The following is a 115,343-nucleotide window of genomic DNA, read 5'->3' as shown; positions in this document are numbered from 1 at the left end:
GGAAGTGATCGAGGTGCCGGTGTACCGGTGGGTCGGCCCGGCCGATCCCGGGCCGCTGGACCGGCTGCTGGACGCCGTCCTCGACGGCTCGGTGGACGCGCTGCCGTTCACCAGCGCGCCCGCCGCCGCGTCCCTGCTGGCAGTGGCGAGGCGGACCGGGCGGCTGCCGGGAATCGTGCGGGCACTGGAAAAGCGCGTCGTGGCGGCCTGTGTCGGCCCGATCACTGCGGCGCCGCTGGCCGCGCTCGGGATCCCGACGGTCCAGCCCGCGCGGTCGCGGATCGGGGCGCTGGCGCGGACGGTGTCCGAGGCGCTCGAAGCCCGCTCGCCGCGGCTGACGGCGGGCGGGCGGAGTATCGAACTGCGTGGTCAGGCGGCGCTGGTCGACGGGCAGTGGTGCGACATCGCGCCCGCGCCGATGGCCATGCTGCGGGCGCTGGCGGAGTCGCCGGGGCGGGTGTTCTCGCGGCGGGAACTGGTCGCGGCGTTGCCCGACGGCGGCGAGGAGCACGCCGTCGAGACCGCCATCGGGCGCCTGCGGAGCTCCTTGGGCGCCCCGAAACTCGTCCAGACGGTGGTGAAACGGGGCTATCGCCTGGCCGTCGACCCGTGACACCCGGCAATTCGTCACCTACTTGCGGGCGTCGCGCAAGGAGGCGACGCAAGTAGGTGACGAATTGCGGGGGTCAGGAGAAGGTGACGCGGTGGTCGGGGAACTCCCGGGCGGTGGCGACCCGGGCGGCCTCCTCCTCGGCCGCCTTCCGCACGGCCGGGCGGAGCGCGTCGAACGGGGTGACGGTGAAGTCGAGCCGCTTCTTCCCGCTCGCCTTGGCCCGCCACACGCCGGCGATCTCGCCGTCGGCCAGCAGCGCGCCGGGGCTGCCGAGGATCTTCCAGACCTCCTTCTGCCTGGCCTTGTCCGGCACGACCACGGCACGGTCCCGCGCCTGGACGAACGGGTCCAGCGGCGGCAGCAGGCGCACCACGTCCGGCTCCGGCGGATTCTCCAGCAGCGCCACCCGGTCTTCCGGCAGGAACGCCTTCTTGCCGTCGACCCGGACCTCGGCCAACCTGTCCAGCCACATCGCGTCGACCCCGGCGCGAGTCGTCCCGACGTAGACGGCGGCGTCGCCGGGGGAGGCCGGTCCGTTGATCCGCAGGTAGCCCTCGACCACGCGGGTCGCCGCTTTGACGTCGGGCGACGTCTTCAACGCACCGCGCTTTTCCAACGGTGCCAACGTCGCCGGGGTCGCGCCCGCCTCCAGCCGGGCCCCGGCGTGGATCGACGCGACCCGCATCAGCTGCTCGTAGATGTGCACGACACCACAGCCGCGGCAGGCGTACGACAGCCCGTCGGGGATCAGTTTCGTGACCGCGCCGCTCACCGTGCCCTTGGTCTGAACGCCGGTGACGACCTTGCGGATCGCCTTCGCCGCGGTGAACAGCGCGTCCGTCGCGGACATCCCCGCCGCTTCGACCTGCTTGCGCTGCCAGAGGATCCGGGCCATCGCGTCCTTCTCGTCGAGGGGCACGAGGGCGGCCCGGATCGCGTCCAGTTCCGTGCGGCGGTGGAAATGCGGCGCGCCGCGATGCGTCCACGCGAGCACGAAGCGTTCGTCGTCCCAGACGCCGGGCGTGATATCGCCGTCGACCCGGGCGGCGAGGCCCAGCAGGGCGGTGTCCCGCACGGAATCCTGCAGCCCGAGGTCGAACACGGCCGCCGCGGCCGGGTCCGTCTCCTCCCGGTGCAGTCCGTGCGCGGCGATCCGGTACGCCAGCACCTGCTCGCGATCGACCTCGAGCACTGGTCCTCCCTAAAGCGAGTAGTCGAGCGTGTACGACATCGTCGGCTCCCCGAGTGCGCCCGTCGTGGTCCCGGTCCCGGTGATCCCGGCGAGTTCACCTGTTCCGGAGCCCGCGACGACCTCGAACGTCGAGGCGAAGCCCTTCTCGTCGAAACCGCAGTCGTGCTTGATCACGAAGCTTCCCTTGCGCCCGTCCACACTGCCCTCGAAACGTTCGAAGCCCGGTGCTGTCGTGCCACCGCCGTCGTAGCCCTCACCCGCGTAGTACAGCAGGTAGTCGAGGACCGACTCGCCTTCGATCAACCCGCTGTAGCCGAACGTGGCGTGCGCGTGGGCCACGCGCGGCCCGCCGTCGGTGCCGCTGACGATGGCTTCTTCCCAGTTCTTCACGGCGAAAGTGTTCATGGGTTCACCCTGTCAGCCATACCTGTCAGGTTGTGTCAGGTTTTCGGGGATACTGGATTCATGCGCGCGAGCAGACTCCTGTCGGTCCTCCTCCTGCTGCAGAATCGCGGCCGGATGACGGCCGAGGAGCTGGCGACGGAGCTGGAAGTGTCGGTTCGGACGGTCTACCGCGACGTCGAGGCGCTGTCCGCGGCCGGTGTCCCGGTGTACGCCGATCGCGGGCGCACCGGCGGATATCAGCTGGTCGACGGCTATCGCACGCGACTGACCGGGCTGACGGAGGAAGAGGCGCAATCGCTTTCCTTGGCGGGTCTGCCCGGCGCGGCCTCCGAACTCGGGCTCGGCACGGTCCTCGCCGCCGCGCAGCTCAAACTGCACGCGGCCATGCCCGCCGAGCTGCGCGCCGGGGCGAGCAAGATCTCCGAGCGGTTCTACCTGGACGTCCCGGGCTGGCATCGCGGGATCGAGAGCCTGCCACGACTGTCCGGACTGGCCGACGCGGTCTGGCACGGTCGCCGGATCAAGGTCCGGTACGAACGCTGGGGGCAGCGGAAGGTCGAGCGCGTCCTCGACCCGCTGGGCCTGATCCTCAAGGCGGGCAACTGGTATCTCGCGGCGCGGTGCGACGGGACGGACAGGACCTATCGCGTCTCCCGGATCGAAGACCTCGAAGATCTCGGCGAGACCTTCGAACGGCCGTCCGACTTCGACCTCGCGCGGTATTGGAAGGAGTGGTCGGAGCAGTTCGAAAAGCGGATGTACTCGCGGGTGGCGGTGGTCCGGCTGAACGAGTTCGCCCGCATACTGCTGCCGTTCTACCTCGGGGCCGTCGGGGCGCGGGCGTTGCGGGAAGCGGGCGCCGAGCCGGACGAGGACGGCTGGCTGACGATGGACCTGCCCGTGGAACCGGGAGAATCGGCGGTCGGCGAACTGCTGCGGTTCGGCGGGAACCTCGAAGTACTCGAACCGCCGGAGCTGCGCGAGCGGCTGGCGGAGGAGATCAGGAAGATGGGCGCGCGTTATGGCTGACTTGGCCGGCATCACCATCGGGATCACCGCGGAGCGGCGGGCCGAAGACTTCATCACCGCACTCGAGCGGCACGGCGCGACCGTTGTGCACGCGCCCACCATCCGCATCGTCCCCTTGCCCGACGACACCGAACTGCGGGCGGCGACCGACGCGGTGCTGTCCGGACCTGTCGGGTTCACGGCGGTCACGACCGGCGCCGGATTCCGCGGCTGGCTTTCGGCGGCCGAAGGCTGGGGGCTGCGCGAGCCGCTGCTGGACCGGCTGGCGGCGTCACGGATCTTCGTGCGCGGGCCGAAAGCGGCCGGTGCGGTGCGCGGCGAGGGGCTGCGTGAGGAGTTCTCCGCGCCCGAGGAAAGCAACGCGGAACTGTTCGAGGGATTGCGCGAGGCCGGTGTTCGCGGGGAACGGGTCGCCGTCCAGCTGCACGGCACTCTGCTGCCCGGACTCACCGGACTGCTGCGGGACGCGGGCGCGGACGTCGTCCAGGCACAGCCGTATCGCTGGCTTTCGCCCGCTGACGTCGGACCTGTGCACGAGCTCGTCGAAAGCGTGATCGCCGGGCGGGTCCGCGCCATGGCCTTCACTTCCGCGCCGGCGGCCGCGAATCTGCTCACGCTGGCGGGTTCGCGCCGCGAGGAACTCCTCGACGCGTTGCGAGGTCCGGTGTTGTGCGCGTGCGTCGGCCCGGTGACCGCGGCGCCGCTGGAAGCCGCCGGAGTGCCGACCGTGCAGCCCGAACGTCAGCGACTCGGCGCCTTGGTGAAACTTCTTGTCGCGGAACTGCGCATTCGGCCGTCTTGACGCGGCTAATCCGCTTTGCCAGGCTCGACACCGGACGCACGGGAGGGCGGCGGATGTCCGGGTCTCAATCGGTCACCTTCGTGCGCGCGATGTTGCGAAAGGGATCTTCGGTGCTGGGCGCGAGTCCCGCCGACGAAGCACCCGACCCCGATTCCGTGCCGGACTGGCGTTACCGCGAAGACTCCGCGGACTCGATGCTGATGCGCGCGATCCGCTACTCCGCGCTCGGCCCGATCTTCTACCGGGTCGCCGCGTTTCCCAAGGTGTACCTCGGTTTCGCGGTTTCGAACGGGTCGGCCGGGATCGTGCCGGTGCTGAGCACGACGATCTTGGCAGTGCTGCTCAACGTCTTCGCGGTCTGGTGGGTGGTGCGCGGCCGCGGGATCCGGGCGAAGACGTCCGGGCGGCTGATGTACGCGGATCTCGCGGTGGGCATGGTGCTCACGACGATCGTGGCCGTGGCCGCGCCCGCCGAGATCCAGCCGTTCGCGATCGACGTCGCGTGGACGTGGCTGGTCGGGACGGTGGCGTTGTGGACGCTGTCGTTCGGGCTGCCCGCCGCGCTCGTGCTGCTGATCGCGGCCTTCCCGTTCCGGGCGTTCCTGACCTGGATCGGCGGGCTCCCGATCGACCATCCGCTCGCGGTGAGCCGTTCGGTGGGGTGCATGGTCGCGCTCGTCGTGGCGATGGTGACCACGGCCGGGATCCTGATCCTGCTCGGCGTCGGGACCCGGTTCGCGCTGGGGATCGGGATGCGCCGCGGGCAGCGAGCCGAACGTCTGCGGACCCAGCGGGTCATGCACGACTCCGTGCTCCAGACCTTGGAAGCGATGGGGTTGGAGGCCCCGGACGACGATTCCGCCGCCGCGGACCGGCTCGCGGAGTTGCGCGCGACGGCGCGGGCACAAGCGATCGAACTCCGGCGCGAACTGGTCGGCCCGGACGCGCCGTCAGCCCGCGGCCTCACGGCGGACCTCGCCGAAGTCGCCACCGAAATGGCGCGCGACGGCCTCCGCACCCAGCTCGTCGCGGCCGAGACCGAAGAGGACTACCGCCTTTCGCACGCGCGCCGGACCGCCATCCGTGACGCCGTCCGCGAAGCCCTCCGAAACACCGTGAAGCACGCCGGGACGAAGCAGGTCGTGCTTCGGGTCGAAGAGAGCGACGGCGGCATCGCGGTCATCGCGCGGGATCAGGGGACCGGCTTCAGCATGCTGGAGCGGCCGCCGGGATTCGGGATCAGCCAGTCGATCATGGCGCGGCTGGCGGAGGTCGGCGGGCGGGGGACGATCGACTCGCATCCGGGGCGGGGGACCCGGGTGACGCTTTGGGTGCCGCACTGAGGTCTCTGGTGGGCGCCGGTCGCGGGTCAGCGGAGAGCAAGGGACCTTTGCCAGCGTTCGTTAGCGCACTAACTAACGACAGCAAAGGTCCCTTGCTCTCTTTTTGCAGGTCAGGGCAGGTCAGGGTGGGGCCGGGTGTCTGCCTGGTGGCGCCTTCGCGGGGGTGAGAGGCGCGTAGGTCGACTTCGTGCCTGGCGGAGATGTCATGAACGGCTCGTTCAGGACGAAAACGTCCTGAACGACCCTTTCATGACACAGCGCCGTCGAGAAGGACCTCAGTCCTCGTCGGAGGGGACCTCGCCGGTCTCGATCTGACGCATCGCTTCCCGTCCGGCGGCCTCTTCGCTCAGCCCCTGCCGCCAGTAGCCCGTGAAGCAGATCGCCCGCTTGTCGATCCCGCGCTCCCGCACGAGGTGCCGTCGCACGAGTTTCACCATGTTCGCCTCGCCGGAAACCCACGCGTAGGCCGTCCCGCCCGGCAGTTCCGCCTTCCGCACGGCCTCGAGCACCGCGTCACCAACAGGGCCAGAACCGCGCACCACCCAGTGCAGTTCCACGGTTCCCTGCGTGTCGAAGACCTGCCGGTCTTCGCGGTCGCTGATCTCGACGTACACCAGCGCCCGCGTCCCGGCGGGCAGCGCCTCGACGATCGCGCCGATCGCCGGGATCGCGGTCTCGTCGCCGATCAGCAGCTGCCAGTTCGTTCCCCCGGGCACGTCGTAGAGCCCGTGCGGCCCCAGGAAGGCGACCTTGTCGCCCTCCGAGGCCCCCGAAGCCCACGCCGAAGCGGGGCCTTCGTCGCCGTGCAGCACGAAGTCGATGTCGATCTCCTGCGCCGATGGCCGCAGCGCGCGCACGGTGTAGGTCCGCATCGCCGGGCGGACGTCGTCCGGCATCGCGAGGTAGGTCTTGTACCAGGACATCACTTCGTCGCCGCCCAGTGGCGCGGGCAGCACCGGCTCCGCCTGGCCGGGCTGCGGGAAGAACACCTTCAGGTACTGGTCGGGCGCCTGGTCCACCAGCGATGCCCCGGAGAAGGTCACCCTGCTCATATGCGGGGTGAGCCGCCGGACGCCGGTCACCTTCGCCTCGATGTAGCTCATTAGGCGAGGCTAACCTAAAAAAGTCCCCCCAGGTCAGCGTCGTCATCGGGATCACGCTGCCACCGGTATTTTCGCAGGTCGACGCGCTGGCCGTCGGGGATGACGCCCTCCTCGCGCAGCCGTTGCAGCTGCTCGTCGACCAGATGCGGAGCCGGAGTGCCATCGGCGCGCAGAATGCGGTGCCAAGGCAGGTCGTGGCCGTCCTCGCTGAGGATCCGTCCGATCAACCGCGGTGACGGGGCTCCCGAAACCGACGCTATATCCCCATAAGTCGCGACCGAGCCGGCGGGCACGCTCGCGATGACCTCGCGCACCCGCTCCTGCAGTTCGTCATCCATGGGACCACTTTGCCGTGCCGCTGCGAGGTTGTGTCGGCGGGGCGTGGTTCCATCGTGGGCGTGAACGGGCGGCGAACAGCGGCAGGAACCGACGCGCGGCTGGTCCGCACGCCGGTCACCGGCACGCCGTCGTTCCAGTGGGATTCCGGCGCCCGCCGCCTGCTGGCCGCCCCGGACGGCTTCCGAAGGGTCCTCGGCGGTCCGGGCACGGGTAAGACGGCCTTGCTGGCGTCGGCGGCTTCGCGGCGCATCGCGGAGGGCGCGGACCCGGAGAGCGTGCTCATCCTGACCACCTCCCGCAAGGCGGCCGACGTCCTGCGCGCCGACATCACCCACCGGCTCACCACCGATCCGGAAGAGGATCCGCTGCCGCGCACGATCCGCGAGCCGCTCGTGCGCACGGTGCATTCGTACGCGTACGCGCTGTTGCGCATGGAGGCGCAGGCCGATGAGCTCCCGCCGCCTCGCCTGCTGGCCGGGGCGGAGCAGGACGTCGTCGTCCGCGACCTGCTCGCCGGTGACCTCGAAGCGGGCGCGCTCGACTGGCCGGAGCAGCTGCGGCCCGCGCTGAACGTGCCCGGGTTCGCCGAGGAGCTGCGAGACCTCCTGCTCCGCGCCGCCGAACGCGGGCTCGGCCCGGAGGACCTGGTCGAGCTGGGCAGGCGGCGTGATCGCGAAGAGTGGATCGCCGCGGGGCGGTTCTGGAGCCAGTACGAAGAGGTCACGCTGCTGCAGGGCGCGGGCGGCAACGCGCTCGGCGTCGCGAGCGCGCCCGCGCTGGACGCGGCGGAACTCGTCACGTCGGCGCTGCTGGCGTTGGAGGACGACCCCGAACTGCGCGAACGTGAACAGCGCAGGGTCCGGCACCTGTTCGTCGACGACGCGCAGCATCTCGACCCGTTGCAGACCCAGCTCGTCCGGCTCATCGGGCACGCGGCCGACGAGTTCGTCGTCGCGGGCGACCCCGATCAGTCCGTGTTCTCCTTCCGCGGCGCGGATCCCCGGCTGTTCGCCGACGCGGACGAGGACGGCGATCGCACGGTCCTGCTGACCACCGCGCACAGGCTCGCCCCGGTGATCCGCACGGCCGTCACGAAACTCGGCTCCGCGCTGCCCGGCTCGTCGCCGCAGCGCAAGCTCGTCGACGCGCCGGACGCCGAGGGCGGCGCCGTCCGCGTCCGCCTGATGCCGACCCCCGCCGGCGAGGCCAGCTGGATCGCCGATCAGCTTCGCCGCGCGCATCTCGTCGACGGCGTGCCGTGGTCGGAGATGGCGGTGCTCGTCCGGTCGCCCGCCCGCACTTTCCTTGTCCTGCAACGTGCGCTGCGGGCGGCCGGGGTGCCGATCGGTTCGGCCACCGAGGAACTGCCGCTCGCGAAACAACCCGCCGTCCGGCCGTTGCTGGCGATGCTGCGGCTCGCCGCGGATCCGGAACTGCTCGACGTCGACCTCGCCGAGATGTTGCTGTCCTCGCCCCTGGGCGGCGCGGATCCGCTCGCCCTGCGGCGCCTGCGTCGTGGCCTGCGGAGGCTGGAACTGGCCGGTGGCGGCCAGCGATCCAGCGACGAGCTGCTGGTGGAAGCCTTGCGCACCAACGACGTCCTCACCGGGCTCGCCGAGGCCGAGTCGCTGCCGATGCGCCGGATCGGGGGCCTGCTGCACGCGGCACACCAGGCCGTGGTGCGTGGCGAAGGCGTCGAGCAGGTGCTGTGGGAGCTGTGGCAGGACAGCGGTCTGGAGCAGCGCTTCCTGCGCCTGGTCGATCGCGGCGGTTCCCTGGGCTCGCAGGCGGACAGGGACCTCGACGCGATCGTCGCGCTCTTCGACGCCGCCGGTCGTTATGTCGACAGGTTGCCGAGGGCGAGTGTCGCTTCGTTCGCGGATTACCTGTCCTCGCAGAACATCGCCGGTGGCACGCTGGCACCCGCGGCCATGAAGAGCGAGGGCGTCTCACTGCTCACGGCGCACGCGTCCGCCGGTCGCGAATGGACGGTCGTGTCGATCGCCGGGGTCCAGGAGGGCAGCTGGCCGGATCTGCGGCTGCGCGGTTCCGTGCTCGGCGTCGAACGGCTTGTCGACCTCATGTCCGGCGTCGACGACGAGAAGGTGTCCGCCACCGCGCCGATCCTCGCCGAAGAACGGCGGCTGTTCTACCTCGCCGCGAGCCGCGCGCGGAAGACGTTGCTGGTCAGCGCGGTCGCGGGGGAGGACGAGCAGCCTTCCCGGTTCATCGACGACCTGGAGGAGAACGGCGCGGACGACGGCGGCCTCGACTCGCGGATGAAGCCGGCGGGACGGTCACTGGTGCTCGCCGAACTCGTCGGTGAGCTGCGCGAAGTCGTCTGTGATGAATCGAGCGAGCCGGAAAGACGGCAGCGGGCGGCGCGTCAGCTCGCGAAACTGGCCGCCGCCGGGGTGCCGGGCGCGCATCCGGGCACCTGGTACGGCCTGCTGGAACCTTCCACCGGCGAACCCGTGCACGGGCCGGGTGACCTCATCCGCATCTCACCGTCCACTGTGGAGGTTCTGGTCAAGTGCCCGCTGCGGTGGCTGATCGAACGCCACGGCGGCAGCGATCCGGCGCAACTCGCCGCCGTCACCGGGACCCTGGTGCACGGGCTCGCGCAGGCCGTCGCGGGCGGCAGCAGCGACGAACAGATCCGCGCGGCCCTCGACGAGGCGTGGGTGCGGGTCGACGCGGGGGCGCCGTGGTTCTCGCGCCGCGAGCGGTCCCGGGTCGAGCAGATGCTGCGGAACTTCATCTCCTGGCTGGAATCCAGCCGCCGGGAGCTGATCGAGGCCGGGGTCGAGCAGGACATCGAGGTCGAGCTGCCCATGGGGGAGGACGATGTCCGCGTTCTCCTGCGCGGCCGGGTCGACCGCGTCGAGATGGACAAGGACGGCCGCCCGGTCGTCATCGACATCAAGACCGGCAAGGTCCCGATCTCCGCCTCCGACGCCGAGGAACATCCGCAGCTGGCCGCGTACCAGCTGGCCGTGCTGCTGGGCGCGGTCGAGGGCGGTTCGAAACCGGGTGGCGCACGGCTGGTCTACGTCGCGAAGTCCAACAACAAGACCGGATCCACCCAGCGCGAGCAGGCGCCGCTGGACGAGGACGGCGGCAAGCAGTGGCTCGAACTGGTGCGTTCGGCCGCCGGGTCCGCCGCGGGCCCGGAGTACGGGGTCACCGAGAACCCGGACTGTGATCGTTGCCCGGCAAGGGGTTGCTGTCCGCTGCGGCCCGAGGGCAGGCAGGTGACCGGTCCTTGATCTCCGAACTCCAGCGCCGCCAGGTCGAACCAGGCGAGATCGCCCGCGCGCTCGGCCTGCACAGCCCGACCGACGAACAGGCCGAGGTCATCGCCGCCCCCATCGAGCCGTCACTGGTCGTCGCGGGAGCCGGCGCGGGCAAGACCGAGACGATGGCCGCACGGGTCGTGTGGCTGGTGGCCAACAGCATCGTGCCGCCGGAACGCGTCCTCGGCCTGACCTTCACCCGCAAGGCCGCCCGCCAGCTCGGCGAACGCGTCCGCACCCGGCTGCGGCGGCTGGTCGGATCGGGGCTGCTCGACAAGATCGACCCGACCGGCGACCTGCGCATGACGGTGACAGCCGGGGAACCGACGGTGCTCACCTATCACGCGTACGCCGGGCGGCTGCTGTCCGAACACGGTCTGCGGCTGCCTGTCCAGCCCGGGGTCCGGCTGCTTTCGGAGACGTCTTCGTGGCAGTTCTCCCATCGCGTGGTGTCCACTTGGGACAACGATCTCGACACCGATCGCGTGCCCTCCACGGTGACGGCGCAGTTGCTGGCGCTGGCCGGAGAACTCGGCGAGCATCTGGTCGAGACCGAACGGCTGGCGCAGTACACGTCGTGGCTGTGCGACGTCATCGAGAAGGCGCCACGGGCCAAGGGACAGCGCGCGTCCCTGCCGCAGAAACTGGCCGAAGTCATGGCGGCGCAACGCTTCCGGCTCGCCCTGCTGCCGCTTGTCGAGGCGTATCACACGCGCAAACGAGCTGAAGGCGCGCTCGACTTCGCCGACCAGATGTCGCTGGCCGCGCAGCTCGCCGACAACTATCCGGCGGTGGTCGCGGGGGAACGCGAGCGGTACGGCGCCGTCCTGCTCGACGAGTACCAGGACACCGGGCACGCCCAGCGGATCCTGCTGCGGTCGCTGTTCGGCGGCGTCGAACATCCGCCGATGCCGGTGACGGCGGTGGGCGACCCGGCACAGGCCATCTACGGCTGGCGCGGGGCGAGCGCGGCGAACCTGCCCCGGTTCACCACGGACTTCCCCCGTGACAACGGCGAACGGCTCGTCCCGGCACTGGATTTCGGGCTGCTGACCAGTTTCCGCAACCCGCCCGAGGTGCTCGAACTCGCGAACGCGATCTCGCAACCGTTGCGGGAGCGCGGTCTCGGGGTCGCGCGGCTGCGCGCGCTGGAAGGCGCGGGAACGGCCGACATCGCCACCGCGCTGCTGCCGGACGTCCGCGCCGAACGCGAGTGGGTGGCCGACGCGATGGCGAAGCGCTGGTTCGAAACCGTGGAGGAGACCGGAAAACCGCCGACGGCCGCGGTGCTGGTGCGCCGTCGCGCGGACATGGCGCCGATCGCGGCCGAGATGCGGGCGCGCGGTCTTCCGGTGGAGGTCGTCGGACTCGGCGGCCTTCTCGACGAACCCGAGGTCGCGGACCTGGTCAGCACGTTGCGGGTGCTCGCCGACCCGCTCGCGGGCAGCGCGGCCGCCCGGTTGCTGACCGGGGCGCGCTGGCGGATCGCGGCGGCCGACCTCGCTGCGTTGTGGCGCCGCGCGGGCGAACTCTCCTCGCCGGTGCCGCCTTCGGGCAAGTCCGATGTGGACGAACCGGTGCTGGTGACCGAGCGGGTCGAACAGGCCGGGCTCGCCGACGCGATCGACGATCCCGGGACGCCGGAACGGTATTCGCCCGAGGGCTACCGGCGGATCCGGCGCGTCGGCAACGAGCTTTCGGCGTTGCGCCGCCGTCTTGACCAGTCGTTGCCGGAACTGGTCGCCGACGTGGAACGCACCATGCTGCTCGACGTCGAGTCGCTGGCCCGACCGGGACCCGCCGGGCGCGCGCATCTGGACGCTTTCGCCGACGTCGTCACGGATTTCGCCGAGACCTCGCCGACGGCCACCCTTTTGTCCTTTGTGGACTATCTGAACACGGCCGCGCACGCGGAGGACGGGCTCACCCCCGGCGAGGTGGAGGTCGTGCCGGACCGGGTCCAGGTGCTGACCGTGCATTCGGCCAAGGGGCTGGAATGGCGCATCGTCGCGATTCCGCACCTGGTCAAGGAGGTCTTCCCCGGCAGGCGGCGCTCGTCGTCGTGGCTGCGGACGTCGACCTCGTTGCCTGCCGCGCTGCGCGGGGACTCGGAGGACCTGCCGGAGCTGCGGGTCGCGGAAGGCTATGACCGCAAGGAAGTCCAGGAAGCGCTGGAGCTGCACGAAGAGGGTTTCGTCGCGCGGGAAGCGGACGAGGAGCGGCGGCTCTGTTACGTCGCGCTGACCCGCTCCGAGCACACGATGCTGATTTCCGGCCATTGGTGGAACGAGAGCAGCGCGCGGCCGAAGGGGCCGTCGGAGTTCCTGCTCGAAATCGGTGAGGTGATGCGGGAGAACTCGGTCGGCCGGATCGAGCATTGGGCGGATGAGCCCGATGCCGACGGGCAGAATCCGCTGGTCGCGGACTCCCGCCGGTCGCGGTGGCCGGTCGATCCGCTGTGGCCGCGGCGCGAGGGCGTCACCAACGGCGTCGACATGGTCCTCGGTGCGATGGAAAACACCGCAGACGCGGAAGGCACCGAGGACGAGGACGATCCGGACGGCTGGATCTCCGACACCAAGGTGCTCTTGGAGGAGCGCGCGCGGGCGCGGGACCGGGTGCAGCAGGTCGTGCTGCCGCCGCATCTTTCGGTGAGTCAGCTGGTCGAGCTGTCGGCGGACCCGGCCGCGCTGGCCAAACGGCTGCGACGGCCGCTTCCCGTGCGCCCCAACACTTATGCCCGCCGGGGGACGGCGTTCCACGGGTGGCTGGAGCAGCGGTTCGGCGGCGAGCAGCTGCTGGAGATCGACGATCTGCCGGGGGCGGCGGACGTCGACGAGGCGCCGGATTCGGAGCTGGAGGCGCTGCGGACCGCGTTCGAGAAGAGCGAGTGGGCGAACAGGGTGCCGCACGCCGTCGAAATCCCGTTCTCGGCCGACGTGGTGGGTGTGACGTTGCGCGGGCGGATGGACGCCGTGTTCGCCGATCCCGACGGTGGCTGGACCGTCGTCGACTGGAAGACCGGCGGCGTCCCGGAGAAGGACCGGCTCGAGTCGCTGGCCGTGCAGCTGGCTGTGTACCGGCTGGCGTGGGCGGCCTTGAAGAAGATCCCGGTGGAGAAGGTGCGGGCGGCGTTCCACTACGTGAAACACGACAAGACCGTCCGTCCGGCGGATCTGCTGGACGCCGAAGGCCTGCGAAACCTCCTGCGGAGCGTCCCGACGATCTAGCGATTCGTCACCTACTTGCGGTGGTTGCGTAGGTCAACCACCGCAAGTAGATGACGAATCGCGAGGGGTCTAGGCGCGGTCCCGGACCTTCAGGGCCCAGGTCACCAGCGGGATCTGCAGCGGGACGCGGGCCCAGAAGGCCGCTCGCCAGTGCTTCGGGGCCTTCCGGCGGTCGGCGTCGACGGCCATCTTCACGTTCCCCGGCAGGACCACGACGAACAGCAGCGCGGCCGCGAGCCCGCCGAGCCGCCGCGTCTTCGGGTTGGCGACCGCCGCCGCGACACCCAGCTCGGCCACACCGGAGCCGTAGGTCCACGCCCGGGCCGAGCCGGGGAGCTGCTTCGGGATGATCGCGTCGAAGGGCTTCGGCTGGACGAAGTGCAGGACACCGGCCGCGCCCAGCAGGCCGGCGAGGAAATAGGCGGGCCGCTGAGACGGCTGGGAATCCGAAGACATGCCCTGAGCTTCGCATACCGCGCTGAACGTAAGGTTCGTCGGCTATCCTCGGCGACCGTGAGTGACGCGGACCAGGCCGGAGCCTGTGCATGAGGGTTCTCAAGCGTTTCCCGGTCCGGCTGAGCGACCGCCCGGACCACGAGCTCGTCGGCGTGATCCGGATGCCGGAACTGACGGTCAGCCCGCTGCGGTCGATCCTCAAACGGATCATCGGCGCGATGCTCGCCCTGCTCGCGACCGTTCTGATCGTCTACTTCGACCGAGACGGCTACCGCGACGCCAACGGCGACGGGCTCAGCCTCCTCGACAGCCTCTATTACGCGACCGTGTCGCTGTCGACCACCGGTTACGGCGACATCGCCCCGGCGACGTCGTCCGCGCGGCTGGTGAACGTCCTGGTGATCACCCCGCTGCGGGTGCTGTTCCTCATCGTCCTGGTCGGTACCACACTCGAAGTGCTCACCGAGCGCTCCCGGCAGGCTTTCAAGATCCAAAAGTGGAGGACGAAGGTGCGTGACCACACGGTCGTCGTGGGATTCGGCACGAAGGGCCGTTCGGCGGTCAACGCGCTGCTCGGGGACGAGAGCGTCGAACCCGACCACATCGTCGTCGTCGACACCGACCAGCAGGCGCTGGAAGCGGCGACTTCACTCGGCCTGGTGACCGTGCACGGTTCCGCCACCCGCGCCGACGTCCTGCGGGTCGCCGGCGTGCAGCGGGCCAAGGCCGTCGTCGTCGCCCCGAACCGGGACGACACCGCGGTGCTGGTCACGCTGACCGCCCGCGAGCTGGCGCCGAAGTCGCACATCGTGGCGTCGGTGCGGGAGGCGGAGAACGTCCACCTGCTCAAGCAGTCGGGCGCGAACCAGGTCGTGGTGTCGAGCGAGACCGCCGGGCGACTGCTCGGGATGGCGACGTCGACGCCGCTGGTGGTCGACATGGTCGAGGACCTGCTCACCCCCGAGTCCGGCCTCGCGATCGCCGAACGCCCGGTGGAACCGTCCGAAGAAGGCGGTTCGCCGCGGCACCTGCCGGACATCGTGCTGGGCGTCGTCCGCGACGGCGTCCTGTACCGCGTGGACGCTCCGCAGGCGGACGCGATCGAGCCGGGGGACAAGCTGCTGTACATCCGGAAGGTGACCGCCGCGGAGACGATCGAGCGGTAGCGGGGGAGCTTTGGTATCACCCTCTCCGGAACAGAGGGCTCCTGTGTTTTGCCGCGAGGTTCTGGGAGCATGGCGAGCGTGCGCAAGCGATCGGACCCCGCCAGAGGGCTCACCCCGGGGTGGAACTCCCTGGCCGTGGCGGCCGGTGCCGGCCTGCTGGTGATCTTCCTGGCCTGGTTCGCCGGGCCGGGCCTGTTCGGTATCACGAACGAGACTCAGGGGACGACCGTGCAGGCCGAGGTCGTCGAGCCCGCGCCCTGCACGGGCGGCGGGGCCAGCGAGAAGGTCAAGTTCGAATTCGGCGGCAAGCCGGTCGAGGGGTCGCTCAACGGCTGCGGGCACGGCAAGGGCGAGCGCATCGACGTCGTCGTCCCTGACGGTGCTTCGGGGGACGGGATCGCGGTGCACGCGGTCGACACGACGGCGGGCGCCAGCGACGGGCGGCGGCCGCTGGGGCTGGCCCTGCTGGTGTTCAGCTGTTTCGCGGGTGGGATGTACGTCTTCCTGGTGCTGCGCGGGCCGCGCGTCCCCGTGGCTGCCTGACCCCCGTGGCTGCCTGAACCCATGCCTCGTGAGTGGCTAGGCAGGTTCTATTGAGGGTGGCATGTTTGTGGACGGCGTCGGGTGACTCTGTGCGACGCCGGGCCTGTGGCGCCGACTGTGTGGATTTCGGTGCGTTGGATGACCGGAAATCCACACAGTCCTGTCGTGACCGGACCGGTCACGACGGTCGGACAGGGAGGGTGTGTGGAAATAGGGACGTTGAGCGTCCCTATTTCCACACACCCCTCACCCTGAGTGACACCTCGCGCCCTCGTCGGACGCGTCGACCCGACACCTTTGCCTTGCCCCTCAATAACTGTCCTCACCACTCACGAGCCCGGCGACCAGCCGCACCGGGCAAGCCGGAATCGCCAACGGCACCGGATCCGTCGGCGAGCGGCGACCCGCCACCACGCGCGAGAAAGTCAGGAGACGGCGCTGGCCGGGGCCGAGAAGGTGTTGCAGTCGGCGATCCGGTTGTTGCTCGCACCCGCCCGCCACCAGGACGCGTAATGCGCGTTCGTCCCGTGGTCCTGGCTGCGCGAGGTGTTGTCGCCCCGGGTCTCCTGGTCGTTCCAGGCCTTGTTGTACATGTCCCGGCTGACCGTGCCGCCCTGGTCGACGTGCGCGCCGAGGAACATCCCGGAGAAGCACTGCGCCTGCAGTTCCTTGCGCCGCGACATCTCCAGCCCGGCGGGGCTGTTCTGGCCCGCGTCGTAGATCTTCTGCCAGGCCGCGTCCATCAGCCCGGCGACCTCCTGCACGTGATGCCCGTACTCGTGCGCGAAAAGGGCGAGGTAGACGCCGGGGTTGTTGCCGTACTGGTCGGTCTGCAGACCGCGGAACGGCACGTAGAGGTTGTTCTCGCAGTAGTACGCCGCCGTCGCGATGCCCACCTGGATCGTGCCGCATTCGGTTTCGAAGCTGGCGCCGGTCGGGAAGTGCAGGGCGGGCGGGGTGAACGGCAGTTTGTAGGCGTCGAGGAACGGGCCCCACGCGTTGTCGAGGCATTTGCCCGCCGCGGTGAAGAACGCTTCGGCGGCCTGCTGGCTGCTCTGCCACTGCGGCAGCGCGCAGACGCGGTTCTGCAGTCCGGCGTTGGGATCCTGGAGGATCGGGTGGTCGCCGAGCTTGAGGATCTTCTGCGGCCCGCTCGACGAGGACGGCGCCTTGGTCGGCGACGTCGGGAACGGGTTCGTCGAGGACGACGGTGACGCGGACCCGCTCGGCGGCAGTTCCGCGGGCGAGGTCGGATTCGGCAGGGTGCTGTAGCCCGCGTTCGCTACGTGATCGTTGCCGTCACGATTGAGTGAAACGATCGCGACCAGGCCGAGAACCAGGACGGCGACCGCGCCGAGGCAGATACCGACGATCGCGCCGACGGACCGGCGCGGCGGCGGCGGGAACTGGTGCGGCGCGCCGTGCCACTGGGCAGGGGGCTGGCCGTGCACCGGCGGTGGCTGGACGGCGCCGCGTGGCGGCCACTGGCCGTGGGGCGGTTGCGTCATCAAGTCGGTCCCGGTGGTTCTAGGGGCGAACCGGGGGTACCCGGTCCGATGTTCAGCATAACGAGCTAACGGCCTCCCCTCCCACTGCTTGGCTGCAGAGGGTATCCAGGGTGAGGCGAGTGGTCACCCATCAGTGTCGTCCCCCCAGCTCTGGCTGGGTGTCGGACCCTCTGGAAGAGTGTGCGTAAGCAACGTGAACGGGTAAGGGGCTGTCGCATGACGGAGACCGGCGGACCGTCCGGGCCGGAAGGCACCGAGACGCCAAAGCCGCAGGCGGACACACCGGCCCAGCCGCAGGCGGACGCACCGACGCCGCCGCAGGGTGAGCCGCTGCCGCCGGCGCCGGAGCAGCAATGGCAGTCCCCGTCCGGGGCCACGCCGCCGCCTCCGCTGCCGTCCTATCAGCCGCCGCGGCAGCAGTACGCGAACTGGAAGGTCGGTCTCGGCAGGCCCGGGGTCATCCCGCTGCGCCCGCTGAACCTGACCGACATCCTCGACGGCGCGGTCACGGCCATGCGCAGGTACTGGCGGATGGTCTTCGGCGCCGCCGCGGTCACCGCCGTGTTCACCGCGGCCCTCAACCTGGTCGGGCTGCTGCTGGTCGACACCACCGGCGATCTCGCGAAGGTGCGTGATCTCGGCCCGGCGGCCACCGATCAGGAACTGATGAACCAGCTGCTCGGCGTCCTGGGCGGTTCGCTGGCGACGTCGTTCATCACCCTCGTCGCCACCCTGCTCGGGACGACCATCCTCACCGGATTCCTGACCGTGCTGATGGGCAGGGCCGTCCTGGGCAAGCCGGTCACCTTCAAGGAAGCCTTGAAGGAGGCGACGCCGCGGCTGCTGCCGCTGCTCGGGCTGACCGTGCTCTACACCCTGGCGTTCCTGGTCGCCGCGGTCTTCTGCCTGCTGCCGGCGATCATCCCCTACACCTTCTGGGCGCTGGCCAGCCCGGCGTTCATCCTCGAACGCGGCACCGTGATGGAGTCGTTCCGCCGGTCGGTGAAGCTGGTCTCGGGCATGTTCTGGCGGGTCTTCGGGATCCTGCTGCTGGCGTACGTGATCTCGTCGTTCCTGGCGTCGATCATCACGATTCCGTTCAGCTTCAGCGCCTTCCTGTCCATCTTCGGCAACCTGGACCAGATGTACGTCCCCTCGACCGGTGACCTGATCCTGCAGTCGGTGGGCACGGTGATCGCGCAGACGATCGTCGGCCCGTTCACCGCGCTGGTGACCGTGATCCTCTACATCGACCAGCGGATGCGCCGCGAGGGCATGGACATCGAGCTGGCCCGTGCGGCCGGGATCGCGACGCCGCCCCCGCCGCAGGCATGGTGACGCGCTTCCTCACCGACGTCCCGGTCGACATCGACCGGGACACCGCCCGGCTGCGCGCGGCCGAGGAGCTCTCGGGTTCGGCGTACCAGAACGCGAAGCCGAGTTGGCTGTCCGAGGCGTTCAACTGGGTGCTCGAAAAGCTGTTGAGCTTCCTCGACACCGTCAACAGCGCCGTGCCCGGCGGGATCTTCGCCGTGCTGCTGCTGATCGTCGTGCTGGTCGTGCTGGTGGTGGTGATCCGCCTGCGGTCCGGTCCTTTGGCGACGTCGGCCAAGAGCGGCCGGGCCGTGTTCGCCGGGCAACGCAAGGCTTCCGGCGAACATCGCAAGGCTGCCGAGGAGGCCGCTTCTCGCGGCGACTTCGACGACGCCGTCCGTGAGCGCTTCCGCGCCGTGGTGCGGTCGCTGGAGGAGCGGGCGCTGCTGGACGAGAAGTCCGGCCGGACCGCCGACGAGGCCGCCAACGAGGCCGGACTGCTGCTCCCGGACGTCGCCGTGCCCCTGCGTGCCGGTGCCCGGTTGTTCGACGATGTCCATTATGGAGGGATCCCGGCCACCGGGGACGGCTACCGGTCACTGTCCGAATTGGACGAAGCCTGCCGTCGTGCCCGGCCCGTCGCGCTGGCGGCCGGATGACCTCGGTCTCGCCCGACGCCCGCCGGGTCTGGCGCGGGGTGCGGCTCCCGCTCGCGGTCGTCTTCCTGCTCGTGCTGACCGGGACGCTGCTCGTCCTCGTCCAGGGCGAGCAGAGCACCGGCGCGCTCGAACCGGGTTCCTACGAGCCTGGCGGAAGCCGCGCGCTGGCGACTTTGCTGGAGCGGGAAGGCGTCAAGATCACCACGGTGCACACGGCCGCCGAACTCAAGGGCGCCGCGGCGGGTGCGACCGTGTTGATCACCCAACCCGCCTACGTGCCCAAGAGCACCTTCACCGAGATCCGCCGGGACGCCGAGAACGTCGTCCTCGTACGGCCGAGTCCGGGCACGGTCGACGAAGTCCTCCCCGGGGTGCGGGTGAGCGGTCAGCTCGAAACCGAGACCCGCGCTCCCGACTGCCAGGTCGAGGACGCGCTCGCCGCCGGGAGCGCGACGATGGGCGGCCTGAAGTACGCGGCCACGCAACCCAGGGCGCGGGAATGCTACGGCGGTTCGTACCTCGAAGTGCCCGGTCCACAAGGGACGGTGACCGTGCTCGGCGCCCCCGAGCCGCTGACCAACGAGTGGCTGGCCGACGAAGGCAACGCGGCGCTCGCGATGCGCCTGCTCGGGAAGCAGGACAAGCTGGTCTGGTACCTGCCGACGCCCGCCGATCCGTCGCTGGAGAACGAGAAGAAGCCGCTGTCCGAACTGATCCCGGCGGGCTGGTCGTACGCGGCTTTGCAGGCCGGGTTCGCGGTGGTGCTGCTGGCGTTGTGGCGTTCCAGGAGGCTGGGACCGGTGGTGTCCGAACCGATCCCGGTCGTGGTGCGCGCGGCCGAGGCCACCGAGGGACGGGCACGGTTGTATCGCAAGGCGAAGGCCGCCGCGCACGCCGGGGAAACCCTGCGTGAGGCGGCCCGCGCGCGGCTTCGGCCGTTGCTGGGGCTCACCCGCGACGCCGAACCCGCCGCACTGGTGGAATCCGTCGCCGCGCGGACCGGCCGGGCACCTGCCGAGGTCGGCGCGCTGTTGTACGGGGATCCGCCCGCCGATGACGCCGCGCTGGTGCGGCTGGCGGACGGACTCGATGTCGTGGAACGAGAGGTGGAGCGGTCTTGAGTACCGAACAGGCCGGACAGCCCGGACAGTCCAGTGTGGACGGTGCGGCCGAAGCGCGGGCGGCGCTGATCGCCCTGCGCGCCGAGGTCGGAAAGGCCGTGGTGGGCAACGACGCGGCCGTCACCGGGCTCATCATCGCGTTGCTGTGCCGGGGACACGTGCTGCTCGAAGGCGTTCCGGGCGTGGCGAAGACCTTGCTGGTGCGGGCCTTGGCCGCGGCACTGGACCTGAAGACGACCCGGGTGCAGTTCACGCCGGACCTCATGCCGGGCGACATCACCGGCTCGATCGTCTACGACGCGCACAGCGGCGAGTTCTCCTTCCGCGAGGGCCCGGTGTTCACGAACCTCCTGCTGGCGGACGAGATCAACCGCACCCCGCCGAAGACGCAGTCGTCGCTGCTGGAGGCGATGGAGGAGCGGCAGGTCTCCAGCGACGGCAAGACGCGGCCGCTGCCCGACCCGTTCATCGTCATCGCGACGCAGAACCCGGTCGAGTACGAAGGCACGTACCCGCTTCCCGAGGCGCAGCTGGACCGGTTCCTGCTGAAGCTGACCATGCCGACCCCGTCCCGCGAGGACGAGTTCGGCATCCTTTCCCGGCACGCGCAGGGTTTCGACCCGCGGAACCTGGCCGCGGCCGGGATCCAGCCGGTCGCCGGGATCGCCCAGCTGGACGCCGCGCGGCGCGCTGTCGCCGGGGTCACGGTGCGCCCCGAAGTGCTCGCCTACATCGTCGACGTCTGCCGGGCGACGCGGGCGCTGCCGTCCGTGCGCCTCGGCGTCTCCCCGCGTGGCGCGACGGCGCTGCTGGCCGCGACGCGGGCGTGGGCGTGGCTCGCGGGCCGCGACTACGCGACCCCGGACGACGTCAAAGCCTTGGCACGGCCGTCTTTGCGGCACCGGCTCGACCTTCGGCCCGAAGCCGAACTCGAAGGCGCGACCGCCGACGGTGTGCTGGACCGCGTCCTCGCGTCCGTGCCCGTTCCACGCTGATGGCCGTCACCGGGCGGCTCGGGCTGCTGGCGCTCCTCGCGGCGCCGGTGGTCGGCTTCCTGCTGCCCTCGTGGGCCGGGATCGGGCTGGCCGCGGTGGTGCTGTTCCTGTTGGTGGTACTGGATCTCGTGCTCGCCGGGAGTGTGCGGCGGCTGGTGTTCGCGCGGTCCGGCGCGACGTCCGTGCGGCTGGGGGAGCCCTGCGAGGTCACGCTGACCGTGGCCAACCCCGGTGGCCGTCCCGTGCGCGCGCGGCTCCGGGATGCCTGGCCGCCCAGCGCCGGCGCGGACGACAGGCACCGGCTTTCCTTGCCCGCGGGCGAAAGGCGGGTCGTGACCACCCGGCTCCTGCCGACGCGGCGCGGCGACCGGACCGCGACCAGGGTCACCGTCCGGTCGACTGGGCCGCTGGGGCTCGCGGCGCGGCAGGGTTCGCACGACGTGCCGTGGACCGTGCGGGTGCTGCCGCCTTTCCACAGCCGCAAGCATCTGCCGTCGCGGCTGGCGCGGCTGCAGCAGCTCGACGGCCGCAACGCGGTGCTGATCCGGGGCCAGGGCACGGAATTCGACTCCCTGCGCGAGTACGTGATCGGCGACGACGTCCGCTCGATCGACTGGCGGGCCTCGGCGCGCGCGTCCGACGTCATGGTGCGGACCTGGCGTCCCGAACGTGACAGGCACGTGGTGCTGGTCCTCGACACCGGCCGCGTTTCGGCGGGCCGGGTCGGCGACGCGCCGCGGCTCGACGCGTCGATGGACGCGGCCCTGCTGCTGGCCGTGCTCGCCGCGCGGGCGGGTGACCGTGTCGACCTCCTGGCCTACGACCGCCAAGTCCACGCCGCGGTCCAGGGATCGTCGGATCTGTTGCCCGCCTTGGTGAACGCGATGGCGCCGCTCGAACCGTCGCTGGTCGAGACCGACGCGCGGGGGATGATCGCCGAGGTGCTGCGGCGGACCCGGCGGCGTGCGCTGGTCGTCCTGCTGACCGGGCTGGACGCGGCGCCGCTGGAAGAAGGCCTGTTCCCGATCCTGTCCAAGCTGACCTCGCGGCACCAGCTGATGATCGCCTCGGTGGCGGACCCGCGGGTCGCCGAGATGGCGGCGGGCCGCGGCGACGCGGAAGCCGTCTACGACGCGGCAGCGGCCGAGCGGGTGCTGGCCGAACGGCGCCAGGTCACCGCGCGGCTGGCACGGCACGGGGTCGAGGTCGTCGACGCCGTGCCCGAGGACCTGCCCCCGCGACTGGCCGACCGCTACCTCGCGCTGAAGGCGGCCGGACGGCTGTGATGTCGAGAGCCGCGAACCGGCTCCGACCCCCTGGTGAACCGATCATCAGGAGGACCGGATGGATTTCGACCGGCACTGCGTCGACAAGCACTGCGCCGGGATCGTCACCCAGGCCGAACTGCTCGCGACAGAACTGGCCGACGCCGACCTGACCACACCCGTGCCGTCCTGCCCCGGCTGGACGCTGGGCGCGCTCGTGCGGCATCTCGGCGGCGGGCACCGGTGGGCGACGGAGATCGTCCGGACGCGGGCGACGTCGCCGGTGCCCGACGACCAGGTGCGCCGGGTCGACGGTGACGACTCCGGTCCGCTGCCCGCGCTGACGCGACCCTCGCCGCGGGGCTGGAGTTCCGTGCCTCGCCTCTGGTCGTGCTCGACGCCATCGACGAGTGGATGGAACTCGAAGTGCTGCCGCTGCACTTCGAGCTCCGGCCGGAGAAGCGGGAGATCCTCGGTCCGGGAAGGTCCGTGGGTTTCGAGGCGGGGGAGCATGCCTGGTTCCTCGACCTCGACGGCTCGGAGGTCAGCTGGGAGCGGGGTCGGCGAGGGGCTGCGGACGCCGACGACGTCACCGGTGATCTTGAACTGTTCAAGCTGTGGCGGACCCACGTGCGGTTCGGCTGAACCCGATGGGGTGGTGCCGGTTGGCTGCGAGTGGCGCGGGCGGTTAGCTCGGAAGGAGATCCAGACCGACCACGATTGGGGTCCGGCTTGCGCAAGGTCGTGCTGTTCTTCGCACTGCTCCCGGTGGTGCTGCTCGTTTCACCCGCTTCCGCGCAACCCGCCGGGACCCCGGTCTACCTCGCCGACGGCGGCGGGAACGTCTCGCTGTCCGCGGCCGACGGCAAGCTCGTCCTCGCCGACGCGAAGGACGTCGGCGCGCGGTGGCTGTACGACAAGGCGGCGCTCTCGTACAAGCACGTCCCGAGTGGACAGTGCCTGGCGGCGATCAGCCCTGTCGACGGCGTCGGCGTCAAACTCGTGGCGTGCGACGGCAAGGACCGCTACCAGCAGTGGCGTCGCAACGCCGGGCTGCCCGGGCTGGTGCTGCTGGCGAACGTGGCGACCGCGCGCTGCCTGACCGCGGAGGCGCCGACCGCCGGGGCGCGGCTGTACCAGGAGGTCTGCTCGCTGCCCGGGCTGGCCAACACCTGGGCGGCCGGGGTGCGGACGCTCGCGATCCTGTCCGGCAACGGGCAGCGGCTGTCGTCGAAGACGCCGGGGCAGCCGTTCGTGGTGCGCGTGATCGGGGAGAACGGCCAGCCCGCGGCCGACGTCCCGGTGAACTTCTTCGTGCGCGCGGCGCGGCCGAAGAACGTGCTCGTCTTCGAAGGCGGCGCCGAGACGGCGACGGCGAAGACCGGCGCCGACGGTTCGGCGACGAGCCCGAAGATCGTCCTGACCGAACCCGGGGAGTTCGAGATCCGGTTCGCGGGGAGCGCGGGTCTGGAGGACGGGAACAGCATCGCTTTCGAGGGGAGTTGCAGCTGCTGAGCCGTTTTGGCTGGGTTGGTCGTGAGCGGTAAGTGTCGTTAGAACGACAGTTACCGCTCACGAGGCCCAGTGCTTACTTGCGCCTTTTGATGGCCCTGTAGTGCCCGCGTGGCTGTGGTCGGGGTGTTGCGAAAGCCACTTTCGCAACCTTGGACGTTGCGAAAGTGGCTTTCGCAACGTCCGGTTGCGGCGAAGGCGGGCACGGTGTGTGGAGTGCGGTCGAGAGCCTCGTGAGTGGTTACGACGGTTCTAACGACACTTACCACTCACGACCACCTGGACCGGGAACTCACCTGCCGCTCTATGCCACCAGCGCGAAACTGGAGTAGTACTCGCCCGAAGGATCCCGCGTGCCGCTCCGGTCGGGGCTGACCTCGGCGCCGACCCAGCCCTGGAACGCGCCCGCGTCGTCGATCACCTGCAGCAGCGGCCGGACGTGGCTGTTGCCGAGGTAGCAACCGTCGTAGGACAGGCATTCGCACCAGAACTCGTAGCTGTTGCGCCGCCCGCCGAAGGCGTCGCTCAGGTAGTAGAAGCGCCTGTCGCCGGTGTCGATGATCTTCTGCGCGCAGGCCGCGTGGCCGGGACCGGCGGGGCAGCAGGAGGACGGGTCGCAGCCGGAGTCGTATTGCACGAAACCGAGACACGAGCCGTCGTCGCAGTTGTTCCACCCCGGGCCGACGCCGAGGGCACCGCTGCTTCCCCTGGTCCAGTCGGTGATCGCTCGGCGATTCACGCCCTGGCCTTCCAGCAGGTACGACCGCTGGGTCGCGCGGACCGAGCTCATCGGGGCCTTGCTGGTCTGGGCGAGGGAAGCGTTGCTGCCGTAGGCGATGCCGCTGGTGATCGAGTAGTTGTCGCCGACCAGTCGCATCCGGCCGAGACCCGGCCGGGTCTCCGAAACCGACCACGTCTCGGCCAGGTTCACGGGTGTGGTCGTGCCGTTGACGGTGCTGCTGGTCCAGGTGATGGCCACCTGCCCGGAGTTCTCGGCATAGGTGCCGGTGAAATGACCGTTCGGTTCACCGGTGAAGCCCGGCGCGGTCTTGATCGGGCAGTTGTTGCGGGGATTGGAGCCCGGTGCCCAGGTTCCGCAGTAATAGACGTCGCCGCTGTTGACCGGGGCGGGGAAGTCCGCCTGGCTCCAGGTCCAGAAATTGTGCGCGACGGTGTTGTCGGCCGGGTTGAACACGAGATAGCCGAGCCGGACGTAGTTGCGGTCGGCGTCGGTCCGGAATCCGCCGACGCTCACCACCCAGTTCTGTTTACCCGAAGGCGCGGCCGAGGTCTTGGCCTGGGAGGCGCCGACGAGAAGCGTCGAGGCGAGAATGGACAGGACGACTGTCGCGAATACGCGTAAACGTTTTCTCCCCATGGGAGGAGCTAACCAGGTCAGCCCGCTTCAGGTCGAGAATCTCCAGCGTATCGCCAGTCGACATCACCCACTTCGCCCGCTTTCGCGGCACGGCGCCCGACAATGAACACATAGAGTAAAAACGCGACCTCGGCGATTACTCCGATTCCGATCCTCGCCCAGGTCGGCAGGCCCGACGGCGTCACGAAACCCTCGATCACGCCGGAGATCAGCAGGACCACGGTCAGCCCCAGCGCCATCACCACGACCGAGCGCCCCTGCTCGCCGAGCGCCGCCGTCCGGGAGCGGCGTCCCGGGTCGATGACCGTCCAGCCGAGCTTCAGCCCCGTTCCGGCCGCGACGAACACCGCGGTCAGCTCCAGCAGGCCGTGCGGCAGGATCAGGCCGAAGAACACGTCGAGCCGCCCGGCCGAGGACATCAGCGCCGCGCCGATCGCGAGGTTCAGCGAGTTCGCCCAGAGCGCGTAGATCACCGGGAGCCCCAGCACCACGCCGAGGAAGAGACAGGTCGCGGCCACCCAGGCGTTGTTGGTCCAGACACGCGCGGCGAAGGAGCCGGCGGGATCGGACGAGTAGTACGTCTCGTATTTCCCGCCCGGCGCCGTCAGGTCCTTGAACTCCTCGGGCGAGGCCAGCGACGCGAGCACCTGCGGGTCACCGGCGATCCACACCGCCGCGATCGCCATCACCGCGATCGACGCCGCCGCCGACGCCAGCCACCAGCGCCTGCTCAGGTACAGCGCCGCGGGGAACCGGTGGGTGAAGAACAGCCCGACCTCACGCCAGGCGGGACTGTGCGAACCGGTGACCGCCGAGCGGGCCTTCGCGACCAGACCGGACAGCTGCGCGACGAGCACGGGATCGGGCGCGACCGAGCGGATGATCGAAAGATGCGTCGCGACGCGCTGGTACAGCGTCACCAGCTCGTCGGCGTCCGGGCCGCTGAGTTTCCCGGCGCGGCCGACGAGGTCACGCAGCCGGTTCCATTCGGCCTGGTGCGCGGCGACGAACACGTCCACGTCCAACTCGGAGCCCTCCCGGCGATCGTCCTTGGTCGCCCAGCCTATTCGTCACTACGCTTGCCGGGTGGAACAAGAGTCCGAACTCGTCACCGGCGAGGCCGTCGTCCTGGACGTGCGCGCGGCGAAGCTGGCCAGCCGCGGGCTCGCCATGATGCTCGACGTCGCCATCCAGCTGCTCGCGCTGCTCGTCGCGGTGCTGGTGCTGAGCCAGGTCGCCGCGTTCGGCGACGAGGCGCTGGCGCTGACCCTGTTCCTGGTGACCCTCGTGCTGATCATGGTCGGCTACCCGGTGATCTTCGAGACACTGAGCCGCGGCCGCACCCTCGGGAAGATGGCGCTCGGCCTGCGGGTGGTCCGCACCGACGGCGGCCCGGTCCGGTTCCGGCACGCGCTGGTCCGCGGGCTCGCCGGGTTCTTCATCGACTTCTGGGCGCTGGGCCTGCTCGGCGTCGTGGCTGTGGTCACGTCGCTGCTGTCGCCCAACGGCCGCCGCGTCGGCGACTACCTCGCCGGCACCCTGGTGATCCGGGAACGCATGCCCGCTTCCCGGACGCCGTACGTCGGGATGCCGCCGCAGCTGGCGTACTGGGCTTCGCAGCTGGACCTGACCCGGCTGCCGAACGACCTCGCGCTGGCCTGTCGTCAGTACTTGAGCCGCACGAGTGAGCTTCGCCCCGAAGCGGCCGAAGCCCTCGGGTACGGGCTCGCGCAGCAGGTCGCCGGGGCGATCGGGGCACCGGTGCCGCCTGGTGTGCCGTCGTGGGCGTATCTGTCGGCGGTGCTGGCGGAGCGGCGGCAGCGGGATCAGGCGAAGTTGCAGCCTCAGTCCGCGCCGCCTGTGCCTGTCGCGCAGTACGCGCCTCCTGCGCAGTCCGGGTCACAAGGGCAGTACGCGCAGCAGTATCCGCACGTGACCGCTCCTGCACCGATCACGCAGCCGGTCGCCCAGCCTGAGGCTTCGCCGGAACCGGAAAACCCCTTCGCGCCGCCGGGCTGACCTGCACCCGTTCCGTGAAGGCCTCCTTCCCTACTCTCAAGGTAGGGAAGGAGGCCTTCACGGACTTGCAGCCAGAGCGACCCAGCGTCAGGAGACGTTGGACGAGCTCGCCGCCCACGTGTTGCACTCGAACATCCGGTTCTTCTGCGCGCCGTGCTGCCACCACGACACAGCGTGCGCGTCGGAGCCGTGGTCGCGCGGGCCGCCGTTGTGGTCGCCGCGGTCCTGCGAGCCCCAGGCGTCCCGGTACATCGCCTGGTCGACCGAGCCGCCGCGGCCCACCGTCGAGCCGAGGAACGTCCCGGACAGACACTGCGCCGAAAGCTCGTTGCGCCGTGACATCTCCAGGCCCGCCGCCGAGTCGGTGCCCGCGTCGTACCGGGCGTCCCAGTAGGCCTCCGAGATCCCGGAAAGCGCCTGGATGTGGTGCGCGTACTCGTGGGCGAAGACGGCCAGGTAGACCCCGGGCCGGTTGCCGTACTGGTCGGGCTGAAGGCCTTCGTACGGCATGTACAGCGTCTCGTTCTGCGAGCAGTAGAACGCCGCCACCGTGCCGCCGCTGGCGTCACCGCACGGGCTCGACCAGTTCTTGCCGGACGGGTACTTCACGGTCGGGACCCGGAACGGCAGTTTCGTGTAGTTCATGACCTGCTGCCAGACACTGTCCAAACAGGGCCGCGCGCTTTCGAAGAACGCCGACGACGCGCTCGGGTTGGTCGCCCAGCGCGAGAGGTTGCACGCCTGGTTCGGCAGGCCGACCTTGTTGTCCATCCACAGCGGGTTGTCCGCCAGCTTGTGCTGCGGCTGCGGGCCGGACGGTGCCCGGCTCGCCGACGTCTCGCGGGTCGAGCCTGCCGACGTTTCGCGCGACGCGGTCGAATCGCGTGAACGGGTGCTCGTCGCGGAGGTGTCGCCGGACGTGGTGGTCGTCGTGGAGTCCGAAGAGGACGATGTCGTCGGGAACGTCGAGTAGCTCGAGTACCCGGCGTCCGCGACGTGTTTCGAGCCGCCGTTCGCGATGGTGATCACCATGAGCAAACCGCCCAGCACGGCCATCACGGCCACGATCGCGACCGCGGCGATGACACCGCCGTTCGACTTCTTCGCGCGATATCCCCCATAGGGAGCGAAAGCGGGCGGCGCGAACCGCGGGCCGTAAGGAAGCTGCGGCGGCCCGACGGCACCGGGCCGGAACGGGACCGGCGCGCCGATCCGCGGCGGCGGCAACGGAGCCGCGCCCGGCGGGGGCAACGGCATCCCGCCGCTCGGCGGACCCGGCCGGTACGGCGGCGGGATCGGCGTCGGCTGCGAGATCGGCGGGCGGCCGGGGCCCGGCGGTGGCTGGTGACCCGGCTGCCCAGGACGGCCGATCGGTCCCGGCCGGTTCGGCGGCGGCACCGGCGGCCTGCCCTGCGGACCGCCACGCGGCGGCAGCGGGCGCGCCCCCGGAGGCGGGAGTGGACGGCCACCCTGCGGCGGCCGAGGTGGTCCAGGTGGTCCCGGCGGCCCCGGAGGTGGCGGAGTCGGCCGGCGCCGCGGGTCAGGCGGGCCGGGCGGCTGGTGGTTCATCGAGTGGATCCCCCATGCGGTTCGGCAACGCCGTTCGCCCAGGTAGCGGATTCGGCGTTTCGGCGGTCAGCATAGATCGGCTGCCCTAGAGTGTGTGGCTGTGTTGACAAAATGGGGGACGGCGGTCGTGGCCGTCGCGGCGAGCTCGGCCTTGATGGCGCCGCCGTCGGAGACGAACGTTCCGGAGGCGCCCGAGGCGGGCCCTTCGCTGACGAACGCGCCGCAGCTGCCGAAGCCGCCGCCACTCGGCGCGCGCGGCCAGCTAGGGCTGCTCCAGCCGCCGAGCGGTTCGGCCGCGAACGTCGCGGTGAAGGTGGAACGCGACGGTTCGGTGTCGATCACCGAGCAGGTGACCGTCCCGGGTGGACAGCACCTGGTGCGCCGGATCCCGTTGAAGGTTCCCGCCGGTGAAGAACAGGACCGCGTCTACGGGGTCCGTGACGTCTCGGTCGAGGGCGCGGGCAAGGCCGAGTCGAACGGCGAGCAGCTGGTCGCCACGTTCGACGGCGGCGCGTCCACCCTCAAGTACAAAGTGGACGGCGCGGTCGCGGACGTCAACGGCGCGCAGCAGGTGCGCTGGCAGGTCGCGAGCGGCTGGGACGGCGAGCTGACCCGGGTTTCGGCCTCGTTCAGCGCGCCGACGCGCGAAATGCCCACAGTGGACTGTTTCGCCGGGCCGCTCGGTTCGGACAGGCAGTGTTCGCTCGCGGAGACCGACCACAGCGGCGTCGTCCGCATCGAGCAGGACAAGCTCGCGGCCGGTGAGCGGGTCGACCTCGCCGTCGGACTCCCGGCGGGCACAGTGCCCGCGAACGCGCGGTTCGAGCAGATCGCCTCGGTCGGCGGCGCGTTCGCCCTCACCACTCTCGCCGGCATCGGGTTCGGGGTGCTGGCACTGTTCCTGATCCTCGGCGCGCTCGCCATCGCGCTGCTGCGCCGTCGCGACAAGGGCGCGCTCACAGCGGGTGCCGGACCCGTCGACGTCCTCATGCGCGATGGCGACCGGGTCTCCTTCGCCTCGCCCGACGGCGTCCTGCCCGGCCAGGTCGGCACGGTCGTCGACGAGACGGTCGACGTCGTGGACGTCAGCGGCACGGTGGTCGACCTCGCGGTCCGCAACTACCTGTGGATCGCCGAGGTCCGGGGCGCCGGCACGGTCGACTGGCAGATCGCCCGCCGTAACGCGCCGGACGAGCACCTCGTCGCCTTCGAACGCGAGATCTACACCGCGATCCTCCCCGAGGGCACCGATTCCGTGCTGCTTTCGGAACTCCGCGGCCGCGGCACCGTCGATCTCCGCGTCGCCGGCGAGGCGATGTACGCGGACGTGGTCCGCAAGGGCTGGTTCTCCCGCCGCCCGGACAAGGGCAAGAGCAAGCTCACGTGGGCGGGCGTCGGCCTGGTCGTGCTCGGCCTCGTGGGCACCGCGGTCCTGACTTTCACCGCCGGGCACGCGCTGCTCGGCGTCGCTGTCGCGCTCGCCGGGGTCGCCGTACTGCTGGGTGCGTCGTGGGTGCCGCCGAAGACCTCGCGCGGCAGGCGCCTGGTCGGCCAGGTGCGCGGGCTGCTCGAATACCTGCACACCGTCAAGGTCGACGCCATCCCGTTGGCGGACCGGGAAATGGTGTTCTCCCGGTCGCTGCCGTACGCCATCGTGCTCGGCGACACCGAACACTGGCTGCGGACCTTCGAGGGGCTCGACCCGTCGGCGGACGGTTCGGCCGGGCTGTACTGGTTCGGCGGTCTCGAAGGCGATCGGGATCTGCGCCGGTTCGCCGCGCACCTGCCGTCCTTCCTGTCCGCTTTGGACGGTCTGCTCGCCGAATCCGGGCACCTGCGCTCGATCCGCCCGGAACCGGTGCCCGCCTGACGTGAAGATCTGGGTAGTGGTCGGTCTTCTGCTGGTCTTGATTGCGGCACCGGCGCGGGCGCAGGGAGAACCGCAGCTGCCCTCGCTGCCGAACAGCGCGGAGATCTCGCTCAAGGTGGAACGCGACGGCGCCCTCTCGGTCGTCGAGGCGGTGTCCGTGCCGAGCGAGGCGACGATGACCCGCCGGATCCCGCTCCGCACGGCGGCCCCGCGCGACCGCGACCGGATCATCGGCGTCCGTGACGTCGTCATCGAGGGTGCGGGCAGCTCCGAGCTGACCGACGACGAGTTCACCGTCAAGCTCAAGGGCGGCACCTCGATCGTCCGGTACACAGTGGACGGTGTGGTCACCGAAGCCGACGGCCTGACGCGGGTCGGCTGGCAGCTCGCGGGCGGCTGGGACAGCCGTCTCGAACTCGTGCGGGCGAGCTTCGCCGCACCGTCGATCCCGAACGCGGTCACCTGCTACGCCGGTCCCGAGGGCTCTCGCGCGCACTGCGGGACGGCCCAGATCGCGCATTCCGGGCTGACCCGGTTCAGCCAGCAGAACCTCGCGGCCGGGCAGCGGATGGAGATCTCGGTCGAGCTGCCCGGCGGCACGGTCCCGGCGAACGCGCGGCTGGAGCCGTCGAAGACCCTCGGTGGCGCGTTCGTGCTCACCACCCCCGTCGGCTGGGCTTGGGGCGGCTTCGCGCTCGCGCTGATCGCGGCCGCCGTGGTGCTGGCTCTGCTGCGAAAGCGGGACGAGCACCCTGGCGACGCGCTCCCGGTTCGGCTGCTCACCGGGAAGGACGAAAAGGCCGCGTTCGCCTCACCCGACGGCGTGCTGCCTGGACAGGCCGGGACCGTCCTCTCGGGTCGCGCCGACTCCGTCGATCTCGCCGCGACGGTCGTCGATCTCGCGGTCCGGAACTACCTGTGGGTGAGCGAGGAGCCCGGCGAACTGACCGGCTGGCGGCTCGTCCGCCGCAACCCGCCGGACGAGCAGCTGACCGCCTTCGAACGCGCGGTGTTCGACGTCCTGCTGCCGGACGAGCGGGAGTCGGTGCTGCTGTCGGAGATCCAGGCCGAGCGGATCGGGATCGACGCGGTGCGGGACGCGCTGGACGACAGCGTGGTCGAACGCCGCTGGTACTCGCGGCTGCCCGGCAAGCTCACCCGCGTCGGCTCGCGGATCTGCTTCTACGGTTTGTTCCTCACCGTCTTGCTCGCGTCGACGGTCGGCTTTGCCCAGCTCGGGCTGATCGTCATCGCCGCCGGTGCCGTACTCGCCGTCGCCGCCCGGTGGCTGCCGGTGCGCACCGGTGCCGGGGTGACGCTGCACCGGCGGCTGCTCGGCGTCCGTGACGCGCTGCTGGCGACCAAGGCCTCGGCCGTCCCGAAGCTCGAACGCGAGGTGCTCCTTTCGCGGGCGCTGCCCTACGCGCTCGCTCTCGGCGAACAAGAACAGTGGCTCGCCGGATTCGCCGCGCTCAAGGGCAGGCCCAAGATCTACTGGTACGGCAAGGAAACCGCCGAAGAGGTGGAGTTCACGCGGGTGAGCGACTTCACCGCCGCACTAGTGGGAACCTTCGCCGCGACCCGCCAGGGCCGTCGCCTGGAGGCCTGACTAGCCCGTAGGGTGGTGCGCATGGCCGATCCCGAGCTTGTCCGATTCACCCTCGACAACGGTCTGCGCGTGGTGCTCGCGCCCGACGCGACCGCTCCGGTGGTGGGTGTCAGCGTCCACTACGACGTGGGCTTCCGTTCCGAGCCCGAAGGGCGCACCGGTTTCGCGCACCTCTTCGAGCATTTGATGTTCCAGGGGAGCGAGAGCCTGGAGAAGCTCGCGCACTTCCGGTACGTCCAGTCGAGTGGCGGTAGCTTCAACGGGTCCACTCATCCGGACTACACGGACTACTTCGAGGTCCTCCCCGCCGCGGCTCTCGAGCGCGCCCTGTTCCTCGAAGCGGACAGGATGCGGGCGCCGAAGCTGACGCAGGAGAACCTGGCCAACCAGATCGACGTGGTCAAGGAGGAGATCCGCCTCAACGTGCTGAACCGGCCGTACGGCGGATTCCCGTGGATCACCCTCCCGCCGGTGCTGTACTCCACGTTCCCCAACGCGCACAACGGATACGGCGGTTTCGAGGACCTCGAACAGGCCACCCTCGACGACTGCGCGGCCTTCTTCGACACCTACTACGCGCCCGCGAACGCGGTGCTGACCGTCGCCGGTGACTTCACCGTCGAGGAAGCCCGCGAGCTGATCGAGAAGCACTTCGGCGACGTGCCGCACCGGCCCGCGCCCGAGCGTCCCTCGTTCGCCGAGCCCGCCCCCGAGGGCGAGCTGCGCGGCGAGCAGATCGACCCGCACGCCCCGCTGCCCGCGATCGGCGTCGGCTACCGCATGCCGGATCCGATCAACGACCTCGACGGCTACCTGGCGAACCTCGTGCTCGCCGGCGTGCTGACCGACGGCGACGGCTCCCGGCTGCAGCAGCGCATGGTCCACCGCGAGCCGCTGGTCGTCGACATCGGCGCGGGAGCCGGACTGTTCGGCCCGTTCGAGGCGCGCGACCCGGACACGTTCACCATCACCGCGATCCACCCGCCGGACGTGAGCACCGACCAGGTCCTCGCCGCGCTGGACGAGGAACTGGAGAAGCTGGCGGCCACGCCGCCGGAGGACCAGGAACTCAAGAAGGTCACCGCGCGCTGGGCCGCGAGCCTGCACTCCGAGCACGACAAGCTGGTGTCCCGCACGCTGGCTCTCGGCTCGTTCGAGCTGCTGTACGGCGACGCGTCGCTGGTGTACCGGCTCGCCGAGAAGATGTCGTCGGTCACCGGGGAAGCCGTTTCGGCGGCGGCGAAGGCGCTGCGGCCGGACTCGCGCGCCGTGCTCGTCGTCCGCCCCGGCAGCGGCAGTGTCGAATCCGAGCAGGAAGGTACCGAGCAGTGAGCGCACCGCACCGCACCGCCGAGGAGATCGGCCGCACGGCCGCCGGGCCGCGTCCGGTCCCGCCGCTGGGGACGCAACGCGCCGCCGCCGAGCTGTCCCATGTGGACACCACGCTGAGCAACGGGCTGCGCGTGCTCGCCGTCCGCAAGGCCACCGTGCCGCTGGTCGAGCTGCGGATGTGGATCCCGTTCGCCGGTGACGACAAGCTGCACCCGGCGAAAGCCGAAGTGCTGGCCGAGACCCTGCTGACCGGAACCGCCCGCCGCGACCGCATCGAGATCGACGCGGATCTGGCCCTGATCGGTGGTGACCTGGGGTCCGGCGTCGACCCGGAGCGGCTGTCCATCTCCGGTACCTCGCTCGCCGACGGTCTGCCGACGATGCTCGACGTCCTCGCCGACGCGCTCACCGGCGCGTCCTACGCGGACGCCGAGGTGGAGCGGGAACGCGAGCGGCTCATCGAGCGGATCGCCGTCTCCCGGACGCAGCCGCGGACGATCGCCCGCGAGGCACTCCAGAAGCACCGCTACGGCGACCACCCCGCCGTCCGCGAGGTGCCGCAGCCCGAAGACGTGGCGATCGTGACGCCGGAGCAGGTGCGCGCGCTGCACCAGGCTTCGGTGCTGCCGCGGGGATCCGTGCTGGTGCTCGTCGGCGACATCGACCCGCAGACCGTCATCGGCGACCTGGAGAAGGCGCTCGGTGGCTGGGCTTCGGACCGCTCCGCCGTCCGGCTGCCCGCGCTGCCCGACCTCACCGGCGGCAACATCCTGCTGGTGCCGCGGGCCGGTGCCGTGCAGTCGCAGATCCGGCTGTCCGCGCAGACCGTGTCGCGCACGGACCCGCGGTACGCCGCGCTGCAGCTGGCGAACCTCGCGTACGGCGGGTACTTCTCGTCGCGGCTCGTCGAGAACATCCGTGAGGACAAGGGGTACACCTACAGCGCGCACTCAGGGTTCGAGTTCACCGACCAGACCGCCGTGGTGAACGTCGACGCGGACACCGCGACCGACGCGACCGCGGCCGCGCTGCTGGAGACGCGCTACGAACTGGCCAGGCTCGGTCTCGTGCCGCCGACCGCCGACGAGGTCGAGTCGGTGCGGCAGTACGCGATCGGTTCGCTGGTCACGGCCGCGTCGTCGCAGGGTGGCCTCGCCGCGCAGCTGGCCGCGCTCGCCGCGACCGGCCTGGGCGCCGAATGGCTGGCCGAGCACCCGGCACGGCTTGCCGCTGTCACCGCCGAGGACGTGGCGAACGCCGCGCTGGAGTTCTTCGCGCCCAAGCGGTTCACCGGGGTTGTCGTCGGCGACGCCGACGTCCTCGCGCCGAAGCTGAAGGCGCTGGGCGACGTGACCGTCGGGGAGCCCGCCTGATGGAGGTGCCGTTCGGGTTGGGGGCGCTCCCGACGCTTTCGCGCTCCATGGCGGACCGTCAGGAATCCTTGCGCACCAACCCGGACAGGCTCGCCACGCGCTGGCCCGACGCCCGGGTCGTGCTGCTCGACGAGCACGCGCGCACCCCGGTGGTGGAGGGTTCCGGCACGCTCGCGACCCGCAAGACGCAGGACTTCGGTACCGAGCCGCCCGCCGACGCGGTCTTCCTCGGAGAGTGGCGGGGCACCGACTACTGGTCGCTGCCCGGCCGCCCAGCCGGGGAGACCGAGACCGTCGAAATGGCGGGCAGCTGGGGTGTCGTCGAAGCGGTCCCGCGGCACGAAGGCGAGATCTGGGTCGACCTGCGCGGCTACGGTGACCTGCTCGACGACGCGTCGGCAGGGCTGTTCACCACCGCGCAGGCGCTGCGGAACTGGCGGCTGCAGGCGACGTTCTGCACGCGCTGCGGGAGCCCGACCGAGCTGGTCCAGCTGGGCTGGGCGAGCAAGTGCACCGGCTGCGGCCGGGAGGAGTACCCGCGCACCGACCCGGCGGTGATCTGCCTCGTGCACGACGACGCCGGCGTCAACGGCGAGCACGTCCTGCTGGCACGGCAGCCGATCTGGCCGCCGGACCGGTACTCGATCCTCGCCGGTTTCGTCGAGGCGGGGGAGTCGCTCGAAGGCTGTGTCGAGCGGGAGATCCGCGAAGAGGTCGGCGTCGACGTGCGCGAGGTGCGCTACCTCGGCAGCCAGCCGTGGCCGTTCCCGCGGTCGATCATGCTCGGCTTCACCGCGCGGGCCGACATCTCCGCCACGCTCGTGCCCGCGGAGGGCGAGATCGAAGAGGCGTTCTGGGTTTCGCGCGCGGAGGTGCGGGCCGCTTTCGCGAACAGCCAGCTGCGGAACGCGGGCGCGGTGCCGACCCCGATCGCCGGTGGCACCCGGCAGCTGGTGCTGCCGGGGAACTCGTCCATCGCGCGCGTGATGCTGGCGGCCTGGGCCGGCGTTTAGTCCGAAGAGCTGAAGGGCGCTTTCCCCGCATCGCATGGGGGAAAGCGCCCTCCGGCGCCGGGTCGCGGGTCCGGTCCGTGAAGGCCTCCTTGCCTACCGTGAAGGTAGTGAAGGAGGCCTTCGCTACCTTCGCGATCGCCACCTTCGCCACAGGCGTACCAGCAGCCACGCGCTTCAGGTAGGTGCGGGTGGGGGCGCCGCGTTCCGGTGGGCAAACGGTGTTGCGAAAGCCACTTTCGCAACCTTCAACGTTGCGAAAGTGGCTTTCGCAACACCTCTTCGGGCCATACGGTGACTGCCGCCGGTTCGCGGGCCGAATGGGCGAATCGACCGGCAAGTGTCAAGCCCTCGGCGAAGGTTGGTGATTTGCCCGCGAAGCGGCGAAGCGTCCGATATTCTCCGGTCGTCCGATTTCAGGACTTTCGCATCGAAAAACTGGGGAAAACATGAAGAACACCTTGCGGCGGTTCGCCGTCGCCGGAGCCGCTGCGGCGGCCTTCGTCTCGATCAGCGCGGCGAACGCGGGAGCGGCACAGGCCTCGGACTACGAGTACTTCGCTTCGTACCCGAACCAAGAGGACTGCGGGATCACCGGCCACCACGGCCGCATCGCCGGGGACTGGGACGGGTGGATGTGCTACCCCTCTCCCACGATCCCCTGGGTGTACGACCTGTACGTGCAGCCCAACTTCTGATCCATCGACGCGTAGCCGAAGGGCCGCTCAGGGACTCCTGAGCGGCCCTTCGCCGTCTGATGCACCCTCCGCATCGGTACGCATACCCGCTGTGCGGAACACTCCAAGCGTTACCTCCCTGTTTCCCAGCGCCGTTGACGGCTGTGGTTCGGCTCACTACAGTCCCCGGAAACCGTCTGTAAAGTTTCCTAACGAAGTCGGGAGCGAGTCCAAGTGCGAGCCGGCAGTCCGCGAATGCTGCGCGAGATCAACGATCGTGCGGCCATCGAGGTCCTCCTCAGGGACGGCCCGCTGACGCGCTCCGAGCTCGAGGTCGCGATCGGCCTGTCGAAGCCCGCGACGGCGCAGCTGCTCACCCGCCTCGAACAGGACGACGTCGTCACCAAGGCGGGCGTCCGTGGCGGGGGGCGCGGTCCGCGGGCGCAGCTCTGGGAGGTCAACGGCGGCGTCGCCTACGTCGCGGCCGTGGATCTGACGCCGCACCTGGCCGACTTCGTCGTCTCCGACGTCACCGGCGCGGTGCTCGCCGAGTACCAGGTCCCGCTGCCGGTCCATGAGGGCGCGGACGTCGTCGGCACTTTCGGCGCGGCCCTCACCCACGTCGCGAGCGAAGCCGGGCTCGCCGCCACCGATCTCCGCCACGTCGTCATCGGTGCGCAGGGCGCCTTCGACCCGCGCACCGGCCTGCTCTCCTCGGCGCCGCACATCCCCGGCTGGCTCGGCTTCGACGTGCCGCGCAGGCTCAGCCTCGAACTCGGCGTCGAGGTCACCATCGAGAACGACGTCAACCTCGTCGCGATCGTCGAAATGACCGTCGGCCAGGCCGTCGGGCTCGGCGACTTCGTGATGATCTGGCTCAGCGACGGCGTCGGTGGCGCGGTGGTGGTCGGCCGCAGGCTGTTGCGCGGCGCGACCGGCGGCGGCGGCGAGATCGACTGGATGCGTGTCCCGGACCCGGCTTCGGTCGCCAGTCAAAGAGCAAAGCCGCGTGAGGGAGACCGTTTCGGCGACCTCGTCGCGTCGCCCGCCGTCGTCGGGCTGGCCGCCGCGCACGGCATCGAGGCCGAGACCGGCGCGGACGCCGTCGCCAAGGCCCGCGAAACCGGGAACGGCCCCTTCCTCGACGACCTCGCCCGCCGCGTCGCGGGCGGAGCGGCCAACCTGATCGCGGTCGTCGACCCCGAACTCGTGCTTCTTTCCGGTGACACCAGCCGGGCCGGTGGCGACGAATTCGCCGCCCTGGTCGCGAAAAGGCTGCATGAGCTGGTCCTGCCCCGTACCCCGGTCGGGGTCGCGTCGGTGCAGGGCAACGCGGTGCGCGAGGGAGCGCTTCAGTCCGCCCTCGCCACCGTCCGCAGAGACGTCTTCGGCGTCAACACCCCTTCGCTCCTCGGGCCCGGGCGGTCCGGGGCGGGAGAGCCCCATCCGATCGTGGCGATCCCGGATTCACGAACAGAACCACCGTCTCCCGCCCCAACCAACTAGGAGGAGGGTCATGAGTTCCACGACCCAGGTTCGGAGAAGTGGCCGCCGTTGGCGCGGCTCGATAGTGCTCGGCGCGGTCACCGTCGCCGCGCTGGTGTCCGCTTGTTCGGGCGCCGCAAGCGGCCCGAAGGATGGGGCGGGTGACGCGGCGGCGGCCCCCGCCGCGGACGCGAAGCTCACGCTGACCGTCTACAGCAAGTTCACCGACCGCGAGTACAACGTGGTCACCGCCGGGCTGAACAAGCTCAAGGCGAAGTTCCCGAACATCGAGATCAAGCACGAAGGCCAGCAGGACGACGACAAGATCACCCAGTCCATCCGCGGTGGCAACCCGCCGGACGTGGCGATCTCGTTCTTCACCGACAACCTCGGCGCCTGGTGTTCCACGGGCAGCTTCCAGGATCTCAAGCCCTACATCGAGCGCGACAAGATCGACCTGAACCAGATCCCCGACGCCGTCCGCAGCTACACCGAATACCAGGGCAAGCGGTGCGCGATGCCGCTGCTCGCCGACGTCTACGGCTTCTACTACAACAAGGACATGTTCGCGGCGAAGGGCATCACCTCGCCGCCGAAGACGACCTCGGAACTGTTCGAGGCCACCAAGAAGCTGACCGAGTTCAACCCGGACGGCTCGATCAAGGTCGCCGGCTTCCTGCCGTCGATGCCGTTCTACGCCAACTACGCGCAGTACTGGGCCCCGAACTTCGGCGCCACCTACCTCGGCCCGGACGGGCAGTCGCACCTGGCCGACAGCCCCGAGTGGAAGGCGATGTTCGACTTCCAGAAGCAGCTCGTCGACTTCTACGGCGGCCACGCCAAGGTCGAGCAGTTCAAGGCCGGTCTCGGCGAGGAGTACTCGGCGGACCACGGTTTCCAGCGCGGCAAGCTCGCGATGATGATCGACGGCGAGTACCGCACCGCGTTCATCAAGGACCAGGCGCCGGAACTGAAGTTCGCCACCGCGGCCCCGCCGGTGCTCGACAGCAAGCCGGACCGCTACGGCGGCGCGTTCACCACGGGCACGATCATCGCGATCCCCAAGGGTGCCAAGAACCCCGGTGCCGCTTGGGAACTGATCAAGCAGGTCACCCTCGACACCGACACCTTGGTCGGCCTGTCGAACGGGCTCAAGAACGTGCCGAGCACCAAGGCCGCGCTGACCGATCCGAAGCTCGAGGTCACGCCGGAGTTCAAGACGTTCCTCGATCTGTACAACGGCGGGAAGCTGCTGCCGAACCCCTCGACCCCGATCGGCGACGCGCACCTCAAGGCCGTCAACGACTTCGCGGAGAAGTGGCAGGCGGGCAACATCCCCGACATGGTCGCGGGTCTCAAGCAGGTCGACGCTCAGGTCAATGACGAGCTGGCCCAGAAACGCGCCGGCGGCTGATCGCATGACATCGACCCTGGATTCCAGGGCGGTCGCTTCCCCTTCCGCGTCCACCCGGACGCGGAAGGGGAACGCAGCGCGCCGCCGTCGCACCGTCTTCTACTTCATCGCGCCGGCGATGCTCGGGTTCCTGATCTTCTTCGGCTACCCGCTGATCGCCACGCTGTACTACTCGTTCACCCGCTACGACCTGATCAACGCGCCGGAGTTCGTCGGCTTCGACAACTACATCCGGATGTTCACCAGCGAGCCGCTGGTCGGCACCGCCGCGTACAACACGCTGTGGCTGGTGATCGTCCTGACGTTCTGCCGCGTGGTGTTCGCCCTCGGCACGGCGTCGATCATCTCCCGGCTCAAGTCGGGCGTCGGCCTGGTCCGGACGCTCTGCTACCTGCCTTCGCTGGCCCCGCCCGCCGCGGCGACGCTGGCGTTCGTGTTCCTGTTCAACCCGGAATACGGCCCGGTCAACGCGTTCCTGCGGTCGGTCGGCATCGACGGCGGGCTGTGGTTCAACGATCCGGCGATGTCGAAGCCCGCGCTGACCCTGCTGGTGATGTGGGGTTCGGGTGAGCTGATGATCATCATCCTGGCGGCGCTGCTCGACGTGCCGCAGGAACAGTACGAAGCCGCTGAGCTCGACGGCGCGGGCCCGGTCCGCCGGTTCTGGCACGTCACCCTCCCGTCGATCTCGCCGGTGCTGCTGTTCGGTGTCGTCAACTCGATGATCTTCGCGTTGCAGTTCTTCACGCAGGCGATCGTCGCGGGTTCGGCGGCCGCGGGTGCGGCGGACGTCGCGGGCAACACGAGATTCATCGGCGCACCACAGAACTCGACGCTGACCTATCCGGTCTGGCTGTACGTCCAGGGTTTCCGGTACTTCAACATGGGTTACGCGGCGGCGATGGCGGTCCTGCTGTTCATCGTCTCGGCCGGGTTCACCTGGATTCTCGTGCGGCAGCTTCGCAAGTCCCAGCATCAGGAGGAGGGGGCATGATCATATCCTCGCGACAGCCTGTTCATGGCCCCGACCGGGTGCGGGTGTCCCGCATGAGCGGAGCGGGCGGATGACCACACTGGCCGAGCCCCGGCACGCCGCCCCGGCGTCCGAACCGCCGAAGGCGCGGATGCGGCGCCAATGGGACAAGAAGCTGTACTGGATCGCGACGCACAGCCTGGGTATCGCGATGGGCGTGATCTTCGTGCTGCCCATCCTGTTCGTGTTCCTCACCGCGGTGATGTCCAGCGACCAGGCGCTTTCGTCCAATTTCTGGCCGAAGGAATGGCACTTCGAGAATTTCATCGAGGTGTTCGAAAAGGCGCCGCTGTTGCAGTACTTCGGCAACAGCATGCTGTATTCGACGCTGGCCACGTTCGGGGCGCTCGTTTCGGCGATCCCGGCGGCGTACGCGCTTTCGAAGCTGAAGTTCCGCGGGCAGAACCTGTTCTTCATGCTGACCGTGGCCGCGATGATGCTGCCGCCACAGGTCACCGTCGTGCCGCTGTACGACCTGTGGGTGCGGCTCGGGTTCACCGGGACGCTGATCCCGCTGATCGTGCCGTACTTCTTCTTCGACGCGTTCTCGATCTTCCTGCTGCGGCAGTTCTTCCTGACCATTCCGAAGGACTACCTCGAAGCGGCGAAGATCGACGGTTGCAACGAGTTCCAGGCGATGATCAAGGTGCTGATCCCGATGGCGAAGCCGGGGATCGCGGCCACCGCGATGTTCTGCTTCCTGTTCACCTGGAACGATTATTTCGGTCCGCTGCTCTACACCGGTGAGACCCGCGACAGCTGGCCGCTTTCGCTGGCGATCGCGTCGTTCCGCGGGATGCACCACGTGGAATGGAATCTCACCATGGCGGCCACCGCACTGATCATGCTGCCGGTGATCGTGCTGTTCGTGTTCGCGCAGAAGTCCTTCGTCAAGGGCGTCACATTCACAGGGGTCAAGGGATGAAACTGGCAGTCGTCGGTGGCGGTTCCACTTACACACCCGAGCTGATCGACGGGATCGCCGGGCGGCGGTCCACTTTGGACGTCGACGAGATCGTGCTGATCGATCCGGACGCCTACCGGGTGGAGGCGGTCGGGGACTTCAGCAACCGGTTGCTGAACCACGCCGGGCATCCGGCGCGGGTCCGCACCACCGCCAACCTCGAAGAGGGTGTCGAGGGCGCGGCGGCGGTGCTGATCCAGCTGCGGGTCGGCGGGCAGCGCGCGCGGCGCGGGGACGAGACGTTCCCGCACGCCTGCGGCTGTGTCGGCCAGGAGACCACGGGCGCGGGCGGCCTCGCGAAGGCGCTGCGCACCGTGCCGGTGGTGCTCGACATCGCCGACAGGGTCCGGAAAGCCGCCGGGGACGACACCTGGATCGTCAACTTCACCAACCCGGTCGGCATCGTCACCCGCGCGCTGCTGAACGAGGGCCACCGCGCCGTCGGGCTGTGCAACGTCGCGATCCACCTCCAGCGCACGTTCGCGCATCTGCTCGGGGCCGGTATCGACGACGTCAAACTCGTCCACACCGGACTGAACCACCTGAGCTGGGAGCGGGAGGTGCTCGTCAACGGCGAGGACCGGCTGCCGGAACTCCTGGCGGAGCACGCGGAATTCCTCGGCGAGCACGTCACCGCGCCGGTGGAGTGGATGCGGCGGATGAACGTCGTGCCGTCGTACTACCTGAAGTACTACTACGGGCACGACGAGCAGGTCACCAAGCAGCGCACCGAGCGGCCGCGCGCGGACGTCGTCAGCGACGTCGAGGAGGAACTGCTCAAGGTGTACCTCGACCCGGAGGTGGTGACCAAACCGGAGCAGCTGGAAAAGCGGGGCGGTGCCTACTATTCCGAGGCCGCGGTGCAGCTCGTGCACGCGCTCACCTCGGGCGGGCCCGCGGAGGAGCACGTCGTCAACGTCCGCAACGAAGGCACTTTCGACTTCCTGCCGGACGACGCCGTCATCGAGGTTCCGTCCCTTGTGGACGGTAACGGTCCCCGTCCGATCCCGCAGGCGCCGGTCGAGCAGCGGTTCGCCGGGCTCATCGCCGGGGTGACCGCGTACGAGCACCTCGCGCTGGAGGCGGCGATCAAGGGCGGCCGGGACCGGGTGGCCGACGCGCTGCTCGCGCATCCGCTGGTCGGGCAGTACACCAAGGCCGATCAGCTCGCCGACACCCTCGTGCAGGTCAACCGTGAGTTCCTGCCGTGGGCGGGGGCATGACGGCCGGCTCACCAGACGTCGTCGTCGCGATCGACGGCGGCAACAGCAAGACCGACGTCCTGATCGTCTCCCGGGACGGACGGGTGCTCGGGCAGTCGCGGGGGCCGGGCGCGTCGCCGCAGAACATCGGGGTCGAGGCCAGCGTCCGCCTGCTGGAAGAGCTGGTCCTGGAAGCCCTTCGCGGGGCAGGGCTTCCCGACGAACGGCCGTTCGCGGCACATACGTCGGCCTACCTCGCGGGACTGGATTTCCCGCAGGAGGAAGCGATCCTGCACGCGGCGCTGGCCGCCCGCGGCTGGAGTGACTCGCTGATCGTCGGCAACGACACGCTCGCGCTGCTGCGCGCGGGCAGTTCCGACGGGACGGGGGTGGCGGTGGTGTGCGGCGCCGGGATCAACGGTGCCGGCGTCAGCGCCGACGGTCGTGAGCAGCGGTTTCCGGCGCTGGGCAAGATCTCCGGCGACTGGGGCGGCGGCTACCGGCTGGGCGAGGAGGCGCTGTGGTGGGCCGTCCGCGCGGAGGACGGCAGGGGTCCCGGCACGGCCCTGCAGGCGGCCGTCGCCGCGCACTTCAAGGCGTCTTCGGTGCTGGAAGTGGTGCAGCGACTGCATTTCGAGGAGTTGCACACCGATGCCATCCACGGCCTGTGCCCGCTGCTGTTCGCTGTCGCGGCGGGCGGTGACGAGGTGGCGCAGGACGTGGTCGTCCGGTTCGTCGAGGAGGTCGCCGTGCTGGTCGCGGTCATCCTGCGGCGGCTCGAACTGACCGGGGAAGCGCCCGAAGTCATCCTCGGCGGGGGAGTGCTGACCGGGGTCGGCGCGCCGGTGATCGCGGAGATCGAGCGGCGGTGCCTGAAGGTGGCTCCGCGCGCTTCGGTGCAAGTCGTCGACGTCGCTCCTGTGGTCGGCGCGGCTCTGTTCGCCCTGGACACCATCGGCGCCCCCGACGCCGCGAAGTCCTCCCTGAAGGCCGCGACCAAACGGGTCTGAAGGTCCGTGAAGGCCTCCTTCCCTACCTTGAGCGTAGGGAAGGAGGCCTTCACGGACATCGGCTCAGGAAGCGGCGGGGACGAGCGGCTCGTCCGTCTCCAGCAGCGACTTGAAGTCCGACAGGATCCACGCCCAGCCGCCACCGGCGTTCTCGCCCGGCCCGGCGTTGATGTTCTCCTGCGAGCCGTTGACCAGCGCGGCCGTCGTGGGCGCGTCGGTGACGTCGTGGGTGACGGTCAGCCGGGTGCCCGCGGACTTCGTCTCTTCGATCTCGTAGGTGAGCTTGGTGTACGGCTCCTTGTCGAAGGCCGGGTCCATCCGCAGTTTCCAGGTGACGACCAGCTTGCGTGGCGGATCGACCTCCAGCACCTCGCCGTCCACCAGGTCGTTGGTGAAGCCGGCTTCGACGTATTCCGGCGTCGGGTGGGTGGCGTGCTTGCCGCCCGGCCGCAGGTCGAAGTCGACGAGGCCGGTGTAGCCGTACTTCCGCGACCACTCGGGCTTCGTGATCGCGTCCCAGATCTTCTCCGGGGTGGCCTTGATGTAGACGCGGTAGACCTGGGTGTCGGTCATGACGGCTCCTCGTGTTCGGGGGTTTCGAGTTCGGCTTTGAGGTCGAGCAACGCGGTCACGTTGCGCTCGGTGAACTTGTCGATCCACCGGTCGTGGATCTGCCGGATCGGTACCGGGTTGAGGAAATGCTTCTTCTCCCGGCCCTCCTTGCGCGTGACGACAAGTCCGGCTTCTTCCAGCAGTTTCAAGTGCTTCATCACGCCGAACCGGCTCATGTCCACTTCGGACTCGAGTTCGGTCAGCGTGCGGCCGTCACGCGCGAACAGCTGGTCGAGCAGGAACCGGCGGGTCGGATCCGCCAGGGCCTTGAAAACCAGGTCGTCGTCGGGCACGAAGGAAGAATAGGTGACCAAAAGGTCACATGTCAACCGGTGACTTCACACGCTCGGAGAGCGCTACAGGAGGGCGCCCAGCGGCAGGATCAGCGCGATCGCGGTCACGGAGATGATCGTCTCCATGACCGACCAGCTCTTCAGCGTCTGTCCGACCGAAAGCCCGAAATACTCCTTGACCAGCCAGAACCCGGCGTCGTTGACGTGCGAGAAGAACAGCGAACCGGCGCCGATCGCCAGCACGAGCAGCGCACTGTGCGACGGGTCCATGGTCGCCGCGAGCGGTGCCACGATGCCCGCGGCGGACACGGTCGCGACGGTCGCGGAGCCGGTGGCGAGCCGGATCGCGACCGCGACCAGCCAGCCGAGCAGCAGCGGCGACAGGTTCGCGCCGGTGGCCAGGCTCGTGATGACATTGCCGACCCCGGCGTCGACGAGGGTCTGCTTGAATCCGCCGCCCGCGCCGACGATGAGCAGGATGCCGGCGATCGGCGGCAGCGAATCGGCCACGGTGGACGAAAGCTTGTCCCGCGTGAAGCCCGCGGACTTGCCGAGGGTGAGCATGCCGAGCAGGACCGCGGCGAGCAGCGCCACCAGTGGGTCACCGATGAAGTCCAGCACGCGGCGGAGGTGGTTCTCCTTCTCCAGCAGGATGTCCGCGAGCGCCTTGCCCATCATCAGCACGACCGGCAGCAGCACCGTGGACAGCGTCGCGAGGAAGCCGGGACGGCGGCCTTCTGCGGACGAGGACTCGGGGACGAGCCGTTCCGGCGCGACGGCGTCCGGGACCATCTTCGCGGCCAGCCTGCCGAACAGCGGTCCGGCGATGATCACCGTCGGGATCGCGACGAGCAGGCCGAAGGCCAGGGTGAGGCCGATGTTCGCGTTCAGCGCGCCCGCGGCGGCGAGCGGGCCGGGGTGCGGCGGGACGAGGCCGTGCAGCACCGAAAGCCCGGCGAGCGCGGGGATTCCCAGCAACAGCAACGGTTTCCCAGTGCGCTTGGCGACCAGCAGGATCACCGGGATCAGCATGACCAGGCCGATCTCGAAGAACATCGGCAGCCCGATCAGCGCGGCGACCAGCGCCATTGCCCACGGCAGGGTGCGCTTGCCCGCGCGGCGCAGGATGGTGTCGACGATCTGGTCCGCGCCGCCGGAATCGGCGAGCAGTTTGCCGAGCATCGCGCCGAGCGCGATCAGCACGCCGACCGAGGCGACGGTGGAGCCGACACCGGAACTGAAGCTCTTGATCAGCTTGTCCACCGGCATGCCCCCGACCAGTCCGAGCACGCCGGAGCCGAGGATGAGGGCCAGGAACGGATGCTGCTTCGCCTTGGTGATCAGGACGACGATCACGGCGATGGCGAGCACCGTCGCGCCGATGAGGCGGGTGTCGTGTCCGGTCCAGGCGGCGGCGAGAGTGGTGGTCATCAGCGGTCCTTGAAGGCGGAAAGGGTGGTTTCGACGATCTCGTCCGGTGTCTTGGAGATATCGGCGATGAGGCCGAATTCGTCCGGTCGCAACGGTTCCAGGTCGGCGAGCTGGGAGTCCAAAAGGGACACCGGCATGAAGTGCCCGGAGCGCGTCTTCATCCGGCTCGCGAGCAGTTCGCGGTCGCCGTGCAGGTGCAGGAACCAGACGTCGCCGCCGCCGCGCAGGACGTCGCGGTACCGGTACTTGAGCGCGGAGGAGGTGACGACGCCGCCCGAGTCCTGGTGTTCGGCGATCCAGCCGGCGATGGCTTCGAGCCACGGCTGGCGGTCTTCGTCGTTCAGCGGGTGGCCGGAGCTCATCTTGTCGATGTTGGCCTGCGGATGGAACGTGTCCGCTTCGGCGTAGTCCACGCCAAGGCGCTCGGCGAGTGCCGTGCCCACGGTCGTCTTGCCCGAGCCGGAAACGCCCATCACCACGATGACGGTCATCCGTACCTCCCACGTCGCTGTAGCCCGACGAGTACAGCTCAAAAGTACTACTTAAGCAACATCAAGTACTACTTAATCGAGTCAGAACGTTAAGGTCGCCTGGTGGGCAACGACAGGCACGCCGAAATGCTCGACGCGCTCGGCTCCGCGATCGCGAACGGGGAGATCCCGCCGGGTGCGGTGCTGCGCTCCGACGAGCTTCAGGAGCGGTTCGGCGCGTCGCGCACGGTGGCGCGCGAGGTCGTGCGCGTACTGGAGACGATGTGCCTGACCAGCAGCAAACGCCGCGTCGGGATGACCGTGCGCGAGCCGCGCGACTGGAACCATTACGACCCGAGACTGCTCCGCTGGCAACTCGACGGATCCGAGCGGAAGACCGCGCTGCGCACGCTGACCGAGTTGCGGTCCGGCGTCGAACCGTGCGCGGCCCGGTTCGCGGCGTTGCGGGCGACGCCGGAAGAAGGCGGGCGTCTCCGGGCTGTGGCGAAGCGACTGGAGGAGACGGCGCACCGGCGGGACCTCGTGACCTTCCTGGAGCACGACGTCGCTTTCCACGAGCTGCTGCTGACCGCGTCGCGGAATCCGATGTTCGCGCAGCTTTCGGCGGTCGTCGCCGAGGTGCTCGCCGGGCGCACCGGGCACGGGCTGATGCCGGAGGAACCCCAGCCCGAGGCCGTCGCGCTGCACGTCGAGGTCGCGGCCGCCGTCGACGCCGGTGACGCTGACCGGGCCGAACGCGCGATGCGGGACATCGTCATCCAGGCGCGTGACGAGATGGCCGTCCTTCTGGACGGATGATCTTCGAGTAATCTCTGCAGGTCTTCGAGGGATACTGCATGCAGGGGGCGACGGTGAGCGCGGCGCGCGCGATCGGCTTGGTGTTGGGGGTGGCCGCGGACGGGGCGATCGGGGATCCCCGATCGCGGCGTCCGGTGACGGCGTTCGCCAGGGCGGCTTCGACGATGGACGCGAAGGTCCGCTCGAAGCATCCGGCGGCCGGGGTGCTGTGGACCGGTGGCCTCGCGGGCTCCGCCGTGCTGGCGGGTGTACTCGCCGAACGCGCCGGACGGCGCAGCCTCGTTTTGCAGGCGACCACGACCGCGGTGGCCACCTGGGCCGTCCTCGGCGCCGCCGGACTGGCCGCGCACGGCACGTCGCTGGCGCGGGATCTCGAAGAAGGCGAGCTCGAGACCGCACGTGGCACACTGTCCACACTGGACCCCCGCGTCGCCGACGGACTCGGCGTCATCGGCCTTTCGCGCGCTTCGGTGGAGACGCTCGCCGAGAACACCGCGGACGTCGTCATCGCGCCCCTGGTGTGGGGAGCGCTGGCCGGGGTCCCCGGCCTGCTCGGCTCGCGCGTGATCAGCCTGCTGCGCGGCCTCGGCCGGGGCCGCCCCGAGCGGTACCGCTGGTTCGTCGCCAGGGTGGACGAAATCGTCCATCTCGTGCCCACGCGGGTCGCGGCCGGGCTGACCGTGCTCGCGGCACCGGTCGTCGGCGGTTCGGCGGGCGGCGCGTGGCGGGCGTGGCGCCGGGACACGGCCGCGCACCCGAGCCCGAACGCGGGCCGCGTCGAGGCGGCTTTCGCCGGGGCGCTGGAGATCCGGGTCGGCGGGCGGACGGTGTATCCGCACGGGGTCGAGGAACTGCCGGTGCTCGGCATCGGCCGCAACCCGGACGCCGGGCACGTGACGCGGGCCGTGGAGCTTTCGCGGGTGGTCGGGTGGCTGGGCGCGATCAGCTCGGTGGTGCTGGCGGGTCTCGTCGGCTTTTGGCGACGACGGCGCTGACCTGCTTTTGGCTTCCGCTCTCGTGAGTGGCCAGGACGGTTCCAACCTTCGTTGCCACTCACTTCGGCCACGCCGCGCGTTGCCCGCAGAGTCCGTGAAGGCCTCCTTCGCTACCTTCAGGGTAGGCAAGGAGGCCTTCACGGACCGGCCTGCGTTTCGCTTGCGGCCCGTGTCCGCGGTCGGGGCACTGCCTCGATGCCGGTCAGGGAGCAAGGGACCTTTGCTATCGCTCCCGGCGCGCCAGCTGCGCCCGCGCCGGCGTGTCTCCCGGGCCGCCGCGCCGCTCCAGCGCGGCGTCGATCCGCGAGCGGTCGGCGGGCTGCTTGTTCCCGCCGTATTTGAACTTCGCCCGCACCCGGTCACGGTCAGCTCGACGCCGCGGATGCCGGGGAGCAGCCGCTTGTCCGGCGCCTCGGTGGCGCTCACCGCGACCCGGTCGCCCGACGGTTCGAAGTGCGCGAGCTGCCGGTCCAGGAGCGCGGCCTTCTCCGCGGCGTCGTCGACCAGCCGGACGTCGCATTCGAGCTGGATGGACGTGTAGTACGACGTCGGGACGCCGTGCGGCGGGTCGGCCGGGTGTTCCAGTCGGATCGGATGTAGGTGTGGTCGTCGGTCACCGCGAGCAGCGCACGCGGGTGTTCCTCCAGCAGCGGCCAGACCGGATTGGGGCGCGCGAGGTGCGGCAAAACCGTCCGGTCGCCGTCGTAGACGAAGTGCACCGGGTTGACGACAGGCAGGTCGCGGCCCGCGCCGTCGGCGATCGGCTGGCCGAAGTCGTGCGCCGAGAGCCAGGCCCGCCATTCGGCGCATGGGCGAAGTATGACCACGTGAAATGGACCTATGAAAGGGCCATTTTCGGGTCAGATCAGGTGGCCACTTCGGAGCGTTCGTCCTCGGCCAGCATCTCCGCGACACTCTTGCGCCGCTGCGGCCGTGCCGTGGTCAGCGCGCCGCCCGGCTTCAGTTCCCGGACGGTGAAGTACAGCCAGCCCATCAACGCCATCGCCCCGAACGCGATCCACTGGAGCGCGTAGGAGAAGAACGGCCCCGCGTCGGTCTGCGGCAGCGGCAGCGCGCCGAGCACGCCGGGCTGGTCCACGTCGAGCTGGAAGTAGCCCGGCCGGATGTCCAGCTTCGCGGCGCGCGCGACGACCTGGGAATCGACGACGTAGCTCTGCAGCTTCCCGCCTGTCGACCCGTCGGCGAAGGCGTCGCGGTTCTTGCCGTCCCGCTCGTCGTGACGTGCCCGCGTGACGACGTCGACGATCCCGGCAGGAGGCGCGGCGTAGGGGAGCGCGCGCGATTTGTCGTCGAGGCGGACGTAGCCGCGGTCCACCAGCACGGTCGTGCCTTCGACGGTCCGGAACGGCGTCAGCACCTCGAAGGCAGCTTCGCCCTGTACGGAGCGAAGGCGGGCCACGACCTCGCCCTCGGGCAGGTACGTGCCCTTCATCGCGACCAGGTGCCATTCGGTGCGCTGGTCAGGAGCGGCTCCACCGGGAAGCAACTGATCCAGCGACCGCGGCTGCCCGGAGAACGACTCCCGCAGGGCCGCGTTCTGGTGTTCGCGCTCGTTGTCGCGGGAGAACTGCCACGGCGCCAGCAAGGTGAAGCAGCACACGGCGAAGGTGAACACCACCAACGTCAAAGCCAGCCACCCGGGCTTCAGCAGGAACTTCAACCGCACCCCACCACGGTAAGCGGTCCGCCTCAGGCGTGTGCGCGCACCCAGCCGAGCAGGCCCGGAACGGCCCGCTCGATCATGCCGAGGACGTCCTCGAAACCGTCGTCCTCGCCGTAGTACGGGTCCGGGACCTCGGCGCCTTCGGGCGCGGACGGATCGAACTCGCGCAGCAGGCGGACCTTCGCCGGGTCCGAAACCTTCCGCCGGAGGAACGCCAGGTGGCTGTCGTCCGCCGCGAGCAGCAGGTCGGCGGCCAGATGCCCGCGGTCGACCTCGGCCGCGACGTGACCGGTCGGGTAACCGTGTTCGGCCAGCTTCGCGCGGGCCCGCTTGTCGGCGGCCTCGCCGACGTGCCAGCCGCCGGTACCCGCGCTGGACGCCTGCACGAGGTGGTCGAGACCGGCTTCCTCGACCTTCGCGCGGAAGACGAGTTCGGCCATCGGGGAGCGGCAGATGTTGCCGGAACAGACGAAGACGATGTGCAGCACCCGATCAGTGTGAAGGCCGGGGAGATCGACCGCTCACCGGCTCCGAACGGCTACCGGGCGCGCGAAGCTGGAAAGCCGGGACGAAGCGGGAGTAGACCTCCTGCAGAGAAACACGCAGGAAGGTCGCGTATGAGCGCACCACTACCCATCGTCGAGTCCCCGGCAACCGGGCTTCGCTGGTATCGCATCACCGTGAAGCATCCGCACCCCTACGAGGTCGGGCGGATCCTCTCGGAGCACCACTTCGTCCAGGCGAGATCGCCGAAAGAGGCGATGACCAGGATGCCGTTGCACCTGCGGTCGAGCGCCTCCGTCGCGCCGTACGAGGTCGTCCACCCCGACGTCACCGATCACTCGACGAAGGCCTACCGGGCGATGCTGTGGACGGGCCGCGTCATGCGCGCGGCCGGCCGCTGGGCGGTCAACAAGGACGCGAAGGCGCTGGACTGACGCGAGGGCGACAGCAAAGGTCCCTTGCTCCCGCCCCGCGGTCAGGGGTGCGTGCAGGCCGACCGCACCGCTTCCCCGAGCGCCACCGAGTGCAGCCGGTCCAGCCCGCGTCGCGCGTCGACCAGCCGCACCGCGACCGCGAGTCGTACGTCGCAGGACCGCCGCGCCCGCGCGTCCCGGGTCGCGGCGAGTTCGGTGAGCAGTCCCGCGTTGAGCCGGTCGATCACCGGCCGGACCTCGGTCGCCAGATCGGGCCGTCCGGGCGGCCGCGTGCCGGGTTGCTCGGTCCACCGCGCGTACAGGCCGCGCTGCACGACCTTGTTCGCCTCGATCTGGTCGCGGAAGAACCGCACCACGCCGTCCGCGTCGAGGCCGAGGCCGGGCGCCTTCGCCGCCACCGAGTCGAGGATCTGTTGTTCGCGCACCGGGTCGTCGATCGGCGACGGCGTGCCGAACTTCGCGGCCGCGACCTTGTCGGCGATCTGCACCCGCCGGGCGGCCAGATCGGTCAGCTTCCAGAAACCCGGAGACGCCGAAGCCGGCGTGGGCACCGCCAGCAGACCGGCCACGAGCAGCGCGCAGAGCACCCGAAGTCGCATGCCCGGAAACGCTACATGCGAAAATCCCCCGGTGCCCGCGCTTGCCGAAGTCATCGCCGCCCTGGAGCGGGCGTACCCGCCCGAACTCGCCGAATCGTGGGACGCCGTCGGTCTCGTCTGCGGCGACCCGGCCGAGAACGTGGACAAGGTCCTGTTCTGCGTCGACCCGGTCGACGAGACCGTCGACGAGGCGATCGAAGGCGGCGCGCGGCTGATCGTCGCGCACCACCCGTTGCTGCTGCGCGGCGTCCACGGCGTCCCGGCCGACAGCACCAAGGGACGCCTCGTGCACCGCCTGATCCGCGCCGGTGTCGCCCTCTACTGCGCGCACACCAACGCCGACTCCGCGGCGCCCGGCGTCTCCGACGCGCTCGCCGACGCCATCGGCCTGACCGTCCTCGGCCCGCTCGACCCCCGCGAGGACGGCGTCACCGGCATCGGCCGCATCGGCGAACTGCCCGCGCCCGAACCGTTCTCCGCCTTCGTCGAACGTGTCGCGAACGCCTTGCCCCGCACCGAACCCGGCGTCTACGGCGCGGGTGACCCGGACCGCCCGATCCGCCGCGTCGCGGTTTCCGGCGGTTCCGGCGACAGCTATCTCAAGCGGGCCACCGCCGCCGGGGTCGACGCGTACGTCACCGCCGATCTCCGGCATCATCCCGCCGGGGAACACCTCGCGGAGATCGCCGAAGTCCCCGCCCTGGTAGGCGTCACGCACTGGGCGAGCGAATGGCCGTGGTGTGAGCAAGCCTCGGCCGTCGTCCATGCCGCGTTTGCGGGTAACGTCGTCGTTCACGTCTCCACGCGGTGCACCGACCCGTGGACGCTACGGGCCACCCGAACCGAGCACTAAGAACTTCAAGGAGCACCGTGAAGGCCGACCCCGCCGTCCAGCGCCAGCTGCTCGAACTCGCGAAGGTGGACGCCGAACTCTCGCGTACCGCCCACCGCCGCCGCACTCTCCCGGAGATCGCCGAGATCGACGCGGGCGAGGCGACGGTGCGCGGACGACGCGACGCGCTGGTCTCGGTCCAGACGGCGGCGTCCGACCTCGACCGCGAGATCGCCCGCCAGGAGAAGGAGATCGAGTCGGTGCGCGCCCGCGGCGACCGCGACCGCAAGCTCCTCGAATCCGGTTCCGTCGCGGCCAAGCAGATGACCGACATCGAGCACGAGCTGAACAGCCTCAACCGGCGCCAGTCCGCGCTCGAGGACGACCTGCTCGAGTTGATGGAACGCCGTGAGGCGCTCGACCTCGACGCCCAGCGCACCAGTGCCGAGGTCGCCAAGGCAGAGGGAGAGGTCGCCGAAGCGATCCTCCGGCGCGACGAGAACTTCGCCGACTTCGACACCACGAAGGCGCGCCGCGACGAGGACCGCGCCAAGCTCCTGCCGCGTATCCCGGAAGACCTGCTGAAGCTCTACGAGCGGGTCCGGGCACACAAGGGGATCGGCGCGGCGCTGCTGCGGGCCCGCCGCTGCGGCGCCTGCCAGCTCGACATCGACCGCCGCGAGATCGCCGAGATCAAGGCCGCGCCCGAGGACAACGTCATCCAGTGCGAGAACTGTGGCGCCATCCTGGTGCGCACGCTGGAGTCCGGCCTGTGACCGACCACGTGCTCGTCGAGGCCGACGGCGGATCGCGGGGCAACCCCGGTCCCGCCGGCTACGGCGCGGTCGTGAAGGACCCGGCCACCGGTGAGGTGCTCGCCGAGCGCAAGGACTTCGTCGGCATCGCGACCAACAACGTCGCCGAGTACTCCGGCCTGATCGCCGGGCTCGCCGCGGCCGCCGAGCTCGGAGCGTCCACAGTGGACGTCCGAATGGACTCGAAGCTCGTGGTGGAACAGATGTCCGGGCGCTGGAAGGTCAAGCACCCGTCGATGCAGCCGCTGAACGCCGAGGCCAAGGAGCTGGCGGCGCGCTTCTCCCGCGTGCGCTACGAGTGGATCCCGCGCGCGGAGAACTCCCACGCGGACGGGCTCGCGAACGAGGCGATGGACGCCGGGACGGCGAAGAAGACCGAAGCGCCGAAGAAGACCGTGAAGCAGGACAGGATCAGCCCTGTCGGCTGGACAGGCGCCACCGGCACGCCGACCAAACTGCTCCTCGTGCGGCACGGCCAGACGGCGATGTCGGTCGGCAAGCGGTACTCCGGCCGCGGTGACGTGCCGCTCACCGACCACGGCAAGCAGCAGGCGGCCGCCGCCGCGAAACGCCTCGGCTCGATGGAGGGCCTGGTCGTCGACGGTGAGGTCGCGCCGATCATCGCCTCGCCGCTGATCCGCACCCAGCAGACGGCGCAGGCGATCGCGGACGCGCTGGGCGGCCGGGTCGAGACGCATCCCGGGCTGATCGAGACCGATTTCGGCGACTGGGAAGGCCTCACCTTCAAAGAGGCCATGGACCGCGATCCCGAGTTCCAGACGAACTGGCTTTCCGACACCTCGATCGCGGCGCCGGGCGGCGAGAGCTTCGACGGCGTCCACCGGCGTGTCCGCAAGGCCCGCGACGAGCTGATCGCGCGGTACGGCGGGCGCACGCTCGTGCTGGTCAGCCATGTCACGCCGATCAAGTCGCTGCTGCGGATGGGCCTGGACGCCGGGCCGTCGCTGCTGTTCCGCCTGCACCTGGACCTGGCCTCGCTTTCGATCGTCGAGTTCTATCCGGACGGCAACGCCTCGGTCCGGTTGGTGAACGACATCTCGCACCTGTCCTAGCCGGAGACTGTGGCGCGGATCACGCCTGGATATGACGTGTCGCGAGCGTGTCATGGGGTATTGGCTACAGTTTTGACGACGGGCACGTGAGCGAGAAGGCAAAGACGGGGACATGACGGCGAGCGCACTCAGCGAAGCTTCCGAAAAAGAAGTGCCCGACCCGGCGGAGACGCCGGCCCGTCGTGGCCCGGCCGCCCGGATCGCGCCGTACCTGGCGGTTCTCGCCGGTGTCGCGGCGCTGGCCTGGCATGCCACCCTCTACGGCCACTGGATCGTCGACGACGCGGCCATCACCTTCTCCTACGCGCGCAGTTTCGCCGACGGTCTCGGCCCGGTGCTGCAGCCGGGGCAGCCGTCGGTCGAGGGCTGGTCGAACTCGACCTGGCTGGTGCTGCTGGCGGCAGGCAAGCTCTTCGGCATCTTCGACAGCGGCATGCTGTTCGGCCTTCCCGACTACGTCCTGTTCCCGAAGCTGCTGGGGCTCCTGTTCACCGCCGGGACGCTGGCGGCCTGCCACGTCGCGGCGAAGCAGGTCTTCGAGCGCTTCGCCTGGCTGGCGACGTTGGTCGTCGGGCTGACGCTGGCCGCGATCCCGTCGTTCGTCATCTGGACGATCTCCGGCCTGGAGAACTCCCTGTTCGGGATGGCCGTCGCGTGGCTCGCCGTGCTGCTGTTCGTGGCCGTGCGCAAGAACACCGTGCTCACCGCGAAGGTCGCCATCTGGTCCGGGGTGCTGGTCGCGTTCGCCGCGCTGACCCGCCCCGAAGGCCTGATCTACGGCGCCGCGTACCCGCTCGTCGTGCTGTTCCAGCTGCGGAAGCCGCTGCTGGGGCAGAGCGTCAAGTTCGTCGTGGTGTCCGTGGTCGCCTTCGCGATCCCGTTCGGGGCGTATCTCGCCTGGCGGATCGCGGAGTTCGGCAGGCTGCTGGCGAACCCGTCCATCGCGAAGGGGCAGGGCCTGCCCGGCCTTTCGGCGCTGAAGCAGCCGTTCGAGCTGGTCGGCTACGCCGGTGTCGCCGGGACGATCCTGCTGGCGCTGACCATCGGTTACGCGCTGGTCCGCGCGGAGTGGCGGCGCGCGCTGATCGCGCTGATGACGCCGCTGGCGCTGGGCATCGTCGCCTACGGCGTGATGGTCCCGGACTGGATGGGCCAGCACCGCTTCGCGACCCCGATCTGGATCCTCGCCGCGCTGACCGGGACGCTGGCCGCGGGTGAACTGCTGCGCCGTTCGCGGGCGGTGCTGCGGGCCGTGGTGGTGCTCGTGCTGGTCGCGGCCGCGATCCCGTCCGGGATGGGTTTCGCGTCGTCGTCGGAGAAGTTCCAAGAGTCCCCGACGGTGCCCGCGTGCCTCATCGCCGACCGCTTCGGCCGCGGCTTCAACACCATGGCCGACATCCTCGGCCTCCAGCAGGCGTCGCTGCTGCTGCCCGACCTCGGCGGCTCGTCGATGACCAGCCGCCTGCACCTGGTCGACATGGCCGGGCTGGTCGAGGCGGACGTCGCGGACTTCGTCAAGAAGGGCGACATGCCGGGGCTGCGCGACTACGTGTTCGACAAGGTCAAGCCGACCTTCATCCACTCGTGGGGCCCGTGGGCCGCGGGGAACGGGATCGCGGTCGACCCGCGGATCGACCGCGACTACGAGCCGGTCTTCGTGTACCCGGGCGGCGGACTGCGGAACGGGGACTTCGTGCGCAAGGACGTCGTCTCCAGCCCCGAGAAGCTGAAGGCCGTCCAGGAGTACGCCGCGAAGACCATGCCGGAGGTCGAGAAGGTGCGCTTCGGCAGGCCGCTCAACGACTGCGGCCCCTCGATGCACCCGGGCCAGACGGTGTATCTCCCTTAAAGACCCGCAATTCGGCACCTGGTCGCGATCCTTGCGCGTGCAACGATCGCAACCAGGTGCCGAATTGCCCAGGGTCAGGGAACGGAAGTGACGAGGGGTTCCGGAGTGGCGGCGCCTCGCTCCAGGTCCACTTCCTTCGCCCGGATCACCGGCAGCACGTGCTTCCCGAAGTGCTCGACGTCCTCCAGGTAGTGCAGGAAACCGAGCAGCAGCAGGTTCGCCCCGCGCTTCTTGTACTCGATGGCCCGATCGGCGATCTGCTCCGGCGTGCCGATCAGCCCGGTGCGGAAGCCGTCGTTGTACTGCACCAGATCCTTGAACTCCGAGTCGGCCCACATCCCCTTCTTGTCCGAAGTGGAGCCTCCCGCCTGCTTGACGGCGTTGCGGAAACCTTCGACCGCGTCGGTGTTCGCCTTCTCGACGATCTCGCGCAGCACGGCCTTCGCCTCGCTTTCGGTCTCCCGCGCGATCAGGAAGCCGTTGAGCCCGAAGCGGACGGCGTGGTCGTTCTCGGCCGCGTAGCCGCGGACTTCCCCGACCTGCTCGCTGAAACCGTCTAAGTCCTTGCCGTTGCTGAAGTACCAGTCGGAGACCCGGCCCGCGAGCTTGCGCGCCGCGGTGGAGTTGCCGCCCTGGAAGATCTCCGGATGCGGCCGCCCGAGGGGTTTGGGTTTGATGTCGAAATCGTGGATCCGATAGAAATCGCCGGTGAATTCGGCGTGGTCGTTCGTCCAGAGTTCCTTCAGTACGCGAATGAACTCTTCCGAACGACGGTACCGTTCGTCGTGTTCCAGCCATGGTTCACCGAGGTTCGTGAATTCGTCCTTGAACCAGCCGCTGACCACGTTGACCGCCGCGCGCCCGCCGGAGATCACGTCCGCGCTGGCGACGAACTTCGCGAGCACCCCGGGATGCCACAGTCCGGGGTGGATCGCCGCGATCACCTTCAGCCGCTGCGTCGCGAGCAGCAGCGCGAGGCTGAATCCGGTCGATTCGTGCTGGTAGGCGGCACCGTAGCTGGCCGTGTAGCGGACCTGGCTCAGCGCGTATTCGAACCCGCTGTTCTCCGCGAGGACGGCGAGATCCCGGTTGTACTCGTATCCCCAGTCGGTGCGCTGCTCGATGTCGCTGGTGACCAGACCGCCGCTCACATTGGGGACCCAATAGGCGAATTTGAGTGGTTCGGATTCGATTCCCGGCATGTCGCGGAGTGAACCCGCCACCCCCGGAAACCGTCAATCACCGTCCACGCGCTGGGACCGGCCGAGCGCGGAACTCAATTCGGTGCGTCCGGTGATCTCCAGTTTGCGGTAGGCCCCGGACAAATGCAGCTCGACGGTGCGGCGGGTCAGGTGCAGCGCCTCGGCGATTTCCCGGTTGGTGAGACCTTGTGACGCCATCACCGCGACCCGGTATTCCTGTTTGGTGAGGCCGTGGTCGTTGTCCCTCGCCGTGGTCAGGCTCGTCCGCGCGTCGCGCAGCGCCTCGGCGGCCCGCCTCGCGAGCGGCCGCGCCCCGCAGTGTTTGCCCGACTGCACGGCCCGTCGCAGCGTGACGATCGCCTTCTCGTCCTGCCCGTGCCGGGCCTGCAGCGCGCCGAGTTCGGTCAAGGCCTCGGCCAGCGCCAGTTTCGCCGTCGATTCGCCGAGGACGTCGACGGCCTTGGTGAGCAGGCGTTCGGCCTCTTCGCCATGGCCATCGTCGCGGACGAGACCGGCCGTGGTCAGCGCGCCGCCGAGGATTCTCGGCGTTCCCCACCGTTCCGCGGCGTCGAGATCCTCTTCGGCGAGTTTGGCCGCCGCGTCGGTGCGCCCGAGTGCCAGCGCGGTGCGGGCGGCGTGCGCCCGCCAGGGGGCGAACCCGGGGAAACGCATGCCGTGGTGTTCGAGGCGGCGGCCGCAACCGCGCAGATCTTCGTAGCCGAGTTCGGGTTCACCGGTGGCAGCGCGGAGCCTGCCGCGCGCGTAGAGCAGGTAGTTGTGCGTGAAAAGTGCTTGTGTGGCCCCGAAATCGAGTTTGTCCAGCGCGGCGTTCGCGACGTCGTGGCGGCCGAGGTCGACCGAGACCTCGATCAGCCTGGCCGCGCACAGCACCGCGATCGGACACCGGCTGGTGGCGCCGCGTTCTTCGAACTGCCGCACCAGGGATTCGTAGTGGACGCTCGCCCGCACCAGATCGCCGCCCGCCTGCAGGGCGATCCCGCGGGCGAGAGTGGCGAGGGCGCCCTTCGGCACATGGAAGTCCCAGGGCAGGCGTTTGATGTCGAGGACCTGGCAGAGCTTGTCGGTGAGGGCGGCTTCGTCGGCGAGTACGGCCGTCGCGAGCGTGAAGAAGTAGGGCTGTTCGAACAGTTCGGGTTGCTCGCCGGACAACGCCTCCCCGAAATGCCGGACGGCGTTCGCCGCGGACTTCCCGCTCCGCACCGTGTCGAGCGCGAGCAATCCCGATCGGCTCTGTCGCGCGGCGGGGTCGTTCAGCGGCGCCCATTGCCGTTCGAAGTCGCGGAAGTCCGGCGGCGGCCCGAGTCTGCTGCCCGCCTCGGCGAGATAGGTCATGCACAGCAACGGCCAGACGGCGTCGGGCCCGCCCGCGTCGAGCCGCGCGGCGAACTGGCCGGCGGAGTTGATCGCCAGCCGCGCGTCCGGACCGCAGCACAGCGAAAGGATCATGGCCGTCGCCGCGAAGGCCGCTGTTTCGCGGTCGTCGATGTGGTCGACGGCCTCGCGCACCCTGGCGGGCGCCGAATCCGGGTCGCAGTGGAACTCCGCGTGCGCGAGCTGGAGCAGGATCGCCATCCGCTTGCGTTCGCTGAGCCGTTCTTCCAGCGCCCGCGACAGGAACCGGACGGAGAGTTCCGGATCACCCTCGACCACCGAATGACGGGCGGCCAGCCGCAGGACGTCGACCGCCCACGGGATCCTGATCGCGGTCGCCTCCAGCAGATGGGCGCCGACCCGCTCCGGCGGCGCGCCCGAGTCGTGCAGGAGCCGCGCCGCCCGCGATTGGGTGACCGCCCTGGTGGTGAGCGGCATGTCGGCGAGTACCGAGTTGCGGACGAACCGGTAGGTCAGCGTCGGCCGGTGGCTGTTGGTCAGCAGGTGCACGCGCACCATCGTGTCGATGGCCTCCAGCGCGGTGATCTCGTCGACCCCCGCGAGCTGCGCCAGCAGGTCGAAGCTCGCGTCCTCACCCAGGATCGCGACGGCTTCGAGCATCTTCGGCGCGGCGGTGTACTCGTGCATGCGGACCCGCAGCACCTCGCCGATCATCGCCGAACCCGCGGCGTCCAGGTCCATCCCGGGGACCAGGCGGCGGCGCAGCGCGCCGAGCAGATACGGGTTGCCGCCGGTGACCTTGTGGCATTCCTCGGCGAACCGTCCGAGAGAGACGCGAAGGAACTCCGCGACGTGCCGCGTTCCCAGCCCGCGCAACCGGATCGTCGCCGGAGTGCAGCCGGACATCTCCAGCAGGGCGACCTCGCCGGTCTGCAGATGCCCGATCAGCGAGGTCAGCACGAACATCACCGGCAGATGCTCCACGCGGTGCCGGATGTAGGCGAGACAGCGCATCGACCACGGGTCGGCGAGGTGGAGGTTGTCGATGCCGAGGAACACCGGCCCCTGTTCGGCGGCGTGGCGGACGGTGTGGAAGAAGGCGTCGAGCGCCTCTGTCTGCTCCTGTTCGTTCCGCGGGCGGCGGTCCGGCAGGGATTCGGCGGCGTGCGGTGCCCGCGGCCGCGGTGATCCGGGTTCGGCGGGGGCGTGGGTCAGCCCTTCGATCAGCTGACGGCCGACACCACCGCTCAGATGCGTCTCCAACCGGGACGCGGTCGCGATCGCGACGGTGAACCCGGCCGCTTTCGCGAGCTCACCGGCGGCGTCGAGCACCGAAGACTTGCCCATGCCGAACTCGCCGACCACCACCGCGCTGATGGCCCGGCCGAGGAGCGCGGTCCGGAACAGTCCGGTGATCGTGTCGAGTTCGCTGTCTCGGCCCAGTAACCCGGCGGCGCGGCGCTTCGGTACCGAAGGCCCGCCGAAGGGACTCTCGGGATTTACTTCGGTATGCACCGTAGAGACCTTCGTGTCGGCTTGCGGCAGACTACTTGAACGTAAGCGGAAACGGGAGTAATCGCTGGTCGGAGCCATGGGCCGGCACATCGTCGAGGGGAGCCGGGGACAGGATGTCCGTATCCGACGAGACCCGCCGATGCCGGCCGGACGACCGTTGTGACGACATCAGGGCCGCGACGACGCAGGCCAGCAGGACCACCACGAGGTTGGCCATGATCCTCGACGGCCTGCCGCAGCGCCGGACGACGACGGTGGCCCCGGGGGACAGGTAGCGCAGATCCGCCTTCGCCAGCGCGTCTTCCACCGACGTGAATTCCGCGACCTGGCGCCCGCAGCGCCCGCAGCCCTTCAAATGCCTTTCGAAGGCGTAAGCCTCGGCTTGGTCGAGCACACCGAGTACGTACGCCGCCGCATCGGTGTGTTTCACCTTTCGCTTCATCATCGCGAACCCAGCTCTCCTAACGACCGTCGCAATGTCTTCATCGCCGCGTACAGCCGTGATTTGACCGTTCCCTCCGGGATTCCCAATATCACCGCCGCCTCCCGGACCGTATGCCCGGTCAGATACGTCTCGTAGATGACCGCCTGATATTTGCTGTCCAGATATCGTAACGCCTCGGAAATGACGAGCGCGGACAGTGACCGATCGGTCTGGTCCGCTATTTCGGCGTTTTCGGAACTGTCCAGCTCGACCTCCTGCGGCCGGGCACGCCGGTTTCGCCAGCCGTCGATCACGATCCGCCGGGCAACCGTGAGCAGCCAGCCGCGCAGCATTCCCGGCTCGCGGTTCAACGTGTCGGAATGCTGCCAGGCGCGGATCAGTGTTTCCTGGACGACGTCCTCGGTCCATTGTTGATCATGGCCGGTCAGGTACATTACCTGACTGAACAGAGTCTCCCTGAAATCCTTGTACAGTACGGAAATCAGCTCGTCAGGCATCTCGTTCACCTGATGCTCGCGGCCGAACCGACATCCTCTGCCCACAGCTTCCATAAGAGTTGCGACCTCCCCGGCGACGGAGGATTTCACAGGTTCGTACACCGTAGCGCAGACTATCGCCGTGGGCCATGTGCAGTAGTGCTCTATTTACTATTAGTTGCCCCGGTACGTATGCCGTCGATAAACGGTTCTAAATGTGTCGTGTGATGCACATCACACTGGGGTAGTCGACAGAGATCGAACCGGCCGCTCCGGTTCGCCGTACTTCCAGTGAGGCACTTTGAAGACGGGGACGGGTGAAATGATCTATCGACTGCTCGGAGTGGTGATCGCCTGCCTGGCGATAGGGCTGGGAACGCCCGATCGTGCCTTCGCGGAAATCGACTCCCATGATCGGGAACTGCTCGTGCGAGTACGGCAGGCCTGCCTGTGGGAAGGCCCGATCGGTCGTCAGGCGGAGCAACGCGGAAGCGGGCAGCGGGTGCGGGAGGTCGGCCGCAAACTCGCCGACGACCACGACCGCCTCGACGCCCAGGTCCGTGAACTCGCTTCGAAGGTCCGCGTCGAACTTCCCGGCGAGCCCACCGAAGAGCAGCGGTCCTGGTCGGACGAGATCGCCGCCGCCGTCGGTCCCGGCTTCGACCGTCTCTACGTCAACCGTGCCCGTGCCGCGCACGGGAGCATCTTCGGTCTCGCCTCCCAGGTCCGGGCCGCCACCCGCGACGACGCGATGCGCTCCTTCGCGCAGACCGCCGTCGACACCGTCATGCGGCATATGACCCTGCTCGAAAGCACCGGCATCGCCGAGACGACGTCGTTGACGGTCAGCCCCGCCGGCGGCAACGAACTCGGCGGCGGCGACATCGTTTTCGGCGTGCTCTTGGCGGGGCTCGCCGGGGGAGCGACCTTCGGGCTCGTACGGGTTCTCGGCGCCCCGGGCAGGCGCGCATGACGGCCGCGCTCCTGGCTGTCGTCACGGCCCCGTCGCCGCACGACGGCGGAGTGCGGGACATCGCCACGCTTTCGGCCCGGTTCGCCTACGTCACGATGTGCCTGACGCTGGTGTGGGGCGTGCTGAGCGCCACCGGCTGGATCAGGCGCGTCACCGGTCACGAGGCGTTGCGCGGAGGTCACGTCGTGCTCGCGGTGTTCAGCCTCGCCACCGGAGTCGTCCACGGCCTGTCCTATCTCTTCCTCGACGACGACTCATTCGGGCCGCTCGCGCTGCTGATCCCGTTCGCCGGCGGCGGGTTCGCGCGGCACGCGGCGGGGGTCGCGGGGCTGGAACTGTTCGTCGCCGTCGCGGTCACCGCCGCGCTGGGCCGGGGGGCGATCGGCCACGGGCGGAAGCGGTTCCATCAGCTCGGCTATCTCTCGGTCGGCCTGCTGGCGATCCACTCCTGGCTCGGCGCGGCCGCCAACGGGAATCTCGCGACCGTCTGGCTCGGCGGGATCACCGTGCTCACCCCCGCCGCCGTGCTCACCGTGCTCCGGGTGCTCCCGCCGCGGGTCCTGGTCCGGCTCGGGCTGCTCGACGGCGAAACCGGCCGCGCCGAACCGGTCCGGATCTCCGTCGACGTCAAGAAATGCCATCGCTACGCCATCTGCCAGGCGGAAGCGCCGCAGGTCTTCCAGCTCACCGGAGACGGCCAGCTGCGCTATCTCCGCAAACCGGGCGCCAAACAGGTGCCACTGGTCCAGGCCGCGGCCCGGGCCTGTCCGATGCGAGCCATCCGACTGCAAGGGGCAGGACAATGAGCGAACGGATCGTCGTCGTCGGTGGCGGACTGGCGGGGCTGCGCTGCGCGGAACGGTTGCGGGAACTGCGGTTCGACGGCGAACTGGTGATCGTCGGCAACGAGCCGGGCCTGCCCTATCACCGGCCGGCGTTGTCCAAACAGCTGCTGACCGGCGGCACGGATCCGGCGGAGATGGCGCTCGCCCGGCTCGACGAGATCGACGCCGAATGGCGGTTCAACACCCCGGCCACGCATCTGCAGCCGGGCCGTCAGATCGTCCATCTGCCCGGGGCGGAGGAACTGCGCTACGACGGGCTCGTCATCGCCTCCGGCGTCGAACCGCGGCGGCTTTCCGGTGTCCCGCACGGACATCCGCGCGTGGTCGTCGTCCGGACCCTGGCCGACGCCGCCGAACTGCGCGACAACCTCGCCGCCGACCACGGGCCGGTCGCGGTGCTGGGCAGCGGGTTCATCGGCTGCGAGGTCGCCGCGAGCCTGCGCGAGACGGGTCGCGAGGTCACCGTCATCGGCCGGTCGGCGCATCTGCTCGGCGAAGTCGTCGGCAAGCACATCGGGCAGAAGCTCTCGGCGCTGCACCGGTCGCGAGGGGTGCGGCTGGCGCTGGGCGCGTCCATCGACGACTGGCAGACCACGGCGAACGGTCTGCGGCTGCGCTCGTCCGACGGCTGGATCCTGGACGTGTCCTGTGTCGTCGTGGCCGTCGGGACGGTGCCGTCGATCTCGTGGCTGCGCGGTGCCAAGCTGCCGCTCGACGACGGCGTCGTCTGCTCGCCCACCTGCCACGTGCTGGGGATGAGCACCATCGTCGCCGCCGGTGATGTCGCGCAGTGGCCGAACCTGCGTTTCGACGAGACGCCCAGACGGGTCGAACACTGGCTCAACGCCGTCGAAATGGGCCGGGCGGCCGCGGAGAACCTCCTCGCCGGTCCGCAGGCCGCGCGGCCGTTCGCGCCGGTGCCGCGGTTCTGGTCCGAACAGCACGGCATGCGCATCCAGGCGGGCGGCATCCCGAGGCTCGGCACAGACACCGTCGCGCTCGCCTCACCCGTCGGCGGCGAAAGGCCCGTCACCGGCTTCGTCCGCAAGGGACGCCTGGTCGGCGTCGTCGGCCTCGACAGCCCTTCCGCCGTCCTGCACTGGACCAACGAGATCGCGGAGCAGAACCCCGTCAGCCACCCGGGAGAAACGGAGACGCCTGATGCGCCGATCGCGGTTGACCATGCTCGTCGTCATCGCGGTACTCGTCGTGGGCGCCGCGATGTGGTGGCAGGCGGCTGATCCCGGGGGCCAGGTGGCGCTGACGGCGAGGGCTCCGGTCACCGAAGCCCTCCCCAGTCCGCGTCTCCCTCCGCCCGGCACCTCGCGGTCCAGCACTCCGGTGGACCCGCCGTCCGGCACGCAACTCACCGCCGTCTACATGACCCGGATGGGGCAGGCCGTCCTCGACGACACCGGCGCCGTCCTCTTCCGGTACGAACGCGACAACCCGCACAAGGCCCGCTCGGCGTGCCTCGGGGACTGCGCCGTGGTGTGGATCCCCGTCACGACCACCGGCACGCCGTCGGTGACCGGGATCGACCCGGCTCTCGTCGACACGATCAGGCGACCCGAAGGCACCGAACAGGTGACTTTGGCAGGCTGGCCGCTCTACAAGTTCGCCAACGCGCGCCCCGGCGAATGGACCGGACAAGGCACCGACCACCTGTGGTTCGTCGTCAAACCCGACGGGCAGCGCAACCTGAACTGCCTGCCCGCACCCGTGCAGTAGGATTCGCCGACGGACGAGTCGGCAGGGCGGCCGCGAGCCGGGAGACCGGTTCGAGGAAAGTCCGGACTCCACAGGGCAGGGTGGTTGTTAACGGCAACCCGGGGCGACCCGCGGGACAGTGCCACAGAAAACAGACCGCCTCCGCTCGCTTCGCGGGGGGAGGTAAGGGTGAAACGGTGGTGTAAGAGACCACCAGCGTCCTGGGTGACCAGGACGGCTAGGTAAACCCCACCCGGAGCAAGGCCAAGAGGGAGCCGCGAGGCTCCTGCGCAGGCGATCGAGGGCTGCCCGCCCGAGCCTGCGGGTAGGCCGCTCGAGCCCGTCGGCGACGGCGGGCCTAGATGGATGGCCGCCACTCGCCCAGCCGCAAGGCGAGGCGAGGACAGGATCCGGCTTACACGCCGACTCGTCCGTACTTCTTTTCTTCACGCGCGCGGTCGCGTCGCGTGGGGTGTGTCATGAAAGGGGCGTTCAGGACGAATTTCGTCCTGAACGCCCCTTTCATGACATTCGGGCGCCGGTGACCAAGTACGTGAAGGACCCCTTCACGTACTTCAAAGGTGAGCGAGAGGTCCGTGAAGGTCGCCTTCCCTACCTTGAGCGTAAGGAAGGCGACCTTCACCCACCCGGACCAGCCCCCTAGCCTCAGTAACCCCAGCAACCCCAGTAACCCCCCAGCTCCCGGCGACAACGCGTGAAGGCCCCCTTCCCTCGGCTCAGCCGAGGAAACTCGACCTTCACACCTTCCGGACCGCCGTCCACCTGCGGCCGACCTGTGGGGCGATACCAAAGGTCCCCCGCTCCCACCGCAGCCCCTTCGGACGCTGCGCCCCCTCGCTACTTGCCGGTAGGGTGCCCACATGGGCGAAGCGAGTCGGGTCACGGGACGGTTCCGCGGGACGTTCGACGTACTGCATTCCTTTACCTACTTCGCACCCGAGACGGAAGCCGCGCTCACCGGCGCCGGGCTCCGGCCGGGGCGCATGACCTACTTCGCGGGTCGCGCGGCGCCCATGGGCGCGGTGAGCCCGGGTGTGGTCGCGGCGACCTTCTACAACTTCAATCCCGAACTGGTCGCCCGCTACATCCCGCGCGCGTGGACGCTGGCCACTCCCGAAAAGATCATCGAGGCCCGTTTCGAGGCCGTCGACGCGGCGCTGACCAGGCTGCTCGGAAAGGACACCCTCGGCTCCGAAGAGGTCGCCGAGGCGGCCGAACTCGCTCGTGAGGCGACCGGAGGCTGTCAGGTCGACGGCCGGGCGCTCTACGCCGGGCACGCGGACCTCGGCTGGCCGAGCGAGCCGCATCTCGTCCTTTGGCACGCCATCACCCAGCTGCGTGAGCACCGCGGTGACGGGCACATCGCCGCGCTGGTCCTCAATGGTCTCGACGGCCTCTCCGCTCTTGTCACGCATACCGCCACCGGGAAGGGCTTCCTCGCCGAGGCGGCCAAGGCGTCCCGAGGCTGGAGCGACGAGCAGTGGGACGGCGCGGTCGCCAAGCTCCGTGACAGGGGAATCCTCGACGCCGAGGGCGGTCTGACCGAGGCCGGGAACGATCTTCGCGAGCGCATCGAAGCCGCTACGAACGAGGCGTCGACAGGCCCTTGGGAGCATCTCGGCGAGGAAAAGACGAAACGGCTTCACGAACTGTGCGGGCCTTTGAGCCGCCAGGCCGTCGAAGCGGGCGCTTTTCCCGCGAATGTGTTCTCTACGGGCCGATAATCACGCTATGTAGTGAAAATGCGGGTCCGGATTTCGCTTTGGGTAACGGACGTGTGACTTTCGCTTGATCGGCACCGATGATTTTTGTCGAATGCGTGCTCACCCAGCGGACTCGTGAGAAGCCACCGAACGAGTCATGTCACACTGGTCGCGGCCGGATTTTCCTGGGCCGACCCGTACTCACAGTGAGCAAGACGCGGCAAAGCCGGGTGTTTTCCACTGCGCACTGCGAAATACGGGTGTCCGGGGTTAATCCAGACGACGCTTGCAACGATGATGGAGACCGAGGATGGTCGTGGTGCTGTGCCTCGCTCTGTCACCGGTAGACAAATCGATATCTACAGAGCGCGCTTTGACCACTACGCCTCGTGACGCCATGATGTTCGAAGCACCACCGAGCCAGAACCGCGCGAACCCCCTCTCCGCGCACCGGGAGTAATGCGATGATGACCTTGACCACCCTCGACACGCTGGCCGCCGGCGAGCTCGGCACCGGCAACGTCCGTACCTGGCTGATCGACAACATCATCCCGTTGGTACTGCTGGCCGTCGCGCTTCTGCTCCTGTGGTTGGGCGGTGGCAAAGGGGACAACGCAGGTGTCATGCGCCGTCTCGCCGGTGTCGTGATCGCTCTGGCGATCATCGGCCTCGCGGTGAGTGGTGCCGGAGTCAACGTGGGCCAGTGGATCGCCGGCCTCTTCACGGGCTGAGGCAGGGCCCGCGTTGCGTATCCGCACCGATGACGAGGTTTACCGGGTCGATGCCGTGTGGCTCGGCCCGCCGAAAGCGACTTTTCCCTGGAGGGCCCGCTACGTCGCGTGGCTCGTCGGTATCCCGGTCTTCCTGCTCGTGCTCACCACCGAACGGTGGGCGGGGTGGAGCTTCGGGTTCTTCTCGACCGCCTGGGCTTTCGTCGCCACAATTGTGATCACCCGGTTGATCACGGCCAAGATCAGCCACGAGCGCCCGCTGGGCGCCGTGACCGCGATGGCGGCGAAAGAGCTCAACACACCAAGAGAACGGACCACGGGCACGGGTGGCGCGGCCAGCGCGTCCCGCGTCCGGGTACGGGCGAGCCGCCCGCTACCGAAGCACCGCAGGAGACGGCAGTACCAGTACGACGGCTACGGCGGCGGCGCCGGAGCTCAGGGAACACCACGAGCGCGTCGGAGCCGTCCTGCGGCTCAGGCCGGGAGGTAGTCGTTGTTCGGTCGCGGCGGAAGCCGAGGAAAACGTGATCGTGACCTGCCGCAAGGGGCCTGGAACCCGCCCCAGCAGGTCCGCTCCGCGCAGCCCAAGAAGGCCGGCAAAGGGAGGCGGCTGCCCGGCGAGGCGGCCATACCCACCTATACCCCGTCCATCGCGGCGCGAAGCATCGACGGGCACCTGTTGCGCACCGGGTACGAGGTCTACGCCTGGTACCGGCTCGCGCCGCAGCGCTGGTCGTTCCGGTCGGACTCGCAGCGCCGTGACCTGATCGCGGCCATCGCCGGTCAGTACGCGGAGCTCCAGGGCCGCTGGCTGCACCTGCGCGTGACCAACCGGCCGTACCCGATCCGCATGTGGGCCGAGGCCCACGTGCACAACGCCGTCGGCCGTCCCAAGGACGTCCCGGGCGCGCAGTCCTTCGACGACTACCTCATCGGCGAGCAGCAGCAGCTGATGGGCCGTTCGATGGCCGAAAAAGAGGTCTATCTCGGCGTCCAGGTGCAGACCCGGCGGATGATCGACCGCGCGGTCGAGAGCGCCGCCCCGGTGCTGCGCAAGATCCTGCCGGAGGCCGTCGACGCCGAACTGGCCGCGCTCGACTCCGAGGTCGAACACCTCGACCAGGTGATCGGCTCGGCCGGGCTCGAAGGCCGCCCGGTGCACGCCGAGGAGATGTCCTGGCTGATGCACCGGTCGTGCTCGCTGGGCCTGCCCGCGCCGCGCAACATGCCCGCTGTCCCGGGCGCCGCCTGGGAGCCCGAAGACCTCGCCAGTTTCACCGACGCGGCGGACTTCCACGCCGATCCGTACGCGCCGACGGTCACCGTGCGCGGCCGTACAGGCTCGAACGCCGGGGTCTCGCGGCATCTCGCGGTCCTCACCGTCGGCCAGATGCACGGCCTGCAGATCCCCGAGGTCGACGACCCGTGGATCCAGCACGCGGACCGGCTGCCCGCCGCGGTCGAGGTGTCCGCGCGGATCTACGTCCGGCGCCCCGAAGAGGTCGCCGGTGAGCTGCAGCGCCAGATGAACAAGGTGCGTTCGCAGGTCAAGCACTACACCGACGAGCACGAGCTGGAGCCGCCGCAGTCGCTGGCGCGCCAGGCGGGCCGGGTGCTGGAGATCGACGACGAGATGACGTCGGGCTTCACCGCGCTGGCCACCCGTGTCCGTTCGTGGTGGCGGCTGGCGGTGTCCGGGCCGACGGAGCGTGACGCGCTGCGCCTGGCCCAGCAGCTCCTCGACCTCTACAAGCCGAAGATCGCCGTCGAGCACCCCGAAGCCCAGTACGCGCTGGCCCGGGAGTTCATCCCCGGCGAGCCGCTGGCCTCGGCGGCGTACATGCGCCGCGGTTCGGTCGTGTGGGCGTCCTCGTCGGTGCCGACGGCGACGGCCGAGGTGGGTGACCGCCGCGGCATCCTGCTCGGCGAGACCGTGACGGCGACCCGGCGCCCGGTGGCCTGGGACCCGTGGATGGCGCAGGAGATCCGCGACGGCTCGGGCCTGACGGCGATGGTCGCCGGCCTCGGTGGCGGCAAGTCGTTCCTCGGCGGCGGCATCGTCTACAAGACGCTCCGCGCGGGCGCGCACTGGACGATCCTCGACCCGTCCGGTCCGCTGTCGCGGCTGTGCGACCTGCCCGAGCTGCGGCCGTACGCGCGGAACATCAACCTGCTCAACGCGCAACCCGGCATCCTCAACCCGTACCGGGTGGTCGCCGAGCCGCAGATCGAGCACTTCATGGACGAGGACGACCCCGAGCGGTCGTGGCGACGGGAGAAGGCCCTCGCGGGTGCGACCCGGCGTCGTCTCGTGCTCGACGTCCTCACCGGCGTCCTGCCCTACGAGGTCTCGCGGATGGCGCAGACCCGGATCGTGCTGCTGCGCGCCGTCCGCGCGGTCGGCGGCCGGTTCGAAGCCGACCCCGGCCAGGTCATCGACGCGCTGCGGCGGGACTCCAGCGAGCACCACGAGCACGCCGTCGTCGTCGCGGACTTCCTCGACGAGATGCGCGAGCGGATGGCGCTGCTCATCCCGGAGACCGACGCGGACCCGTACGCCGAGACCCGCGACGACAGGATGACCGTGCTGACCATGGCGGGGCTGACCCTGCCGAAGGACGGCGTCCCGCGCGAGTACTGGACGGACGCGGAATCCCTCGGCGTCGAGATGCTGAACCTCGCCGCGTGGCTGACGCAGCGGTCGGTGTACGAGAAGCCGAAGGAACTGCGCAAGGGCGTCTGGATCGACGAGGCGTTCTTCCTCTCCGAGGTCCCGACGGGCCGCGTGCTGATGAACCGCTTCGCACGTGACTCGCGTAAGTGGAACGTCCGGGTGCTGCTGTCCTCGCAGATCCCCGCGGACTTCCTGAAGATCCAGGGTTTCGTGGCGCTGCTGGACTCGGTGTTCGTCGGACGGCTCGACGACGACGACGCCCAGGCCGACGCGCTGCGCCTGCTGAAGGTCCCGGTCGGCGTCGGCTACGAGCAGGTGGTGGCCGCGCTCGGCCGTCGTCCCGGTTCGTCACGCGATCTCCAGCGGGACGTCGAGCCTCGGCAGTTCATCTTCGGTGACGGTGCCGGCGGCGTGGAGCGGATCCGCGTCGACTTCTCCGGGCCGCACCTGGAGCACCTGCGCCGGGTCATGGACACCACGCCGGGTTCACCCGACGCCAAATCGGCCAAATCGGCCAAGCCGGGCAACGACCTGGCCGTCCCGGAGGAGAAACAGTACGTCCCGGTGCCGCCGGAGGACGACTTCGAGCTCGAAGAGGACCTCGAGCTCGCGGCCGAACTCGAGGTCGGCCTCACCGATGATCAGATGCTCGGCGCCCCGGACCCGTTGGCGGCCGAAACCGGAGAAGTGCAAGGCGCTGTCCAAAACGGACATAACGGGAACGGGAGCCAAGGCGAGCAACGCGCGCGCGCCGGCAAGGGTGGCACCGGCAGGGATGCCGCATGAACACGGTGATGACACTGGCGTTCGTGCTCGCGTTCGCGGCCGGCTGGCACGCGCTGCGCCGCCGCCTGAAAGAGGGGCCGCGGCCGGGCAAGACCAGACCCAGCCGCCGCGCGACGATGTTCGTCGTCATGCTGATCCTGGGCCTGCAGGCCGTGGCGACCGCTCCGGCGGCGTCGGCCGCGGCCTGCGGTGAAGCGCCGAACCCGGAACGGCCCGGCGCGGGCATGGTCGGCGCGCTCGACCCGCCCGCCACGGCCAAGGGCGAAGGCGGCAGCCCGTACAACGTCTACGGGTACGCCGGCCACGTCTGGGACACGTTCGAAACCGACTGCGGCCCGCTGGCGGGCATCACCTCGCCCAACTCGACGATCGACACCTGGGCGGGCAACCAGCTGTTCAACATCGGCAAGAACCTCGTCGGTGCCACGAACTCGCTGCACTACACCGTGTTGCAGGGCAGCCTGCTCAGCCCGCTGTACAACGCCGTCAAGGCCGGGGCCGAGAAGGTCTACAACAACATCTACGCCCAGTTGTTCGGCCTGGCCGCGCTGATCATGTCGATCATGTTGTTCCGCAACATCTGGCGCGGCGATCTCGCCGCGGTCAGCAAACGGGCGCTGTACGGGCTGGCCGCGGTCTGGCTGGCCGCGTCCTCCCTGGCGCTCCTGCGGTTCCTCGATCCGATCGACAACGCGATCGTGCAGACCACGACCAACATCCAGGCCGGGTTCATCGACGAGGCCAGGACGCCGCCGCCGACGACACCGCCGCCGCCGACGACACCGCCGCCGCCCTCGGCGCAGCCGTGCCAGGCGACCCCGGAGGCGGTGGCCGCCCGCCAGCCGTGGGACCGCGTCCCGACCGAACTGCACTGCCGGGTCGTCTACGACAACTGGCTCCGCGGAGAGTTCGGCAGCCCGGATTCGCCGCAGGCGCTCCAGTACGGTCCGCTCTTGTTGGACGCGCGTGCTTTCACCTGGGGCCAGATCCAGCAGGGCGGCGACGCCGACACCGCGCTGGTGGACTCCAAGAAGGCGGCGTTCAAGGACATCTCCACCAAACTCGGCCCGGCGACCGGCTACTTCACCGGTGAGGACGGCAGCCGCGTCGGCGCCGGTTTCCTCTCGCTCGGCCAGGGAATCTTCTATTCCCTGTTCCAGCTGCTGGCCAAGGCCACGGTTCTGCTCGCGCAGGTGCTGATCAGGATCTTCGTCCTGACGGCGCCACTGATCGGCTTGATCGCGTTGCTCCAGCCGCAGATCATGCAGCGCATCCTCAAGGTGCTCGGGGCGGTCGCCTTCAACCTGGTGGTGCTCTCGGTGCTGGCGGGCGTGCACACGCTCCTGCTGGAAGCGATCTTCACCGCGGGGAACTCCTTGTCCCTGCTGACGAAGATGGCACTGGCGGCCATCATCACCGTGCTGCTGTTCATGGTCGGCCGCCCGGTGCGGCGGCTGTGGCAGATGGTCGAGATGTCCGTCGGCATGGTCGGCGGCGCGGTGCCGTCGCCACGCGGCGGGCTCTTTTCCCGCTTCCGCAAGAAGAACAACGAGCAGACCCCGCAGGACGCGTTCTGGCAGAACGTCCGCGACACCGACGACGTCGTCGACGGCGACCTCCGCGGTCCCGTGGGCGCGACGATCGGCGGCGGCCGGTTCCGGCCCGAGGCGACGATCTTCGCCAGCTCCCAGCGGCTCGACAACGGTTCCGGCGCGATCCGGCCCGCGGCGGCCTGGTCGGGAGCGCCGTGGCCCGGCGCGGTCGGCGGTGGTGGTGGCGGCCTGCCCGCGCTCCCCGCCGGTGGCGGAGGCGTGCCGGTGTTCGGCCAGTACAACCCGGCCGCGGGTAATCCGGGCGACTCCATGTTCACCTCCGGTGGGCGGAGCCCTGTCCAGATCCCGAGCCGCCGGGTGGACACCTCGCCGGTCGCCGACCGGCGCTGGAACGACGAACCGGAGCCGGTCGTGGTGCCGTCGCGGATGAACTCCGCGGGCGGCGGCTACACCACGCCCGACTACTCGGGTGCCGTGCCGGCGCAAGCGGGACCGTCGACGCCGCGTCCCCGCCGCGTCGACCCCGAAGTCGTCGCGGGCAAGCCGGTCTTCGTGCTGTACCGGCCTTCGCGCGGGCTTGAGGTCCGCGAAGAAGTCCGGGACACAGACCACGCAGTGGGCCGGTGACCCATGCCGATCCGGACCAACCGCGGGCGCACCGCGGTCTACCGCAGACTGTGGGGCTGGCCGCTGCGCTCACCCCGCCATCTCGTCGGCACGCTGGTCGTCCTCGCGGTGGTACTCACCACGCTGGGCATCCTGCTGCCCAAGGCCCTCGGGAAACCGGGGCAGACGGCGTCCGGGCCGGGTACTTCGGCGACCTCCACATCGCGTCCCGGCGCCGCGGCGCCGGTGACCGTGACGTCGACGCTGCCGCCGAGGCTGACCACCCAGCCGCCGCCGTCCTCCGCGCCCCCTGACCAGGACGGTGTCAGGGTCGCCAAGGAATGGGTGACGGCATGGGCGAACCATCCGGACGGCACGACGACCGAGCAGTGGCTGAACGGCTTGCGGCCGTACACCACCGAGGAGTACCTGGCCGGGGAACTGACCACGGTGGATCCCGCGAACATCACCGCGACCAAGGTGACCGGGGAGCCGCAGGTCTCGACCTCCTTCGCCGGGTCGATGGAGGTCGACGTCCCGACGGACGGGCCCAAGGTCCGGGTCACCGTCATCAAGAGGAACTTCGGGTGGCGAGTCACCAAGTTCACGCAAGCGGGCTGACCCGATGAAGATCGGGATCATCGTCGGCGTGCTGATCGCCGCGGTCTTCGCCGCGGTGGTCACCACGAGCACGGTCACCAAGGTGGTGACCGACCACATGGAGGCCCAGGCGGGCAGCGTCATCAAGACCTCTTGCGACGCGTCGATCGGGCCGACCCTGCCCGGCCAGACCGATCGCGGTTCTTCGGACATCAACAAACTCGACGAAGAACAGAAGGGGATCGTCGCGCTGATCGTCTCGATCGGCAAGCAGCGGACGTTGTCGCCGCGGGCGTGGCAGGTGGCGATCCAGGCCGGGATGACCGAGTCCAAGCTGCGGAACCTGACCCACGGCGACCGCGACTCGCTCGGCATCTTCCAGATGCGGCCGTCGATGGGCTGGGGCACCGTCGCGCAGGTCACCGACCCGCCGTACCAGGTCAACAAGTTCTTCGACGTGCTGCTCGCGGTGCCGGACTGGGAGAACATGCGTCCCGGTGACGCCGCGCAGCGGGTGGAGCGCTCCGGCTTCCCCGACCGGTACCACAGCTGGGAGCCGATGGCGGCCCTCCTCGTGCAGAACGAGGGCCAGATCGTCGACGTCGTCGGCTGCGGGACGAGCGTGGGCAGTGTGGTGCCGCCGAGCCAGGCCGCCGCGTCGGCCATCAAGTTCGCCCTCGGCGAGCAGGGCAAGCCGTACATCTGGGGCGCCACCGGACCGAACAGCTACGACTGTTCCGGGCTGATGTTGCGGGCCTACGAGTCGGCGGGGATCATCCTCCCGCGGGTTTCCCGCGACCAGTACAAGGCGGGCGCGATGCTGCCGGTCCGTCAGGCGCAGCCGGGTGACCTGCTGTTCCTGGCCACCGTCCCGTCGAATCCGGCGACCATCCACCACGTGATGATGTACCTGGGCGAGGGCAAGATCGTCGAGGCGCAGCAGACCGGGGTGCCGGTGCACATCCGCGACTTCTCCTTCGACGAGGCCGAAGTGGTCGCGCAGGCGGTCCGTCCTGGCGTTTAGCATGGTGACAGCGTGGTATCGCGATCGCGAGACCATCGGATTCACCCGAAGTGGCGGCCTGTCCACCGGCAAGCGGCCGCACACTGGCAGAGGATGAAGAACGTGGCACGGAAATTCGGAAGGCGAGGCAAGCCCGCGGCGGGAGGCGGCCCGGAGGTCGATCCCCGCGATCTTTTCGGTACCGCACAGCCCGCGCGGCAGGCTGCCCGGCCGGCGTCGAGCACACCGCTGGCGGATCAGCTGAACCAGGGCTGGCCGGGGGTCGAGCCCGGTTACGTCGTGTTGCCGCGTTCGCTGGCCGAGGGGATGTCGCTGCCCTGGCAGCAGCAGATGGCCGCCCTGCTGGCCCAGTTCCACCACGAGAACGCCCACCTCGCCTGGCCGGTGTACCGGGTCGTCCCGTCGCGCTACGAAAAGCTCGTCGACCTCGACGAGGAGCAGCTGGCGGAGGCCGGCTACCTGGTCGAGATGGACACCGAAGGCGAGATGATCTACCGCGAGCGCAGCGGCCGGAAGATCGACGATCCGGCGAACACCACGGTGCTCGTCTCGTGCCTCGACCCGATCCCGAAGCCCGCGCAGCGTCAGGCACCTCCGCCGCCTTCGCAGGCCGCTCCGCCCGCGCCCGGGCAGCAGCCGCGACCGCCGCAGCCCCAGCAGCAGCCGCCGCGCGCTCCGGCGGCGATGAACATCGGGCCCGCGCCGGTGTGGCGCACGGTCACCCCGCCCGCCGGACCGCCTGCTGCGCCGCCCTCCGCCTCACCCGCTGCCCCGCCGCCGGGTGGCTCGGCCGCGCCGCAAGCGCCCGCGCCGCAGTCGCCCGGGCCTCAGCCGTCGGCGCCGCAAGCGCCCGGGCCGCAAGCATCCGCACCTCAGGCACCCGCCTCCCAGGAGCCCGCGCCTCAGCCGCCCGCGCCCCACCAAGGGCCTCCGCCCGCCGCGCCTCCCGCGCTGCCGCCGCTGCCTCAACCCAGCAGAACGCGGCCTCCCGCGGGGAACCAGCCGCCGCCGGTGACCCCGCCTCCGGCCACGCCGGAAACACGGTCCGTCGCGCCGCCGACCCAGGCCGAGCCGACCCAGCCCGCGAGCCCGCCACCCGCGAACCCGCCGCCCGCCACGAGTCCGCCGTCGTCCGCGATGCCCCCCGCCACCTCTCCGGTGACCGGGCCGCCTTCGGGTCCCTTGCCGCAGCCGGTGTCGCCCGGGTCGCCGCCGCAAGGCATCCCCGTCTCGCCGGACCTTCCCACTCCGCCGCGAGGCATTCCGATGGGCCGGGGCTGGTTCGACGAACTCGCCGAGAACGTGCCGGAAAGCTCGAAGCTGGATCAACCCGAGGGCGGCGAGTTCGGTCCGACCGGTGATCCCACGGAGATCCCGTACCGCTATCGCAAGTGATGACAGAACGTCCGGGTGATGTCACGCTGGACGTATGTCGAGCGACCCGAACCCGGATCAGGGCTGGTACTTCAACACCAAGACGAACCAGGTCGAGCACCTGGAACGAGGCCGGAGCATCGACCTCCTCGGCCCGTACCCGGACGAGGCGACGGCCAGGCGTGCCCTGGACATCGCCAAGGAACGTACGCGGCAGGCCGACGCCGAAGACGCCAAGTGGAACGCCGACTGACCTGCGAAAGAGAGCAAGGGACCTTTGCTCTCGTTCGTTAGCGCACTAACGAACGGCAGCAAAGGTCCCTTGCTCTCCTCGCGCGAAGAACCGCAGGTCAGGCGTCTTGCCTGGCCAGTGCCGGACCGAGCACGAACTCCGGGTCCACCTGAGCCGTGAGGTCCTCTCCGGCTCGCCCGCTGCCCCACGCCCGCGCGTTGCGGAGGTGGAACTCGACGCCCTGGCGCTGATAGCGGGCCCAGTCGCGCTGCTCGGAGTCGACGGTCGCGAGCATCGAGCCCAGCGTCCCGAGGTTGTGCGCCTCGAGTTCGCCGATCGGACGCGCGCGGCCGCGTTCGGCGGCGCGGACGTGCCGCGAGTTCTCCATCCAGCCCAGCAGCGCTTCGCCGACCTCCTCGCGCAGGAAGTCGATGTCCTCGGCCTCGGTCACCTTGTTGCCCACGACGACCAGCCGGACCCCGAAGTCCCGCGCGTAGTCGGCGTACTGCCGGTACACGCCGACGCTGCGCACGGTCGGCTCGCACACCAGGAACGTCACGTCGAACCGCGTGAAGAGGCCGGACGCGAACGCGTCGGCGCCGGCGGTCATGTCCATGACCACGTACTCGCCCGCGTCGTCGATCATGTGGTTCAGCAACAGCTCCGCCGCGCCGACCTTCGAGTGGTAGCAGGCGACGCCGAGGTCGTCCTCGTCGAACTGCCCGGTGACGCCGAGCCGCACGCCGCCGAACTCGCGGAAGCACGCCTGGAAGATCGGGTTGTCCTCGAACGGCCGGACCAGCCGCGACCCGCGTCCCGGCGGGGTCGTCTTGATCATCGAGGCCGCGTCGGCGATCCGCGGGTTGTCGCCGCGCAGGTACTCCTTGATCAGGCCCATGTTGTCGCCCAGCGTCGGCCACGCGATGGCCTCTTCCTCGCTCGCGCCGAGCGCGACGGCGAGGTGCTGGTTGATGTCCGCGTCGATCGCCAGTACCGGTTTCCCGCCACCGGCCAGGTACGCGGTGAACAGCGACGCCAGCGTCGTCTTGCCGCTGCCGCCCTTCCCGACGAACGCGATCTTCACGCCACGGACCTTCCTGTCGTTTTGAAAAGGGTATCGGTTTTCATTTCGGTCGGTAACGTACACCCGACCGGCCCGCACCCGAACGGGCGATCAACCGGGCCGGGTCGGGATAGGGTTGGGTGGTGCCTCCACTGGTGATCAGGACACACGTGGCCGGAGGGGACTTCGGTCACCTGCGAGCCGAGTTCTCGCTGCCGGAGTCGTTCGGGCCCGACGTGCTCGCCGAGGCGGAGGCGGCGGTCGTCGACCCGCTCGAATCGGCGGGCGGACGCGAGGACGCCACCGGTCTGCCCTTCGTCACCATCGATCCGCCCGGTGCCAAGGATCTCGACCAGGCGGTGCTGATCGAACGCGTCGACGGCGGCGGGTTCCGGGTCCACTACGCGATCGCCGATCTGGCCGCGTTCATCCCGCCGGGTGGCGCGCTCGACAAGGAGGCGCGGCGCCGCGGGCAGACGCTCTACCTTCCCGACGGGAACGTCCCGCTGCACCCACCGGTGCTGTCCGAAGGCGCGGCCAGCCTGCTGCCGGGGGAGACCCGGCCCGCGGTGCTCTGGACCATCGACGTCGACGCGGGCGGCGAGCCGACGGCGACCAACGTCCGCCGGGCCCTGGTCCGGTCCACCGAGCAGTTCGACTACGAGACCGTCCAAGCCTCGATCGACGCGGGTGACCCGCATCCGTCGGTCGCCGCGCTGCCGGAACTGGGCCGCCTGCGCCGCGAACTCGCGATCCGGCGCGGCGCGGTCGAACTGCAGCTGCCGGAGCAGGAGATCAGCGGCGACCCCGACGGCGGCTGGGCGCTGATCCAGCGGCCGCGCAACGACGTCGACGCGTGGAACGCCGAGATCTCGCTGCTCACCGGCATGGCCGCGGCCAAGATCATGATCGAAGCCGGGGTCGGTGTCCTGCGCACTCTGCCCCAGCCCGACGCGGAGGCGATCGAATGGCTGGGCCGGTCCGCGCAGGCGCTGAACATCGACTGGCCCGAGGGCAAGAGCGTGTCGGAGTTCCTGGCCGCGCTCGACCCCGGCCAGCCCGCTTCCATGGCACTTTTCGCCGACACCACAAGGCTTTTGCGTGGTGCCGGATACACCGCTTTCGACGGCGAACTGCCCGCCTTGACCACGCACGCCGGGATCGGCGGCGCGTATGCCCATGTCACCGCGCCGATCCGGCGGCTGGTCGACCGGTTCGCCACCGAGATCTGCCTCGCCGTGAGCGCCGGCCGTGAGGTGCCCGCGTGGGTGCGCGTGGCGCTCGCGGAGGTGCCGGAGCAGATGACCGCGTCCGACACGCTGGCCGCCAAGGTCGAACGAGCCTGCATCGACCAGGTCGAGGTCTGGGTGATGGCCGAGCACATCGGCGGCGAGTTCGGCGCGATCGTACTGCGCGCGGAGGAGACCAAGGCCGAGATCCTGGTCGAGGATCCGCCGGTGATGTCCAAGTGCACCGGCGAGAAACTCCCCGAAGGCGAACGGATCCGCGTCCGGCTCACCGCGGTGGACGTCACCAAGCGGAAACTGTCGTTCGAGCGAGCATGATCGACGACCTCGGCGAAGTGGTCCCGCTGCGCGCGCCGGCGGCGCGGGTGGTCTCGCTCGTGCCGTCGCTGACCGAGGCCGTCGAGGTGAGCGCGCCGGGCAGGCTCGCGGGCGCCACGGACTACTGCACCCATCCGGTCGATCTGGACGTCCCGAGGGTAGGGGGTTCGAAGTACCCGAACGTGGACAAAGTGCTCGAACTCGCACCGGATCTGGTGCTGGCCAACTCCGAGGAGAACCGGCCGGAGGACGTGGAACGCCTGCGCGCCAACGGGATTCCGGTCTGGGTGATGGAGGCGTCGGCGACGGTGCCCAGTGCGCTCGCCTCGATCCGGCGGATCCTGACGCAGGCCTACGACCTCGCCGAGCCGGACTGGCTGGTCGAGGCCGAAGAGGTCTGGCGGGAAACCCTGCCGGAGCGGTTCCGGGCGGTCGTGCCGGTGTGGCGGAAGCCGTGGATCGTGCTCGGCCGGGACACCTTCGGCGGCGACGTCCTGCGTCGCGTCGGGATCGGCAACGCGTACGCGGACGACGAAGAGCGTTACCCGCGCCCGAAACTCGAAGCGCTCCAAGCGCGCTTCGCCGCCGAAGACGCGAACCTGCTCGTCCTGCCTGATGAGCCTTACGAGTTCACCGCGGACGACGGCCCCGAAGCGTTCCCCAGTGCGAAGCACGTCCTGGTCTCAGGCCGTCACCTCACCTGGTACGGCCCCTCCCTGGTCGAAGCGCACTCCCACCTCACGCGTTTAGTCCTCTGAATCCAGCGCATCCAGAGGACTAAACGCGGTAGTGGTCAGAGGGTCAGGCCGGTCAGGACGGTGACGCGTTCCTCGGTGAAGTCCGCCATCGCCGAAGCCGGGCCTTCGCGGCCGACGCCGGAGTCCTTCACGCCGCCGTAGGGCATCTGGTCGGCCCGGAAGCTCGGTACGTCACCGACGAGCACCCCGCCGACGCGCAGCTTCGCGGACACGTCGAACGCCGTCGGCAGGTCGCGGGTGAACACGCCCGCCTGCAGCCCGAAGCGCGAGTCGTTGATCCGGCGCACGCCGTCCTCCACCGACTCCACCCGCGTGATCGACACGACCGGCCCGAAGACCTCGTCGGCCATCACGGACGCGTCCTCGGGCACGTTCGCGAGCACGGTCGGCTCGACGGTCGCGCCGTCGCGCTTACCGCCGGTCAACAGCTCGCCGCCCGCCTCGACGGCCGAGGCGATCCACGACTCCACGCGGGAAGCGGCGGCGGTGTTGATCAGCGGCCCGACGTCCACGCCGTCCGCCCGCGGGTTGCCGGTCCCGAGCGCGCGCACCTGCTCCAGCACCTTCGCCTGAAGCTCCTCGTAGATGTGGGCGTGCGCGTACACGCGCTGCACCGAGATGCACGACTGGCCCGCCTGGTACATCGCGAAGGTCGCGATCCGCTGCGCCGCGAAGTCCAGATCCGTCCAATCCGGACAGACGAGCACCGCCGCGTTGCCGCCGAGTTCGAGCGCGACGTGCTTGCGCGGCACGCTGTCCCGGATGCCCCAGCCCACCGGCACGGAACCGGTGAACGACACCACGGGAAGTCGCGGATCCGAGACGAGACGAGCCGATTCCTCGTTGCTCACGGGGAGGATCGACCAGCTCCCGGCGGGCAGGCCGGTCTCGGCGAGGATCTCGCCGAGCAGCAGCGCGGTCAGCGGCGTCGCGGGCGCGGGCTTGAGCACGATCGGCGCGCCGACCGCGATCGCGGGCGCGACCTTGTGCGCCACCAGGTTCAGCGGGAAGTTGAACGGCGTGATGCCCAGCACCGGGCCCTTCGGCACGCGGCGCACCAGCGCGAGCCGCCCGGTGCCGCCCGGGTCGGTGTCGAGCCGCTGCAGGTCACCGGAGAACCGGCGGGCCTCCTCGGCGGCCCAGCGGAACGTCGACGCGGCGCGCCCGACCTCGCCGCGCGACCACTTCAGCGGCTTGCCGGACTCGGCGGTGATCAGCTGCGCGATCTCTTCGGACCGCTCACCCAGAACTCGGGACACGTGGTCCAACGCGCCCGCCCGGACGTGCGCGGGGAGCGTCGCGTACTCGCCGGAGACGTCGTGCGCGGCCTGGACCGCGGTCTCGATGTCCGAAGTGGACGGAACGTGATGCGAACCCGCCTCACTCCCGTCGAAGGAGTGGCGGACGACGACGGTCTCGCCGCCGGTGACCGGCTTTCCGGCTACCCAGAAGGGGCTCGGGCTATTCGAAAGAGTGGTCACTTGACGGCCTCCGTACGGACAGCGTGCTCCAGGACCGAGAGGCCCTCGTCGAGCAGTTCGGTGGACAGGGACAGCGGCGGCAGCAGGCGGACGACGTTGCCGTAGGTGCCGCAGGTGAGGACGACGACACCGGCCTGGTGGCAGGCCTGCGCGATCCGCTTGGTGAGGTCGGCGTCGGGTTCGGTGGTGCCCGGCTTCACGAACTCGGCGGCCAGCATCGCGCCGCGGCCGCGGACGTCGCCGATCACGCCGGTCTCCTCGGCCAGCGCACGCAGCCGCGGCAGCACCGCGTTCTCGATGCGCTTCGCCGATGCGGCGAGGTTCTCCTGGCGCATGGTCTCGATCGAGCCGAGCGCCGCGGCGCACGCGATCGGGTTGCCGCCGTAGGTCCCGCCGAGGCCGCCCGGACCGACGGCGTCGAGCAGTTCCGCGCGGCCGGTGACGGCCGCCAGGGGCAGGCCGCCGGCGATGCCCTTCGCGGTGGCGATCAGATCGGGCACGACCTCTTCGTGCGTGGACGCGAACCACTCGCCGGTGCGGCAGAACCCGGTCTGGACCTCGTCCGCGACGAACACGACGCCGTTCTCGGTGCACCACCGGGAAAGCGTGGGCAGGAAACCGGGCGCGGGCTCGATGAACCCGCCTTCACCCTGCACCGGCTCCAGCACGACGGCCGCGACCTGGTCGCCGCCGATCTGCTTCTCGATGCGGTCGATGGCGATCCGCGCCGCTTCGGGGCCGGACAGGCCGTCGCGGTACGGGTACGACCCCGGCACCCGGTAGACCTCGGGCGCGAACGGGCCGAAACCGTGCTTGTACGGGATGGATTTCGCGGTCAGCGCCATCGTCAGGTTGGTGCGGCCGTGGTAGGCGTGGTCGAACACGACGACGGCTTGGCGGCCGGTCGCGGCGCGGGCGATCTTCACCGCGTTCTCGACGGCTTCGGCGCCGGAGTTGAACAGCACCGAACGCTTCTCGTGGGTGCCCGGGGTCAGCTTGTCGAGCGCTTCGCACACCTCGACGTAGCCCTCGTACGGCGTGACCATGAAACACGTGTGCGTGAACAGGCCGGCCTGCTCGCGGACGCGGTCCACGACGGCGGGGGCGGCGTGGCCGACGTTGGTCACCGCGATGCCGGAACCGAAGTCGATCAGGACGTTGCCGTCGGCATCGGTGAGCAGGCCACCCTCGGCCGAGGTGACGTAGACGGGCAGCACCGAGCTCACGCCCGCGGCGACGACGGCCGCGCGTCGTTCCTGCAGGGCGCGCGAGGCGGGGCCGGGGATTTCGGTGCGCAGCCTGCGCTGGGTCTCGGTGGTGACGGTCACGGCCAAACTCCTGCGGACGCGAGGGACGGGGTCGCCCTCCAGGATGGGAGCCGGGCCGGTCCGCGTCAGCTCGACGTATTGTCCATATCGAGGCGTAGAGTTGGACAACATGGCACTGACGCTCCGCGCCCTCGCGGCCGAACGCCCGCTCGGCCTCCGCGTGCGTGCGGCCGAAGGCGGACTCGACAGGCCGATCGGCTGGGTCCACCCCACCGAGCTGACCGATCCGCAGGCCTTCCTCGAAGGCGGCGAGCTGCTGCTGACCACGGGCCTCGCCCTCGACGAGACCACATCACCCGGGTACATCCGGCGGCTCGTGGACGCGGGTGTGGCGGGGCTCGGCTTCGGTGTCGGCCTCAGCCACGAGAGCATCCCTCAGTCCCTTGTGGACACCGCCGAAGAGGTCGGGCTCCCGGTCTTCGAAGTGCCGAGGAAGACGCCGTTCATCGCGATCACGCGCGCGGTCTCCCGGGCGGTCGCCGCCGACGAGTACGCCTCGCTCGTGCGCACCGGCAAGGGGCAGCAGGAACTGACCAGGACCGCCGTCGGCAAGGGCGGTCCCGGCGGTGTCGTCCGCAAACTGGCGAAGCTGGTCGACGGCTGGGTGCTCCTGCTCGATTCGGCGGGCGTGGTCACCGAGGCTTCGCAGTCGTCCGCGCGGCCCTTCGCCGCCGAGATCCGGGAGGACCTCGCGCGGCTGCGCGCGGGCACCCTGGTGACGGCGGCGGGGGAGGACGGGCAGGAGGGGGAGTATGAGGTCGTCCTGCAGACGCTCGACACCCGTGCGCGCGGTGTGCTCGTGGTCGGCACCCGTGAGCCGCTCGACGCGGCGGGGCAGCACATCGTCAACACCGCGGTGTCGTTGCTTTCCCTTGCGCTGGAACAGAACCGGGAGCACGTCGTCGCGCTGCGGCGGCTGCGGTCGGGGCTGTGCGACCTGCTCGCCGCGGGACATGCCGAACTCGCCACGCGGACGATGAAGTCGCTTTGGGGCGGTGTCCCGGAAGCGCCGTGGCCCGTTCTGGCCGTCACCGGTCCGGCGGGCGCGCGTAGGTCGCTCGCCGACACTCTCGACGCCGAGGTGCCGGGGGAGAAGGTGTTCTTCGGTGAGTCCGGCGCGTTCGTGGTCGCGCTCGGGGACGTGGAAGCGGTCGTCCGGCAGGCTTCCCGGCTCGGCGGGCTGCACGCCGGGCTCTCCGATCCGGTGTCCACAGTGGAGTTCCCGGCGGGGCTGCGGCAGGCGAAGCAGGCGGCCGAAGCGGCGAAGGCCGAGCGATCCCCGCTGGTCCGGTTCGCCGAGCACGCCGGACGCGGCTTTCTGGAACTGGTCGATTCCCAAGCCGCGCAAGCGTTTTCGGACAGCCTGCTGGCGCCGTTGCGGCACCACGACGAAACCGGCCGGGGCGAACTGGTCGCCTCACTGACCTGCTGGCTCGAACACCACGGTCACTGGGATCTGGCGTCCGCGCGGCTCCGCGTCCACCGGCACACCCTGCGCAACCGCGTGCGCAAGGTCGCCGAACTGACCGGCCGTGATCTCGATTCCCCCGGTGTGCGCGCCGAATTCTGGCTCGCGCTGCAGGTCAGCGCTCGGACCTGACCAAGGCGATCGGCGAGTTCCCGCAGCGCCGCAGGTGGGTGCCGGTCTCCGTCGTGACCGGTTCCGCGCCGGAGGACCACCACGCCGGGACGTCGACCTCGCGGACCAGCGACCCGGTGGCCTGCCGCGCGTTGTTCGACACGATCACCCGGCCCTGCGCGTTGACCAGCGCCGCGCGTCCGCCGAGCGCGCGCAGTTTCGGCTGCAGCAGGCGTTCGACCTCGCGCACGTAGATGTCCGCGCCGACGACCCCCGCGAACTCCCCGCCGCGCCGCACGGGAACGGTGAAGGTCAGCGTGTACTCGTCGGTGCAGAGGTAGTCGACGTAGGGGCCGTTGATGTGGCGGCGGCCGGTGTCGCGCGGGACGGTGAACCACGACTGACGGGTGTAGTCGAGGAAGTTGTCGCTATCCGGGTCGAGACTGATGACGAGTTGCACCGGTTCGGCGTCGCCGGTCTCGGTCCACCACTCGAAGCCGAATTCCTGATCGGCCAGCGCGTTCGGCGCGCTGATGAACCCGGCGCCGACGACCAGGCCGCCGAGGACGTCGAAGACCTGCGGCCGGAGCCGGGGCAGGTCTTCGGCGGTGACATCGGCCGATGCGGCCAAGAGTCCCTCGGCGCCGGCCAGAACCGGCTTCAGCCTGCCGAAGACGTCCTCGACCAGGGCGGATACCTGTTCGACGACCTCGGAACCGGCGGACGGTGTGTCGTTCACGATGCTCACCTCGGATGCGCGGATGCCGCAGCTTAAGGGGCCAGAAGGTCTAAATGCACGTCCGCCAGCCGGTCTATGGCCTCGAGGATGTGTTCCTCGGTGAGCTTTCTGGCCAGCTCGCCGTCGCCCTGTGCGATGGCGGCGGTGATCGCGCGGTGTTCGGCGTAGGCGTTTTCCCGGGTGCCCTGCGGTTCGAGCGGCAGCCAGAGAAGCCCGCCTCGCTCGCTCTGCAGTTGCACTTCCTCCCTGGTCAGCCGCGGCGACTGGGCGGCAGCGGCGACTTCGAGGTGGAACTGGCGCTCGGCGCGGGACGCCTCCGTGCCGGTCGCGATGCGGATGTCTTCGGTCGCCAGTTCGAGCCGCTCGATGTCTTCGGGCGAACTCCGCTCGGCGGCGAGTTTGGCCGCGGCGCCGGCGATGGCGAGGTAGTGATCGCCGACGTCACGGAGTTCGGACAGCGAGACCGTGCGAAGGCGCTCTCGCCACGAAGCGGTCGAAGGGTTGGCAGGCGTCTTCACGAAGCTTCCGCCGCCTCGGCCGCGTCGCGTCTCTACGAGCCCCTGTTGCCGCAAGGCCACGAGCGCTTCGCGAACTGTCACGGTGGAGACGCCGAACTGGGCGGCCAGCTCGGCTTCGCTCGGCAGCTGTTCCGAGTCGGCCAGCAGCCCGAGCGTGATGGCGTCGACCAGCCGCGCGGTGACCGCTTCCGCCCGGCCGATCTGGTCGAGCGGCGCGAACATCGCCGATCGCGCGCTGTGCGACAACCCCTTGCGCATGGTGGCCCTTCGCCCGAACTACTACCCGATGGAACCAATCTTGCCCCATCGTCTTGTCATTTAACCTATGGACTTATATGTTTTAGCTCTCTCGCCGCCCCAAAAGGGAGCAAGGGACCTTTGCTATCGCCTCACGCCCCCAGGCTCCTGGAGCTCTCGTGCAGCAGTTGAAGCACTTCATCGGCGGTGAGTACACCGGATCCGCGTCGGGCGCGGTCGCCGACATCGTCGATCCCGTCACCGGTCGCCCGTATTGCACCGCCGCCGTCGCCGGTCCCGAGGATGTCGACCGCGCGCTGAAGGTCGCGGCCGCCGCCTTCGAACACTGGCGTGAGACCACGCCCGCCCAGCGCCAGCTCGCGTTGCTGAAGATCGCCGACGCCGTCGAAGCGCGCACGGACGGCCTCGTGCTCGTCGAATCGGCGAACACCGGCAAGCCGATCGCGCTCACCGCGGCCGAAGAACTGCCGATGATCGTCGACCAGTTGCGGTTCTTCGCGGGAGCCGCGCGTGTCCTCGAAGGACGGTCGGCGGGCGAGTACATGGAAGGGCTTACCTCTTTCGTGCGCCGAGAACCGATCGGCGTGTGCGCGCAGGTTACGCCGTGGAACTACCCGCTCCTCATGGCGGTCTGGAAGATCGCCCCCGCGCTCGCCGCCGGGAACACCGTGGTGCTCAAACCGGCCGACACGACCCCCGCGTCGACGCTGCTCCTCGCCGAGATCTGCGCCGAATTCCTGCCCCCCGGCGTGCTCAACGTGATCTGCGGCGACCGCGACACCGGGCGGGCGCTCGTCGAGCACGAGATCCCCGCGATGGTGTCCATCACCGGCTCCGTGCGCGCCGGGATCGAAGTCGCCGCTTCGGCGGCGAAGGACGTGAAGCGCATACACCTAGAGCTCGGTGGTAAAGCGCCCGTAGTGGTTTTCGGCGACGCTGACATCGAAGCGGCCGCGGAAGGCATCGCCGCCGCCGGGTACTTCAACGCGGGCCAGGACTGCACCGCGGCGACGCGGGTCCTGGTCGCCGACGAGGTCCACGACACCTTCGTCGCGGCTCTCACTCGGCAGGCGCGGGCGACCACCACCGGCAAACCCGGCGACGCTTCGGTCAGCTACGGGCCGCTCAACAACGCCGCCCAGCTGGACCGGGTCGCCGGTTTCGTCGACCGGCTGCCCGCCCACGGGACAGTCCACTGTGGAGGACACCGACAGGGTGACGAGGGGTACTTCTACGAACCGACGGTGATCTCCGGCGTCCGCCAGGACGACGAGATCAGCCAGACGGAGGTGTTCGGCCCGGTCATCACCGTCCAGCGGTTCGGCTCCGAAGCCGAAGCGCTCGCCGCGGCCAACGGCGTCGAATACGCGCTCGCGTCGTCGGTGTGGACCACCGACCACCAGCGGGCGATGCGGCTGGCCGCGAAGCTCGACTTCGGCTGCGTGTGGATCAACACGCATATCCCGCTGGTCGCCGAAATGCCGCACGGCGGCTTCAAGAAGTCCGGCTACGGCAAGGACCTCTCGCTCTACGGCCTCGAGGACTACACCCGCGTCAAGCACGTGATGAGCGCGCTGTGACGACCACCGAAAGGCACGCCATGCCCCATCAAGCGCCCACCGCCTCCGCCGAGGGGGAGCAAGGGACCTTTGCTATCGCCTCCGGCGGCGACGGGGATCCGGCGATCCGGCTGCGCGGGCTGCGCAAGGAGTTCGGCCAGGTCCACGCGGTCGACGGCGTCGACCTCGACATCCCGCCCGGCGAGTTCTTCTCGATGCTCGGCCCGTCCGGCTCCGGCAAGACGACCGTGCTCCGCATGATCGCCGGTTTCGAACCGCCGACGGCGGGCACGATCGAACTGCACGGCCGCGACGTCAGCCGCCTCGCGCCCTTCGACCGCGACGTCAACACCGTCTTCCAGGACTACGCGCTCTTCCCGCACATGACCGTCCAGCAGAACGTCGAATACGGCCTTCGGGTGAAACGTGTCCACCGCGCGGAGCGGCGTCAGCGCGCGAAGGAGGCTCTCGACACCGTCCGGCTCGGCGAGTTCGGCGAGCGCAAACCCGACCAGCTCTCCGGCGGCCAGCGTCAGCGCGTCGCCCTCGCCAGAGCCCTGGTCAACCGGCCGAAGGTGCTCCTGCTCGACGAACCACTCGGCGCGCTCGACCTGAAACTGCGTCACACCATGCAGACCGAGCTCAAGCAGATCCAGCGCGACGTCGGCATCACCTTCATCTTCGTCACCCACGACCAGGACGAGGCGCTGACGATGAGCGACCGCATCGCGGTGTTCAACGCCGGCCGCATCGAACAGGTCGGTTCCCCGGTCGAGGTCTACGAGCGGCCCGCGTCGGCCTTCGTCGCCGGTTTCGTCGGGACCTCGAACCTGCTCAGCGGCGGCGGCGCCGAGAACATCATCGGCAAACCCGGTGTGTTCAGCATCCGCCCCGAAAAGATCCGCATCGACGCCGATCTCTCGAAGTCCGCGGACGTCGGCGAGACCAGCGCCACCGGCACCGTCACCAACACCGTCTACGCCGGCGCGACCGTGCGCTACGAGGTCACGCTCGACGCCGGCGGCCAGCTCTCCGTGGTCCGGCAGAACACCGCCGAGCCCGCGGACTTCGAGGGCGGCCGCGTCCGCCTGAGCTGGCGGCACGAACACAGCTTCCGCGTCCCCGAAGCCGGTTAGCCTCCCCAGCACCGAAAGGTTGTTCAATGAAGAACAGGAAACTCGCGCTCGCCGGCCTGCTCGGCGCCGGCCTGCTCGTGGCCGCCTGCGGAACCTCCGGATCCAGCTCGAACGCCGCCGCGCCCGGCGGGCAGGGCTTCACCCCGCCGAAACTCGACGCGCTCGCGCAGCTCGGCCGGCCGGAAGGCCAGGTCAACGTGCTGGCTTGGCCCGGCTACGCGGAAAACGGCTCGAACGACCCGGCCGTCGACTGGGTCACCGGGTTCGAGAAGGAGACCGGCTGCAAGGTCAACGTCAAGGCGTTCGGCACCTCCGACGAGGCCGTGAGCCTGATGAAGACCGGCCAGTACGACGTCATCTCCGCCTCCGGTGACGCTTCGCTGCGGCTCATCGCGTCCGGGGACGTCGAACCGGTGAACACCGGCCTCGTGCCGAACTACGCGGACGTCTTCGACTTCCTCAAGAACCGCCCGTGGAACAGCGTGAACAACGTGGCCTACGGCGTTCCCCACGGCTGGGGCGCGAACCTGCTCACCTGGCGCACCGACAAGGTGACCCCGCCGCCGACGTCGTGGTCGGTCATGTTCGATCCGAACAGCCCCTACAAGGGCAAGATCTCCGCCTACGACTCGCCGATCTACCTCGCCGACGCCGCGCTGTACCTGCAGAACAAGAAGCCGGAACTCGGCATCAAGAACCCGTACGCCCTGGACGACAAGCAGTTCCAGGCCGCCGTCGACCTGCTCAAGCAGCAGCGCCCGATGGTGGGGGAGTACTGGTCGGACTACCTGAAGGAAAGCCAGGCGCTCAAGAGCGGCGACGCCGTCGTCGGCACCGCCTGGCAGGTGACGGTGAACCTGACCAAGAGCGAGGGCGCGCCGGTCGAATCGGTGCTGCCGTCCGAAGGCGCGACGGGCTGGTCGGACACCTGGATGGTGTCGGCGAAGTCGCCGCACAAGACGTGCTCCTACAAGTGGCTGAACCACATCGTCAGCCCGAAGGCCAACGCCCAGGTCGCCGAGTACTTCGGCGAATCACCCTCGAACCCCAAGGCGTGCGCCGAAACCAAGGACAAGACGCATTGCGGCACCTACCACGCCGGTGACGCCGCGTACGCCTCGAAGATCCAGTACTGGACTACGCCGATCACGCAGTGCCTCGACGGCCGCACCGACGTCAAGTGCAAGGACTACGGCGAGTGGACCCGCGCCTGGACCGAGATCAAGGGCTGACCTCCCCGAACTCCGGGAGCGGCCGGTGGTGCCCCCAACGCCGTCCGCTCCCGGTCCCATCCCAGGTGGAAAAATGACGACCACGCTCGACTCACCGAGGCGGAAAGCCTCCGCCTACCTGTACCGCAAACCCAAGCTACGACTGGGCATCCTGCTCTCCGCGCCGATGCTGTGGCTCGGCCTCGCCTACCTCGGCGCGCTGGCCGCGTTGTTCGTGACAGCGTTCTGGAGCACCGACGTCTTCACCGGCCAGGTCGTGACCGAATGGTCGCTGAACAACTTCGTCACGCTGTTCAGTGACGCGGTGTACCGCACGATCACCCTCCGGACGGTCGGGATCGCCGCGCTGGTCACGGTGATCACCGCGGTCATCGCCTTCCCGATGGCCTTCTACATGGCCAAATTCGCTTCCCCGAGGGCGCGGCGGCTCCTGGTGATCGCCGTCATGACGCCGCTGTGGGCGAGCTACCTGGTGAAGGCCTACGCGTGGCGGACCATGTTGTCCGGCAACGGTGTCCTGCACTGGCTGCTCAACCCGTTCGGCCTCGACACCCCCGGCTACGGCGTGCTCGCGACCGTGATCACCCTGTCGTACCTGTGGCTGCCGTACATGATCTTGCCGATCTACGCGGGCCTCGAACGGCTGCCGAACTCCTTGGTGGACGCGTCCGGCGACCTCGGCGCACGGCCGTTCCGGACGTTCCGTTCCGTGGTGCTGCCGGCGACGTTCCCGGCCGTCGTCGCCGGCTCGATCTTCACGTTTTCGTTGTCGCTGGGCGACTACATCGCGGTGAAGATCGTCGGCGGTACCTCGCAGATGCTCGGCAACGTCGTCTACGACAACATCGGCGCGGCCAACAACCTGCCGTTCGCGGCCACCGTCGCGACCGTGCCCGTGGTGATCATGCTCGCCTACCTCGCCGCCGTGCGCCGCACGGGCGCGCTGGACAACCTGTAGGAGCGCGCGATGCGGCTTTCCCGGACGACCAAGTACCTCCTGCTCGCGGCGCTGGTGCTCGGGCTCGCGGTGATCTACTTCCCACTGCTGGTGGTACTGCTCAATTCCTTCAACGCGGACACCACCTTCGGCTGGCCGCCGTCGAGCTTCACCCTCGAATGGTGGGGCCGCGCCGCGGAGAACGAAGGCGCGCTGAAAGCACTAGGCACGAGTGTCCAAGCAGGACTCGCCGCCACGGCGATCGCCTTGGTACTCGGCACGATGGCGGCGTTCGCGCTGCAGAAGTACCGCTTCTTCGGTCGTAACCAGGTGTCGCTGCTGATCATCCTGCCGATCGCGCTGCCCGGCATCGTCACCGGTATCGCGCTGAACAACGCGTTCCGCACGATCCTCGGCATCGACCTCGGCCTGTTCACCGCGATCGTCGCGCACGCGACGTTCTGCATCGTGGTGGTGTTCAACAACGTCGTCGCGCGCTTGCGGCGGATGGGCGGCAACCTCGAAGAGGCGTCGATGGACCTCGGCGCCGACGGGCTCACGACGTTCCGCCTGGTGACCTTCCCGATGCTGCGGTCCGCGCTGCTCGCCGGTGGTCTGCTGGCTTTCGCGCTGTCGTTCGACGAAATCATCGTCACGACGTTCACCCTCGGGACCGGCTTGGAGACCCTGCCGATCTGGATCCTGAACAACCTGTTCCGGCCGAACCAAGCGCCGATCGTCAACGTCGTGGCGGCGGTGCTGATCCTCGCGTCGACGATCCCGGTCTATCTGGCACAACGGCTTTCCGGCGACACGACTTCGGGCGGACGGCTGTAAAAGCGAAACGCCGGTGCGGCTCGAAACCGCACCGGCGTTTTCAGGTCACTCAGTATCGACGGTCTTCGATCGCCCCCGTCGCTCCGTTGTAGGTGATGTAGCCGTTTTGGAAGTCACTGCGCTTACCGGTCGGCGTGTTGTACTCACCGCTGATGGGGAAGCCGAGATACGACGTCTCCCAGCCGAGTTGCCGCCAGCGGTTGCGGATCGCGCCCCGGACGTCGAAGGCGGCACTGGTGCCGAACCGCCAGTAGATCGAGTGTTCCTCGTTCCCCTTGCGGAAGTGGTTGTACTTCCCGGTGCCGTTCGGCGTCCACGTCTCGTCGGTGACCGGATAGCCGACGCCGGCTTCCCAGCCGACGGCGGCCCAGCGTTCGCGGATCCACCCGTGGACTTCGTGGGCACCTGTCGAAGGCGTCCAGTGGATCGAGCCGACCTGGCTGAAGTGGTTGTACCTGCCCACGCCGTCCGGGGCACCGGTTTCGTCGGTGGTCGGGTAGCCGAAGTACCTCTCCCACCCGAGTGCCTTCCACTTCTCCCGGATCGCGCCCAGCACGAAGTGCGCCCCGGTTTCCGCCGTCCAGTAGATCGACGAATTGACGAAGTGGTTGTACCGGCCGATACCGTCCGGCGTCGCCGCCTGATCCGTGGTCGGATGGCCGAGTACGCCGGCTTCCGCTCCTGTCTCGATCCACTTCTCGCGGATAGGACCGTAGACCACGGCTGCCCCGGAATCAGGCGTCCAATAGATCGTCCCGGCACCGGTCGTCGGCCCGCCCACGAAATGGCTGAAGCGTCCATTGCCCACTTTGCCCGGGAATTCGTCCACTTCCGGAGCGCCGAGAAAAGCGTGCGCGCCGAGAGCGATGTATTTGTCATGGATCCGACCGTAGACGGCCGTCACGCCGGTCTGCCGGGTCCAGTAGAGCCGGCCGTTGGCATAGGCCTGCCAGCTTCCTGGACTTTCGACGACCTCTCGCCCCACGGCGGCGCCCAGCGTCGTGCGCAGGGCGGGCTCTTCCGCGTACCGCTTTTCGATGGGGGACAGGTAGTCCGCGCGGAGCGTGAGTTCCGCGGCGGGCATCCGGATCTCTCTTTGGGTATTGGTGCCGAGGCTGTCCGCCCACCGACGGAACCCCGCCCCGTCGAGTGCGGTGTGCGGCGCCGAGAGCTTCAGCGGAGAGCCGGCGGTCACCAAGCGGTTCGCGCTCCGGCCCGGTTCGACGGTGAACTGGGCCGGGTGGCTACCGAGGACCGTCAGCCGGGCGAGGCGTGGCTGGGCCACATAACGTGCCTTGGCCACGACGTTGCGGCCGTTCGTCACGGTCCCGGTGAGCACGAGGCTGCTGTCGGTCTCCTCCGGAAAGTCCAGCTTGAACGTCGATCCGGAGCCGTGACGCACCAAAGTGGTCGTGCAACTGCTGTCCGCGGGGCAACGCCGTTGCTCCGCCCGCCAGGCGACGGTGATCGGTCCGTCGATGGGGTCGTCCGATTCCGCCAGCAGTTCGACCGTATCCCGCGACGAGAACACCGTGCCCTCTCTAGGCGGGATCAGCGTGACCGTCGGACCCGCGAGACCGGGGGTGATCGTCTGGCTCGAACTCGACACGACGCCGTGGATGTCTTTCACGGTCAGGGTGGCGGTCGTCATGTCCCCGGCGCCGTAGGTGTGCTCCGCGGTGCGTCCGCTGCCGGTTCCGCCATCACCGAAGTCCCACTGATAGGTGAGATGGTCGAAGTCCGGGTCCGTGGACAGACTCGCGTCGAACGAGACCGTGCGCGTACCGGGATCGATGGTGGCGGTGAAATCCGCCACCGGGGCCTTGTCGGCCGGACGGTAAGTCAGCCGCCGCAGTGCCGAGCTGTCCGCGTCGGCCACGACGACGTCCCCGTTGGGAGCAGTCGTGATCGAGACAGGGCTCCCGAGCGTGGAGGCGAAGAGGGCGGGCGAAGCCACTGTTTCCGCCGAACTGTTGAATCTGAACGTCGAAAGCGTTCCCGCGCCTTTTTCAGCCACGAAGTGGCTTTCGCGGTAAGCCTCGGGGTACGAGTCCCCGCTGTAGCGGACGCTGCCGCTGACCCCGATGCTGCCACTCTGGCCGATCTCGTACTTCGGCGCGGTGTTCGTCACGCCGGCGCACTCGGGAAGGTCCTGATAGCCGGGTGTCTTCGAATTTCCTTCCCAGCAGGGCCATTTCGCACTCTGCCCGGGGAGCGCGATGTTCACCTCGTGAAGTACGGCCCGGCCGGTGTCCGTGACGAGCGCTCCGCCCCGCGGGTCGAGCGCGACACGGGGGTCCCGCAGGCCGCTGAGGTAGGTGCGGCTTCGCCAGGAGGCGCGCTCCGTGGTGTCGTAAAACGGGTTGTCCGCGATGCCGAGCCCGCTCGGGTCAACGCGCAGTATCTTTCCGGTGGGCTGGTTCGGGTCCAACGCCCGCAAGGCGAACCGGTCGACGGTGTCGTCGGTGGCGTTGTCGCCGACCGCGATCCAGAGGGCCCTGCCGGTCGGATCCACCGCGAGGTCCTGGATTCCCCTGCTGTCGGAATTCGCCGGGAATTCGAGGACCACCGATTCGCCGATGAGCGCGGTGGGTGCCTCTGTTCCCTGTGTTTGCCATTTGCTGACGCGGAAAACGCGGTCGCCGTTGCCGGTCGTCAGCGCTCGTGCGGTGTAGATCGTCCTGCTGGTGGCGTAGTCGGGGGCGACCGCGATGCTCGTCAAGCCGAGTGAACCCCCGCTGTACACAGGGATCGAAGCGATTTCGCTCGGTTCTCCGCCATTCGGCGTCCAGCGTATGGAGCCCTTCCGGCCGGTCGTGAGGACCCCGCCGTCGGGGAGGTAGGCCGCGTCGGTGAGCTCACCCGATTGCTGCCCGGTCGGCGTGTCGGTCACCACGAATCCGGACGGCAGTACCGGCGCCGCCTCGGCGACAGGGGCCGTGACGGCGATGCCGCCGAGCGCGGTCAAGACGGCCGTCGCGGCGGCGATGGATCTTCGAGAACGCATCAGACCTGCTTTCTTCGGACGAAGAGAGGCCCTGAAGGCGTCAGTTCGCGCGCAGCCCGGAGCGAAGACGCGTCGGGCCATGGCAGTACGCAACGCGACGATCAAGACAGCCGGATCCCCCCAAGGACGATGATCAAGGAGAACGCTATTGGTCCGGTCCCGGCTTGTCATCGGCCATTCGCAGGTCGAAGTCTGCGCCGTTGGAAGGAATCAGAATAGGGTTACCGGCGTGGTGACGGACAAGCGTCGGTCGAACGCTGCCGCTCGACGAGTGAATCACTGGTGATTTCCGTCTTCAGGTCTCGCGCGATCTCTTGGTGCGATATCGGTGATTCCGATGGCTGCCGGTTCAAACCGACCGGAAGGAATCCGTCGCGTCCCGAAGCGCTGCCAGCATCCCCGGATCCGTCACCGCGTGCCCGGCCGCTTCGACGAGTTCCAACTTCGAGTCCGGCCAAGCCCGGTGCAACTCGTAAGCCGTCGCCGGCGGGCACACCGCGTCGTACCGGCCCTGCACGATCACGCCGGGAATCCCCGACAGCTTTCCGGCTTCCCGGATCAGCTGCCCTTCCTCAAGCCACGCCCCGTGGCAGAAGTAGTGCAACGCGAGCCGGGCAAAGGTGACAGCGAAGTCGGGCGACGCGTACTGGTTGTGGAAGGCCGGATCCGGGCGCAGGCAGACGATCGCGCCTTCCCAGGTGCTCCAGGCGATGGCGGCGCGCTCCCGGACCACCTGGTCGGGGTGGTAGACGAGTTCGCGGTAGGCCGACATCGGGTCGCCGCGGCGCGCTTCGGGGATCGGCGAGAGGAAGGCTTCCCACTCGCGGGGGAAGAGGTTCGCGGCGCCGCCGCCGTAGATCCAGTCGAGTTCGCTACGCCGGACGGTGAAGACGCCGCGCAGGATGATCTCGGTGACGCGGCTCGGATGGGTCTCGGCGTAGGCGAGGGCGAGGGTCGCGCCCCATGAGCCGCCGAAGAGCTGCCACTCTTCGAGATTCAGCCGTTCGCGCAGCCTTTCCATGTCCGAGACAAGGTGCCAGAGGGTGTTGGCCGACAGGTCGACGTCCGGCTCGCCGATGTGCGGAGTGCTGCGGCCGGTGCCGCGCTGGTCGAACAAGATGATCCGGTAGGCATCGGGATCGAAATGCCGCCTGGCCATGGGAGAGATGCCGCTACCAGGGCCTCCGTGCAGGACGACCACGGGTTTGCCGTCCGGGTTCCCGGCCTCTTGGCAGTAGATCCGGTGTCCGTCGCCGACGTCGAGCAGGCCTTCGGCGCGAACGTGGATGGGCGGATACAAATCGTCCATACCGACACCATGCCCGAATCGGCGAGTGAACGAAGGGTGGGGGCCCGCCCCCGCCGCCGGGCTGAGCGGGCCCCCGGTCTTCGGTCGCGTCAGCAGCCCGCCGTGGCGGCCACGTTCGCGAATCCCTTCCCGGCACCGGTCACCTTGTTGCTCGCGCAGACCTTGTTCCCCGTAGCGGCCTTCACGAGATAGAAGCCGTACGCGTAGCTGGACTGCACGTCCGCGGTGTTGCCGGAGAAGGTGTTGTCGCGGCCCCAGCCGTCGAGCTGGACATGGACCTCGAAGCCGCCGTAAATCGCGTCGTGCACGAAGACCTCGCTGCCACGGTTGTCCGCGACCACGTAGTTGTTGCCCTTCATGTCCACCCAGCTGTCGGCGAAGTGCTCGCCGCTCTGCCCGGTCCCGTCGAAGACGTTGCCGCGCAGTTCGCCGCCGGTGGTGCCTTCCTTGATGTCGATCGACTCGGCCCGCACGTTCGGGCCGATCTTGTTGTTCAGTGCCTTGTTGCGGTCGCTCCGGTCGGGCGTGCCGCCGGGCCAGTTGCCCTTCGCGGAACCGAAGTAGATGCCTTCGCCGTAGCCCGCGAACTCGCGGCCGGTGTCGGTCACCTCGGAGTTCTTCACGATGTTGTCGGTGCTCGTGTGCTGGAAGTGGATGCCTTCGTGGCCGACGCCGATGACCTTGATGCCGTCGACGACGGTGTTCTTGACGCCCGTCGCCATCAGACCCTTCTGGCCACCGGTGAGGGTGAAGCCGGTCAGGTTCCAGTTGCTGCCGGTGAGCTCGAGCGTGCGCCCGGCCGAGGCCTTGATGACCGCGCTTCGCGGACCCTTCAGCGTGATGCGACTGCCGGAGGTGCCGCTCTTCGCCGCCTTGAAGTTGCCCGCGAAGGTGGTGTTGGCCGCGAGTTCGATGACGGTGCCCGGAGCGACCGAAGCGAGCGCCGCCGACAGCTGCTCCGAAGTCCCTACGCGGACCGTCGCGGCCTGTGCGGGGTACGCCGTCAGTGCCGACAGCAGGGCGGCACCGGTCACGATGGTCAGAACCCGCTCACGAACACGCATCCGTGGTCCTCCTCGTCGAGGGATCGAAGCTCGGTCGTGGCGGCGACGGGCTAGACGTTAAGCCTCTTTACGAATGCGAGTCAAGAACATGATTGAAGTTCACATACGTGAACGACTAAAGGAGGGTCGCGCTGCTAGGCCCCACCTCGAAAGAGAGCAAGGGACCTTTGCTATCGCCCTCCTCGCCGGGAGTGACAGCAAAGGTCCCTTGCTCTCTTTTTGCAGGTCAGGGGTGGGTCAGTCGTGGAACGAGTGCTCCGAGGCCGGGAACTCGCCCCGGCGGACATCCTCCGCGAACGCTGACGCGGCCCCGGCCAGCACGCCGGCGAGATCGGCGTACTTCTTCACGAAGCGAGGAGTCTTGCCGCGCCGAAGCCCGGCCATGTCCTGCCAAACGAGCACCTGCGCGTCACAGTCCGGTCCCGCGCCGATGCCGACGGTCGGGATCTTCAGTTCGTGCGTGATCCGCTTCGCCGCTTCGGCGGGCACCATCTCCATGACGACCGCGAAGGCGCCGGCTTCTTCCAGGGCGAGCGCGTCGGCGAGCAGCGCGTCGGCCGCTTCGCCGCGTCCCTGGACCCGGTAACCGCCCAGATTGTGTTCACTCTGCGGCGTGAATCCGATATGTCCCATCACGGGGACACCCGCCGACGTCAGTGCGTCGACATGGGGAGCGAACTTCCGCCCGCCTTCGAGTTTCACCGCGTGTGCACGGCCTTCCTTCATGAATCGCACCGAGGTCTCCAGCGCCTGCTGCGGCGAAAGTTGGTACGAGCCGAACGGCAGGTCGGCGACGACAAGCGCCCGCTTCACCGACCGGGTTACCGCACGGACCAAAGGAAGCAGCTCGTCCACGGTCACCGGGAGCGACGTGTCGTAGCCGAAGACGTTGTTCGCCGCGGAATCCCCGACGAGCAGCACGGGAATACCCACCTCGTCGAAGAGCGCGGCGGTGTACATGTCGTAAGCGGTGAGCATCGGCCAGGTTTCGCCGCGCTCCTTCATGTCACGAAGGTGATGTACGCGGATCTTCTTCCCAGGTGTGGCCTGGGGCGCCGCGCCGGTACCGTACGGAGCGGCGAGCTCGCCGGAATCCTTTTCGGTGGCAGACATCCTTGTCGACCGTCCTTCCCTCGAGGCCTCGATGAGGTCCCCGGGTCGTGGAGCTGAACATCTCAAAGCGTGACACGCGGAGATACCGCTCCCAAGGTCGTGCGACCAGCTTCACACCGGCCCGTCACGCCTGCGGTGGATGAAATTCAGACCAGAGGATGATGTTCGTTGACAACCACACGGGGTTGTGTGACGTCAAGTAAGAGCAGCTGTCGATCATCTGTGAGTACCGCGAAAGGCCAGAATGGGAAACCCAGCGAGCCGTGTCTCGCCGTGGAAGGCGAGGGCGGGCGGAATCGTCGCCACTCTCGTGCAGCTCGCGGCCGTGTTCTCGGTGATCCTTCTCCTCGCCGGCGGGGTGAAGGGGCCGGTGCTCAAGGTCGGCGACGTCGCCTTCTCGGCACTGAGCGTCCCGACGAACGCGAGCCTCGTGATCGTCCTGCTGCTCGTCGTCCTCGGCGCCGCGCTCCGCCGCCGCAAACGTGCCGCGCTCTACACGCTGCTGCTGTTCCAGGTCGGTGGCCTCGCGGTCACGCTGGCCTTTCAGGCTGCCCTGTTGTGGTGGCCTGAGCTGCTGAAACTCGGTCCGTGGCAGGTCCGGCACATCCCGCACCAGGTGTGGGTGCTGGCCGTCGCCGACCTGATCTCGATCGGCATGTTCGCGTTCCTCTGGATTCTGCGCCCCGCGTTCCCGGCCCGCCTCGCGCCGAGCGCCTGGCGCGACGGCCTCACCGTGCTGTTCGGCGGCCTGGCCGCGGTCATCCTCGTCGGCTGGGGCCTGAGCGAGGCCTTCCCGGGACGTCTCGTCGACACCTGGGCGCGGTTCGCCTGGGTCGTCAACCACACGACCGGTGAGAACATCCAGCTGCGCCGGGTCGGCATCGGCGAAGGTCCCGCCTGGCTCGACCTCGTCCTGGACCTCAGCGCGACAGCCGTCGCGACGGCCGCGTTGTACACGCTTTTCCGCGGTGTGCGTAGCCGTCGTTTAAGGACAGACGAAGAAGAACTGCGCGTACGTCGCCTTCTTGCCGAACACGGCGAAGACGACTCCCTGGGCTATTTCGCCACCAGGCGCGAAAAGAGTGTCGTCTTCTCGCCCAACGGCCGCGCCGCCGTGGCCTATCGCGTGCTCGCGGGCACCAGCGTCGCGAGCGCGGATCCCCTCGGCGATCCCGACGCCTGGCCGGACGCCGTCCGCGCCTGGCTGAACGAGGCGCGCACCTACGGCTGGACTCCCGGCGTGCTCGGCGCGAGCGAACGCGGCGCGAAGGCTTACGCCGACGCGGGTCTGCGGGCACTGGAAATCGGCGACGAAGCGGTCCTGGACGTCCGTGACTTCAGCCTCGCCGGGCCGGAACGGCGCTCGGTCCGCCAAGCGGTCAAACGGGTCGAACGGGCCGGATACACCACAAAAGTCCGGCGGCACAGCGAAATCCCGGCCGACGAGATGGCCGGACTGTTGCTGCACGCTCAGCAGTGGCGCGGCGCGGAGACCGAACGCGGGTTCTCGATGGCGCTCGGCAGGCTCGGTGATCCGAGCGACGGCCGCAGCGTGATGGTGGAGGCGTACGACGCCAAGGGCGAGCTTCGCGGCATGCTGTCGTTCGTTCCTTGGGGCCGTCGCGGCCTGTCCCTCGACCTGATGCGGCGCGACCGCGACGCCGAAAACGGGCTCAACGAGTACATGGTCGCCGAGGTCGTGGCGGCGAGTTCACACCTTGGCGCACAACGGATTTCGCTGAACTTCGCGATGTTCCGCGCGGTCTTCTCCGAAGGGGAGCGGATCGGCGCGGGTCCGGTGCTGCGCGCGTGGCGCGGCGTGCTCAGCATGGCGTCGCGGTTCTTCCAACTGGAATCGCTCTACCGGTCCAACGCCAAATACGGACCCGACTGGGAACCGCGATTCCTGTGCTACTCCTCGGCTCGACGGCTGCCGCGGGTCGGCATCGTCGCCGGTGCGCTCGAAGGGTTCCTCCCGACAGGGCGGTCGGCGCGGGCGCTGAAACTGGAGACGGTCACCGACGAATTCGTCGCCGAGGTCCACCGCATCGACGCGAACGCGGCCACCCCCGCGCCGAAACAGGTGCGGCGGCCCGACCAGGTCCGCGTGCGGATGGCGAAGCTGGACAGTTTGCGGGAAGCCGGGATCGACCCCTATCCGGTCGGTTTCGCCCGGGAGGATCTGCTCGGCGACGTCGTCTCCAAGTTCGGGGACCTGAGCCCGGACAGCCACACCGGTCACCGGGTCCGCGTCGCGGGCAGGGTGCTCGCGATGCGCAACCTCGGCGGTCTCTGTTTCGCGCGGGTCAAGGACTTCGGCGGTGAGATCCAGCTGATGCTCGACGCCTCCGTGCTCGACCTCGGCGGCTGGCGTCGTGGCGTCGACCTCGGCGACCACGTCGGCGTGAGCGGGCAGGTCGTGACATCGCGGCGCGGTGAGCTGTCCGTGCTCGTCGACGAATGGACAGTCACGGCGAAGAGCCTGCATCCCTTGCCGGACAAGCGAAAGGGCCTCATCGACCCGGAGACGCGGGTGCGGCAGCGCTACCTCGACCTCGCGGTGAACCCGGATTCGACGGCGATGCTGCGAATGCGCTCGACCGTGGTGCGCGCGGTGCGGGAAAGGCTGCACCAGGGCGACTACCTCGAAGTCGAGACGCCGATGCTGCAGACCGTGCACGGCGGCGCCAACGCCCGCCCGTTCGTCACCCACATCAACGCCTACGACATGCGGATGTACCTGCGGATCGCCCCCGAGCTGTACCTGAAACGGCTGTGCGTGGCCGGGGTCGAGCGTGTTTTCGAGCTGAACAGGAACTTCCGCAACGAAGGCGTCGACGCGACGCACAACCCCGAGTTCACCATGCTGGAGGCATACCAGGCGTACGCCGACTACAACACGATGCGGACGCTGACGAGGGAACTCATTCAGCACGCCGCGGAGGCCGCGTACGGCTCGCAGGTCGTTCGCCGTCCGGGGCCGGACGGGAAGGTCGTCGAGTACGACATCTCCGGTGACTGGCCGGTGATCCCGGTCCACGAAGCCGTCTCGGCGGCACTCGGGGAGAAGATCGACGCGGGGACCTCGGTGGCCGAACTCCAGCGGCTGTGCCGCGCGGCGGGAGTGCCGGTGAACGAGGAGGCCGGGCACGGCGATCTCGTGCTGAAGGCACACGAGCACCTGGTTGAAGGCTCGACCGTGCTGCCGACCTTCTACACCGACTACCCGACCGACGTCTCGCCGCTGACCCGGCAGCATCGCGTGGACCCGCGGCTGGCCGAGCGCTGGGACCTGATCGCGTTCGGCTCCGAGGTCGGCACGGCCTACACCGAACTGACCGATCCGCTCGAACAGCGGCGGCGGCTGGAGGCCCAGTCGCTGCGCGCGGCGAGCGGCGACGTCGAGGCGATGGAACTGGACGAGGAATTCCTGCTCGCGCTCGAACACGGCATGCCGCCGACCGGCGGGCTCGGCATCGGCATCGACCGGCTGCTGATGATGCTGACCGGGGCGTCGATCCGGCAGACGGTGCTGTTCCCGTTCGTCCGCCCGCAAGGCTAGCGGGGGAGCGGGGGACCTTTGCTATCGCTCGTTAGTCAAACTAACGAGCGATAGCGAAGGTCCCCCGCTCTCTTCCTGGCCGAATCGCACCGGGAGGCCCGTACCGGATGCCATGATCCCCTTCCCAACGGAAGGAACCACCATGGCCGGAAACGTCCCTCCTGTCGCCGACGAGCGCGAAGGTCTCCTCGCCTACCTGGAGCAGCAGCGCCATGTCCTGCGCATCGCCGCGCACGGCTTGACCGAAGAACAGGCCAGAGCGGTCCCGACCAGAAGCTCGCTGAGCGTCGGCGGCCTGATCAAGCACACCGCGTTCACGGAAGACGGCTGGATCGACATCCTTCTCCAGAGGCCCGCGAAGCCGATGGAGGAGGCGATGAAGGACTACCAAGCCGGCTACGTGATGGCTGACGACGAGACGCTCGAAGACGTCTTCGCGCGCTACGACGAGGTCGCCCGCCGCACCGCGGACGTCATCGCCGGCATCGCCGACCTGGGCCAGCCGGTCCCGGTGCCGAAAGGCGTGCCTTGGTACCCGCAGGACGTCGACGCCTGGTCGGTCCGCTGGGTGCTGTTCCACCTCATCGAGGAGACCGCGCGGCACGCCGGGCACGCCGACATCATCCGCGAGCACATCGACGGCGCGACGGCGATCCCGCTGATGGCCGCCGCTGAAGGCTGGCCGGAGACGCCCTGGCTCAAGCCGTGGTCGCCCGCCGAGACCGTCTAGAACAACGTGGGTTCGTCCGCCAAAGCGCCTTCGATGACCAGCATCCGGCGCTTGGTGGCGACTCCGCCGCGCGCGGAGAATCCGCCGTCCTTGCCGCCGGCGGCGAGCACTCGGTGGCACGGCACGATGATCGGGAACGGATTCCGGCCCATCGCCTGACCCACGGCCTGCGCCCCACCGGGCATGCCGAGGATGTTCGCGATGTCGCCGTAGGTCAGCGTCTTGCCCGCGGGAATCGTGCGGATGAACTCGTACACCCTGTGATGGAAGTCCGGTACTCCTTCGTAGTCGAGGCCGACCTCGGTGAGGTCCGTGCGTTTGCCGTCCATCAACGAGACGATCCCGTCGATCGCGCGCTGGACTTCGCCCGGCGGCATGGCTTCGGTCGCTTCGGGAAGGCGCGCGGTCAGTCGCGCCCTCGTCTTTTCTTCACTGCCCTCCGGCAGCTGGACCGCGATGACCCCGCGTTCGTTCCACGCGATGCCGCAATCGCCGATCACGGTGCCGAACACGGCGTAGCCCTGTGCCGTCATGAGGTCCAGGGTACGAGCCGGGACCGACAGTTTCGGCCACGCCGCTTTTCGGGGGAGACTTCCCTGCCGCGGTGCCGCCGGGGCGGCGGCTGCGATAGGACTATGGGCATGAGCGACCTCGTGCTTGATCACCTCGTCTACGCCGGGCCGGATCTCGAAGAGGCTGTCGCGCGTGTCGCCGATCTGACCGGTGTCACGCCCGTACGCGGTGGCAGGCACGTCGGGCTCGGCACGGCCAACTATCTCGCCGATCTCGGTGCCGGCGCTTACCTCGAGGTGGTCGGACCCGACCCGGACCAACCCGAGCACGTCGGACCGCGGCCGTTCGGTATCGACGAACTGACCGCGCCGGCACTGGTCACCTGGGCCGCGCGGGCGCAGGGCATCGACGACGCGATCGCCGAAGCACGTGAGCGTGTTACGACCCGGGAGAGGCGTTCGAGATGTCGCGCGCCACCGACGACGGCGAACTGCTGAACTGGCGTCTCACCGGCGCCGGCGGCCTCGAAGGGCTCGCGCCCTTTCTCATCGACTGGGGGAGCACCCCGCATCCGACGACGCGGGGACTCCCGTCGATCCCATTGCTCCTGGTCACCGGTGTCCACCCCGAGCCCGCCACGGTGGAAACCGCGGTCCGCGCGCTCGGGATGGACATGCTCGTCCGGCGGGACACGAAGCCCGGCCTGGTGGCCGTGCTGGCGAACTCAGCGGGGAAGCAGGTCACGCTGAGCTGACGGGGTCACGACCGTGCCCTCGCGCCAGCCGTTGGTCATCGGCAGCCGCCGGTCTCGCCCGAACGCCTTGAACGTGATCTTGGTGCCCGGCGGGTACTGGCGGCGCTTGTACTCGGCCTTGTCGACCATGCGCACCACCCGATCGATGGTCTCCGGTTCGAAGCCCGCGTCCACCAGGTCGACGTAGCCGCGGTCGCCCTCGATGTAGTCGTCGAGGATGTCGTCGAGCATCAGGTAGTCGGGCAGCGAGTCGCTGTCCAGCTGACCGGGTCGCAGCTCGGCCGACGGCGGCTTGGTGATCGAGTTCTCCGGGATCGGCGGGGTTTCGCCGTTCTTCTCGGCTTCCGCGTTGCGCCATTTGGCCAGGTGCCAGACGTGTGTCTTGAACAGGTCCTTGATCGGCGCGAAGGCCCCGACGGCGTCACCGTAGATCGTCGAGTAGCCGACGGCGAGTTCGGTCTTGTTGCCGGTCGCGAGCACCAGATGACCGTCCTGATTGGACAGGGCCATCAGCAGCATGCCGCGGACGCGGGCCTGGATGTTCTCCTCGGCGAGACCGGTCAGCTGAAGCTGATCGACATAGACCTTGACCATGTCCGCGATCGGCTCGACGCGGTAGTGCGCGCCGATGCGGCGGGCGAGGTCTTCGGCGTCGCCCTTCGAGTGCTCCGAGGAGTACTCCGAAGGCATCGAGACGCCGTAGACGTTGTCGCCGCCGAGCGCGTCGGCGGCCAGCGCCGCCACGACCGCGGAGTCGATGCCGCCGGAGAATCCGAACGTCACCGACGAGAAGCCGTTTTTGTGCACGTAGTCACGCAGGCCGACGACGAGCGCGTGCCACACCTCGGCTTCGTCCGACAGCGGCTCGCTGATCGCGGATTCGTTGCTCGGGGTGTACGCCGGAACCGGGTCCTCGCCGAGTACGTGGCGCTTGACCCGCAGACCCTCGAACTCGCCCTCGGCGGTGTGCCCGCCCGCGACGAGGTCCGTGTCGACGATGAGCAGGTGCTCGACGAACTGCGGCGCGCGGGCCAGCAGGCGACCGTCCGCGCCGACCACGATCGAATCGCCGTCGAAGACGAGGTCGTCCTGACCGCCGATCTGGTTCGTGTACACCAGCGGCGCTCCGGCCTCGGCCGCGCGGCGCGCGATGAGCGGCAGGCGGATGTCGTCCTTCGCACGCTCGTAGGGCGAAGCGTTGGGCGCGACCACGAGGTCCACCCCGGCCTTGCCCAGCGCGGAGATCGGGCCGCCGTCCTGCCAGACGTCCTCGCAGATCACCATGCCGACGTCGACGCCGTGGAAGCGGACGACCTCGAGGTCATGGCCCGGCTTGAACCAGCGGTGCTCGTCGAAGACGCCGTAATTGGGCAGGTGGTGCTTGAACTGGCGGGCGACCACTTCACCGCGATACAGCGCGGCCGCCGCGTCGCGCGCGCCGGTCTCGTCCAGGTCGAGATACCCGATGTAGGTGAGCACTTCGCCGCATCCGGCGTCTTCGAGCCGCCGGGCGAGCGCTTCGACCATCTGCTTCGAGGCGGAGGCGAAGGTCGGGCGGAGCGAGAGGTCCTCGACGGGGTAACCGGTGAGGGACATCTCCGGGAAGACCACGATGTGGGCGCCTGCTTCGGCGGCCTTGCGAGTCCACTCGACGGTGAGCTCGGCGTTGCCCTCGAGATCCCCGACGGTGGTGTTGACCTGGGCCAGTGCGATGCGCAGTTGCGGCATGCCGTCATTCTCACTCATACGTGCTCAGGGGGACGAGCGGATGTGCCGAATCGCCCACCTGTGTCAGCGCCCGCGGGATCACATCCGGATCGCCAGCCAGATCGCCGCCGCCAGCGGCAGCAGCGCGACCACGACCGAGAACAGAAGCTGGCCGGTGAGCAGCGCGCCGACGCGCAGCCGCAGCCGGTCCATGTCCTCGTCGGTCTCAGGGAAGAACCTCGTGCCCGACCAGATCGCCACGGCCAGGACCGCCCAGAACGAGAGCACGCCGATCGCGAGGATCACCACCCGTGCTGTTCCTCGCCCGCCACCGCCGAGCAGGCCGTCCAGCGCCAGGAACTCGGCCGCCACTCCCAAGGCGAGCGAGAGGAGCACGATCATGCTGTAGGTGAGTCGCGCCGCTCCGAGTTTCACCTTTTCGCGGTCTTCCTTGCGCTCCGCCGGACGTTGCGTCAGGACGAAGGCGAGCAGCAGAGCGGGAATGACTTGGGCGGTGGTCGCCCAGAACTCCGTGGTGATCGGCACGGGGGAAGGATGCCGCAGCCCGCGTCGCGAAAAGAGAGCAGGGGACCTTTGCTGTCGCTCTCCAAAAGAGAGTGATAGCAAAGGTCCCCCGCTTCCCGATCGGGACCGCGCGGCTACTTCCGCTTGATCATGCTCCGCACCTTCTTGATGGTCTGCTCGAAGTCGGAGTCGAACGGGTTGTCGTGCACCAGGTAGGTCCACGTCGTGTTCGCCCGCCGCACTCCCGCGTCACCGAGGTCGATCCCGTTCTCGGTGATCTCGGCTTCTTCGAGCGTCTTCGCCGCCCGCTCGGCCGCCTCCGGGATGATCTTGTGGAACTCGGGGATCGCCGCGCGGTGGAACTCGTCGATCGGCGTCTCCCGCGCCAGCGCCCGCAGGTGGATGCTCTCCCGCACGTCGGTCAGGAACGCCAGGTGATCCGACCACAGCTGGTCGATGTGGAACAGCAGCACCTCGCGGCTCAGCTGCTCGACCTTCGCCTCGTCGTCGACAGCCTCCGAGAGCTCTTTGAACTTCTCCGGGTGCGCCTTCTCCAGCACCTCCGCCGCGTGCGCTGTGCGCAGCACCGTGTCCCGGTGCGCGAGCAGCTCGCCACGCTGCCGCTCGATCAGCCGCGTGTAGCGCCACGTGTTCCGGTGGATCTCCAGGTCGACACCCTCGGCGACACGCTGCGCGTGGTTGATCTGCCGCAGCGCCGCCGAGTCGGTGATCTCGCCGCTGCCCACGTCGGAGCTGATGCCCTCGGGGATGTCCGGCGCGTTCGACAGCACGAGTTCGTCGTTCAAGCTGGCGAAGAACACCGCGCTGCCCGGGTCGCCTTGCCGCCCGGACCGGCCGCGCAGCTGGCCGTCCAGCCGGCTCGACGGGTACCGGGCGGTGCCGATCACGTGCAGGCCGCCCAGTTCGACGACATCGTCGCGGCCGTCGCCGTCCTTGCCACCCAGCCGGATGTCGGTACCGCGACCGGCCATCTGGGTCGAAACGGTGACCGCGCCCTTCTTGCCGGCGTCGGCGATGATCTCGGCTTCCTCGGCGTCGTTGCGCGCGTTCAGCACGACGCATTCGAGCTCGATCTTGGCCAGCTTCTCGGCCAGCTCCTCGGATTCGGCGACGTCCTGGGTGCCGACGAGGATCGGCCGCCCGCTCTCGTGCACCCGCCGGATCTCCTCCTCGATCGCGCGCAGCTTCTGCGACGGCGACCCGAAGATCCGGTCCTCCTGGTCTTCGCGGACGTTCGGCGTGTTCGGCGGGATGACCGCGACCTCGAGCTCGTAGAACTCGCGCAGCTGCTCGGCGACCGCGACCGCGGTACCGGTCATGCCCGCGACCTCGGGGTAGCGCGCGAGCAGCGCCTGCACGGTGATCGAGTCGAGGATCTCGCCCCGGTCGGTCGCCTTGACCTGCTCTTTCGCCTCGACGGCGGCCTGGAGACCGTCCGGCCAGCGCTGCAGTTCGGCGACCCGGCCGCGCGCGGCGTTGATCAGCTGCACCTTGCCGTCGCGTACGAGGTAGTCGACGTCGCGGGTGAGCAGCGCGTGCGCGTGCAGCGCCACGTTCACTGCGGGCAGCCGGTCCGAGCCGGTGTCGTCGTAGAGGTTGATGTCGTCACCGAGAGCCTTCTCGACCACCGAGGCGCCCGCCTTGGTCAACCAGGCGTTGCGGCCGTCGGCGTCGGTCTCGTAGTGCAGCCCGAGCCGCAGACGCCGGACGATGTTCGCGACCTCTTCATCGGCGTCGGTGTGGTCGATCGACCCCGCCATCACCAGCGGCACGCGGGCCTCGTCGACCAGCACGGAGTCCGCCTCGTCGACGATCGCCACCTCGGGCTTTCGCTGGACCAGGTCCTCTTCGCGGGTCACCAGGCGGTCGCGCAAAACGTCGAAGCCGATCTCGCTGACGGCGCCGTACGTGACTTCCTTCGCGTAGGCCTCGCGACGCTCGTCGCGGGAGTGAGCGGGCTCGATCCAGCCGACGGAGACGCCGAGCAGGTCGTAGATCGGGCCCATCCACTCCGCGTCACGGCGGGCGAGGTAGTCGTTCACCGTGACGACGTGGACGTGCTTGCCGCGCAGCGCGTACCCGGCGCCCGCCAGCGCACCGGCCAGCGTCTTGCCTTCACCGGTCTCCATCTGCACGATATGCCCGCTGAGCAGGCCCATCGTGCCCAGCAGCTGGACGTCGAAGGCGCGCTCGCCGAGGGCACGCCGAGCGGCCTCACGGCCGAGCGCGCACACCTCGACCAGCTGGTCGTTGCCGAAGGACGTGGCGTCCCGAAGCTTGCCGGCCCGGTCTGTCAGCTCCTCGTCGGAGAGCTTCTCCAACTCGGGCTCGAGCTTCTCGATGGCCGGCAGCAGCGCTTCGTAGCGGGTCAGCTCGACGCTGCCCGGCCGCTGGATGATCCGGCGCAGCTTCTTGCCCACCCGGCTGATCAGTGCTGCCACCCCTGTGCTCCCGTCTGTTCTTCTGCCGTCCGCACCCGTATCACCAACGCAGTGGTGGTGCGGCCGAGTTCCACGGCCGATGGCACGATCCAACCGTGTCCACTCATGTCAGCGCCAGGTCCCGTGCCCGTCGATTCGCCGCGATCACGCTGTCCGGCCTGCTCGCCGTCACTTTCGCCGCGTGCTCGTCGGGAGAGGGTAGAACCCAGCCGCCGCCTCCGGCCACCGAGTCGCACGCTCCGTCCGGACCGGTGCCCGCAGGACTCGAGAAGTTCTACGGACAGAGTCTGACCTGGGCCGACTGTGCACCCTACGCGACATCCGATGACGCAAAAGCGGCGTTTCGAGTGAAGGGCGCACAGTGTGCCCGGCTGACCGTCCCGCTCGACTACGCGAAGCCTGAAGGCGACTCGATCACGCTCGGCCTGCTGCGCCGGAAGGCGCTGGAAACCGACGAAAGGATTGGGGCGCTCGTGGTCAATCCCGGCGGCCCCGGTGCCTCCGGGATGGCGGCCGCGGCCGGTCTCGCCTCCCGGACGGCCACGAACGAGCTGGGCAAACGCTTCGACATGGTCGGTTTCGACCCGCGGGGCATCGGTGCGAGCGAGCCGCAGATCCGCTGCCTGACCGATGCCGAACGTGATGCGGACCGGGCGGACGACAGCGAAACCGACGGGTCACCCGAGGGAGTGAAAAAGCAGGAGGCCGAGGCCCAGGACTTCGCGGCCAAATGCGCCCAGCGGACCGAACACGGCCCCGCGATGCTCGCGAACGTGGGTACGCGGGACGTCGTCAAGGACATGGACATCCTGCGCTCGGTCCTCGGCGAACCGAAACTGAACTACCTCGGCTACTCCTACGGGACGCGGATCGGATCCGCCTACGCGGAGGCCTTCCCGGCGAATGTCCGCGCGCTGGTGCTCGACGGGGCCGTCGACCCGGAGCAGGACTCGGTGGAGTCGCTGGTCGGGCAGGGAGAGGGCTTCGGCAAGGCGTTCGAAGAGTTCTCGAACTGGTGTGCCGCGCGCGAGGACTGCGCGCTGGGACGTGATGCCGCCGGCGTGACGAAGGCGTTCCAGGACCTGGTGCGGCCGCTGATCGACTTCCCGGTTCCGGTCTCCGACGGCCGGAAACTGTCGTACGAGGACGCGACGACAGGCGTGATACAGGCCCTCTACCAGGAAGACCTCTGGGAACCGCTGAACACCGCGCTCAACGATCTGAAGCGCCAGCGCGGCGACGGCCTGGAGAAGCTGGCCGACCTGTACAACGAACGCGGCGCCGATGGCCGCTACGGGACGACGCAGGACGCTTTCGTCGCGATCCGGTGCGTCGACGACCCGCGGGTCACCGATCCGGCGAAGCTCCTCGACGCGCAGAAGCGGTACGCGGAGGCGGCGCCGTTCCTCGACGACGGCAAGCCGGACGGTTCCGCGCGCGACGCCTGCGCTTTCTGGCCGGTGCCGAACACCTCGGAGCCACACCAGCCCAACGTCGAAGGCCTGCCGAAGACGCTGGTCATCTCGACGACGAACGACCCGGCGACCCCCTACCAGGCGGGCGTCAACCTCGCGAAGGCGATCAAGGGAGCTTTGCTGACGTTCGAGGGCAACCAGCACACGGTGTTCCTCCAGGGCGTCTCGTGCGTCGACCAGATCGGCATCAAATACCTGGTGGACGGCGCCCTGCCGGACGAGGGCACCCGCTGCACCGCCAAGTGACGAGGCGATAGCAAAGGTCCCTTGCTTCTCCCGCCGCACCGGCAGGGGAAGCAAGGGACCTTTGCTATCGCCGCACCCGCTGACCAGGCATTTCCCGCCCAGGGAGAGCAGGGGACCTTTGCTATCGCCCGTCCCCGACGACCACCGCGTTATGCCTGGTCAACGCCAACTCCAGCATCACCGCGAAGTCCTGCGGACTCGTCGGCGGCACCTGCAGCCACACCCGCACCAGCCGCCGCGGCTCGTCCTTCGAAATCCACAGCTTCACGAACACGTCCGACTTGATCTCCGGCACGATCCCGCCGATCACCGCGGCCGGCACCTTCGCACCGATCCGGAACGAGTCGGTGTCCTGCACCCGCTCCCACCGCTCGCCCCGCAGCTCGGTCGCCCCGGTCAGCAGCCGCCGCAGCCCACCGTCGGCCCCGAGCATCGCCTGCGGCGTATAGGCCGCCGAAGCCGGAATCACCCGCTCCCCGTCAGGCCCGCTCAGCGTGATCTCCGAGCCGGACAGCCGGTACTCGACTTTCACCCGTTCGAAGTCGTCCTGCAGGTCGGCGTTACCGGCCGCGCCGCTCTCGACGCTGACCTCGCCATCGAGTCCGCGTACCGGCAGCCCAGTGACGACGCCGTTCACCCCGAGCGTGAACCGCACGCTGCGCAATGAGACGAGGGAGTCGGCCGCCGCGCTCACGAATTCCTGGGCAGGGGGCAACGGGGGCGACCCCGCACAGCCGCCGATGAGCCCGATCGTGAGCAGCAGCGCCGGCACGAGGTGACGGCAGCGCATGGCCAGAGCCTATGTCCTTGGCCCGAATCTTTCGCACAGTGTCCTTCCGGCCGCTTCCGCTGGGGGCCGACGGCGATGACGCTGTACCCGTGCAACCTGAGACCCGACTCCACCGCGCGTGGTTCGTCGCCGCAGCCGCGTTCATCGCCCTGCTCGCCGCCGCCGGCTTCCGCGCGGCCCCCGGCGTGCTCATCGACCCGCTTCACAACGAGTTCGGCTGGTCGCGCGCGACGATCGCGTCGGCCGTCTCCGTGAACCTCGTGCTCTACGGCCTCTTCTCGCCCTTCGCGGCAGCTCTCATGGAGCGCTTCGGAATGCGACGCGTCGCTTCGACGGCGTTGTTCGTCGTCGCGATCGGCGCGGGCGGCACGGTGTTCATGAACGCGAGCTGGCAGCTCATCCTCTGCTGGGGTGTCCTGGTCGGCGTCGGTACCGGCTCGATGGCGATGAGTTTCGCCGCGACCGTCGCCGCCCGCTGGTTCGTCCGCAGCCGCGGCGTCGTCACCGGGGTCCTCACCGCGGCGGGCGCCACCGGCCAGCTGATCTTCCTCCCGATCGTCGCGAACCTCGCCATCGACGAAGGCTGGCGGACGGCGTCGCTCGTCATCGCCATCGCCGCCTTGGCCGTCGTCCCCGTCGTCCTTCTGGTGGTCCGCGATCACCCGTCCGATGTCGGAACGACCGCCTACGGCGCGGAGCCCGACGAAGTCGCACCCATCATTCGAACGGGTGGTTCGGCCCGTCGTGCGCTCTCGGTTCTCGGCTCGGCAGCGCGCACGAAGACGTTCTGGCTTCTCTCCGCCGGGTTCGCGATCTGCGGAGCCACGACCAACGGCCTGGTCAGCACCCATTTCGTCCCCGCCGCGCACGACCACGGCATGCCGCAGACCACCGCCGCCGGCCTGCTCGCCCTCGTCGGGATCTTCGACGTCGTCGGCACGATCGCCTCCGGCTGGCTCACCGACCGCGTGGACCCGCGCATCCTGCTCGGCGTCTACTACGCCCTTCGCGGCGTTTCGCTCGCCCTGCTCCCGCAGCTGTTGAGCGGCTCGGTGGAACCGAGCATGTGGGCGTTCATCGTCTTCTACGGTCTCGACTGGGTGGCGACGGTGCCGCCGACGGTCGCGCTCTGTGTCCGCCAGTACGGTGCCGCCGGGCCGATCGTCTTCGGCTGGGTTTTCGCCAGTCACCAGCTCGGCGCCGGTCTCGCGGCCTTCGGCGCCGGCGCGATCCGCGACTCTTCCGGCAGCTACGCGCTCGCTTGGTACATCGCCGCGGGCCTCGCCGTGCTCGCCTCGGTCGCTTCACTGTCGATCGCCAAGGCGGCCAAACCCGAACCGGTTCTGGTGGGGTGATCCACCACTTCCGCTCGATCGGCGCGTCGCGAAACATGTCGTTAACACGTTCTCGTTAGGGTGCGGCCATGGATCGCCAGCAGGAGTTCGTGCTCCGTACCTTGGAAGAGCGCGACATCCGTTTCGTCAGGCTCTGGTTCACGGATGTGCTGGGCTTCCTCAAGTCCGTCGCGGTGGCGCCCGCCGAGCTCGAGGGCGCCTTCAGCGAGGGGATCGGCTTCGACGGATCGGCCATCGAAGGGTTCGCGCGCGTCTACGAATCCGACATGGTCGCGAAGCCCGACCCGGCCACGTTCCAGGTCCTGCCCTGGGAGACCCCAGACGGGGGCCCGTACTCGGCGCGCATGTTCTGCGACATCGCGATGCCGGACGGCTCCCCGTCCTGGGCGGACCCCCGGCACGTCCTGCGCAGGCAGCTCTCGAAGGCGGGCGAAGCGGGTTTCACCTGCTACGTCCATCCCGAGATCGAGTTCTTCCTGCTCGCCAGCCTGCCGGACGACGGCAGCGAGCCCGAGCCCGCGGACAACGGCGGGTACTTCGACCAGGCCAGCCACGCGACGGCGACGCACTTCCGCCGCCACGCCATCGAGACGCTCGAGGCGATGGGGATCTCGGTCGAGTTCAGCCACCACGAGGGCGCGCCCGGCCAGCAGGAGATCGACCTCCGGTACGCCGACGCGCTGACCATGGCCGACAACGTGATGACCTTCCGCTACGTCGTCAAGGAGGTCGCGCTCACCCAGGGGGTCCGCGCGACCTTCATGCCGAAGCCGTTCACCAACCAGCCGGGTTCGGGCATGCACACCCACGTGAGCCTGTTCGAGGGCGATCGCAACGCCTTCTACGACGCGGAAGACCCGTACGAGTTGTCCGCGACGGGCAAGGCCTTCGTGGCGGGGCTGCTGCACCACGCGAAGGAGATCTCGGCGGTCACCAACCAGTGGGTGAACTCCTACAAACGGCTGATCAGCGGCAGCGAGGCCCCGACGACCGTTTCGTGGGGCCGCGCCAACCGCTCCGCGCTGGTCCGGGTGCCGATGTACTCGCCCGGTAAGGCGTCGTCACGCCGCGTGGAGATCCGCACGCTCGACTCCGCCTGCAACCCCTACCTGGCTTATTCGGTCATCCTGGCCGCCGGCCTCAAGGGCATCGAGAAGGGCTACGAGCTGCCGCCTCCCGCCGAGGACAACATCTGGCAGCTCTCGGACGCCGAGCGCCGCGCGGCCGGATACGCCCAGCTCCCACAGAACCTCGGCGAGGCGTTGGCCGAAATGGAGAAATCGGAACTTCTGCCCGAAGCGCTCGGAGAGCACGTTTACGACTTCTTCCTCCGCAACAAACGTGTTGAATGGGATAACTACCGCAGCGCGGTGACCCCGTATGAGCTGCGGACCCTGCTTCCGGTTCTCTAGACGAGGGAGACCTGATGGTGCGGCGACCGGTGTTCAGAGTTCTGACGACCTTGGTCGCCGCGACCATCGCGGTGGGTGCCGCACCAGCGGCATCCGCCTCCGGCAAACCTCTCGATCTCGACGCCGCCGACATCCCCGCGCTCCAGGCTCGGATGTCCTCCGGACGGCTGACCGCGGTCGGCCTGACCTCGGCTTATCTCGATCGCATCCACAAGGTCGACAGGACCGTGAACGCGGTCATCGCGGTCAATCCGACCGCCATCGCGCAAGCCGCGGAGAGTGACTTCCGGCGTCGCGCCGGCAAGACCCGAGGGCCGCTGGACGGCATCCCCGTCCTGGTGAAGGACAACGTCGACACCCGGTCGCAGCAGACGACGGCGGGTTCGCGGGCGCTGCGCAGCAAGCCCGCGAAGGACGCGACCTTGATCCGTCGCCTGCGTGACGCGGGCGCGGTCGTCCTCGGCAAGGCGAACCTCTCCGAGTGGGCGAACTTCCGCGCCGCCAAACCGACTTCCGGCTGGTCGGGCGTCGGTGGGCAGACGAACAACCCGTACGTGCTCGACCGCAACCCTTGTGGGTCGTCCGCCGGATCCGCCGCGGGGATCGCTTCGTCGCTCGCCCAGGTCGCGATCGGCAGCGAGACCGACGGCTCGATCGTCTGCCCGGCGGGCATGACCTCGACAGTGGGGCACAAACCGAGCCTCGGCCTGGTCAGCCGCACCGGCGTGGTGCCGATCTCGGCCGAACAGGACACCGCGGGCCCGATGGCCAGGCACGTCGTCGACGTCGCGCTCACCCTGTCCGCGCTCCAAGGCCGCGATCCGAGCGACCCGGCCACCGGCACGTACCCGCCGAACCAGCCGACCGACTACGCCGCGCACCTGCGGCCCGGCGTGCTGAAGGGCTCCCGGATCGGGCTCTGGCGGTTGCCGGTACTCGGCCCGGACGTGGACGCGGTCATGACGCGGACCAGGAATTCCCTGGTCAAGGCAGGCGCCGAAGTCGTCGAGGTGACGCCGCCGTACCAGGCCAGGATCGGTGAACTGGAGTTCCCGGCGCTGCTCACCGAGTTCCACCGGGACATCGATCGCTACCTGGCCACGCGCCCGGAAGGCCCGCGTGACCTCGCCGCGCTGATCGCCTACAACCGGTCCGACCCGCTGGAGCAGACCTGCTTCGCCGGGCAGGAACTCTTCGAACAGGCACTCGTCGCGCCCGGCCCGTCCGATCCCGGCTACCTGGCCAACCGTCGCGAGCTGACCGATCTGGCGAAACGCTCGATAGACGAGACCCTCGCCGAGCACCGCCTCGACGCGATCGCCGCGCCCACGAACCCGCCTGCCTGGAAGACCGACTGCAAGACCGGCGACAACGACGTGATCCCGTCGTCGACGCCGGCCGCGGTCTCGGGATACCCCGCGGTGACCGTGCCCGCCGGTTTCGTCGGCGAGCTCCCGGTGGGGGTCTCGTTCATGGCGGGGCAGTGGACGGACGCCCGAGTGCTCGCCTACGCGGCCGACTTCGAGCGCGTCGTCCCCGCCCGCAAACCGCCTCGCTACCTGAAGACCGTCGGATGACGGGGGTTCATACCGGCTGACCTGCGGCGATGTCCTTAAGTGACCCCCCTGTTTTCGGGGGGTTCCGGGGCATGTAATCTTCTCTTCGTCGCCAAGAACACCGGGCCACCGGGGCCGAAAAGCCCCAGGCCAGGAACACGGGCCGAGCGGGTTGACACCGCGAACCGGACCAGGTAACGTTCAGCGTCGGCCCACGAGCGGCCGCCGACCCCCTACGACTAAGCCCGTAGGATTCGGCATGCTCGACCAAAAAGCTTGTGAATATCGCTTTGAAACAAAGCGTGTTGCTTGAGAACTCAACAGTGTGCTAGTGAACTAAGCCAGTAGAGCTTATGTATTAAGAACCTCGTTTGAGGTTCCTTTGAGTGCAAGTATTTATTTGCCTCGATCAAATTTGACATTGTTGGAGAGTTTGATCCTGGCTCAGGACGAACGCTGGCGGCGTGCTTAACACATGCAAGTCGAACGATGAAGCCTTCGGGTGGATTAGTGGCGAACGGGTGAGTAACACGTGGGCAATCTGCCCTGTACTTTGGGATAAGCCTGGGAAACTGGGTCTAATACCGGATATGACTGGATCTCGCATGGGGTTTGGTGGAAAGCTCCGGCGGTACAGGATGAGCCCGCGGCCTATCAGCTTGTTGGTGGGGTAATGGCCTACCAAGGCGACGACGGGTAGCCGG

96 protein-coding genes, 1 rRNA gene, 1 other RNA gene and 3 pseudogenes (1 of these 101 running past the window's edge) are annotated in these 115,343 nt (G+C 69.3%); 66 read left to right on the top strand and 35 right to left on the bottom strand.

All coding sequences use genetic code 11. From position 1 onward, the window contains the following. Positions 1 to 613 carry the 3' portion of a uroporphyrinogen-III synthase gene (locus ACFOSH_RS20705; RefSeq protein ID WP_378240644.1) on the top strand. Its footprint begins 491 nt before the window's first position, so the window shows 613 of its 1,104 coding nt (coding positions 492-1,104); its start codon lies beyond the left edge, outside the window; it ends in the stop codon at positions 611 to 613. A 73-nt stretch (positions 614 to 686) separates the two neighbouring features. Here the strand turns inward: ACFOSH_RS20705 and ACFOSH_RS20700 are convergent, their stop codons facing one another. Both ACFOSH_RS20700 and ACFOSH_RS20695 read right to left on the bottom strand, forming a co-directional pair. Then, on the bottom strand, positions 687 to 1,805 hold the full coding sequence (locus ACFOSH_RS20700) for a DNA glycosylase AlkZ-like family protein (RefSeq protein WP_378240643.1): 1,119 nt from the start codon (positions 1,803 to 1,805) through the stop codon (positions 687 to 689). 9 nt (positions 1,806 to 1,814) lie between these two features. Continuing rightward, complete coding sequence (locus ACFOSH_RS20695) at positions 1,815 to 2,210, bottom strand: DUF3224 domain-containing protein (RefSeq protein ID WP_378240641.1); 396 nt, start codon at positions 2,208 to 2,210, stop codon at positions 1,815 to 1,817. 60 nt (positions 2,211 to 2,270) lie between these two features. On the opposite strand from ACFOSH_RS20695, the gene ACFOSH_RS20690 reads away from it, so the two are divergent. The 3 genes from ACFOSH_RS20690 to ACFOSH_RS20680 are packed head-to-tail and all read left to right on the top strand — an operon-like array spanning position 2,271 to position 5,384. Next, on the top strand, positions 2,271 to 3,239 hold the full coding sequence (locus ACFOSH_RS20690) for a helix-turn-helix transcriptional regulator (protein WP_378240640.1): 969 nt from the start codon (positions 2,271 to 2,273) through the stop codon (positions 3,237 to 3,239). Further along, positions 3,232 to 4,041: a uroporphyrinogen-III synthase gene (locus tag ACFOSH_RS20685; protein ID WP_378240638.1), complete on the top strand. Its 810-nt coding sequence runs from the start codon at positions 3,232 to 3,234 to the stop codon at positions 4,039 to 4,041. Before ACFOSH_RS20690 ends, ACFOSH_RS20685 begins: the two co-directional genes overlap by 8 nt. A 53-nt stretch (positions 4,042 to 4,094) precedes the next feature. Beyond that, positions 4,095 to 5,384, top strand: coding sequence for a sensor histidine kinase (locus ACFOSH_RS20680; protein WP_378240636.1), 1,290 nt, complete (start codon positions 4,095 to 4,097; stop codon positions 5,382 to 5,384). Between the two features lie 275 nt (positions 5,385 to 5,659). Here the strand turns inward: ACFOSH_RS20680 and ACFOSH_RS20675 are convergent, their stop codons facing one another. Beyond that, entirely contained in the window at positions 5,660 to 6,487 is an 828-nt protein-coding gene (locus ACFOSH_RS20675) for a siderophore-interacting protein (protein ID WP_378240635.1), read from the bottom strand. Between the two features lie 14 nt (positions 6,488 to 6,501). Continuing rightward, a complete protein-coding gene (locus tag ACFOSH_RS20670; RefSeq protein WP_378240634.1) occupies positions 6,502 to 6,825 on the bottom strand; it encodes an MGMT family protein in 324 nt (107 codons plus the stop codon). Between the two features lie 54 nt (positions 6,826 to 6,879). Between ACFOSH_RS20670 and ACFOSH_RS20665 the strand changes: the two genes are divergently transcribed. Both ACFOSH_RS20665 and ACFOSH_RS20660 read left to right on the top strand, forming a co-directional pair. Further along, positions 6,880 to 10,095 (top strand): ATP-dependent helicase, encoded by a 3,216-nt coding sequence (locus ACFOSH_RS20665; RefSeq protein ID WP_378240632.1) that lies wholly within the window; start codon positions 6,880 to 6,882, stop codon positions 10,093 to 10,095. Continuing rightward, positions 10,092 to 13,352 (top strand): ATP-dependent helicase, encoded by a 3,261-nt coding sequence (locus ACFOSH_RS20660; protein WP_378240631.1) that lies wholly within the window; start codon positions 10,092 to 10,094, stop codon positions 13,350 to 13,352. The genes ACFOSH_RS20665 and ACFOSH_RS20660 overlap by 4 nt, the downstream gene beginning before the upstream one ends. 69 nt (positions 13,353 to 13,421) lie before the next feature. On the opposite strand, the gene ACFOSH_RS20655 is transcribed toward ACFOSH_RS20660, so the two are convergent. Further along, positions 13,422 to 13,808 (bottom strand): DoxX family protein, encoded by a 387-nt coding sequence (locus tag ACFOSH_RS20655; protein WP_005167663.1) that lies wholly within the window; start codon positions 13,806 to 13,808, stop codon positions 13,422 to 13,424. Positions 13,809 to 13,897: 89 nt separating this feature from the next. On the opposite strand from ACFOSH_RS20655, the gene ACFOSH_RS20650 reads away from it, so the two are divergent. After that, positions 13,898 to 14,974 (top strand): potassium channel family protein, encoded by a 1,077-nt coding sequence (locus ACFOSH_RS20650; protein ID WP_378240630.1) that lies wholly within the window; start codon positions 13,898 to 13,900, stop codon positions 14,972 to 14,974. A 135-nt stretch (positions 14,975 to 15,109) separates the two neighbouring features. Continuing rightward, positions 15,110 to 15,517, top strand: a complete 408-nt coding sequence (locus ACFOSH_RS20645; RefSeq protein WP_378240682.1) for a hypothetical protein — start codon at positions 15,110 to 15,112, stop codon at positions 15,515 to 15,517. A gap of 425 nt (positions 15,518 to 15,942) precedes the next feature. Here the strand turns inward: ACFOSH_RS20645 and ACFOSH_RS20640 are convergent, their stop codons facing one another. Continuing rightward, the gene (locus ACFOSH_RS20640; protein WP_378240629.1) at positions 15,943 to 17,025 is read right to left on the bottom strand and encodes a neutral zinc metallopeptidase; all 1,083 of its coding nucleotides are present in this window, start codon (positions 17,023 to 17,025) and stop codon (positions 15,943 to 15,945) included. A 216-nt stretch (positions 17,026 to 17,241) separates the two neighbouring features. Here ACFOSH_RS20640 and ACFOSH_RS20635 point away from each other — a divergent pair, with 216 nt between their 5' ends. The 8 genes and pseudogenes from ACFOSH_RS20635 (at position 17,242) to ACFOSH_RS20600 (ending at position 23,894) form a co-directional block, all read left to right on the top strand. Next, positions 17,242 to 18,363: a hypothetical protein gene (locus ACFOSH_RS20635; RefSeq protein WP_378240628.1), complete on the top strand. Its 1,122-nt coding sequence runs from the start codon at positions 17,242 to 17,244 to the stop codon at positions 18,361 to 18,363. Continuing rightward, a complete protein-coding gene (locus ACFOSH_RS20630) occupies positions 18,357 to 18,998 on the top strand; it encodes a DUF4129 domain-containing protein (RefSeq protein ID WP_378240626.1) in 642 nt (213 codons plus the stop codon). The genes ACFOSH_RS20635 and ACFOSH_RS20630 overlap by 7 nt, the downstream gene beginning before the upstream one ends. Continuing rightward, positions 18,995 to 20,119 carry a DUF4350 domain-containing protein gene (locus tag ACFOSH_RS20625; RefSeq protein ID WP_378240624.1) on the top strand — a complete coding sequence of 375 codons (1,125 nt, stop codon included), beginning with the start codon at positions 18,995 to 18,997 and terminating at the stop codon, positions 20,117 to 20,119. Before ACFOSH_RS20630 ends, ACFOSH_RS20625 begins: the two co-directional genes overlap by 4 nt. 35 nt (positions 20,120 to 20,154) lie before the next feature. Further along, on the top strand, positions 20,155 to 21,114 hold the full coding sequence (locus ACFOSH_RS20620) for an AAA family ATPase (protein WP_449224189.1): 960 nt from the start codon (positions 20,155 to 20,157) through the stop codon (positions 21,112 to 21,114). Further along, complete coding sequence (locus tag ACFOSH_RS20615; RefSeq protein ID WP_378240622.1) at positions 21,114 to 22,400, top strand: DUF58 domain-containing protein; 1,287 nt, start codon at positions 21,114 to 21,116, stop codon at positions 22,398 to 22,400. Before ACFOSH_RS20620 ends, ACFOSH_RS20615 begins: the two co-directional genes overlap by 1 nt. 58 nt (positions 22,401 to 22,458) lie before the next feature. Beyond that, positions 22,459 to 22,629, top strand: a pseudogene (locus tag ACFOSH_RS20610) (maleylpyruvate isomerase N-terminal domain-containing protein); the annotation flags it as partial. Between the two features lie 140 nt (positions 22,630 to 22,769). After that, the gene (locus ACFOSH_RS20605) at positions 22,770 to 23,024 is read left to right on the top strand and encodes a hypothetical protein (protein ID WP_378240621.1); all 255 of its coding nucleotides are present in this window, start codon (positions 22,770 to 22,772) and stop codon (positions 23,022 to 23,024) included. An 87-nt stretch (positions 23,025 to 23,111) separates the two neighbouring features. Next, entirely contained in the window at positions 23,112 to 23,894 is a 783-nt protein-coding gene (locus tag ACFOSH_RS20600; protein WP_378240620.1) for a hypothetical protein, read from the top strand. Positions 23,895 to 24,195: 301 nt separating this feature from the next. On the opposite strand, the gene ACFOSH_RS20595 is transcribed toward ACFOSH_RS20600, so the two are convergent. Together ACFOSH_RS20595 and ACFOSH_RS20590 are read right to left on the bottom strand one after the other, a co-directional pair. Then, on the bottom strand, positions 24,196 to 25,269 hold the full coding sequence (locus ACFOSH_RS20595; RefSeq protein WP_378240619.1) for a hypothetical protein: 1,074 nt from the start codon (positions 25,267 to 25,269) through the stop codon (positions 24,196 to 24,198). 17 nt (positions 25,270 to 25,286) lie between these two features. After that, a complete protein-coding gene (locus ACFOSH_RS20590) occupies positions 25,287 to 26,294 on the bottom strand; it encodes a stage II sporulation protein M (RefSeq protein ID WP_378240618.1) in 1,008 nt (335 codons plus the stop codon). A 61-nt stretch (positions 26,295 to 26,355) separates the two neighbouring features. On the opposite strand from ACFOSH_RS20590, the gene ACFOSH_RS20585 reads away from it, so the two are divergent. Next, a complete protein-coding gene (locus ACFOSH_RS20585; RefSeq protein WP_378240616.1) occupies positions 26,356 to 27,288 on the top strand; it encodes an RDD family protein in 933 nt (310 codons plus the stop codon). A gap of 87 nt (positions 27,289 to 27,375) precedes the next feature. Here ACFOSH_RS20585 and ACFOSH_RS20580 read toward each other — a convergent pair whose 3' ends face one another. Further along, positions 27,376 to 28,686: a neutral zinc metallopeptidase gene (locus ACFOSH_RS20580; RefSeq protein ID WP_378240615.1), complete on the bottom strand. Its 1,311-nt coding sequence runs from the start codon at positions 28,684 to 28,686 to the stop codon at positions 27,376 to 27,378. Positions 28,687 to 28,957: 271 nt separating this feature from the next. Between ACFOSH_RS20580 and ACFOSH_RS20575 the strand changes: the two genes are divergently transcribed. The 12 genes from ACFOSH_RS20575 to ACFOSH_RS20520 all read left to right on the top strand — a co-directional run bounded on the left by ACFOSH_RS20575 (position 28,958) and on the right by ACFOSH_RS20520 (position 43,836). Next, the gene (locus tag ACFOSH_RS20575; protein WP_378240681.1) at positions 28,958 to 30,727 is read left to right on the top strand and encodes a DUF2207 family protein; all 1,770 of its coding nucleotides are present in this window, start codon (positions 28,958 to 28,960) and stop codon (positions 30,725 to 30,727) included. A 1-nt stretch (position 30,728) separates the two neighbouring features. Further along, positions 30,729 to 32,336: a DUF2207 family protein gene (locus ACFOSH_RS20570; protein ID WP_378240614.1), complete on the top strand. Its 1,608-nt coding sequence runs from the start codon at positions 30,729 to 30,731 to the stop codon at positions 32,334 to 32,336. A gap of 21 nt (positions 32,337 to 32,357) precedes the next feature. Continuing rightward, the gene (locus ACFOSH_RS20565; protein ID WP_378240612.1) at positions 32,358 to 33,668 is read left to right on the top strand and encodes a M16 family metallopeptidase; all 1,311 of its coding nucleotides are present in this window, start codon (positions 32,358 to 32,360) and stop codon (positions 33,666 to 33,668) included. After that, positions 33,665 to 35,041 (top strand): M16 family metallopeptidase, encoded by a 1,377-nt coding sequence (locus tag ACFOSH_RS20560; RefSeq protein ID WP_378240611.1) that lies wholly within the window; start codon positions 33,665 to 33,667, stop codon positions 35,039 to 35,041. The genes ACFOSH_RS20565 and ACFOSH_RS20560 overlap by 4 nt, the downstream gene beginning before the upstream one ends. Next, positions 35,041 to 36,054: an NAD(+) diphosphatase gene (gene nudC, locus ACFOSH_RS20555; protein ID WP_378240610.1), complete on the top strand. Its 1,014-nt coding sequence runs from the start codon at positions 35,041 to 35,043 to the stop codon at positions 36,052 to 36,054. Before ACFOSH_RS20560 ends, nudC begins: the two co-directional genes overlap by 1 nt. Before the next feature lie 446 nt (positions 36,055 to 36,500). Next, the gene (locus tag ACFOSH_RS20550) at positions 36,501 to 36,749 is read left to right on the top strand and encodes a hypothetical protein (RefSeq protein ID WP_378240609.1); all 249 of its coding nucleotides are present in this window, start codon (positions 36,501 to 36,503) and stop codon (positions 36,747 to 36,749) included. Positions 36,750 to 36,983: 234 nt separating this feature from the next. Continuing rightward, on the top strand, positions 36,984 to 38,234 hold the full coding sequence (locus ACFOSH_RS20545) for an ROK family transcriptional regulator (protein ID WP_378240680.1): 1,251 nt from the start codon (positions 36,984 to 36,986) through the stop codon (positions 38,232 to 38,234). Positions 38,235 to 38,244: 10 nt separating this feature from the next. Beyond that, positions 38,245 to 39,627 (top strand): extracellular solute-binding protein, encoded by a 1,383-nt coding sequence (locus tag ACFOSH_RS20540; RefSeq protein ID WP_378240608.1) that lies wholly within the window; start codon positions 38,245 to 38,247, stop codon positions 39,625 to 39,627. A gap of 4 nt (positions 39,628 to 39,631) precedes the next feature. Continuing rightward, positions 39,632 to 40,621 (top strand): carbohydrate ABC transporter permease, encoded by a 990-nt coding sequence (locus ACFOSH_RS20535; protein ID WP_378240607.1) that lies wholly within the window; start codon positions 39,632 to 39,634, stop codon positions 40,619 to 40,621. A gap of 70 nt (positions 40,622 to 40,691) precedes the next feature. Further along, the gene (locus tag ACFOSH_RS20530) at positions 40,692 to 41,585 is read left to right on the top strand and encodes a carbohydrate ABC transporter permease (RefSeq protein ID WP_378240606.1); all 894 of its coding nucleotides are present in this window, start codon (positions 40,692 to 40,694) and stop codon (positions 41,583 to 41,585) included. Beyond that, complete coding sequence (locus tag ACFOSH_RS20525) at positions 41,582 to 42,847, top strand: 6-phospho-beta-glucosidase (protein ID WP_378240605.1); 1,266 nt, start codon at positions 41,582 to 41,584, stop codon at positions 42,845 to 42,847. Before ACFOSH_RS20530 ends, ACFOSH_RS20525 begins: the two co-directional genes overlap by 4 nt. Beyond that, entirely contained in the window at positions 42,832 to 43,836 is a 1,005-nt protein-coding gene (locus ACFOSH_RS20520; protein WP_378240604.1) for an N-acetylglucosamine kinase, read from the top strand. The genes ACFOSH_RS20525 and ACFOSH_RS20520 overlap by 16 nt, the downstream gene beginning before the upstream one ends. A gap of 63 nt (positions 43,837 to 43,899) precedes the next feature. Here the strand turns inward: ACFOSH_RS20520 and ACFOSH_RS20515 are convergent, their stop codons facing one another. The 4 genes from ACFOSH_RS20515 to ACFOSH_RS20500 all read right to left on the bottom strand — a co-directional run bounded on the left by ACFOSH_RS20515 (position 43,900) and on the right by ACFOSH_RS20500 (position 46,663). Further along, the gene (locus tag ACFOSH_RS20515; RefSeq protein ID WP_378240603.1) at positions 43,900 to 44,409 is read right to left on the bottom strand and encodes an SRPBCC family protein; all 510 of its coding nucleotides are present in this window, start codon (positions 44,407 to 44,409) and stop codon (positions 43,900 to 43,902) included. Then, a complete protein-coding gene (locus ACFOSH_RS20510; RefSeq protein WP_378240601.1) occupies positions 44,406 to 44,741 on the bottom strand; it encodes an ArsR/SmtB family transcription factor in 336 nt (111 codons plus the stop codon). The genes ACFOSH_RS20515 and ACFOSH_RS20510 overlap by 4 nt, the downstream gene beginning before the upstream one ends. 63 nt (positions 44,742 to 44,804) lie before the next feature. Then, positions 44,805 to 46,172, bottom strand: a complete 1,368-nt coding sequence (locus tag ACFOSH_RS20505) for a GntT/GntP/DsdX family permease (RefSeq protein WP_378240600.1) — start codon at positions 46,170 to 46,172, stop codon at positions 44,805 to 44,807. Further along, positions 46,172 to 46,663, bottom strand: a complete 492-nt coding sequence (locus ACFOSH_RS20500; protein ID WP_378240599.1) for a gluconokinase — start codon at positions 46,661 to 46,663, stop codon at positions 46,172 to 46,174. The genes ACFOSH_RS20505 and ACFOSH_RS20500 overlap by 1 nt, the downstream gene beginning before the upstream one ends. A 126-nt stretch (positions 46,664 to 46,789) precedes the next feature. On the opposite strand from ACFOSH_RS20500, the gene ACFOSH_RS20495 reads away from it, so the two are divergent. Then, positions 46,790 to 47,461 carry a FadR/GntR family transcriptional regulator gene (locus ACFOSH_RS20495; protein WP_378240679.1) on the top strand — a complete coding sequence of 224 codons (672 nt, stop codon included), beginning with the start codon at positions 46,790 to 46,792 and terminating at the stop codon, positions 47,459 to 47,461. A 38-nt stretch (positions 47,462 to 47,499) separates the two neighbouring features. Next, on the top strand, positions 47,500 to 48,456 hold the full coding sequence (locus tag ACFOSH_RS20490; RefSeq protein WP_378240598.1) for a CobD/CbiB family cobalamin biosynthesis protein: 957 nt from the start codon (positions 47,500 to 47,502) through the stop codon (positions 48,454 to 48,456). A gap of 223 nt (positions 48,457 to 48,679) precedes the next feature. Here ACFOSH_RS20490 and ACFOSH_RS20485 read toward each other — a convergent pair. The 3 genes and pseudogenes from ACFOSH_RS20485 to ACFOSH_RS20475 all read right to left on the bottom strand — a co-directional run bounded on the left by ACFOSH_RS20485 (position 48,680) and on the right by ACFOSH_RS20475 (position 50,628). Next, positions 48,680 to 49,283, bottom strand: a pseudogene (locus ACFOSH_RS20485) (FMN-binding negative transcriptional regulator). A 38-nt stretch (positions 49,284 to 49,321) separates the two neighbouring features. Further along, positions 49,322 to 50,143 (bottom strand): SURF1 family cytochrome oxidase biogenesis protein, encoded by an 822-nt coding sequence (locus tag ACFOSH_RS20480; RefSeq protein WP_378240597.1) that lies wholly within the window; start codon positions 50,141 to 50,143, stop codon positions 49,322 to 49,324. 23 nt (positions 50,144 to 50,166) lie between these two features. Next, positions 50,167 to 50,628: a low molecular weight protein-tyrosine-phosphatase gene (locus tag ACFOSH_RS20475; protein WP_378240596.1), complete on the bottom strand. Its 462-nt coding sequence runs from the start codon at positions 50,626 to 50,628 to the stop codon at positions 50,167 to 50,169. Positions 50,629 to 50,757: 129 nt separating this feature from the next. Here ACFOSH_RS20475 and ACFOSH_RS20470 point away from each other — a divergent pair, with 129 nt between their 5' ends. Next, positions 50,758 to 51,078: a hypothetical protein gene (locus tag ACFOSH_RS20470; RefSeq protein WP_378240595.1), complete on the top strand. Its 321-nt coding sequence runs from the start codon at positions 50,758 to 50,760 to the stop codon at positions 51,076 to 51,078. A gap of 41 nt (positions 51,079 to 51,119) precedes the next feature. On the opposite strand, the gene ACFOSH_RS20465 is transcribed toward ACFOSH_RS20470, so the two are convergent. Beyond that, a complete protein-coding gene (locus ACFOSH_RS20465) occupies positions 51,120 to 51,677 on the bottom strand; it encodes a chorismate mutase (protein WP_378240594.1) in 558 nt (185 codons plus the stop codon). A gap of 31 nt (positions 51,678 to 51,708) precedes the next feature. Here ACFOSH_RS20465 and ACFOSH_RS20460 point away from each other — a divergent pair, with 31 nt between their 5' ends. From ACFOSH_RS20460 to ACFOSH_RS20445, 4 genes are all read left to right on the top strand, one after another. Then, the gene (locus tag ACFOSH_RS20460; RefSeq protein ID WP_378240593.1) at positions 51,709 to 52,530 is read left to right on the top strand and encodes a Nif3-like dinuclear metal center hexameric protein; all 822 of its coding nucleotides are present in this window, start codon (positions 51,709 to 51,711) and stop codon (positions 52,528 to 52,530) included. Between the two features lie 17 nt (positions 52,531 to 52,547). Then, positions 52,548 to 53,285 (top strand): zinc ribbon domain-containing protein, encoded by a 738-nt coding sequence (locus ACFOSH_RS20455; protein WP_378240592.1) that lies wholly within the window; start codon positions 52,548 to 52,550, stop codon positions 53,283 to 53,285. Continuing rightward, positions 53,282 to 54,397, top strand: coding sequence for a bifunctional RNase H/acid phosphatase (locus tag ACFOSH_RS20450; protein ID WP_378240591.1), 1,116 nt, complete (start codon positions 53,282 to 53,284; stop codon positions 54,395 to 54,397). Before ACFOSH_RS20455 ends, ACFOSH_RS20450 begins: the two co-directional genes overlap by 4 nt. 112 nt (positions 54,398 to 54,509) lie before the next feature. After that, positions 54,510 to 56,246, top strand: coding sequence for a hypothetical protein (locus tag ACFOSH_RS20445; protein WP_378240590.1), 1,737 nt, complete (start codon positions 54,510 to 54,512; stop codon positions 56,244 to 56,246). A gap of 74 nt (positions 56,247 to 56,320) precedes the next feature. On the opposite strand, the gene sfnG is transcribed toward ACFOSH_RS20445, so the two are convergent. Genes sfnG through ACFOSH_RS20425 form a run of 4 tightly spaced genes read right to left on the bottom strand, consistent with a single transcriptional unit; the run spans position 56,321 to position 61,312 of the window. Then, positions 56,321 to 57,448 carry a dimethylsulfone monooxygenase SfnG gene (gene sfnG / locus ACFOSH_RS20440; RefSeq protein WP_378240589.1) on the bottom strand — a complete coding sequence of 376 codons (1,128 nt, stop codon included), beginning with the start codon at positions 57,446 to 57,448 and terminating at the stop codon, positions 56,321 to 56,323. A 33-nt stretch (positions 57,449 to 57,481) separates the two neighbouring features. Further along, the gene (locus ACFOSH_RS20435; RefSeq protein WP_378240588.1) at positions 57,482 to 60,316 is read right to left on the bottom strand and encodes an AAA family ATPase; all 2,835 of its coding nucleotides are present in this window, start codon (positions 60,314 to 60,316) and stop codon (positions 57,482 to 57,484) included. 31 nt (positions 60,317 to 60,347) lie between these two features. Beyond that, positions 60,348 to 60,746 (bottom strand): zf-HC2 domain-containing protein, encoded by a 399-nt coding sequence (locus ACFOSH_RS20430; RefSeq protein ID WP_378240587.1) that lies wholly within the window; start codon positions 60,744 to 60,746, stop codon positions 60,348 to 60,350. Positions 60,747 to 60,757: 11 nt separating this feature from the next. Further along, the gene (locus ACFOSH_RS20425; RefSeq protein ID WP_378240678.1) at positions 60,758 to 61,312 is read right to left on the bottom strand and encodes a sigma-70 family RNA polymerase sigma factor; all 555 of its coding nucleotides are present in this window, start codon (positions 61,310 to 61,312) and stop codon (positions 60,758 to 60,760) included. A gap of 247 nt (positions 61,313 to 61,559) precedes the next feature. Between ACFOSH_RS20425 and ACFOSH_RS20420 the strand changes: the two genes are divergently transcribed. The 14 genes from ACFOSH_RS20420 to ACFOSH_RS20355 all read left to right on the top strand — a co-directional run bounded on the left by ACFOSH_RS20420 (position 61,560) and on the right by ACFOSH_RS20355 (position 76,090). After that, on the top strand, positions 61,560 to 62,210 hold the full coding sequence (locus ACFOSH_RS20420) for a DUF4142 domain-containing protein (protein ID WP_378240586.1): 651 nt from the start codon (positions 61,560 to 61,562) through the stop codon (positions 62,208 to 62,210). Further along, positions 62,207 to 63,016, top strand: coding sequence for a ferredoxin (locus ACFOSH_RS20415; protein ID WP_378240585.1), 810 nt, complete (start codon positions 62,207 to 62,209; stop codon positions 63,014 to 63,016). Before ACFOSH_RS20420 ends, ACFOSH_RS20415 begins: the two co-directional genes overlap by 4 nt. Beyond that, on the top strand, positions 63,013 to 64,296 hold the full coding sequence (locus ACFOSH_RS20410) for an NAD(P)/FAD-dependent oxidoreductase (protein ID WP_378240584.1): 1,284 nt from the start codon (positions 63,013 to 63,015) through the stop codon (positions 64,294 to 64,296). The genes ACFOSH_RS20415 and ACFOSH_RS20410 overlap by 4 nt, the downstream gene beginning before the upstream one ends. Further along, a complete protein-coding gene (locus ACFOSH_RS20405; RefSeq protein ID WP_378240583.1) occupies positions 64,217 to 64,786 on the top strand; it encodes a COG4315 family predicted lipoprotein in 570 nt (189 codons plus the stop codon). Before ACFOSH_RS20410 ends, ACFOSH_RS20405 begins: the two co-directional genes overlap by 80 nt. A 14-nt stretch (positions 64,787 to 64,800) precedes the next feature. After that, positions 64,801 to 65,199, top strand: an RNA gene (gene rnpB, locus ACFOSH_RS20400) — RNase P RNA component class A. A gap of 447 nt (positions 65,200 to 65,646) precedes the next feature. Then, complete coding sequence (locus ACFOSH_RS20395) at positions 65,647 to 66,510, top strand: SCO6745 family protein (protein WP_378240582.1); 864 nt, start codon at positions 65,647 to 65,649, stop codon at positions 66,508 to 66,510. Between the two features lie 443 nt (positions 66,511 to 66,953). Further along, positions 66,954 to 67,220: a hypothetical protein gene (locus tag ACFOSH_RS20390; RefSeq protein WP_005166545.1), complete on the top strand. Its 267-nt coding sequence runs from the start codon at positions 66,954 to 66,956 to the stop codon at positions 67,218 to 67,220. 13 nt (positions 67,221 to 67,233) lie between these two features. Then, the gene (locus ACFOSH_RS20385) at positions 67,234 to 67,710 is read left to right on the top strand and encodes a hypothetical protein (RefSeq protein WP_378240581.1); all 477 of its coding nucleotides are present in this window, start codon (positions 67,234 to 67,236) and stop codon (positions 67,708 to 67,710) included. A 3-nt stretch (positions 67,711 to 67,713) separates the two neighbouring features. Then, complete coding sequence (locus tag ACFOSH_RS20380) at positions 67,714 to 70,680, top strand: ATP-binding protein (RefSeq protein WP_378240580.1); 2,967 nt, start codon at positions 67,714 to 67,716, stop codon at positions 70,678 to 70,680. Then, entirely contained in the window at positions 70,677 to 72,860 is a 2,184-nt protein-coding gene (locus tag ACFOSH_RS20375; protein ID WP_378240579.1) for a magnesium transporter, read from the top strand. The genes ACFOSH_RS20380 and ACFOSH_RS20375 overlap by 4 nt, the downstream gene beginning before the upstream one ends. A 3-nt stretch (positions 72,861 to 72,863) precedes the next feature. After that, entirely contained in the window at positions 72,864 to 73,460 is a 597-nt protein-coding gene (locus tag ACFOSH_RS20370; RefSeq protein WP_378240577.1) for a hypothetical protein, read from the top strand. Positions 73,461 to 73,464: 4 nt separating this feature from the next. After that, positions 73,465 to 74,463 (top strand): C40 family peptidase, encoded by a 999-nt coding sequence (locus tag ACFOSH_RS20365; protein WP_378240576.1) that lies wholly within the window; start codon positions 73,465 to 73,467, stop codon positions 74,461 to 74,463. Between the two features lie 102 nt (positions 74,464 to 74,565). Next, on the top strand, positions 74,566 to 75,858 hold the full coding sequence (locus ACFOSH_RS20360) for a hypothetical protein (RefSeq protein WP_378240575.1): 1,293 nt from the start codon (positions 74,566 to 74,568) through the stop codon (positions 75,856 to 75,858). Between the two features lie 34 nt (positions 75,859 to 75,892). Beyond that, positions 75,893 to 76,090, top strand: a complete 198-nt coding sequence (locus ACFOSH_RS20355; protein ID WP_378240573.1) for a hypothetical protein — start codon at positions 75,893 to 75,895, stop codon at positions 76,088 to 76,090. 97 nt (positions 76,091 to 76,187) lie between these two features. Here the strand turns inward: ACFOSH_RS20355 and ACFOSH_RS20350 are convergent, their stop codons facing one another. Further along, positions 76,188 to 77,153, bottom strand: coding sequence for an ATP-binding protein (locus ACFOSH_RS20350; RefSeq protein WP_378240572.1), 966 nt, complete (start codon positions 77,151 to 77,153; stop codon positions 76,188 to 76,190). A gap of 134 nt (positions 77,154 to 77,287) precedes the next feature. On the opposite strand from ACFOSH_RS20350, the gene ACFOSH_RS20345 reads away from it, so the two are divergent. Then, complete coding sequence (locus ACFOSH_RS20345; protein ID WP_378240677.1) at positions 77,288 to 78,697, top strand: RNB domain-containing ribonuclease; 1,410 nt, start codon at positions 77,288 to 77,290, stop codon at positions 78,695 to 78,697. Beyond that, positions 78,694 to 79,455, top strand: coding sequence for a helical backbone metal receptor (locus ACFOSH_RS20340; protein ID WP_378240571.1), 762 nt, complete (start codon positions 78,694 to 78,696; stop codon positions 79,453 to 79,455). The genes ACFOSH_RS20345 and ACFOSH_RS20340 overlap by 4 nt, the downstream gene beginning before the upstream one ends. Positions 79,456 to 79,490: 35 nt before the next feature. On the opposite strand, the gene ACFOSH_RS20335 is transcribed toward ACFOSH_RS20340, so the two are convergent. Together ACFOSH_RS20335 and gabT are read right to left on the bottom strand one after the other, a co-directional pair. Continuing rightward, positions 79,491 to 80,936 (bottom strand): aldehyde dehydrogenase family protein, encoded by a 1,446-nt coding sequence (locus ACFOSH_RS20335; protein ID WP_378240570.1) that lies wholly within the window; start codon positions 80,934 to 80,936, stop codon positions 79,491 to 79,493. Beyond that, complete coding sequence (gene gabT / locus ACFOSH_RS20330) at positions 80,933 to 82,264, bottom strand: 4-aminobutyrate--2-oxoglutarate transaminase (protein WP_378240569.1); 1,332 nt, start codon at positions 82,262 to 82,264, stop codon at positions 80,933 to 80,935. Before gabT ends, ACFOSH_RS20335 begins: the two co-directional genes overlap by 4 nt. 109 nt (positions 82,265 to 82,373) lie before the next feature. Between gabT and ACFOSH_RS20325 the strand changes: the two genes are divergently transcribed. After that, on the top strand, positions 82,374 to 83,864 hold the full coding sequence (locus ACFOSH_RS20325; protein WP_378240568.1) for a PucR family transcriptional regulator: 1,491 nt from the start codon (positions 82,374 to 82,376) through the stop codon (positions 83,862 to 83,864). Here the strand turns inward: ACFOSH_RS20325 and ACFOSH_RS20320 are convergent. Both ACFOSH_RS20320 and ACFOSH_RS20315 read right to left on the bottom strand, forming a co-directional pair. After that, positions 83,848 to 84,582, bottom strand: a complete 735-nt coding sequence (locus tag ACFOSH_RS20320; protein ID WP_378240567.1) for a cache domain-containing protein — start codon at positions 84,580 to 84,582, stop codon at positions 83,848 to 83,850. The genes ACFOSH_RS20325 and ACFOSH_RS20320 overlap by 17 nt on opposite strands. 32 nt (positions 84,583 to 84,614) lie before the next feature. Then, positions 84,615 to 85,358, bottom strand: a complete 744-nt coding sequence (locus tag ACFOSH_RS20315) for a FadR/GntR family transcriptional regulator (protein ID WP_378240566.1) — start codon at positions 85,356 to 85,358, stop codon at positions 84,615 to 84,617. 158 nt (positions 85,359 to 85,516) lie between these two features. On the opposite strand from ACFOSH_RS20315, the gene ACFOSH_RS20310 reads away from it, so the two are divergent. The 5 genes from ACFOSH_RS20310 (at position 85,517) to ACFOSH_RS20290 (ending at position 91,059) form a co-directional block, all read left to right on the top strand. Beyond that, the gene (locus tag ACFOSH_RS20310; protein WP_378240565.1) at positions 85,517 to 86,938 is read left to right on the top strand and encodes a gamma-aminobutyraldehyde dehydrogenase; all 1,422 of its coding nucleotides are present in this window, start codon (positions 85,517 to 85,519) and stop codon (positions 86,936 to 86,938) included. A gap of 20 nt (positions 86,939 to 86,958) precedes the next feature. Then, positions 86,959 to 88,053 (top strand): ABC transporter ATP-binding protein, encoded by a 1,095-nt coding sequence (locus ACFOSH_RS20305; RefSeq protein ID WP_378240676.1) that lies wholly within the window; start codon positions 86,959 to 86,961, stop codon positions 88,051 to 88,053. Positions 88,054 to 88,079: 26 nt separating this feature from the next. Then, positions 88,080 to 89,285, top strand: a complete 1,206-nt coding sequence (locus ACFOSH_RS20300; RefSeq protein ID WP_378240564.1) for an ABC transporter substrate-binding protein — start codon at positions 88,080 to 88,082, stop codon at positions 89,283 to 89,285. A 73-nt stretch (positions 89,286 to 89,358) separates the two neighbouring features. Further along, positions 89,359 to 90,243 (top strand): ABC transporter permease, encoded by an 885-nt coding sequence (locus ACFOSH_RS20295; RefSeq protein WP_378240563.1) that lies wholly within the window; start codon positions 89,359 to 89,361, stop codon positions 90,241 to 90,243. Positions 90,244 to 90,252: 9 nt separating this feature from the next. After that, on the top strand, positions 90,253 to 91,059 hold the full coding sequence (locus ACFOSH_RS20290) for an ABC transporter permease (protein ID WP_378240562.1): 807 nt from the start codon (positions 90,253 to 90,255) through the stop codon (positions 91,057 to 91,059). 49 nt (positions 91,060 to 91,108) lie between these two features. On the opposite strand, the gene ACFOSH_RS20285 is transcribed toward ACFOSH_RS20290, so the two are convergent. The 4 genes from ACFOSH_RS20285 to panB form a co-directional block, all read right to left on the bottom strand. Continuing rightward, positions 91,109 to 94,066, bottom strand: a complete 2,958-nt coding sequence (locus ACFOSH_RS20285) for a PQQ-dependent sugar dehydrogenase (RefSeq protein WP_378240561.1) — start codon at positions 94,064 to 94,066, stop codon at positions 91,109 to 91,111. 349 nt (positions 94,067 to 94,415) lie between these two features. Continuing rightward, positions 94,416 to 95,375, bottom strand: coding sequence for a prolyl aminopeptidase (gene pip, locus ACFOSH_RS20280; protein WP_378240560.1), 960 nt, complete (start codon positions 95,373 to 95,375; stop codon positions 94,416 to 94,418). A gap of 89 nt (positions 95,376 to 95,464) precedes the next feature. Further along, positions 95,465 to 96,439, bottom strand: a complete 975-nt coding sequence (locus ACFOSH_RS20275) for a hypothetical protein (protein WP_378240558.1) — start codon at positions 96,437 to 96,439, stop codon at positions 95,465 to 95,467. A gap of 237 nt (positions 96,440 to 96,676) precedes the next feature. Beyond that, positions 96,677 to 97,552, bottom strand: a complete 876-nt coding sequence (gene panB / locus ACFOSH_RS20270) for a 3-methyl-2-oxobutanoate hydroxymethyltransferase (protein WP_378240557.1) — start codon at positions 97,550 to 97,552, stop codon at positions 96,677 to 96,679. Between the two features lie 244 nt (positions 97,553 to 97,796). Between panB and lysX the strand changes: the two genes are divergently transcribed. Together lysX and ACFOSH_RS20260 are read left to right on the top strand one after the other, a co-directional pair. Beyond that, on the top strand, positions 97,797 to 101,114 hold the full coding sequence (gene lysX / locus ACFOSH_RS20265) for a bifunctional lysylphosphatidylglycerol synthetase/lysine--tRNA ligase LysX (RefSeq protein ID WP_378240556.1): 3,318 nt from the start codon (positions 97,797 to 97,799) through the stop codon (positions 101,112 to 101,114). Positions 101,115 to 101,256: 142 nt separating this feature from the next. Further along, positions 101,257 to 101,844: a DinB family protein gene (locus ACFOSH_RS20260; protein WP_378240555.1), complete on the top strand. Its 588-nt coding sequence runs from the start codon at positions 101,257 to 101,259 to the stop codon at positions 101,842 to 101,844. Here ACFOSH_RS20260 and ACFOSH_RS20255 read toward each other — a convergent pair. Continuing rightward, positions 101,841 to 102,377, bottom strand: coding sequence for a methylated-DNA--[protein]-cysteine S-methyltransferase (locus ACFOSH_RS20255; RefSeq protein ID WP_378240554.1), 537 nt, complete (start codon positions 102,375 to 102,377; stop codon positions 101,841 to 101,843). The two genes, ACFOSH_RS20260 and ACFOSH_RS20255, sit on opposite strands and share 4 nt — an antisense overlap. A gap of 108 nt (positions 102,378 to 102,485) precedes the next feature. On the opposite strand from ACFOSH_RS20255, the pseudogene ACFOSH_RS20250 reads away from it, so the two are divergent. After that, positions 102,486 to 103,111, top strand: a pseudogene (locus ACFOSH_RS20250) (VOC family protein). On the opposite strand, the gene ACFOSH_RS20245 reads toward ACFOSH_RS20250, so the two are convergent. The 3 genes from ACFOSH_RS20245 to secA2 all read right to left on the bottom strand — a co-directional run bounded on the left by ACFOSH_RS20245 (position 103,082) and on the right by secA2 (position 107,805). Then, entirely contained in the window at positions 103,082 to 104,839 is a 1,758-nt protein-coding gene (locus ACFOSH_RS20245) for an NAD+ synthase (RefSeq protein WP_378240553.1), read from the bottom strand. The pseudogene ACFOSH_RS20250 and the gene ACFOSH_RS20245 sit on opposite strands and share 30 nt — an antisense overlap. A gap of 78 nt (positions 104,840 to 104,917) precedes the next feature. After that, positions 104,918 to 105,364: a hypothetical protein gene (locus ACFOSH_RS20240; RefSeq protein WP_378240552.1), complete on the bottom strand. Its 447-nt coding sequence runs from the start codon at positions 105,362 to 105,364 to the stop codon at positions 104,918 to 104,920. A gap of 113 nt (positions 105,365 to 105,477) precedes the next feature. Beyond that, entirely contained in the window at positions 105,478 to 107,805 is a 2,328-nt protein-coding gene (secA2, locus tag ACFOSH_RS20235; RefSeq protein ID WP_378240551.1) for an accessory Sec system translocase SecA2, read from the bottom strand. A 149-nt stretch (positions 107,806 to 107,954) separates the two neighbouring features. Here secA2 and ACFOSH_RS20230 point away from each other — a divergent pair, with 149 nt between their 5' ends. After that, a complete protein-coding gene (locus ACFOSH_RS20230; protein WP_378240675.1) occupies positions 107,955 to 109,526 on the top strand; it encodes an alpha/beta hydrolase in 1,572 nt (523 codons plus the stop codon). Between the two features lie 121 nt (positions 109,527 to 109,647). On the opposite strand, the gene ACFOSH_RS20225 is transcribed toward ACFOSH_RS20230, so the two are convergent. Next, positions 109,648 to 110,316, bottom strand: coding sequence for an LppX_LprAFG lipoprotein (locus tag ACFOSH_RS20225; RefSeq protein ID WP_378240550.1), 669 nt, complete (start codon positions 110,314 to 110,316; stop codon positions 109,648 to 109,650). An 89-nt stretch (positions 110,317 to 110,405) separates the two neighbouring features. Between ACFOSH_RS20225 and ACFOSH_RS20220 the strand changes: the two genes are divergently transcribed. The 4 genes from ACFOSH_RS20220 to ACFOSH_RS20205 all read left to right on the top strand — a co-directional run. Continuing rightward, complete coding sequence (locus ACFOSH_RS20220; RefSeq protein WP_378240549.1) at positions 110,406 to 111,671, top strand: MFS transporter; 1,266 nt, start codon at positions 110,406 to 110,408, stop codon at positions 111,669 to 111,671. A gap of 68 nt (positions 111,672 to 111,739) precedes the next feature. Continuing rightward, positions 111,740 to 113,083 carry a type I glutamate--ammonia ligase gene (gene glnA, locus ACFOSH_RS20215; protein ID WP_007035311.1) on the top strand — a complete coding sequence of 448 codons (1,344 nt, stop codon included), beginning with the start codon at positions 111,740 to 111,742 and terminating at the stop codon, positions 113,081 to 113,083. Between the two features lie 14 nt (positions 113,084 to 113,097). Further along, positions 113,098 to 114,660 (top strand): amidase, encoded by a 1,563-nt coding sequence (locus ACFOSH_RS20210; protein WP_378240548.1) that lies wholly within the window; start codon positions 113,098 to 113,100, stop codon positions 114,658 to 114,660. A 400-nt stretch (positions 114,661 to 115,060) separates the two neighbouring features. Further along, a 16S ribosomal RNA gene (locus ACFOSH_RS20205) occupies positions 115,061 to 115,343 on the top strand; the annotation flags it as partial.

The sequence above is a fragment of the Amycolatopsis speibonae genome, assembly GCF_042647925.1.
Classification (GTDB): domain Bacteria; phylum Actinomycetota; class Actinomycetes; order Mycobacteriales; family Pseudonocardiaceae; genus Amycolatopsis; species Amycolatopsis speibonae.
Note: the sequence above shows the minus strand (reverse complement) of the source record. Positions and strands in the feature narration are given on the sequence as shown.

Coding starts and splice junctions, on each gene's coding strand:
- ACFOSH_RS20695 (WP_378240641.1), bottom strand. CDS start 2,210: ATGAACACTTTCGCCGTGAAGAACTGGGAAGAAGCCATCGTCAGCGGC.
- ACFOSH_RS20690 (WP_378240640.1), top strand. CDS start 2,271: ATGCGCGCGAGCAGACTCCTGTCGGTCCTCCTCCTGCTGCAGAATCGC.
- ACFOSH_RS20685 (WP_378240638.1), top strand. CDS start 3,232: ATGGCTGACTTGGCCGGCATCACCATCGGGATCACCGCGGAGCGGCGG.
- ACFOSH_RS20680 (WP_378240636.1), top strand. CDS start 4,095: ATGTCCGGGTCTCAATCGGTCACCTTCGTGCGCGCGATGTTGCGAAAG.
- ACFOSH_RS20675 (WP_378240635.1), bottom strand. CDS start 6,487: ATGAGCTACATCGAGGCGAAGGTGACCGGCGTCCGGCGGCTCACCCCG.
- ACFOSH_RS20670 (WP_378240634.1), bottom strand. CDS start 6,825: ATGGATGACGAACTGCAGGAGCGGGTGCGCGAGGTCATCGCGAGCGTG.
- ACFOSH_RS20655 (WP_005167663.1), bottom strand. CDS start 13,808: ATGTCTTCGGATTCCCAGCCGTCTCAGCGGCCCGCCTATTTCCTCGCC.
- ACFOSH_RS20650 (WP_378240630.1), top strand. CDS start 13,898: ATGAGGGTTCTCAAGCGTTTCCCGGTCCGGCTGAGCGACCGCCCGGAC.
- ACFOSH_RS20640 (WP_378240629.1), bottom strand. CDS start 17,025: ATGACGCAACCGCCCCACGGCCAGTGGCCGCCACGCGGCGCCGTCCAG.
- ACFOSH_RS20635 (WP_378240628.1), top strand. CDS start 17,242: ATGACGGAGACCGGCGGACCGTCCGGGCCGGAAGGCACCGAGACGCCA.
- ACFOSH_RS20630 (WP_378240626.1), top strand. CDS start 18,357: ATGGTGACGCGCTTCCTCACCGACGTCCCGGTCGACATCGACCGGGAC.
- ACFOSH_RS20625 (WP_378240624.1), top strand. CDS start 18,995: ATGACCTCGGTCTCGCCCGACGCCCGCCGGGTCTGGCGCGGGGTGCGG.
- ACFOSH_RS20615 (WP_378240622.1), top strand. CDS start 21,114: ATGGCCGTCACCGGGCGGCTCGGGCTGCTGGCGCTCCTCGCGGCGCCG.
- ACFOSH_RS20595 (WP_378240619.1), bottom strand. CDS start 25,269: ATGGGGAGAAAACGTTTACGCGTATTCGCGACAGTCGTCCTGTCCATT.
- ACFOSH_RS20565 (WP_378240612.1), top strand. CDS start 32,358: ATGGCCGATCCCGAGCTTGTCCGATTCACCCTCGACAACGGTCTGCGC.
- nudC (WP_378240610.1), top strand. CDS start 35,041: ATGGAGGTGCCGTTCGGGTTGGGGGCGCTCCCGACGCTTTCGCGCTCC.
- ACFOSH_RS20550 (WP_378240609.1), top strand. CDS start 36,501: ATGAAGAACACCTTGCGGCGGTTCGCCGTCGCCGGAGCCGCTGCGGCG.
- ACFOSH_RS20545 (WP_378240680.1), top strand. CDS start 36,984: ATGCTGCGCGAGATCAACGATCGTGCGGCCATCGAGGTCCTCCTCAGG.
- ACFOSH_RS20540 (WP_378240608.1), top strand. CDS start 38,245: ATGAGTTCCACGACCCAGGTTCGGAGAAGTGGCCGCCGTTGGCGCGGC.
- ACFOSH_RS20535 (WP_378240607.1), top strand. CDS start 39,632: ATGACATCGACCCTGGATTCCAGGGCGGTCGCTTCCCCTTCCGCGTCC.
- ACFOSH_RS20530 (WP_378240606.1), top strand. CDS start 40,692: ATGACCACACTGGCCGAGCCCCGGCACGCCGCCCCGGCGTCCGAACCG.
- ACFOSH_RS20525 (WP_378240605.1), top strand. CDS start 41,582: ATGAAACTGGCAGTCGTCGGTGGCGGTTCCACTTACACACCCGAGCTG.
- ACFOSH_RS20515 (WP_378240603.1), bottom strand. CDS start 44,409: ATGACCGACACCCAGGTCTACCGCGTCTACATCAAGGCCACCCCGGAG.
- ACFOSH_RS20505 (WP_378240600.1), bottom strand. CDS start 46,172: ATGACCACCACTCTCGCCGCCGCCTGGACCGGACACGACACCCGCCTC.
- ACFOSH_RS20500 (WP_378240599.1), bottom strand. CDS start 46,663: ATGACCGTCATCGTGGTGATGGGCGTTTCCGGCTCGGGCAAGACGACC.
- ACFOSH_RS20495 (WP_378240679.1), top strand. CDS start 46,790: ATGCTCGACGCGCTCGGCTCCGCGATCGCGAACGGGGAGATCCCGCCG.
- ACFOSH_RS20490 (WP_378240598.1), top strand. CDS start 47,500: ATGCAGGGGGCGACGGTGAGCGCGGCGCGCGCGATCGGCTTGGTGTTG.
- ACFOSH_RS20470 (WP_378240595.1), top strand. CDS start 50,758: ATGAGCGCACCACTACCCATCGTCGAGTCCCCGGCAACCGGGCTTCGC.
- ACFOSH_RS20465 (WP_378240594.1), bottom strand. CDS start 51,677: ATGCGACTTCGGGTGCTCTGCGCGCTGCTCGTGGCCGGTCTGCTGGCG.
- ACFOSH_RS20445 (WP_378240590.1), top strand. CDS start 54,510: ATGACGGCGAGCGCACTCAGCGAAGCTTCCGAAAAAGAAGTGCCCGAC.
- sfnG (WP_378240589.1), bottom strand. CDS start 57,448: ATGCCGGGAATCGAATCCGAACCACTCAAATTCGCCTATTGGGTCCCC.
- ACFOSH_RS20425 (WP_378240678.1), bottom strand. CDS start 61,312: ATGGAAGCTGTGGGCAGAGGATGTCGGTTCGGCCGCGAGCATCAGGTG.
- ACFOSH_RS20420 (WP_378240586.1), top strand. CDS start 61,560: ATGATCTATCGACTGCTCGGAGTGGTGATCGCCTGCCTGGCGATAGGG.
- ACFOSH_RS20415 (WP_378240585.1), top strand. CDS start 62,207: ATGACGGCCGCGCTCCTGGCTGTCGTCACGGCCCCGTCGCCGCACGAC.
- ACFOSH_RS20410 (WP_378240584.1), top strand. CDS start 63,013: ATGAGCGAACGGATCGTCGTCGTCGGTGGCGGACTGGCGGGGCTGCGC.
- ACFOSH_RS20405 (WP_378240583.1), top strand. CDS start 64,217: ATGCGCCGATCGCGGTTGACCATGCTCGTCGTCATCGCGGTACTCGTC.
- ACFOSH_RS20395 (WP_378240582.1), top strand. CDS start 65,647: ATGGGCGAAGCGAGTCGGGTCACGGGACGGTTCCGCGGGACGTTCGAC.
- ACFOSH_RS20390 (WP_005166545.1), top strand. CDS start 66,954: ATGATGACCTTGACCACCCTCGACACGCTGGCCGCCGGCGAGCTCGGC.
- ACFOSH_RS20375 (WP_378240579.1), top strand. CDS start 70,677: ATGAACACGGTGATGACACTGGCGTTCGTGCTCGCGTTCGCGGCCGGC.
- ACFOSH_RS20370 (WP_378240577.1), top strand. CDS start 72,864: ATGCCGATCCGGACCAACCGCGGGCGCACCGCGGTCTACCGCAGACTG.
- ACFOSH_RS20365 (WP_378240576.1), top strand. CDS start 73,465: ATGAAGATCGGGATCATCGTCGGCGTGCTGATCGCCGCGGTCTTCGCC.
- ACFOSH_RS20355 (WP_378240573.1), top strand. CDS start 75,893: ATGTCGAGCGACCCGAACCCGGATCAGGGCTGGTACTTCAACACCAAG.
- ACFOSH_RS20340 (WP_378240571.1), top strand. CDS start 78,694: ATGATCGACGACCTCGGCGAAGTGGTCCCGCTGCGCGCGCCGGCGGCG.
- ACFOSH_RS20325 (WP_378240568.1), top strand. CDS start 82,374: ATGGCACTGACGCTCCGCGCCCTCGCGGCCGAACGCCCGCTCGGCCTC.
- ACFOSH_RS20315 (WP_378240566.1), bottom strand. CDS start 85,358: ATGCGCAAGGGGTTGTCGCACAGCGCGCGATCGGCGATGTTCGCGCCG.
- ACFOSH_RS20305 (WP_378240676.1), top strand. CDS start 86,959: ATGCCCCATCAAGCGCCCACCGCCTCCGCCGAGGGGGAGCAAGGGACC.
- ACFOSH_RS20300 (WP_378240564.1), top strand. CDS start 88,080: ATGAAGAACAGGAAACTCGCGCTCGCCGGCCTGCTCGGCGCCGGCCTG.
- ACFOSH_RS20295 (WP_378240563.1), top strand. CDS start 89,359: ATGACGACCACGCTCGACTCACCGAGGCGGAAAGCCTCCGCCTACCTG.
- ACFOSH_RS20290 (WP_378240562.1), top strand. CDS start 90,253: ATGCGGCTTTCCCGGACGACCAAGTACCTCCTGCTCGCGGCGCTGGTG.
- ACFOSH_RS20285 (WP_378240561.1), bottom strand. CDS start 94,066: ATGCGTTCTCGAAGATCCATCGCCGCCGCGACGGCCGTCTTGACCGCG.
- pip (WP_378240560.1), bottom strand. CDS start 95,375: ATGGACGATTTGTATCCGCCCATCCACGTTCGCGCCGAAGGCCTGCTC.
- ACFOSH_RS20275 (WP_378240558.1), bottom strand. CDS start 96,439: ATGCGTGTTCGTGAGCGGGTTCTGACCATCGTGACCGGTGCCGCCCTG.
- panB (WP_378240557.1), bottom strand. CDS start 97,552: ATGTCTGCCACCGAAAAGGATTCCGGCGAGCTCGCCGCTCCGTACGGT.
- lysX (WP_378240556.1), top strand. CDS start 97,797: ATGGGAAACCCAGCGAGCCGTGTCTCGCCGTGGAAGGCGAGGGCGGGC.
- ACFOSH_RS20260 (WP_378240555.1), top strand. CDS start 101,257: ATGGCCGGAAACGTCCCTCCTGTCGCCGACGAGCGCGAAGGTCTCCTC.
- ACFOSH_RS20255 (WP_378240554.1), bottom strand. CDS start 102,377: ATGACGGCACAGGGCTACGCCGTGTTCGGCACCGTGATCGGCGATTGC.
- ACFOSH_RS20245 (WP_378240553.1), bottom strand. CDS start 104,839: ATGCCGCAACTGCGCATCGCACTGGCCCAGGTCAACACCACCGTCGGG.
- ACFOSH_RS20225 (WP_378240550.1), bottom strand. CDS start 110,316: ATGCGCTGCCGTCACCTCGTGCCGGCGCTGCTGCTCACGATCGGGCTC.
- glnA (WP_007035311.1), top strand. CDS start 111,740: ATGGATCGCCAGCAGGAGTTCGTGCTCCGTACCTTGGAAGAGCGCGAC.
- ACFOSH_RS20210 (WP_378240548.1), top strand. CDS start 113,098: ATGGTGCGGCGACCGGTGTTCAGAGTTCTGACGACCTTGGTCGCCGCG.